General features: G+C 61.4%; 116 protein-coding genes, 1 tRNA gene, 1 other RNA gene and 1 pseudogene (2 of these 119 only partly in view). 70 read left to right on the forward strand and 49 right to left on the reverse strand.

Translation table 11 applies throughout. From position 1 onward, the window contains the following. Positions 1-147, reverse strand: partial view of an ABC transporter transmembrane domain-containing protein gene (locus ACQKKX_RS01365; protein WP_427569320.1) — the start only. The gene continues 1,602 nt to the left of window position 1, outside the view; the window shows 147 of its 1,749 coding nt (coding positions 1-147); its start codon is at positions 145-147; its stop codon lies beyond the left edge, outside the window. 236 nt (positions 148-383) lie between these two features. Here ACQKKX_RS01365 and rpmE point away from each other — a divergent pair, with 236 nt between their 5' ends. After that, complete coding sequence (gene rpmE, locus ACQKKX_RS01370; RefSeq protein WP_112729431.1) at positions 384-605, forward strand: 50S ribosomal protein L31; 222 nt, start codon at positions 384-386, stop codon at positions 603-605. A 598-nt stretch (positions 606-1,203) separates the two neighbouring features. Here the strand turns inward: rpmE and ACQKKX_RS01375 are convergent. The 3 genes from ACQKKX_RS01375 to ACQKKX_RS01385 all read right to left on the reverse strand — a co-directional run bounded on the left by ACQKKX_RS01375 (position 1,204) and on the right by ACQKKX_RS01385 (position 3,585). Then, entirely contained in the window at positions 1,204-1,713 is a 510-nt protein-coding gene (locus ACQKKX_RS01375) for a DUF1465 family protein (RefSeq protein ID WP_427568071.1), read from the reverse strand. 360 nt (positions 1,714-2,073) lie between these two features. Then, positions 2,074-2,265, reverse strand: coding sequence for a DUF1192 domain-containing protein (locus ACQKKX_RS01380; protein WP_427568073.1), 192 nt, complete (start codon positions 2,263-2,265; stop codon positions 2,074-2,076). 24 nt (positions 2,266-2,289) lie between these two features. Further along, a complete protein-coding gene (locus tag ACQKKX_RS01385; RefSeq protein ID WP_427568075.1) occupies positions 2,290-3,585 on the reverse strand; it encodes an MFS transporter in 1,296 nt (431 codons plus the stop codon). Positions 3,586-3,776: 191 nt separating this feature from the next. On the opposite strand from ACQKKX_RS01385, the gene ACQKKX_RS01390 reads away from it, so the two are divergent. Next, positions 3,777-3,938, forward strand: a complete 162-nt coding sequence (locus ACQKKX_RS01390; protein ID WP_427568077.1) for a hypothetical protein — start codon at positions 3,777-3,779, stop codon at positions 3,936-3,938. Between the two features lie 159 nt (positions 3,939-4,097). Then, on the forward strand, positions 4,098-6,284 hold the full coding sequence (locus tag ACQKKX_RS01395) for a TonB-dependent siderophore receptor (RefSeq protein ID WP_427568079.1): 2,187 nt from the start codon (positions 4,098-4,100) through the stop codon (positions 6,282-6,284). A 111-nt stretch (positions 6,285-6,395) separates the two neighbouring features. Here the strand turns inward: ACQKKX_RS01395 and ACQKKX_RS01400 are convergent, their stop codons facing one another. Together ACQKKX_RS01400 and ACQKKX_RS01405 are read right to left on the reverse strand one after the other, a co-directional pair. Then, positions 6,396-7,427 carry a class I fructose-bisphosphate aldolase gene (locus ACQKKX_RS01400; RefSeq protein WP_427568081.1) on the reverse strand — a complete coding sequence of 344 codons (1,032 nt, stop codon included), beginning with the start codon at positions 7,425-7,427 and terminating at the stop codon, positions 6,396-6,398. Positions 7,428-7,655: 228 nt separating this feature from the next. Next, positions 7,656-8,852, reverse strand: coding sequence for a phosphoglycerate kinase (locus ACQKKX_RS01405; RefSeq protein ID WP_427569321.1), 1,197 nt, complete (start codon positions 8,850-8,852; stop codon positions 7,656-7,658). A 211-nt stretch (positions 8,853-9,063) separates the two neighbouring features. Here ACQKKX_RS01405 and ACQKKX_RS01410 point away from each other — a divergent pair, with 211 nt between their 5' ends. Continuing rightward, entirely contained in the window at positions 9,064-10,719 is a 1,656-nt protein-coding gene (locus tag ACQKKX_RS01410) for a diguanylate cyclase (RefSeq protein WP_427568083.1), read from the forward strand. A 156-nt stretch (positions 10,720-10,875) separates the two neighbouring features. Here ACQKKX_RS01410 and ACQKKX_RS01415 read toward each other — a convergent pair whose 3' ends face one another. From ACQKKX_RS01415 to tkt, 4 genes are all read right to left on the reverse strand, one after another. Beyond that, complete coding sequence (locus tag ACQKKX_RS01415) at positions 10,876-12,711, reverse strand: potassium/proton antiporter (RefSeq protein WP_427568085.1); 1,836 nt, start codon at positions 12,709-12,711, stop codon at positions 10,876-10,878. Positions 12,712-12,985: 274 nt separating this feature from the next. Continuing rightward, positions 12,986-14,365: a GntP family permease gene (locus ACQKKX_RS01420; RefSeq protein ID WP_427568087.1), complete on the reverse strand. Its 1,380-nt coding sequence runs from the start codon at positions 14,363-14,365 to the stop codon at positions 12,986-12,988. Between the two features lie 365 nt (positions 14,366-14,730). Continuing rightward, entirely contained in the window at positions 14,731-15,741 is a 1,011-nt protein-coding gene (gene gap / locus ACQKKX_RS01425; protein ID WP_427568089.1) for a type I glyceraldehyde-3-phosphate dehydrogenase, read from the reverse strand. Between the two features lie 83 nt (positions 15,742-15,824). Next, on the reverse strand, positions 15,825-17,798 hold the full coding sequence (gene tkt / locus ACQKKX_RS01430; protein ID WP_427568091.1) for a transketolase: 1,974 nt from the start codon (positions 17,796-17,798) through the stop codon (positions 15,825-15,827). A 328-nt stretch (positions 17,799-18,126) separates the two neighbouring features. Here tkt and ACQKKX_RS01435 point away from each other — a divergent pair, with 328 nt between their 5' ends. The 11 genes from ACQKKX_RS01435 (at position 18,127) to ACQKKX_RS01485 (ending at position 26,618) form a co-directional block, all read left to right on the forward strand. After that, a complete protein-coding gene (locus ACQKKX_RS01435) occupies positions 18,127-18,399 on the forward strand; it encodes a DUF4164 domain-containing protein (RefSeq protein WP_427568093.1) in 273 nt (90 codons plus the stop codon). Between the two features lie 20 nt (positions 18,400-18,419). Then, complete coding sequence (locus ACQKKX_RS01440; RefSeq protein WP_427568095.1) at positions 18,420-18,800, forward strand: cell division protein ZapA; 381 nt, start codon at positions 18,420-18,422, stop codon at positions 18,798-18,800. Positions 18,801-18,919: 119 nt separating this feature from the next. After that, a non-coding RNA gene (gene ssrS / locus ACQKKX_RS01445) (6S RNA) lies at positions 18,920-19,078 on the forward strand. Between the two features lie 59 nt (positions 19,079-19,137). Beyond that, positions 19,138-19,413, forward strand: a complete 276-nt coding sequence (locus ACQKKX_RS01450) for a hypothetical protein (RefSeq protein WP_427568097.1) — start codon at positions 19,138-19,140, stop codon at positions 19,411-19,413. A gap of 178 nt (positions 19,414-19,591) precedes the next feature. Further along, positions 19,592-21,088 carry a sensor histidine kinase gene (locus tag ACQKKX_RS01455; RefSeq protein WP_427568099.1) on the forward strand — a complete coding sequence of 499 codons (1,497 nt, stop codon included), beginning with the start codon at positions 19,592-19,594 and terminating at the stop codon, positions 21,086-21,088. Continuing rightward, entirely contained in the window at positions 21,085-21,522 is a 438-nt protein-coding gene (locus ACQKKX_RS01460) for a response regulator (protein WP_427568101.1), read from the forward strand. The genes ACQKKX_RS01455 and ACQKKX_RS01460 overlap by 4 nt, the downstream gene beginning before the upstream one ends. Positions 21,523-21,529: 7 nt before the next feature. Beyond that, positions 21,530-22,588, forward strand: coding sequence for a sensor histidine kinase (locus ACQKKX_RS01465; RefSeq protein WP_427568103.1), 1,059 nt, complete (start codon positions 21,530-21,532; stop codon positions 22,586-22,588). Between the two features lie 274 nt (positions 22,589-22,862). Then, a complete protein-coding gene (locus ACQKKX_RS01470; RefSeq protein WP_427568105.1) occupies positions 22,863-24,149 on the forward strand; it encodes a hemolysin family protein in 1,287 nt (428 codons plus the stop codon). Beyond that, a complete protein-coding gene (locus ACQKKX_RS01475; RefSeq protein WP_427568107.1) occupies positions 24,149-24,724 on the forward strand; it encodes a 5-formyltetrahydrofolate cyclo-ligase in 576 nt (191 codons plus the stop codon). Before ACQKKX_RS01470 ends, ACQKKX_RS01475 begins: the two co-directional genes overlap by 1 nt. A 45-nt stretch (positions 24,725-24,769) precedes the next feature. Then, on the forward strand, positions 24,770-25,594 hold the full coding sequence (locus tag ACQKKX_RS01480; RefSeq protein ID WP_427568109.1) for a TIGR00282 family metallophosphoesterase: 825 nt from the start codon (positions 24,770-24,772) through the stop codon (positions 25,592-25,594). Between the two features lie 166 nt (positions 25,595-25,760). Beyond that, positions 25,761-26,618, forward strand: a complete 858-nt coding sequence (locus ACQKKX_RS01485; protein ID WP_427568111.1) for an MBL fold metallo-hydrolase — start codon at positions 25,761-25,763, stop codon at positions 26,616-26,618. A gap of 109 nt (positions 26,619-26,727) precedes the next feature. Here ACQKKX_RS01485 and ACQKKX_RS01490 read toward each other — a convergent pair whose 3' ends face one another. Further along, positions 26,728-27,231, reverse strand: a complete 504-nt coding sequence (locus ACQKKX_RS01490) for a pyridoxamine 5'-phosphate oxidase family protein (RefSeq protein ID WP_427568113.1) — start codon at positions 27,229-27,231, stop codon at positions 26,728-26,730. A gap of 183 nt (positions 27,232-27,414) precedes the next feature. Between ACQKKX_RS01490 and ACQKKX_RS01495 the strand changes: the two genes are divergently transcribed. Beyond that, positions 27,415-28,161: a YebC/PmpR family DNA-binding transcriptional regulator gene (locus ACQKKX_RS01495; protein WP_427568115.1), complete on the forward strand. Its 747-nt coding sequence runs from the start codon at positions 27,415-27,417 to the stop codon at positions 28,159-28,161. A gap of 436 nt (positions 28,162-28,597) precedes the next feature. Here the strand turns inward: ACQKKX_RS01495 and ACQKKX_RS01500 are convergent, their stop codons facing one another. The 10 genes from ACQKKX_RS01500 to ruvC form a co-directional block, all read right to left on the reverse strand. After that, positions 28,598-28,849, reverse strand: a complete 252-nt coding sequence (locus ACQKKX_RS01500) for a hypothetical protein (protein ID WP_427568116.1) — start codon at positions 28,847-28,849, stop codon at positions 28,598-28,600. A gap of 139 nt (positions 28,850-28,988) precedes the next feature. Next, on the reverse strand, positions 28,989-29,501 hold the full coding sequence (locus tag ACQKKX_RS01505) for an NUDIX hydrolase (RefSeq protein WP_427568118.1): 513 nt from the start codon (positions 29,499-29,501) through the stop codon (positions 28,989-28,991). 3 nt (positions 29,502-29,504) lie between these two features. Beyond that, positions 29,505-30,395, reverse strand: coding sequence for a metallophosphoesterase (locus ACQKKX_RS01510; RefSeq protein ID WP_427568120.1), 891 nt, complete (start codon positions 30,393-30,395; stop codon positions 29,505-29,507). 7 nt (positions 30,396-30,402) lie between these two features. After that, positions 30,403-31,443 (reverse strand): Holliday junction branch migration DNA helicase RuvB, encoded by a 1,041-nt coding sequence (gene ruvB / locus ACQKKX_RS01515; RefSeq protein WP_427568122.1) that lies wholly within the window; start codon positions 31,441-31,443, stop codon positions 30,403-30,405. Next, positions 31,440-31,844, reverse strand: a complete 405-nt coding sequence (locus ACQKKX_RS01520) for a PIN domain-containing protein (RefSeq protein WP_427568124.1) — start codon at positions 31,842-31,844, stop codon at positions 31,440-31,442. Before ACQKKX_RS01520 ends, ruvB begins: the two co-directional genes overlap by 4 nt. Next, positions 31,841-32,125 carry an AbrB/MazE/SpoVT family DNA-binding domain-containing protein gene (locus tag ACQKKX_RS01525; protein WP_427568126.1) on the reverse strand — a complete coding sequence of 95 codons (285 nt, stop codon included), beginning with the start codon at positions 32,123-32,125 and terminating at the stop codon, positions 31,841-31,843. The genes ACQKKX_RS01520 and ACQKKX_RS01525 overlap by 4 nt, the downstream gene beginning before the upstream one ends. 65 nt (positions 32,126-32,190) lie before the next feature. Continuing rightward, positions 32,191-32,805: a Holliday junction branch migration protein RuvA gene (ruvA, locus tag ACQKKX_RS01530; RefSeq protein ID WP_427568128.1), complete on the reverse strand. Its 615-nt coding sequence runs from the start codon at positions 32,803-32,805 to the stop codon at positions 32,191-32,193. Then, entirely contained in the window at positions 32,802-33,233 is a 432-nt protein-coding gene (locus tag ACQKKX_RS01535) for a type II toxin-antitoxin system VapC family toxin (RefSeq protein ID WP_427568130.1), read from the reverse strand. The genes ruvA and ACQKKX_RS01535 overlap by 4 nt, the downstream gene beginning before the upstream one ends. 4 nt (positions 33,234-33,237) lie before the next feature. After that, positions 33,238-33,486 carry an AbrB/MazE/SpoVT family DNA-binding domain-containing protein gene (locus tag ACQKKX_RS01540; protein ID WP_427568132.1) on the reverse strand — a complete coding sequence of 83 codons (249 nt, stop codon included), beginning with the start codon at positions 33,484-33,486 and terminating at the stop codon, positions 33,238-33,240. 67 nt (positions 33,487-33,553) lie between these two features. Further along, entirely contained in the window at positions 33,554-34,063 is a 510-nt protein-coding gene (gene ruvC, locus ACQKKX_RS01545; protein WP_427568134.1) for a crossover junction endodeoxyribonuclease RuvC, read from the reverse strand. A 172-nt stretch (positions 34,064-34,235) separates the two neighbouring features. Here ruvC and ACQKKX_RS01550 point away from each other — a divergent pair, with 172 nt between their 5' ends. The 4 genes from ACQKKX_RS01550 (at position 34,236) to ACQKKX_RS01565 (ending at position 37,593) form a co-directional block, all read left to right on the forward strand. Further along, positions 34,236-35,786 (forward strand): hypothetical protein, encoded by a 1,551-nt coding sequence (locus tag ACQKKX_RS01550; protein WP_427568136.1) that lies wholly within the window; start codon positions 34,236-34,238, stop codon positions 35,784-35,786. Between the two features lie 138 nt (positions 35,787-35,924). Then, entirely contained in the window at positions 35,925-36,926 is a 1,002-nt protein-coding gene (locus tag ACQKKX_RS01555) for an LLM class flavin-dependent oxidoreductase (protein ID WP_427568138.1), read from the forward strand. Positions 36,927-37,025: 99 nt separating this feature from the next. Beyond that, positions 37,026-37,247, forward strand: coding sequence for a DUF2945 domain-containing protein (locus ACQKKX_RS01560; protein WP_427568140.1), 222 nt, complete (start codon positions 37,026-37,028; stop codon positions 37,245-37,247). Then, positions 37,240-37,593: a hypothetical protein gene (locus ACQKKX_RS01565; RefSeq protein ID WP_427568142.1), complete on the forward strand. Its 354-nt coding sequence runs from the start codon at positions 37,240-37,242 to the stop codon at positions 37,591-37,593. The genes ACQKKX_RS01560 and ACQKKX_RS01565 overlap by 8 nt, the downstream gene beginning before the upstream one ends. Here ACQKKX_RS01565 and ACQKKX_RS01570 read toward each other — a convergent pair. The 3 genes from ACQKKX_RS01570 to ACQKKX_RS01580 all read right to left on the reverse strand — a co-directional run bounded on the left by ACQKKX_RS01570 (position 37,590) and on the right by ACQKKX_RS01580 (position 40,662). Further along, positions 37,590-38,474, reverse strand: a complete 885-nt coding sequence (locus ACQKKX_RS01570) for an NAD-dependent epimerase/dehydratase family protein (RefSeq protein ID WP_427568144.1) — start codon at positions 38,472-38,474, stop codon at positions 37,590-37,592. The genes ACQKKX_RS01565 and ACQKKX_RS01570 overlap by 4 nt on opposite strands. After that, positions 38,471-39,325, reverse strand: coding sequence for a glycosyltransferase (locus ACQKKX_RS01575; RefSeq protein ID WP_427568146.1), 855 nt, complete (start codon positions 39,323-39,325; stop codon positions 38,471-38,473). The genes ACQKKX_RS01570 and ACQKKX_RS01575 overlap by 4 nt, the downstream gene beginning before the upstream one ends. 116 nt (positions 39,326-39,441) lie before the next feature. Continuing rightward, positions 39,442-40,662: an NAD-dependent epimerase/dehydratase family protein gene (locus ACQKKX_RS01580; RefSeq protein WP_427568148.1), complete on the reverse strand. Its 1,221-nt coding sequence runs from the start codon at positions 40,660-40,662 to the stop codon at positions 39,442-39,444. Positions 40,663-40,780: 118 nt separating this feature from the next. On the opposite strand from ACQKKX_RS01580, the gene ybgC reads away from it, so the two are divergent. Next, positions 40,781-41,230, forward strand: coding sequence for a tol-pal system-associated acyl-CoA thioesterase (gene ybgC / locus ACQKKX_RS01585; protein WP_427568149.1), 450 nt, complete (start codon positions 40,781-40,783; stop codon positions 41,228-41,230). A gap of 107 nt (positions 41,231-41,337) precedes the next feature. Here the strand turns inward: ybgC and ACQKKX_RS01590 are convergent. Beyond that, positions 41,338-41,583: pseudogene (locus ACQKKX_RS01590) on the reverse strand (DUF4760 domain-containing protein); the annotation flags it as partial. 716 nt (positions 41,584-42,299) lie between these two features. On the opposite strand from ACQKKX_RS01590, the gene tolQ reads away from it, so the two are divergent. The 11 genes from tolQ (at position 42,300) to ACQKKX_RS01645 (ending at position 54,550) form a co-directional block, all read left to right on the forward strand. Then, positions 42,300-43,019 carry a protein TolQ gene (tolQ, locus tag ACQKKX_RS01595; RefSeq protein WP_427568151.1) on the forward strand — a complete coding sequence of 240 codons (720 nt, stop codon included), beginning with the start codon at positions 42,300-42,302 and terminating at the stop codon, positions 43,017-43,019. 35 nt (positions 43,020-43,054) lie between these two features. After that, positions 43,055-43,513, forward strand: coding sequence for a protein TolR (gene tolR, locus ACQKKX_RS01600; RefSeq protein ID WP_427568153.1), 459 nt, complete (start codon positions 43,055-43,057; stop codon positions 43,511-43,513). Between the two features lie 10 nt (positions 43,514-43,523). Then, positions 43,524-44,654 carry a hypothetical protein gene (locus tag ACQKKX_RS01605; RefSeq protein WP_427568155.1) on the forward strand — a complete coding sequence of 377 codons (1,131 nt, stop codon included), beginning with the start codon at positions 43,524-43,526 and terminating at the stop codon, positions 44,652-44,654. 34 nt (positions 44,655-44,688) lie between these two features. Next, positions 44,689-45,996 (forward strand): Tol-Pal system beta propeller repeat protein TolB, encoded by a 1,308-nt coding sequence (gene tolB, locus ACQKKX_RS01610; protein WP_427568157.1) that lies wholly within the window; start codon positions 44,689-44,691, stop codon positions 45,994-45,996. Between the two features lie 203 nt (positions 45,997-46,199). Beyond that, positions 46,200-46,736, forward strand: coding sequence for a peptidoglycan-associated lipoprotein Pal (gene pal, locus ACQKKX_RS01615; RefSeq protein ID WP_427568159.1), 537 nt, complete (start codon positions 46,200-46,202; stop codon positions 46,734-46,736). Between the two features lie 227 nt (positions 46,737-46,963). Further along, positions 46,964-47,983, forward strand: coding sequence for a tol-pal system protein YbgF (gene ybgF / locus ACQKKX_RS01620; RefSeq protein ID WP_427568160.1), 1,020 nt, complete (start codon positions 46,964-46,966; stop codon positions 47,981-47,983). A 70-nt stretch (positions 47,984-48,053) separates the two neighbouring features. Beyond that, positions 48,054-49,397 (forward strand): tRNA lysidine(34) synthetase TilS, encoded by a 1,344-nt coding sequence (tilS, locus tag ACQKKX_RS01625; protein ID WP_427568161.1) that lies wholly within the window; start codon positions 48,054-48,056, stop codon positions 49,395-49,397. A 122-nt stretch (positions 49,398-49,519) separates the two neighbouring features. Next, complete coding sequence (gene ftsH, locus ACQKKX_RS01630) at positions 49,520-51,454, forward strand: ATP-dependent zinc metalloprotease FtsH (RefSeq protein WP_427568163.1); 1,935 nt, start codon at positions 49,520-49,522, stop codon at positions 51,452-51,454. A 121-nt stretch (positions 51,455-51,575) separates the two neighbouring features. Continuing rightward, positions 51,576-51,866 carry a hypothetical protein gene (locus ACQKKX_RS01635; RefSeq protein WP_427568165.1) on the forward strand — a complete coding sequence of 97 codons (291 nt, stop codon included), beginning with the start codon at positions 51,576-51,578 and terminating at the stop codon, positions 51,864-51,866. A gap of 246 nt (positions 51,867-52,112) precedes the next feature. After that, positions 52,113-53,465, forward strand: coding sequence for a phosphoglucosamine mutase (gene glmM / locus ACQKKX_RS01640; protein WP_427568167.1), 1,353 nt, complete (start codon positions 52,113-52,115; stop codon positions 53,463-53,465). A gap of 245 nt (positions 53,466-53,710) precedes the next feature. Beyond that, positions 53,711-54,550, forward strand: coding sequence for an outer membrane protein (locus tag ACQKKX_RS01645; RefSeq protein WP_427568169.1), 840 nt, complete (start codon positions 53,711-53,713; stop codon positions 54,548-54,550). Between the two features lie 179 nt (positions 54,551-54,729). On the opposite strand, the gene ACQKKX_RS01650 is transcribed toward ACQKKX_RS01645, so the two are convergent. Next, positions 54,730-55,368: an outer membrane protein gene (locus ACQKKX_RS01650; protein WP_427568171.1), complete on the reverse strand. Its 639-nt coding sequence runs from the start codon at positions 55,366-55,368 to the stop codon at positions 54,730-54,732. Between the two features lie 712 nt (positions 55,369-56,080). Beyond that, positions 56,081-56,725, reverse strand: a complete 645-nt coding sequence (locus ACQKKX_RS01655; protein WP_427568172.1) for an outer membrane protein — start codon at positions 56,723-56,725, stop codon at positions 56,081-56,083. Between the two features lie 482 nt (positions 56,726-57,207). Here ACQKKX_RS01655 and ACQKKX_RS01660 point away from each other — a divergent pair, with 482 nt between their 5' ends. The 4 genes from ACQKKX_RS01660 to ACQKKX_RS01675 all read left to right on the forward strand — a co-directional run bounded on the left by ACQKKX_RS01660 (position 57,208) and on the right by ACQKKX_RS01675 (position 61,928). Beyond that, entirely contained in the window at positions 57,208-58,389 is a 1,182-nt protein-coding gene (locus tag ACQKKX_RS01660; protein WP_427568174.1) for a phosphoserine transaminase, read from the forward strand. A gap of 83 nt (positions 58,390-58,472) precedes the next feature. Beyond that, entirely contained in the window at positions 58,473-60,068 is a 1,596-nt protein-coding gene (gene serA, locus ACQKKX_RS01665; RefSeq protein WP_427568176.1) for a phosphoglycerate dehydrogenase, read from the forward strand. Positions 60,069-60,285: 217 nt separating this feature from the next. Next, a complete protein-coding gene (locus tag ACQKKX_RS01670) occupies positions 60,286-60,651 on the forward strand; it encodes a helix-turn-helix domain-containing protein (protein WP_427568177.1) in 366 nt (121 codons plus the stop codon). Further along, positions 60,648-61,928: a type II toxin-antitoxin system HipA family toxin gene (locus ACQKKX_RS01675; RefSeq protein ID WP_427568179.1), complete on the forward strand. Its 1,281-nt coding sequence runs from the start codon at positions 60,648-60,650 to the stop codon at positions 61,926-61,928. Before ACQKKX_RS01670 ends, ACQKKX_RS01675 begins: the two co-directional genes overlap by 4 nt. A gap of 259 nt (positions 61,929-62,187) precedes the next feature. Here ACQKKX_RS01675 and ACQKKX_RS01680 read toward each other — a convergent pair whose 3' ends face one another. Beyond that, positions 62,188-62,949, reverse strand: coding sequence for an SDR family NAD(P)-dependent oxidoreductase (locus tag ACQKKX_RS01680; protein ID WP_427568181.1), 762 nt, complete (start codon positions 62,947-62,949; stop codon positions 62,188-62,190). 138 nt (positions 62,950-63,087) lie between these two features. Between ACQKKX_RS01680 and ACQKKX_RS01685 the strand changes: the two genes are divergently transcribed. Both ACQKKX_RS01685 and ACQKKX_RS01690 read left to right on the forward strand, forming a co-directional pair. After that, the gene (locus ACQKKX_RS01685; RefSeq protein WP_427568183.1) at positions 63,088-63,675 is read left to right on the forward strand and encodes a TetR/AcrR family transcriptional regulator; all 588 of its coding nucleotides are present in this window, start codon (positions 63,088-63,090) and stop codon (positions 63,673-63,675) included. 203 nt (positions 63,676-63,878) lie between these two features. Further along, complete coding sequence (locus ACQKKX_RS01690; RefSeq protein WP_427568185.1) at positions 63,879-64,940, forward strand: Tim44 domain-containing protein; 1,062 nt, start codon at positions 63,879-63,881, stop codon at positions 64,938-64,940. 58 nt (positions 64,941-64,998) lie between these two features. Here the strand turns inward: ACQKKX_RS01690 and ACQKKX_RS01695 are convergent, their stop codons facing one another. Further along, positions 64,999-65,496 carry a DUF1810 domain-containing protein gene (locus tag ACQKKX_RS01695; RefSeq protein WP_427568187.1) on the reverse strand — a complete coding sequence of 166 codons (498 nt, stop codon included), beginning with the start codon at positions 65,494-65,496 and terminating at the stop codon, positions 64,999-65,001. 121 nt (positions 65,497-65,617) lie between these two features. Between ACQKKX_RS01695 and ACQKKX_RS01700 the strand changes: the two genes are divergently transcribed. Continuing rightward, on the forward strand, positions 65,618-66,739 hold the full coding sequence (locus tag ACQKKX_RS01700; RefSeq protein WP_427568189.1) for a mechanosensitive ion channel family protein: 1,122 nt from the start codon (positions 65,618-65,620) through the stop codon (positions 66,737-66,739). 47 nt (positions 66,740-66,786) lie between these two features. Here the strand turns inward: ACQKKX_RS01700 and greA are convergent, their stop codons facing one another. Then, complete coding sequence (gene greA, locus ACQKKX_RS01705; RefSeq protein ID WP_427568191.1) at positions 66,787-67,269, reverse strand: transcription elongation factor GreA; 483 nt, start codon at positions 67,267-67,269, stop codon at positions 66,787-66,789. A gap of 497 nt (positions 67,270-67,766) precedes the next feature. On the opposite strand from greA, the gene ACQKKX_RS01710 reads away from it, so the two are divergent. The 5 genes from ACQKKX_RS01710 (at position 67,767) to ACQKKX_RS01730 (ending at position 72,219) form a co-directional block, all read left to right on the forward strand. Beyond that, on the forward strand, positions 67,767-69,593 hold the full coding sequence (locus ACQKKX_RS01710; protein ID WP_427568193.1) for a putative bifunctional diguanylate cyclase/phosphodiesterase: 1,827 nt from the start codon (positions 67,767-67,769) through the stop codon (positions 69,591-69,593). 291 nt (positions 69,594-69,884) lie between these two features. Then, positions 69,885-71,081: a tRNA 2-thiouridine(34) synthase MnmA gene (gene mnmA / locus ACQKKX_RS01715; protein WP_427568195.1), complete on the forward strand. Its 1,197-nt coding sequence runs from the start codon at positions 69,885-69,887 to the stop codon at positions 71,079-71,081. A 161-nt stretch (positions 71,082-71,242) separates the two neighbouring features. Beyond that, positions 71,243-71,319: transfer RNA gene (locus tag ACQKKX_RS01720), tRNA-Met, on the forward strand. 151 nt (positions 71,320-71,470) lie between these two features. After that, positions 71,471-71,689 (forward strand): hypothetical protein, encoded by a 219-nt coding sequence (locus tag ACQKKX_RS01725; protein WP_427568197.1) that lies wholly within the window; start codon positions 71,471-71,473, stop codon positions 71,687-71,689. Positions 71,690-71,889: 200 nt separating this feature from the next. Beyond that, positions 71,890-72,219: a hypothetical protein gene (locus tag ACQKKX_RS01730; protein ID WP_427568199.1), complete on the forward strand. Its 330-nt coding sequence runs from the start codon at positions 71,890-71,892 to the stop codon at positions 72,217-72,219. Positions 72,220-72,292: 73 nt separating this feature from the next. On the opposite strand, the gene ACQKKX_RS01735 is transcribed toward ACQKKX_RS01730, so the two are convergent. Then, positions 72,293-72,523: a hypothetical protein gene (locus ACQKKX_RS01735; RefSeq protein ID WP_427569354.1), complete on the reverse strand. Its 231-nt coding sequence runs from the start codon at positions 72,521-72,523 to the stop codon at positions 72,293-72,295. Between ACQKKX_RS01735 and ACQKKX_RS01740 the strand changes: the two genes are divergently transcribed. From ACQKKX_RS01740 to ACQKKX_RS01750, 3 genes are all read left to right on the forward strand, one after another. Continuing rightward, positions 72,480-72,833, forward strand: coding sequence for a DMT family protein (locus tag ACQKKX_RS01740; RefSeq protein WP_427568201.1), 354 nt, complete (start codon positions 72,480-72,482; stop codon positions 72,831-72,833). The genes ACQKKX_RS01735 and ACQKKX_RS01740 overlap by 44 nt on opposite strands. 111 nt (positions 72,834-72,944) lie before the next feature. Beyond that, complete coding sequence (locus ACQKKX_RS01745; RefSeq protein ID WP_427568203.1) at positions 72,945-73,352, forward strand: DUF983 domain-containing protein; 408 nt, start codon at positions 72,945-72,947, stop codon at positions 73,350-73,352. Between the two features lie 95 nt (positions 73,353-73,447). Continuing rightward, positions 73,448-73,696 (forward strand): hypothetical protein, encoded by a 249-nt coding sequence (locus ACQKKX_RS01750; RefSeq protein WP_427568205.1) that lies wholly within the window; start codon positions 73,448-73,450, stop codon positions 73,694-73,696. Between the two features lie 422 nt (positions 73,697-74,118). On the opposite strand, the gene treY is transcribed toward ACQKKX_RS01750, so the two are convergent. The 5 genes from treY to ACQKKX_RS01775 form a co-directional block, all read right to left on the reverse strand. Next, positions 74,119-76,785 carry a malto-oligosyltrehalose synthase gene (gene treY / locus ACQKKX_RS01755; RefSeq protein WP_427568206.1) on the reverse strand — a complete coding sequence of 889 codons (2,667 nt, stop codon included), beginning with the start codon at positions 76,783-76,785 and terminating at the stop codon, positions 74,119-74,121. Further along, positions 76,785-78,632, reverse strand: coding sequence for a malto-oligosyltrehalose trehalohydrolase (gene treZ / locus ACQKKX_RS01760; RefSeq protein WP_427568208.1), 1,848 nt, complete (start codon positions 78,630-78,632; stop codon positions 76,785-76,787). Before treZ ends, treY begins: the two co-directional genes overlap by 1 nt. Positions 78,633-78,752: 120 nt before the next feature. Beyond that, on the reverse strand, positions 78,753-79,484 hold the full coding sequence (locus tag ACQKKX_RS01765) for a metallophosphoesterase family protein (RefSeq protein WP_427569322.1): 732 nt from the start codon (positions 79,482-79,484) through the stop codon (positions 78,753-78,755). A gap of 44 nt (positions 79,485-79,528) precedes the next feature. Next, positions 79,529-80,317 (reverse strand): nucleotidyltransferase family protein, encoded by a 789-nt coding sequence (locus ACQKKX_RS01770; RefSeq protein ID WP_427569323.1) that lies wholly within the window; start codon positions 80,315-80,317, stop codon positions 79,529-79,531. Positions 80,318-80,695: 378 nt separating this feature from the next. After that, positions 80,696-80,914 (reverse strand): hypothetical protein, encoded by a 219-nt coding sequence (locus ACQKKX_RS01775; protein WP_427569355.1) that lies wholly within the window; start codon positions 80,912-80,914, stop codon positions 80,696-80,698. A 158-nt stretch (positions 80,915-81,072) separates the two neighbouring features. Between ACQKKX_RS01775 and ACQKKX_RS01780 the strand changes: the two genes are divergently transcribed. Further along, the gene (locus tag ACQKKX_RS01780; protein ID WP_427568210.1) at positions 81,073-81,258 is read left to right on the forward strand and encodes a DUF3008 family protein; all 186 of its coding nucleotides are present in this window, start codon (positions 81,073-81,075) and stop codon (positions 81,256-81,258) included. A gap of 157 nt (positions 81,259-81,415) precedes the next feature. Next, a complete protein-coding gene (locus ACQKKX_RS01785; RefSeq protein ID WP_427568212.1) occupies positions 81,416-81,646 on the forward strand; it encodes a hypothetical protein in 231 nt (76 codons plus the stop codon). Positions 81,647-81,706: 60 nt separating this feature from the next. On the opposite strand, the gene hutX is transcribed toward ACQKKX_RS01785, so the two are convergent. From hutX to ACQKKX_RS01800, 3 genes are read right to left on the reverse strand one after another with little or no spacing between them, the layout of a single operon-like run. Next, positions 81,707-82,231, reverse strand: coding sequence for a heme utilization cystosolic carrier protein HutX (gene hutX / locus ACQKKX_RS01790; protein WP_427568213.1), 525 nt, complete (start codon positions 82,229-82,231; stop codon positions 81,707-81,709). Between the two features lie 11 nt (positions 82,232-82,242). Then, on the reverse strand, positions 82,243-82,587 hold the full coding sequence (locus ACQKKX_RS01795) for an antibiotic biosynthesis monooxygenase family protein (protein ID WP_427568215.1): 345 nt from the start codon (positions 82,585-82,587) through the stop codon (positions 82,243-82,245). A 23-nt stretch (positions 82,588-82,610) separates the two neighbouring features. After that, complete coding sequence (locus ACQKKX_RS01800) at positions 82,611-82,973, reverse strand: YbaN family protein (protein ID WP_427568217.1); 363 nt, start codon at positions 82,971-82,973, stop codon at positions 82,611-82,613. Positions 82,974-83,168: 195 nt separating this feature from the next. Between ACQKKX_RS01800 and galE the strand changes: the two genes are divergently transcribed. From galE to ACQKKX_RS01825, 5 genes are all read left to right on the forward strand, one after another. Next, complete coding sequence (gene galE, locus ACQKKX_RS01805; protein WP_427568219.1) at positions 83,169-84,158, forward strand: UDP-glucose 4-epimerase GalE; 990 nt, start codon at positions 83,169-83,171, stop codon at positions 84,156-84,158. A 13-nt stretch (positions 84,159-84,171) separates the two neighbouring features. Beyond that, a complete protein-coding gene (locus ACQKKX_RS01810) occupies positions 84,172-84,567 on the forward strand; it encodes a VOC family protein (RefSeq protein WP_427568221.1) in 396 nt (131 codons plus the stop codon). 12 nt (positions 84,568-84,579) lie between these two features. Beyond that, positions 84,580-85,266, forward strand: coding sequence for a uracil-DNA glycosylase (gene ung, locus ACQKKX_RS01815; protein WP_427568223.1), 687 nt, complete (start codon positions 84,580-84,582; stop codon positions 85,264-85,266). Between the two features lie 144 nt (positions 85,267-85,410). Continuing rightward, entirely contained in the window at positions 85,411-86,343 is a 933-nt protein-coding gene (locus ACQKKX_RS01820) for a VOC family protein (RefSeq protein ID WP_427568225.1), read from the forward strand. 64 nt (positions 86,344-86,407) lie between these two features. After that, positions 86,408-87,037, forward strand: coding sequence for an alpha/beta hydrolase (locus tag ACQKKX_RS01825; RefSeq protein ID WP_427568227.1), 630 nt, complete (start codon positions 86,408-86,410; stop codon positions 87,035-87,037). Positions 87,038-87,107: 70 nt separating this feature from the next. Here the strand turns inward: ACQKKX_RS01825 and ACQKKX_RS01830 are convergent, their stop codons facing one another. Next, complete coding sequence (locus ACQKKX_RS01830; RefSeq protein WP_427569324.1) at positions 87,108-87,677, reverse strand: transglycosylase SLT domain-containing protein; 570 nt, start codon at positions 87,675-87,677, stop codon at positions 87,108-87,110. Positions 87,678-87,870: 193 nt separating this feature from the next. Here ACQKKX_RS01830 and ACQKKX_RS01835 point away from each other — a divergent pair, with 193 nt between their 5' ends. Together ACQKKX_RS01835 and ACQKKX_RS01840 are read left to right on the forward strand one after the other, a co-directional pair. After that, the gene (locus ACQKKX_RS01835) at positions 87,871-89,136 is read left to right on the forward strand and encodes a DUF3422 family protein (RefSeq protein ID WP_427568229.1); all 1,266 of its coding nucleotides are present in this window, start codon (positions 87,871-87,873) and stop codon (positions 89,134-89,136) included. A gap of 59 nt (positions 89,137-89,195) precedes the next feature. Then, positions 89,196-89,522, forward strand: coding sequence for a hypothetical protein (locus tag ACQKKX_RS01840; protein WP_427568231.1), 327 nt, complete (start codon positions 89,196-89,198; stop codon positions 89,520-89,522). Here the strand turns inward: ACQKKX_RS01840 and ACQKKX_RS01845 are convergent, their stop codons facing one another. After that, positions 89,523-90,419 carry a DMT family transporter gene (locus tag ACQKKX_RS01845; RefSeq protein ID WP_427568233.1) on the reverse strand — a complete coding sequence of 299 codons (897 nt, stop codon included), beginning with the start codon at positions 90,417-90,419 and terminating at the stop codon, positions 89,523-89,525. A 197-nt stretch (positions 90,420-90,616) separates the two neighbouring features. Between ACQKKX_RS01845 and ACQKKX_RS01850 the strand changes: the two genes are divergently transcribed. The 6 genes from ACQKKX_RS01850 to ACQKKX_RS01875 all read left to right on the forward strand — a co-directional run bounded on the left by ACQKKX_RS01850 (position 90,617) and on the right by ACQKKX_RS01875 (position 97,114). Next, positions 90,617-91,915: an adenylosuccinate synthase gene (locus tag ACQKKX_RS01850; RefSeq protein ID WP_427568235.1), complete on the forward strand. Its 1,299-nt coding sequence runs from the start codon at positions 90,617-90,619 to the stop codon at positions 91,913-91,915. Between the two features lie 62 nt (positions 91,916-91,977). Beyond that, positions 91,978-94,545, forward strand: coding sequence for a hypothetical protein (locus tag ACQKKX_RS01855; protein WP_427568237.1), 2,568 nt, complete (start codon positions 91,978-91,980; stop codon positions 94,543-94,545). Continuing rightward, the gene (locus ACQKKX_RS01860; RefSeq protein WP_427568239.1) at positions 94,512-94,886 is read left to right on the forward strand and encodes a VOC family protein; all 375 of its coding nucleotides are present in this window, start codon (positions 94,512-94,514) and stop codon (positions 94,884-94,886) included. Before ACQKKX_RS01855 ends, ACQKKX_RS01860 begins: the two co-directional genes overlap by 34 nt. Next, positions 94,787-95,032: a hypothetical protein gene (locus ACQKKX_RS01865; protein ID WP_427569357.1), complete on the forward strand. Its 246-nt coding sequence runs from the start codon at positions 94,787-94,789 to the stop codon at positions 95,030-95,032. The genes ACQKKX_RS01860 and ACQKKX_RS01865 overlap by 100 nt, the downstream gene beginning before the upstream one ends. A gap of 73 nt (positions 95,033-95,105) precedes the next feature. Next, positions 95,106-95,546, forward strand: a complete 441-nt coding sequence (locus ACQKKX_RS01870; RefSeq protein ID WP_427568241.1) for a DUF2946 family protein — start codon at positions 95,106-95,108, stop codon at positions 95,544-95,546. A gap of 137 nt (positions 95,547-95,683) precedes the next feature. After that, positions 95,684-97,114: a PepSY-associated TM helix domain-containing protein gene (locus tag ACQKKX_RS01875; protein WP_427568243.1), complete on the forward strand. Its 1,431-nt coding sequence runs from the start codon at positions 95,684-95,686 to the stop codon at positions 97,112-97,114. 81 nt (positions 97,115-97,195) lie between these two features. Here the strand turns inward: ACQKKX_RS01875 and rpoH are convergent, their stop codons facing one another. Further along, positions 97,196-98,098, reverse strand: coding sequence for an RNA polymerase sigma factor RpoH (gene rpoH / locus ACQKKX_RS01880; protein WP_427568245.1), 903 nt, complete (start codon positions 98,096-98,098; stop codon positions 97,196-97,198). 457 nt (positions 98,099-98,555) lie between these two features. After that, positions 98,556-99,581 (reverse strand): RluA family pseudouridine synthase, encoded by a 1,026-nt coding sequence (locus ACQKKX_RS01885; RefSeq protein ID WP_427568247.1) that lies wholly within the window; start codon positions 99,579-99,581, stop codon positions 98,556-98,558. 41 nt (positions 99,582-99,622) lie between these two features. Here ACQKKX_RS01885 and ACQKKX_RS01890 point away from each other — a divergent pair, with 41 nt between their 5' ends. Both ACQKKX_RS01890 and ACQKKX_RS01895 read left to right on the forward strand, forming a co-directional pair. Beyond that, complete coding sequence (locus tag ACQKKX_RS01890; protein ID WP_427568249.1) at positions 99,623-100,015, forward strand: hypothetical protein; 393 nt, start codon at positions 99,623-99,625, stop codon at positions 100,013-100,015. Between the two features lie 5 nt (positions 100,016-100,020). Continuing rightward, positions 100,021-100,851 (forward strand): TrmH family RNA methyltransferase, encoded by an 831-nt coding sequence (locus tag ACQKKX_RS01895; protein WP_427569325.1) that lies wholly within the window; start codon positions 100,021-100,023, stop codon positions 100,849-100,851. A gap of 67 nt (positions 100,852-100,918) precedes the next feature. On the opposite strand, the gene ACQKKX_RS01900 is transcribed toward ACQKKX_RS01895, so the two are convergent. Together ACQKKX_RS01900 and ACQKKX_RS01905 are read right to left on the reverse strand one after the other, a co-directional pair. Further along, on the reverse strand, positions 100,919-102,097 hold the full coding sequence (locus ACQKKX_RS01900; RefSeq protein WP_427568250.1) for a hypothetical protein: 1,179 nt from the start codon (positions 102,095-102,097) through the stop codon (positions 100,919-100,921). A gap of 125 nt (positions 102,098-102,222) precedes the next feature. Next, positions 102,223-102,822, reverse strand: a complete 600-nt coding sequence (locus tag ACQKKX_RS01905; RefSeq protein WP_427568252.1) for a DUF1134 domain-containing protein — start codon at positions 102,820-102,822, stop codon at positions 102,223-102,225. Positions 102,823-103,121: 299 nt separating this feature from the next. Between ACQKKX_RS01905 and chpT the strand changes: the two genes are divergently transcribed. Beyond that, positions 103,122-103,769 (forward strand): histidine phosphotransferase ChpT, encoded by a 648-nt coding sequence (chpT, locus tag ACQKKX_RS01910; RefSeq protein ID WP_427568254.1) that lies wholly within the window; start codon positions 103,122-103,124, stop codon positions 103,767-103,769. A gap of 110 nt (positions 103,770-103,879) precedes the next feature. Beyond that, on the forward strand, positions 103,880-104,242 hold the full coding sequence (locus ACQKKX_RS01915) for a response regulator (protein ID WP_427568256.1): 363 nt from the start codon (positions 103,880-103,882) through the stop codon (positions 104,240-104,242). A gap of 153 nt (positions 104,243-104,395) precedes the next feature. Here ACQKKX_RS01915 and ctrA read toward each other — a convergent pair whose 3' ends face one another. Further along, positions 104,396-105,097 carry a response regulator transcription factor CtrA gene (gene ctrA, locus ACQKKX_RS01920; RefSeq protein ID WP_112733668.1) on the reverse strand — a complete coding sequence of 234 codons (702 nt, stop codon included), beginning with the start codon at positions 105,095-105,097 and terminating at the stop codon, positions 104,396-104,398. A gap of 438 nt (positions 105,098-105,535) precedes the next feature. Here ctrA and ACQKKX_RS01925 point away from each other — a divergent pair, with 438 nt between their 5' ends. After that, a complete protein-coding gene (locus ACQKKX_RS01925) occupies positions 105,536-105,889 on the forward strand; it encodes a flagellar export protein FliJ (RefSeq protein WP_427568259.1) in 354 nt (117 codons plus the stop codon). 139 nt (positions 105,890-106,028) lie between these two features. Beyond that, entirely contained in the window at positions 106,029-106,520 is a 492-nt protein-coding gene (locus tag ACQKKX_RS01930) for a paraquat-inducible protein A (RefSeq protein ID WP_427568261.1), read from the forward strand. Between the two features lie 42 nt (positions 106,521-106,562). On the opposite strand, the gene ACQKKX_RS01935 is transcribed toward ACQKKX_RS01930, so the two are convergent. From ACQKKX_RS01935 to ACQKKX_RS01945, 3 genes are all read right to left on the reverse strand, one after another. After that, positions 106,563-106,838: a DUF1153 domain-containing protein gene (locus ACQKKX_RS01935; RefSeq protein ID WP_112733674.1), complete on the reverse strand. Its 276-nt coding sequence runs from the start codon at positions 106,836-106,838 to the stop codon at positions 106,563-106,565. A 186-nt stretch (positions 106,839-107,024) separates the two neighbouring features. Beyond that, positions 107,025-107,747: a sugar transferase gene (locus ACQKKX_RS01940; RefSeq protein WP_427568263.1), complete on the reverse strand. Its 723-nt coding sequence runs from the start codon at positions 107,745-107,747 to the stop codon at positions 107,025-107,027. 256 nt (positions 107,748-108,003) lie between these two features. After that, entirely contained in the window at positions 108,004-109,029 is a 1,026-nt protein-coding gene (locus ACQKKX_RS01945; protein WP_427568265.1) for a DUF2793 domain-containing protein, read from the reverse strand. A gap of 269 nt (positions 109,030-109,298) precedes the next feature. Between ACQKKX_RS01945 and ACQKKX_RS01950 the strand changes: the two genes are divergently transcribed. Continuing rightward, the gene (locus tag ACQKKX_RS01950; RefSeq protein WP_427568267.1) at positions 109,299-110,552 is read left to right on the forward strand and encodes a sarcosine oxidase subunit beta family protein; all 1,254 of its coding nucleotides are present in this window, start codon (positions 109,299-109,301) and stop codon (positions 110,550-110,552) included. Positions 110,553-110,577: 25 nt separating this feature from the next. Further along, positions 110,578-110,656: the start of a sarcosine oxidase subunit delta gene (locus ACQKKX_RS01955; RefSeq protein WP_427568269.1), read on the forward strand. It continues 200 nt past the right edge of the window; only the first 79 of its 279 coding nucleotides appear in the window; the start codon lies at positions 110,578-110,580; the stop codon falls past the right edge of the window.

Genomic DNA, 110,656 nt, shown 5'->3' on the forward strand with positions numbered 1-110,656 from the left:
CCCGCCATTGGCCTCCGCAAAACCGTGGTCGATCATGCGGCGGACCGCGAGCGGCAGGGTCAGCGTGGTCACGGCGGCAAGGGTCAGGAACAGGATGGCCGCGCAGACCATGCCCCGGTATCGCAGCACATGCGGCATCAGGCGCATCAGGGGCTGCGGTGAACGGCGGGTTTTGGTCTGGTTTTCCTGGATATCGGCCACGGTGGTCCTCTTCTACGGCACGTGCCGGCGATTTCATGCGGGCACTTGTACTCTCGCCGACCTTCCTGTATAGGCTCCGCATCAAATTGGGAAGCCAGCACCAAGCCGGTGTCTGGCTTCATTTATTGACTAGGGCTCGGCGCTTCAACGTGACAAATGAGCCCTCTATCAGGAAGAGTGTCATGAAGGCCAGCATCCATCCCGACTACCACACGATCAAGGTCGTCATGACCGACGGCACCGAATACGAAACCCGCTCGACCTGGGGTTCGGAAGGTCAGGTCATGAACCTCGAAATCGACCCCAAGTCGCACCCGGCCTGGACCGGCGGCAACCAGCAGATGCTGGACCGTGGCGGCCGCGTTTCCAAGTTCAACAAGCGTTTCGGCGGCCTCGGCCTCTAATTCCTGCTTGTTACTTGAATTCAAGAAGCCTGGCGCAAGCCGGGCTTTTTTGCATTTGGGGCGGGCGAACATGCCGTTGCCAAGCAATCATGTTTGAGCACAACTTCAAATTGTGATTGATTGTCGGTTCATCTTCCGCAGCAAAAGCAGATGCGCATTGCCAGGGCGCACCGGGGAGGATGGGCCGCTCCGGCTTCTACAGCGCCGTGCGCCATATTTGGCGCACTAAGGACGCTGTAGCACTTCAGAGACTGCGCATCGTACTTTCCAAAAATCATCAGATTTTCGGGTCGATGCGCTGGCGAAGGCCTCGCTGCTGAACTGGAGATGATCTATGTGGTTCATTCCATTTAGTATCACTCTGACGATAAGGAAAACCCGCACGGGCTGGCAGGCTAAGGTGCGGGTCCAATTCCTGATCTAAGAGACGGGAGGCAGGGCGTTTGCTCTGTCTCCTGCTCCAGAAATATAGGCGAAAGCTGCGTTTTCGGCAAGCCTGGCCGGTATGCGCTTAACGCGACGCTTCCGGCCCTCAAAACAAAAAAAAGCGGGCCGAGGCCCGCTTTGAAAAATTTGTGCTTTTGATGCGTAGAAGAGATCAGTTCGAAAACGCGGTGCTCAGCAGGTTCAGCTGGGCGCGCACGCCGTTTTCGTTGTCGGGAAGCTTGGCTTCGCCGGGACGGTAGATCTCGCGATCGAGCAGGGCGATACGGTTCTGCAGGCGCAGCGAACGCTCGACCAGATCACGGAAACCTTCCGGAAGATCATTCCAGCCCGGAGCGTTGCGATCGACGTTGAAGCCGTCGAGGCGAACCTTGCTCTTTTCGGAAATCACCTGATCGCGGCTCATCTCGCCGTTGTTGACCGCGCGCTGCAGCAGAAGCCAGGAGGCCATCTGCATCAGCCGCGTGGTCAGCCGCATGGATTCGGCCGCATAAAGCACCGATGCCATGCGCGGCAGAACCTTCGATGCCGCGCGGCCGGTGCCATCCAGGTAGGCCGCGGTCTCTTCGACCAGCGACATGCCTTCAGTATACAGAGCCTTGAACTGCGACGACGATGCCGCGCGGCCTGCGAAACTGACGGTATTCAATACCTGTTCTGACATGGGATTCATCCTGCTAACGCATCAACTTGATCAGGCAATGACGAAGGCAGCCCAAAGGTTCCGCCGTCGTCTGTCTTCCGCATCAAGATGGTACTGATAGCTCAAATCCGCAAGCCAATTCTTAAGGAACGGTTAATTCCCACAGGATAGCTGCACATAACACAAAAAAAGAGCCGCAAAGGCGGCTCTCAAGGTAAAACAGGGAGAAAATCAGACCCTTTCACCGCGATGGCAAACCGTCTGACACCAGAAGAACTGGATGACCACAGTAATGAACGAAAATGCTTAACAGGCGGTTAAGGCCGGCGCGTTCGATATTGTTCCCGTCAATTATTTTCAACGTCGGCGGGGACGCTTGTTTTAGGACTTGAACAGGCTTTCGGCAGCCGCCCGGCCTTTGGTCTTAGCCGATTTTTCTGCTTCCAGCCGGGAAATTTCCTCGCGCAGCAGCGTCACGCGCCTGTCGAGTTCGTCGACAGAAAGGCTGGAAAGATCCTCTCCGATCTCGTGAGCTGCCGGTTTCCCGGGTCGCTCGTCGTTACCGTCGGTCATGCTGTCCTCCCGTTTGCATCCGGCTCAGGTCGCGGCGCGGCGCTGTTCGTCGGCATTGTCCGTGCCGGTCTCGGCAACGCCGGGTGCAGCGCGCGGGTCGAGGGCGAGGCCCTCCGGCGTGCCGAGCAGGGCATTGGCGGCCGGGGCGGTGGTATAACTGTCGCGCTCTTCGACGGGGACGGCGGCACGGATGCGGCTGCGGATGATCGCATAGACCGTGACCGCGATATGCGCCCCGGCGGTGACGGCAAACAGGGCATGCGGTCCAAGCGCCGACATTACCGGCCCGCCAAGCGTCGGACCGATGATCGTGCCGATACCGTAAAGCAGCAGCAGGCCGCCGGATACCTTGACGAAGTCCTCCGGCGCGGCGAAGTCGTTGGCATGGGCAACGGCGATCGGGTAGAGCGCGTTGGCCATGGCGCCGTAAATGGCGACGAGGATCAGGATCGCCATGACATGGGTTGGCTGCACGACAAACATGACCAGACCTGCAAGGGCTGCAGCGGCCGACAGGCCAGCCAGAACGTAGCGACGATCCATGCGGTCCGACAGCCTGCCGGCCGGAAACTGCATGATCGCGCCCGCGAAGATGGTTATCGAAACCATGGCAGCAATCGAGGTCTGGTCAAGCCCGGCGCGCGCGCCGAACACCGCGCCGAGCGTGCCATAGGCGCCATTGGCAATCCCGATCAGCAGAATGCCGGCAAAGGCGATCGGCGAATGGCTGTAAAGGCTGGGCAAGTCCAGCCTGACTCGTTTAAGCGGCTGCGGCGAGGCGGCCTTGGAGAGCGTCGTCGGCAATTGCGCGACGCAATAGAGAATGCCGCAAAGCATGAACAGGAAGGGCGTCGAAACGTCTGCGAACATCACCATCATCTGACCGCCGACCACGCCGAACAGGGTGATGGCGATATAGAAGGAAAAGATCGCGCCGCGGCTTTCGTTGGTGGCGCGCTCGTTGAGCCAGCTTTCGATGATCATCGAGGTGCCGGCGGTGCAAAAGCCGGTAATGGCGCGCAGCATCAGCCAAGCCGTCTGGTCGACAAGGATGCCGATCAGGAGAACGTTCAGGCAGATCAGGCCGAGAAAGCCGGAAAAGGCGCGCACATGGCCGATGCGGCGAACGACATTCGGCGCCACGAAACAGCCGATAACGAAACCCGCGGCCCAGGACGTGCCCAGAAATCCGAGCGCTTCATTTGAATAGCCTTCCAGCGAGCCGCGCAGCGGCAGCAGAAGACCTTGCAGGCCGTTGCCGAAGAAGAGGAAAAGCGTGCCGGAAAGAAGGGCGAGGACAGGCAGAAGATTGCGTCTCATGCGTATGTTCGACCGTAATTAGGTGTGTCAGCACACCCGACCGGGCAGGGAGGGCGGGCAGCGAATCGAAGGTGGAGTGTAATCGCGCAGGGACGAAGAAAGTCTTTCGAATCCTGCCTCCTCAGCCTATCTGTGGTCGATCGAAAAAATGTCCAGCCTATGGCGGACGCGCGAAAATGCAGCGGGTGCCCATGACGAAGATGATCGGATTGCTTCTGCTGGCCGCCATGCTGATCCAGATCATCAAACCGCTCGGCCTTACGGGGCTGAGGCGCCGCGGTGATTTCTGGAAGCTTGCCGTGCTGGCCCTGGTGCTATGGTCAATCACGCTGCTGGCGCGGGACTTCACTTGAGAATTCATGATTCTGCACTTTCAAGGCGGGTCGATGTGGCTCCCGAGACACAAGAGCCGACAATGCCGGCGCGCATGAAAGCTGCGGGGCAAACAGGAGTTTTCCTCTCGACTTTCTCCTGACATAAGCACCCCAGCAATAATGTGGGGTTCTTCATTCATGACGCGATCGCTTTCCCTGAAGTTTCTTCTCGGCGTTTCCGTTTCTTGTCTCGTGCTTGTGGCAGCGGCCCGTGCGCAGGATCAGCAGGGAACCGTCCTTGAAACGATCGTGGTCGAGGGTGCTTCCGGTACGTCCGCCAAGGAGAAGAACGCGGCAGCCAGCGGCCCGGTGGACGGCTATGTCGCGACGCAGAGCGTGTCTGCCACCAAGACGACAACGCCGCTGATCGAAACCCCGCAGTCGATTTCGGTGATCACCACGCAGCAGCTCGAGGATCGCGGCGTGCAGAATCTCGGCGAAGCGCTGGGTTACACCGCCGGCGTCGTAGCCGCACCGTTCGGCAATGACGCACGCTATTTCAATCCGCTCCTGCGCGGTTTCGAAGCCGTGGACAGCATCTACATCAATTCCTTCCGATTTATCCGCGATTTCGGCGCGCTTTCGTTCGAGCCCTACGGCCAGGAACGCATCGACGTCATCAAGGGGCCGACCTCGGTTCTTTACGGCCAGGGTGAGCCGGGCGGCATCATCAATCTCGTCGCCAAACGCCCGACCTTCGAGAAGTTTGGCGAAGTCGGCGTCGAATTCGGCAATAACGACCGCTACCAGATCAAGCTCGATGCCGGCGATGTCTACGATGACACCGTTTCCTATCGCATCACCACGCTTGGTCGCAAAGCGGACGGCCAGCAGGATTTCACCAGCGACGATCGCTTCTACCTCGCGCCGTCCTTCACCTGGGCGCCGGACGAGGATACGTCGCTGACGCTTCTCGGCTCGCTTCAGCGCGATACCGGCACCTCGCCGCTCGGCCTTCCGCAGGCAGGAACGCTGGATTTCAATCCCAACGGCATCCTGCCGGTTTCGCGATATATCGGCGAACCCGATTTCAACGACAACAAGAGCCTGTTGGGAACGCTGGGCTACGAGTTCCGGCATCGGTTCAACGAGACCTTCGAGTTCCGACAGAACGCGCAGTACCTCTCTTTCGACGCGGATTACAACAATCTGTATTACTCGTCGTTGGGTGCTGATCTGCGCACCGTCAACCGGGGTGTGAGCGTACAGTCGGAAAACACCGACAGCTTTGGCATCGACAACCAGATCGAAGCGAAATTCGACACAGGCGCGCTTGAGCACACTGCGATCTTCGGCTTGGATTACCGTTATTACACGCAGGACCGCGCGTCTCTGTTCGACAGCGTCGGGTCGATCGACGTGTTCAACCCGGTCTATGGCTCGCCCATCAGTTACAATGCAGCGTTGACGGACTACATGGATCATCGCCTGCAGCAGATCGGCCTCTATGCGCAGGACCAGATCTCCATCGACAGGTTGCGTCTTACATTCGGTCTCCGTCAGGACTGGTCCGACATCCGCGGCAATGTTTTCGACGGCGGCAGAAACACCACCACGATCACGCGCAACAAAGATCATGCGCTGACCGTTCGAGCCGCGGCGCTCTATCTCTTCGACAATGGTCTGGCGCCCTACATCAGCTATTCTACGTCGTTCAATCCACAGCCCGGCGCCAACACCACGACCGGTGAATTGCTCGACGCTTCAGAAGGCGAAATGATCGAAGCGGGTCTGAAGTTTCAGCCGGAAGGCTGGAACAGCATCTTCACGGCCAGTGTCTATCAGCTGACGAAGACCAACATTACCGGCACCGTTCGCGATGCGAGCGGCGCCCGCGTCACGCAGCAGGTCGGCGAAGCCGAATCGCGCGGCTTCGAGCTTGAGGCCACGACCAGCCTTGCGGAGGGCTTGGATCTGCTTGCCAGCTACACCTATAGCGACACGCAGATCACCACCGGTGGTTTCGAGTTCGACAGCGTCACGTCCACCTCCATCCTGACCACGGGCAATCAGCTGGCCAATATCCCCGAACATTCGGCGGCCGTCTGGCTCGGCTACACGTTCCAGGAGGAAACGGCACTTGAAGGCCTGAAGCTCGGTGCGGGCGCGCGTTATATTGGCGAGCGTTTCGGCAACAACACCAACACGATCAAGCTGCCGGACGCCACGGTGTTCGATGCCTCGGTTTCCTTCGAGAAGAACAATATCAAGGCGTCGCTGGCCGTCCAGAACCTTGCCGACAAGCGTTATGCCGCAAGCTGCAATTTCGGCTGCTTCTATGGCGAAGGGCGCACGATCGTCGGCAGCCTGACCTACAAGTGGTAACCGGCTGACGGCGGGGCGGGGGCCGGCGCGGCCTGCTCCAGACGCACGAAAGCCGCCCGTTGCCGGGCGGCTTCCATGCAGTTTTCCTCTCCCGGGAAACTTATGTCGCGATCAGGCAGCCTTTTCGAGATCGCGCTTCCATGTGCCCTTGGCGGCCAGCGTGTTCATCTCGGCACGGTGCTGGAAGGCCCGCTGGCCGGCGGCAACGTTTTCCGGACGGCCGGCCCAGGCCTTCAGCGCCGTTTCCTGCAGCGCGCGGCCATAGGAATAGGTCAGTTTCCAAGGCATGTCGTAGCCGGCCACCATGGCCGACAGATGCGCCGTCGCTTCCTCGGTGGACTGACCGCCCGACAGGAAGGCGATGCCCGGCACGGCGGCAGGAACGGTGGCCTTGAGAACACGGACGGTCTTTTCGGCCACTTCCTCGATCGAAGCCTTGCGGGCGTTCTTGCCGTCGATGATCATGTTCGGCTTGAGGATCATGCCCTCAAGTTTGACGCGGGCGTCATAAAGGTCGTTGAAGACGATGCGCAGCACGTTTTCGGTGACGGCCGCGCAAACGTCGATCGAGTGATCACCCGGCTTGCCGTCCATCAGCACTTCCGGCTCGACGATCGGCACGATGCCGGCTTCCTGGCAAAGCGCGGCGTAGCGGGCGAGCGCCTGCGAATTGGCCTTGACGGAGCTCAATGTCGGCAGGTTCTCGGCCGTGTTGATGGCGATGACGCCGCGCCATTTGGCAAACCGCGCACCGGCCTTGTAATAGTTGGCGAGACGCTCACGCAGACCGTCCAGCCCCTCGGTGACGGTTTCTCCCGGATGGCCGGCCATCGGCTTCGCACCGATATCCACCTTGATACCTGCAAGAGAGCCGGCCGCCTTGATCAGATCGACGAAGGGCGTGCCATCGGCAGCCTTCTGGAACAGCGTCTCTTCATAGAGGATGACGCCGGAGATACAGTTGCGCATCGCCGCGTCGGTGCGGAACAGCATTTCGCGATAGTCGCGGCGGCTTGTCTCGGTCGATTCGAGATTAATGGTGTCGAAACGCTTCTTGATCGTCGATGTCGACTCGTCGGCGGCCAACAGCCCTTTTTCATCCGCAACCATCTTCACGGCAATGTCTTCAAGGCGTTCGGTCATGTCTGTCTCCCAGGGGCTGATGCAAGCTGATATTTTGGCCTTAGCAGAAGAATAGGGCGCAAAGAACAAGCGTCTAATAGCCTGAAACGATTGAAATTATTTCAATCGTTTTAAAGAATGCAAATTTTTTAAAAGCGCTTGTTGAAAAGCGGGAGCGACCATTCGGTTCGCTCCCGCCCTAAGGATTAAAAATGATTTTGGGGACGAAGGGAGGTCCGTCCGCTCCTGTCAGTCCCGCCTGAGCACCTCGACGCCTGGCAGAATCTTGCCTTCCATCCATTCCAGGAACGCGCCGCCGGCGGTCGACACATAGGTGAAGTCGTCAGCGACACCGGCATGGTTGAGAGCGGCCACCGTATCGCCGCCGCCGGCGACCGAGGTCAGCGCGCGGGCCTTGGTGCGTTCTGCGGCAACCTTGGCTGCCGCCACCGTTGCGGTATCGAAGGGAGCGATCTCGAAAGCGCCAAGCGGGCCGTTCCATACCAGCGTTTTCGCCTTGCCGATCCATTCGCTGACGGCGTCCACGGTCTTTGGACCGACATCGAGCGCCATGGCATCGGCGGGGATGGCGTCGACCGGCACGGTTTCGCTGGCGGCATTGGCCTTGAACTCGCGGGCAACGACGGCATCGACGGGCAGGACAATGACGCAGCCGGCCGCTTGCGCTTCCGCCATGATCGCCTTGGCCGTTTCGCCGAGATCGTGTTCGCACAGCGACTTGCCGACATCGATGCCCTGTGCGGCCAGGAACGTGTTGGCCATGCCGCCGCCGATGACGAGCGCATCCACCTTCTTCACCAGGTTCTGCAGCAGATCGATCTTGGTCGACACTTTTGCGCCGCCGACAATGGCGACGGTGGGGCGCACCGGATTGCCAAGACCCGCCTGAAGGGCTTCGAGCTCCGCCTGCATCGTGCGGCCGGCAAAGGCCGGCAGGTGGTGGGCAAGGCCCTCGGTGGAGGAATGGGCACGGTGGGCGGCGGAAAACGCGTCGTTGACGAAGATGTCGCCATTTTCCGCAAGTGCCGCGGTAAAGGCCGGGTCGTTCTTTTCCTCACCCTTGTGGAAGCGAGTATTTTCCAGAAGCAGGATGTCGCCTTCCTTCATTGCCGAAATCGCGTCGGCAGCCTGATTGCCGATGCAATCCTTGGCGAAGTGAATTTTCCGGCCCAAGACGTCATCGACGGCCGACACGATCAGCGACAGCGACATATCGGCGACCGGTTCGCCTTTCGGGCGGCCGAAATGCGCAAGCAGGATGACCTTGGCGCCCTTTTGCGCCAGTTCCAGAATGGTCGGAGCAACGCGTTCGATGCGGGTCCTGTCGCTGACCCTGCCATCCGCCATCGGCACGTTGAGGTCGACGCGCACGAGAACGCGCTTGCCGGCGATGTCGGAGAGGTCGTCGAGTGTCTTGAAGGCCACCATGTCGTCAATCCATGTTTGCGAGTTGGAATTTCGAAGCGGACCATACTATCCTTGAACGGGGACGCAAGGCGCCACTGGCAAGGACGCGGCGGGAACGGGTGGCAAGGTCGTGCCGTTGACGGTGTTAACGAAATTCCCATCAGGTCGGTGTGTAATCGCCCGATGACGACGATGCCGGTCCTTGCCGCCGGTGGAGCGAGGTTGACATATGGCCGGTCGGTCAAATCGCAATGATGCCGGTGTGCAGACGGACGCGCACACGAATGCCCCGGATGCGGCGCATATTCTCGACACGCTGCCGGCGCTGGTCGGATACCTGGATGCCGATCTGAAACTGCTCTATGCCAACAAGACCTATGCCGACCTGCGCGATATCGACCGCAGCACGGCTATCGGCAAAAGCGCGCGCGAAGTGGTGGGACCCGACAATTACGCCGCCATCCGCGAGCGGCTGGAGACGGCGCGCGCCGGCACGCCGGTTTCGTTCGATTACGATCTGATGGCGCGCGGCGAAAAGCGTCACGTGCACGCGCAGTACCTGCCCGATATCGCACATGACGGACGCGTTCGCGGCGTTCTCGTGCATGTCACCGATATCAACCCGCAGACCGATCTTCGCCACCAGGCCGAAGAAAGCCAGGCCCTGTTCGACAACGCCTTCCGCAACTCCCCGATCGGGCTTGCGCTGGTCGATACGTCCGGGTTCATCCTGCGAGCCAATCGCAGCTTTGCCGACATGCTGGGGCGCAGCGTGGAAGAGGTGACCGGCATCGGCTTCGGTTCCATCACCCATCCCGACGATGTCGATGCCGACCTTTTCCTGTTCCGGCAGGTGCTGGCGGGCCAGCGCGACAGCTACAAGATCGACAAGCGCTATCTGCGGCCCGATGGTAGCATTACCGAAACCAACCTGTCCGTCACCGCCATGCGCAACGAAGCCGGCGAGATCGTCCGCTTCATTTCGCAGATCGTCGACCTGACCGAGCAGAGACAGGCGCAGCGGGCGATGAGCGAGATCAACGCGCAGCTTGCGGTCGCCATGGACGCGGTCAGCGGCGGTTTCTGGCATTTCGACATCGGCAAAAGCGATTTTCGCATATCCGATGGCCTGAAAACCTTCATCGTCGGTCCGGGTCCGGTGCCGTTCGACCTGTCCGGCTATATCCAGCGCATGCCGGCCGACGACCGGGCCGGCGCCGGCTTTGAACGGCTGGTGGCGGGCCATACCGATCGGGAGACGGCGGAATACCGGTTGCGAACGATAACCGGCGAACGCTGGATGCGTTGCGAGCGCAAGCTCTTGCGCGACGAGGACGGCCGCCCGATCAAGATCGTCGGCGTCGCTTTCGACATTTCCCGCGAACGCGAGCAGTTGCGGCTGACGCAGGAGCAGGCGCATCGCGACAGCCTGACCGGGCTGCTCAACCGACGCGGGCTGGATGCGGCCTTCAGGCTCGTTCGCAAGGACAAGGCCTGCGGTGTGCTGGCGATCGACCTCGACGGTTTCAAGCAGGTCAACGACAGCCACGGCCATGAGGCGGGCGACGAGGTGCTGATCGAAACCGCCCGACGGCTGAAGGCCGCGGTGCGCGACAGCGATCTCGTCTGCCGCACCGGCGGCGATGAATTCCTGGTGGTGCTGGTGGATGCCGACGAGGCGCTGATGGATGCCATCAGCAGCCGCATCATCGAGCTGATGGCGGCAAGGATGCTTCTCGGTTACGCCGAGGTCAATGTCGGCTGCAGCATCGGCACGGTCTGGTATCCAGGATGGCCCGAAGGGCTGAAGGAGCCGCTATCGCGCGCCGATAACGGGCTTTACCGCGCAAAGGCTGCGGGAAAGAATACTTGGCGCGCGGGCTAAGAAAGGAATGCGACCCTTGCGGTCTTCTTCGGCGGGAAGGTATTGCAGTTTTTGATGCAGAACGTGCGGCCGTCTCCCGGCAGCCATACCCTGTCGAAAACACGATGGCGATTTCCTTCAGACACCCGATCGGTGGCGTGGGCCCAAGGTCCGCCCCTATTCTACGGCAGTCTTCTTTCGGCCTTGCCGTGCCCGTGCGCGGTAGCGACGGAGCGCGTCGCGGATGCGGTGGGCGATCTCGCGCATGTTGATGAAGATCGGCAGGCCGGTGGCCGGTTCCACCGGTTCCAGCGAAATGCCCACGCCGCTGATATGGTTCTGTTCGTCGAGGTCGCGCACGATCAGGATGATCGAGCCGAGCCTGACGCGGTCGGCATATTCGGCGTGCCCGCTCAGGCGATGCAGGATCAGTTCGGAAACGGTCATGCCCTGTTCGGCTGATGTCAGCAGGCCCGGACCATAGGCGGCATCCAGCTCCTTTGCGGGCCTTGACGGAGAGATGGCGAAGGCGCCGAAAAAGTCCGCGTCGTCCTCTTCCACCGGCAGGCGGCTGGCAAACAGACGGTCGAGCAGGCGCGAATAACCAGGCGCGATGAAAAGATAGACCTGATCGTTTTCTCTCAGGCGTCCGGCATATTGGTAGCGCATGCTGCGACCGTCGCGAATGACCAGCGAGGGCGTTGCCCAGCGCGGGATGCGCTCGCCGCTCAGGACGGCGCTGTCCTTTGCGACACGGTAGGTGATCAGTTCGTGATTGGCGCGGCCGGGCAGGTCGAGTTCCAGCTTGTCGACCTCCCCCATGCGCGGCGGGATGATCAGCCCGAGTTTCTGCGCCACGGGCTTGATCGTCCAGCCCTGCACAAGAAGCGAGACGAGAACGATGATGAAGGCGGTGTTGAAATAGACCTGTCCATGCGGCACCTCGCCCATGACGGGCAGGATGGCGAGAAGGATGGAGACGGCGCCGCGCAGGCCCACCCACGCGAAAAAGCCGATCTCCTGCTGCGTGAAGTCGAAGGGAAGGAGGCTCAGCCAGACGGCGATCGGGCGGGCGACAAAGATCAGGAAGAGCGCGAGCGCTACGGCGGGCAGCGCGATATCGCCGAATTGCGACGGCGTGGCGAGCAGGCCGAGCACGAGGAACATGATGATCTGCGCCAGCCATGTCAGTCCGTCCTGGAACCGGCGGATCGTTTCCTTGGCGAAGATCTTGCGGCTGCCGGCATAGATCCCTGCCACATAGACGGCAAGAAAGCCGCTGCCGCCGAGCGTGCCGGTGAAGGAAAAGACCAGAAAGGCAAGGCCGAGGACGAAGATCGGGGCAAGGCCGCGGTCGGCGGCGAAACGGTTGACGATGGAAACGATCATCATGCCGCCGAGCAGACCGAAGATGAGGCCGAGGCCCATTTCCTGCACGAATTCGGCCAGCAATTCGATATTGAGGCCGCTTGCGCCGTGACCGAGGCTGACGATCTGCACCAGCGAGAGCGTCAGGAAAATTGCCATCGGATCATTGGTGCCGGATTCCACTTCCAGCGTCGAGCGCACCTTGTCGCGGATATGGATGCCGCCGATGCGCAGCAGGAAGAACACGGCGGCCGCATCCGTCGAGGCGACGATCGAGCCGAGCAGCAGGCCTTCCAGGAGCGAAAAGCCGAGAAGCAGGGAGGCCGCCAGGGCGAAGATGATGGCGGTCAGAAGCACGCCCAGCGAGGCGAGAGCGAGCGCCGGCAGGGCGGCGATCCTGAAGGAGTGGACGGAGGTGCCGAAGCCGCTGTCGAACAGGATGATCGCCAGCGCCAGCGAGCCAATCATGTAGGCGAGCGGGTTGTTGTCGAAATGAATGCCGAGGCCGTCCGATCCGGCGGCAAGGCCAATCATCAGGAAGACAAGCAGAAGCGGTGCGCCGAAGCGGAAGGCAATGAGGCTGGAAAAGGCCGCCGCCAGAACCAGCACGGTGCCGACCAGCAGGATGATGTAAAAAGCCTCCACCGCGTGCCTTTCCTTTCCACATATTCACCGCACTGCCGGGTTCCGGTCATGGCATCCGTGTTGCGGCACCGCAAGGACGGGCCGGACTTCGTCAATGGAGGACGAAAACGGAGATGCAACGTGGATCCGGCCAAGGCCGGCGGGAATCGCGCAGTGGCCCATATGGCAAGGGTAAAAGGGGCAAGAGAAGGGCAGAGGGTAAATTTAACACACGAAAGGCGGGCCGTGTCGCCGCGGCCCGCCTTTCGATGATCGAAGCGTCCAATTGAAGCGTTTAAGCGGCCCAGAAGATCAGGCCGGACAGCGCAAAGCCGATCACACCCATCAGGGTCTGCATCACGGTCCAGGTCTTGAACGTGGTCTTGATGTCCATGTTGAAGAAGCGGCCGACCAGCCAGAAACCCGAATCGTTGACATGCGATAGCATGACCGAGCCGGAGGCAACCGCAATGACGATGGAAGCCAGTTCGAGTCCCTGGTAACCGGCTGCCTGAATGGCGGGCTGCACGAGGCCGGCCGCGGTAATCAGCGCGACGGTGGCCGAGCCCTGCGCAACCCGCAATGCGGTGGCGATCAGGAAGCCCGCGACGAAGACCGGCATGCCGATATCGGAAAGCGCACCCGACAGGGCGTTGCCGATGCCCGACGCGCGCAGGACGCCGCCGAACATGCCGCCGGCACCGGTGATCAGGATGACCGAGCAGACCGGGCCGAGAGCCGAATCGACGATACGTTCAACCTTGACCGGATCGCGACCGCGCATCGGACCAAGAACATAGGCGGCAACGAGAACCGAAATCAGCAGCGCGATCGGTGTGGAGCCGATGGCGCGGGCGAGTTGGAACCAGCTGGCGCCCTTGTCTACCCAGCCTTGTGCGCGGGCAAAATCGAGGCCCGTGTTCATGAAAATCAGAATGAGCGGCAAGAGCAGCAGCGCCACGACGAGGCCGGGGCTGGGGAGGATGGTCGGCTCTTCCGCGCTTTTCTCTTCCGTTTCGTTCTCCGGAACAGGCAGGTAGATGCGGTTGCCGATCCACTGGCCGAAGACGTGGCCAGCGAGGATCCAGGTTGGAATGGCCACAATCAAGCCGACGATGATGAGCAGGCCGACATCGGCGCCCAGGAGTTCGGAAGCGGCCACAGGGCCCGGATGCGGCGGCACGAAGACGTGCATGCACGAAAACGCGGTGGCGACCGGGATGCCGTAAAGCAGGAGGCTGCCGCCCAGGCGCCGCGCGACGGTGAACATGACCGGCAGCATGACGACGAGGCCGGCATCGAAGAAGATCGGGAAGCCGAAGAACAGGGATGCGATGCCGAGCGCCATCGGCGCGCGTTTTTCGCCGAAGCGCCGCACCAGGTCGTCGGCAAGCGCCTGGGCACCGCCGGATACTTCCAGCAGGCGGCCCAGCATGGCACCAAGGCCCACCAGAAGGGCGACGCCACCGAGCGTGGAGCCGAAGGCGGAGGTCAGGGTGGTCAGGATATTTGCCGCGGGAATGCCCGTGACCAGTGCCGTCAGGAAACTGACGAGGATCAGCGCCACGAAAGCGTGGATGCGAAACTGGATGATCAGTAGCAGCAATAGCGCGACTGCGCCGGCAGCAATGGAAATCAGCGCACCTGCGCCGAGAGTCTGTTCAAATTCAGGCAAGTTATTACTCCTCCAATGCAGGGCCGCGCCTTAGGCGGGCGGTGCACCATTGCCTTCAAAATCGCTTCAAGTGTCCGCTAGAAACGAGGCCGACCCCAGCGATCTACGACAGTTTCGGGTGGCGCATCAACCCGTCATCTTTGACCTGAGGGGCAACCCGCGGCAAAGCCAGTCCGGCGCGGGGCTGGAGGGCGTGCGGAAGGCAGGACAGCCGGCGGCAGGCGATCTTCATGGCGGCCTTTTTCGCGGCTCGGCAAAGCCCGCCGGGCCGGGCATCAGAGGTGCAGAGAAAAGGCTTCGGGATAAAGCCCTTCAAATGAAAAAGGGCGCCCGAGGCGCCCTTTTGCAGTTCATATGTCGCTCGGTCAGATGAGCTTTGCCAGTGCGACCGACGTGTCGGCCATGCGGTTGGAAAAACCCCATTCGTTGTCGTACCAGGTGAGAATGCGCACAAAGTTGCCTTCGAGCACCTTGGTCTGGTCGATTGCGAAGATCGAGGAGTGGCTGTCGTGGTTGAAGTCGCGCGAAACCAGCGGCTCCTCGGTGTAACCGAGAATACCCTTCAGGGTGCCGTTGGAGGCAGCCTTGATGGCTTCGTTGATTTCAGCGGTGGTGGTGTCGCGCTTGGCGACGAACTTGAAGTCGACGACCGAGACGTTCGGGGTCGGAACGCGGATCGAGGTGCCGTCAAGCTTGCCCTTCAGGTGCGGCAGGACGAGACCAACAGCCTTGGCGGCGCCGGTGGAGGTCGGGATCATCGACAGGGCTGCGGCGCGGGCGCGGTACAGGTCCTTGTGCATGGTGTCGAGCGTCGGCTGGTCACCCGTGTAGGAGTGGATCGTGGTCATGAAGCCGTGATCGATACCGACGGCGTCGTCGAGAACCTTGACCACCGGCACGAGGCAGTTGGTGGTGCACGACGCGTTGGAGATGACCAGGTGGTCCTTGGTCAGCTGGTCGTGGTTGACGCCGAAGACAACCGTCAGGTCGGCATTGTCGCCCGGTGCCGAAATGATGACGCGCTTGGCGCCGGCGGTCAGATGGGCGGCGGCCTTGTCGCGGCTGGTGAAGATGCCGGTGCATTCGAGCGCGATGTCGACGCCGAGTTCGCCATGCGGCAGCTGGGCCGGATCGCGAACGGCAGTGACCTTGATCGGCTTGCCGCCGGCAACGGTGATGGTGTCGCCGTCGACCTTTACCTCGGCCGGGAACTTGCCGTGGATCGAATCGTAGCGCAGCAGGTGGGCATTGGTCTCGACCGGGCCGAGGTCGTTGATGGCGACGACTTCGATGTCGGTGCGACCGCTCTCGACGATGGCGCGAAGGACGTTACGGCCGATACGGCCAAAGCCGTTGATGGCAACCTTTACAGTCATGTGGAACTTTCTCCCTGAATGATGGGACTTTGATAGAGGTCGGTGAGACGCCGCTCCATTTGATCGGGAGCGGCATTTAAAAATCAGATGTTTGCCTCGGCTGCGGCAACGATGGCATCAGCGGTGATGCCGAAATGCTTGAAGACGTCCTTGGCCGGGCCGGAAGCACCAAAGCCCTTCATGCCCACAAACGTGCCTTCCGGACCGATGAACGCATCCCAGCCTTCGCGAACGCCGGCTTCAACGGCGATCTTGACCGGCGAAGAACCGATGATCTCGGCGCGGTAGGCATCCGGCTGTTCGAAGAAGAGTTCGGTCGAGGGAACGGAGACGACGCGAACCGACGTGCCCTTTTCCCCGAGCGTCTTTGCAGCGGCAACGGCGAGTTCGACTTCCGAGCCGGAAGCGAAGATCGTTACCTTGGCATCGGCATCGCCCGAAAGCGTGTAGGCGCCCTTGGCCGAACGGTTCTCTTCCGAATATTCGGTGCGCACGGTCGTCAGGTTCTGGCGGGTGAGCGCCAGGCCCGATGGACGGTCCTTGGTCGACAGCGCGATCTGCCAGCATTCGGCGGTCTCGACGGCATCGGCCGGGCGGAACATCATCAGGTTCGGGATGGCGCGCAGGGAAGCCATCTGTTCGACCGGCTGGTGGGTCGGACCGTCTTCACCGACGCCGATCGAGTCATGCGTCAGGACGTGGATTACGCGGATGCCCATCAGCGAGGCAAGCCGGATCGGCGGGCGGCAATAATCGGAGAAGATCATGAAGCCGCCGCCATAGGGGATCAGGCCGCCATGCAGCGCGACACCGTTCATGGCCGATGCCATGCCGTGCTCGCGAATGCCCCAGTGCATGTAGCGACCGGAGAAATCGGTGGGCGTAATCGACACCATCTGGCTGGTCTTGGTGTTGTTGGACGGCGTCAGGTCGGCCGAACCGCCCAGCGTTTCGGGCAGGAAGCCGTTGATGACTTCCAACGCATCCTCGGAGGCCTTGCGGGTGGCGATGGTCGGCTTGGTCTCCGCAAGCTTCTTCTTGTAGTCGCTGATCGCGGCGTCAAAACCTTCCGGCAGATCGCCGGCGAAACGGCGCTCGAACTCGGCCTTCTTGGCGGACTGTTCGAGACGGCCTTCCCACGCCTTGACGGCATCCGCCGAGCGGGTGCCGGCAGCGCGCCATTCGGAAAGAACGTCGTTGGGAACGACGAAGGGCTCGTATTCCCAGCCGAGCGCCTTTCGGGTCGCTGCGATTTCGTCGCCGCCGAGCGGCGAGCCGTGAACCTTGTGGCTGCCGGCCTTGTTGGGCGCGCCGAAGCCGATCACGGTCTTGCAGGCGATGAAGGTCGGGCGGTCAGACTTGTGGGCCTGCTCGATGGCATCGGCGATCGCAGCCTGATCATGGCCGTCGATCTCGATCGTGTTCCAATGCACGGCCTTGAAGCGGGCGATCTGGTCGGTCGAATCCGACAGCGACACGGCGCCATCGATGGTGATCGAGTTGTTGTCCCAGAACAGGATCAGCTTGTTAAGCTTGAGATGACCGGCGAGCGCGATGGCTTCATGGCTGATGCCTTCCATCAGGCAGCCGTCGCCATTGATCACATAGGTATAGTGATCCTGCAGATCGGCGCCGAATTCCTCACGCAGTTTGCGTTCGGCGATCGCCATGCCGACGGCATTGCCGATGCCCTGGCCGAGCGGGCCGGTGGTCGTCTCGATACCGGTCGCGTGGCCGTATTCCGGGTGGCCGGCGGTCTTGGAGCCAAGCTGGCGGAAACCCTTGAGGTCATCCACGGTCATGTCCGGGTAGCCGGTCAGATACAGAAGCGAATAGAGCAGCATCGAGCCGTGGCCTGCCGACAGAACGAAGCGGTCGCGATCCGGCCAGTGCGGCTTCAACGGATCGAACTTCAGGTATTTTGAGAACAGGACCGTCGCCACGTCGGCCATGCCCATCGGCATGCCGGGGTGACCGGAATTCGCCTTTTCGACGGCATCCATGGCAAGAAAACGGATCGCATTCGCCATCCGGTCGTTTTGTTCGCGAGAAGTCATGGCTTATCCACTATCGTCCGAGGTTCGGTCACCGGGCCCTTGGGCGGGCCCTCTAAAGGGAGCGTCTGATCCTTATCAGGTGCGTCACGCAAGTCAACAAATGGGGACCGGGCGCGTTCCTGCAAGTGCGGCGTTTCGGTACAGTCCGGATGTGGGTCGCATAGTCGGCCGCGGATGCTAAAAGAACTGGTCGATCCACAGGATAGACGGGTCGGTAAAGACGGTGCTTTATTGACCCGTCCCATGCCGGTGCATAATCTGTGATCTCTGTTGGACAGTCAGGTATGTGCGATTCGTCGCTTTCCTGCATGCACCGGGAAGACGGAAGATGCCGACGGACAAGTCGTTGGAGCTTGCCATTTCAGATCTGAAGTCCGCGATCGGCGGGCTGGAAAACGCAATCGACGCACGCGCCGAGCGGCAGCGCATGGGCGCGGAAGTCGATGGCGAGGTGCGCCGCGTGCATGCCGACCGGGCAAGGCTGGCGCAGGAACTTGATCAGTCCGAGTTTCGAGCCAACCGGCTCGAAGAGGTCAATCGCGAAGTATCGCGGCGTCTGGTCACGGCGATGGAGACCATCCGCGCCGTGCTCGATCGGTAAAGAGTGGGATTGAGCATCAGATGGCGCAGGTCACGGTAACGATCGACGGCAAGGCCTATCGCATGGCCTGCGAAGCCGGCCAGGAACAGCATCTGGAAACGCTGGCCGGCCGCTTCGACCAGTATGTCGGACATCTCAAGAGCCAGTTCGGGGAAATCGGCGATCTGCGCATCACCGTGATGGCCGGCATCATGATCATGGACGAGTTGGCCGAGCTCGACCGCAGGGTCAAGAACCTTCAAAACGAGATCGACGGCCTGCGTGCAAGCGGCGAGGGCGCCGCTCAGGACAAGGCCCGCAACGAGGCCCTGATGGTATCCGCGGTCGAGGAATTGACGGCGCGCCTGCAGGACATGACCGCAAAGCTTTCGGCCCGCCATCCGGAGCCGGCGCAGGGCTGATCGCGAGGCCGGCGAAGGCCGATGTCTCCCGGCGACGCTTCGGCGCGGTCCGAATAAAAACCGGGTGCAAACGTTTTCGGCCTCTGGCGGCATGGAGTATCACCGCCTATATTGCCTATCGCGTTCTGCGCTTCCCGACAGGAACCACAATCCCTGGGGCCATACTCGATCCAAAGGGAGCTGTCCCTGGCCAGGCCCGTGGGCTTGGACATATGGCGCCCACCTACGTTTGTAGGCACCCAGGATCGTAAACCTCCATCGGTCGCCGCGGATCGCACCTGAATTTCTCGATATTTCATCGCGCCGGCACGTGCCCTCCTTGCGGAGGGCGGTCGTGTTGGCGAGTTTTGCGCCTGTTCGAAGACGTTGCCGAAAATGTTATCCACCGTGCCCTGCGTTCGAGGCGATCCTGCCCTATCTCGCCGTCATGACTGAGGGCAGGACATATACTCCGGAGCAATTGCACCGCATCTACAACGCCCATGTGCGGGTCTGTGCGATGCGGGATGTGCAATTGGTCAGCCCGGAAGGCAAGCAGATCGCCAAGCGGCTGCTGAATGAGTTCAGCGGTTCCGAACCGGAGGACGATATCGTCCGGAAGTTTCTGTCGTGACGAGGGCCCTGGGGCCGGTCATGGTTTCGGCGAGGGGCAAGGAACAGGGTTCGCGTCGTTCCCCAGTTTGGAGGCGTCCATGATCCTCAACCGGCACGTTTCTGTATAACGGTCTCTAACTCCTTGACTTTCTTCCGCTCATTACCACTTGTACGCGCGGGGAGTTTACGCTGAACGCATGGCCATCTTGAACAACACCTTTGCGCGCTCGTCGCTGCTCATGCTGCTGATCGGCGGCGTGATCATGCTGGGTATCGTGCTGTCGTCCTTTTTCCTCGCTCAGAACACGCGCGACTACTTCGACGAAGTGACACGGTTGCGTGCGCTGCGCAGCAATTCCGCCGACCTTCTGCTGCGCGTCCAGAGTGCGGAAACGGCGCAGCGCGGCTATCTCCTGACCCGTGATCCGGCATTCCTGCGCTCCTTCAACGAGGCGCGCGACGCCATTCCAGGCCAATTCCAGAAACTTGAGCGCTCCGCCGGCGCGCAGAGCTTCGTATCGGTGCCGCTCGATGAACTGCGTCAGCTGATCGCTGACAAGACGCATGAGATGGAGTCAACGTTCGCGCGCATGAATGCCGGCGATATCGACGGCGCGGTCGCCATCGTGCGCAATGATTCCGGTCGCCTCATCATGGAGCGGATGTCGGCCATTCTGAATGGCACCGTCGCAGGCATGGATACGCGGCTCGTTCATGGCATCGGCGAATTGCGGGAATCGTCGGACAGCCTGCAATGGGTCAGTCTCGGCGGCGGCGTCGTTATTCTCATCGTTGTCGGTGGTGCCATCGCCATCGTCGCGCAGCATGTCGGGGCGCTCAACCGTTCGCGCAGTCAGGTGGAAGCACTCAACACCAATCTCGAGGAACGGGTCAACGAGCGCACCGAAGACCTCATGCGCGCCAATAGCGAGATCCAGCGCTACGCCTATATCGTATCGCATGATCTGCGTGCGCCGCTCGTCAACATCATGGGCTTTACCAGCGAGCTGGAAACCACGATGCAGGATATCCGCGCCTATGTTCTGGCCGAGGGAATGCCGAGCGAGGCGGCGGTGCGACAGGCGCGTCTGGCCGTCGAGGAGGATCTTCCCGAGGCGATCGGGTTCATCCGTTCGTCGACCAAGAAAATGGATGGCCTCATCAACGCCATCTTGAAGATTTCCCGCGACGGACGGCGCGAGTTGAAGCCGGAGCGCATCGACCTTGCCGAGATGCTGTCGATGACGGCCGATTCGATCAACCATCAGGTGGTCGATGCCGGCGGCGAGGTGAAGATCGCCGTGCAGGCGGCCCGCGGTCTCGTGTCGGACCGTTTCTCGCTGGAGCAGATATTCGGCAACCTGTTCGACAATGCCGTGAAATACCGCAACCCGGACAAGCCCTTGCAGCTTTCCGTGCGCGCCTATCCTGTCGGCCGCTCGGCGGTCCGCATTGAGGTTGCCGACAATGGCCGCGGCATCGCGCCGGAAGATCACGAACGGGTTTTCGAACTGTTTCGCCGTTCCGGTTTGCAGGATCAGTCCGGTGAGGGTATTGGTCTGGCCCACGTGCGATCGTTAGTCAGAAATTTAGGTGGGGACATTACGGTCGCGTCCACGCTGGGGGGCGGTTCCACATTCGTGATCCGTCTGCCCGTGGATTTGTCCCAATATGTCAGGAGCAACGGGCCATGAAAGCTGCCGGTAAGGAAGTCACCATCGTCATGATCGAGGACGATGAGGGCCATGCCCGCCTCATCGAGAAGAATGTGCGCCGGGCCGGCGTCAACAACGAGATCGTCCCCTTCACCAACGGAAACGCTGCGCTCGACTATATCCTCGGGGCGGATCGCTCCGGCGACGTGTCGCAGGGACGATACCTGCTGATCCTGCTCGATCTCAATCTGCCGGACATGTCGGGTATCGACATTCTGGAACGGGTCAAGTCGAACCAGCATACCAAGCGTCTGCCCGTCGTCATTCTGACCACAACCGACGACGAGCGCGAAATCCAGCGCTGTTACGATCTCGGCGCCAATGTCTACATCACCAAGCCGGTCGAATATGACAGTTTCGCCAATGCCATCCGGCAGTTGGGCCTGTTCTTCTCGGTCATGCAGATCCCCTGAACTCCCATTGAATGAAAAGGCCGCCGTGCCGATGCCGCAGACCGTTCTTTATATCGATGACGACGTCGCTCTCGGGCGGCTCGCCGAACGGTTTCTCGGCCGTGCCGGTTATGCGCTGAAACATGCCGTGGACGGCGCGACCGGCCTTGCGCTGGCGGCGGAAGGCGGCATCGACGCGATCGTGCTCGATCATTACCTGCGGGCCGAAACCGGGCAGGACGTGCTGCGTGGTCTGAAAGAGCGCGGCATCGAACTGCCGGTCATCTACGTCACCGGTTCCAGCGAAGCGACGATCGCCATCGACGCCCTCAAGAACGGCGCTGCGGACTATGTCATCAAGACCATCGGCGAAGAGTTCTGGTCGCTGATGGAAAATGCCATCCGCCAGGCCATCACCAATGCCGAACTGCGCCGCGCCAAGGAAAAGGCGGAGGCGGAAATACGTATTGGCAAGGAGCGCGCCGAAGTGCTCTTGGCCGAGGTCAATCACCGGGTCGCCAACAGCCTGGCGCTGGTGGCGGCGCTCATTCGCCTGCAGGTGACGAGCAGCCGCAGCGACGAGGTGAAGGAGGCGCTTACCGAGACGCAGGCGCGCATTTCCGCCATCGCGGGCATGCACCGCAGCCTCTACACATCCGACGACGTGCGCACGGTCGAAATCGACAAATATCTCGAGACCCTGGTCAAGGAAGTGCAGCGCTCCGTCGAAATGGGCGACAAGGGCCCGTCGATCCGCCTGGAGGCGGAGGCGATCTCCTTGTCTTCCGACCGTGCCGTCTCCGTCGGCATGATCGTCACCGAACTTTTGACCAATGCGATCAAATACGCCTATCCGACCGGTTCGGAAGGTGAAGTGCGGGTGATCTTCAAGCGCTCCGACGACACGCACGCCTTGCTCGCCGTCGAGGACGACGGCATCGGATGCCTCGACGATGCGGCGCCGAAAGGCACCGGCCTTGGCACGCGGATCATCAAATCCATGGCCTCCACGCTCGGCTCCGTCATGACTTACGTGGCGGTTCCCGTCGGCACCCGTGCCGAACTTCCCATCGATCTGCAGGCGTAAGCGGCCGCGCCGAAAACATTTTGCCCGATTTCATGCGACCTGCGCCATTGCCAAGTGAAGACCGGAACCCTATCCTTGATTTCATATTGATGGATTTAGGACCATGACATCCCTGAACCGGCGGCGGTTTTCCGAGCGCTGTGTGAGACATTGCTGAGACGCCGGACCTGCGCTTTTGCCGCGCAGGCGCCTTTTCATTCCGGCGTGACGAATGCAGCGGTCCTATCCGCCTGCACCTCGGCCGGATCCTCCAGTTCCAATCAAAGAGCTTCTTGTGTTAACCGAAATCCTCATCGTGGTCTGCCTCACGGTCCTCAACGGTGTTCTCGCCATGTCGGAACTCGCCGTCGTCTCCTCGCGCCCCATCCGTCTCAAGGTAATGGCCGAGCAGGGCAACCGCGGAGCAGCCACGGCGCTGCATCTTGCCGATGATCCGGGCCGCTTCCTGTCCACCGTGCAGATCGGCATCACGCTGGTCGGCGTTCTGTCCGGCGCCTTTTCCGGCGCTACGCTCGGCGCGCGCCTGACCGGCTGGCTCGAAGTCCAGGGCCTGTCGGAAAACCTCGCCGACTGGCTCGGCGTCGGCACGGTCGTCGTCATCATCACCTATCTGTCGTTGATCATCGGCGAACTGGTGCCCAAGCAGGTGGCGTTGCGCAATCCCGAAGCGGTCGCTTCACGCGTCGCGCCGGCCATGTGGCTTCTGTCCAAGATCGGCGCACCGGTCGTCTGGCTGCTCGACATTTCCGGCCGCACCGTCCTAAAACTGCTCGGCCAGAGCGGCGACAACGAGGAGCGTGTCACCGACGAGGAAATCCGCACCGTTCTTGCCGAGGCGCAAAGCGCCGGCGTGATCGAAAGCGGTGAATCGGAAATGATCTCCGGCGTCATGCGCCTGGCCGACCGCACGGCACGCGGCCTCATGACACCGCGCCGCGATGTCGAGGTGATCGACACGGAGGACGACGTCGAGGAAATTCGCGCCCAGTTGCGCAATACGCATCGCTCCCGCCTGCCGGTGCGCAAGGGCAGTTCGGATGAGATCATCGGCGTGCTGTTCGTCAAGGATGCCTATGACTTCATGGCCGGCGGCAATCTTATCGACCTGAAAACCTCGTTGCGCGACGCCCCCGTCGTTTCCGATCTGGCGGGCGCGCTCGATGTCATTCAGGCTCTGCGCAAGGCGCCCGCGCACATGGCCCTCGTTTATGACGAATACGGCCATTTTGAAGGCGTGATCACGTCGGGCGACGTTCTGGAAGCCATTACCGGCGTGTTCCAGGAGGACGAGGTCGAGGAGCCTTCCATCGTGGCGCGCGACGACGGTTCCTACCTGGTTGCCGGCTGGATGCCGGTCGACGAGTTCGGTCATCAGATGGGTATCTCCATCGAGGAGGACCCGGGCTACGAAACCGTGGCCGGCTTCGTTCTCGACGAGCTGAAACACCTGCCGGAACTGGGCGAGAAATTCACGACCCGCGGCTGGACATTCGAGGTCGTCGATCTCGACGGCCGTCGTATCGACAAGCTTCTGGTGAGCCGCGTCACGGATCAGGAGTGATGCCGTCTTCGCCGCAAAAGGCGCTGTTGCGTAACGGGCGGCTTGCCGCCCGTGATGCGCTTTCTTCAAAAGAGCGGCTGGAGAAGAACCTTTCGCTTACCGCCTATGGCCTCGGCGCGATCGCGGTGTCTCAGGGACTGGTCGTATCGGGTTTCCTGCCGATCCGTTCGGAGGTGGATCCGAAGCCGCTGATGGCAGGGTTGAGGCAGGAAGGCGCGCGCCTGTGCCTGCCGGCCATTCTCGACAAGACAAACATCGTCTTTCGCGAATACCTGTCCGATGCGGACCTGATCGCCATGGGCTTTGGAACCTATGGCCCGGCAGCCTACGCGCCAGTTCTCGAGCCGCAGATCATGCTTGTGCCGCTTTCGGCCTTCGATGCTTGCGGCAACCGGATCGGCTATGGCGGAGGTTATTACGACCGCGCCATCGACAAAATGCACCAAAAAGGCCTGTTTCCGCGGCTGATCGGCATTGCATTCGACTGCCAGGAAGTGGCATCAGTGCCGGCTGAACCTCACGATATCAGACTGGACGCGATCCTGACGGAAAGCGGCTACCGGACCTTCGCCTGAGGCACGGGCGTTCGGCCCGTCGATAGAGGCATAGATTGGAAGAGCATGCGCCTTTTGTTTCTCGGTGACATGGTGGGCAAGACCGGACGCACGACCGTCTGGGACAGGCTGCCGGGTCTCGTCTCCGACCTGAAGCTTGATTTCGTCATCGTCAACGGCGAAAACGCGGCCGGCGGCTTCGGCATTACCGAAGACATCTTTCTGGAAACCATCAATGCCGGCGCCGATGTGGTGACGACCGGCAACCATGTCTGGGATCAGAAGGAGGCCGTGACCTTTGCCGGTCGCCACGACCAGTTTTTGCGCCCGGCGAACTATCCCAACGGTACACCCGGCAAGGGTTCGGGTGTGTTTTACGCCCGCAACGGCGCGCGCGTGCTCGTCGCCAACATCATGGGCCGGGTGTTCATGCACCCGGAACTCGATGATCCCTTCAAGTCGGCCGAGGCGATCCTCGAGGCCGCGCCCTTGAAGGATCAGGTCGATGCGATCGTCTTCGACTTCCATGCGGAGGCCACCAGCGAAAAGCAGTGTTTTGGCCATTTCGTCGATGGCCGCGCCTCGCTGGTCGTCGGCACCCATACACATGTGCCGACCGCCGATCACCAGATCCTGAACGGCGGCACGGCCTATATGTCGGATGCCGGCATGTGCGGCGATTACGACTCCTCGCTCGGCATGGACAAGGAAGAACCGCTCAACCGCTTCATCTCGAAAATGCCGAAAGGCCGTTTCGAGGCGGCATCCGGCCCGGCCACGCTTTGCGGCGTCGGCGTCGAGATTTCGGACGCGACGGGTCTGGCGGAAAAGATCGAGCCGCTCAGGATCGGACCGCGGCTGGCCGAGAATATTCCGAGTTTCTGGCGGTAATACTGATCGACTAAGCGGCGCTTGCATCCTTACGGTCCTGTCCGCAACCGCGAAAATCCGAATGACACGATTGTGAGGCAGTGCGCAGTGAAAGCGGCTGGACCGGACTGCGCGCTTGCCGCATCCTTTCTTCCGGGAATGAACGCAGGTTCTCGGGAGTGGCCTGATGCGACGCGCTTTCGCCTTCCGTCTTGTTGCAGCGCTGCTGCTTGCACCCGCCGCAGCCTTTGCCCAGAAGCTCGAATTGCCGGTCAGCCAGTGCCATGCGATCGCGCAAGCAGTGCCGCGCGCGACTTACGCAAATTTCACGCCGTCCGCGCCTCTGCCGATCTGGAAGGCACAGGCCGGCAAGACCATGGCGATGGCGGACAGGGAAGAGGTGAAAATCACCTTTGTCGGCCATTCCACCTATTTCATCGAAACGCCCGGCGGCATCGGCATCGCCACCGATTACAGCGGTGTCTACAAGCCCTATCGCCTGCCTGACGTGGTCACCATGAACCGGGCCCATTCCACTCACTACACGCTGACGCCCGATCCAGGCATCGCCACCGTGCTGCACGGCTGGAGCGATGTGTCGGGCGAAAGGGCAAAACACAATATCGTGGTCGGTGATGCCTATATCCGCAATGTCGTGTCCGACATTCGCAACTGGGGCGGCGGCATCGAGGAGAACGGCAATTCCATCTTCATCTTCGAGGTGGCGGGGCTTTGTATCGGCCATCTCGGGCATCTGCATTTTGAACTGAACGAGCAGCAATATACCGAGATCGGCCGGCTCGACGTGCTGATGGTGCCGGTGGATGGCGGGTTGACCATGGGGGCTGACAGCATGAGCCGGGTTGTGCAGAGACTGCGCTCGTCATTGATCCTGCCCATGCACCGCTTCGGGCCTCCGCTGGATGCGTTTCTCTCGATGTTCGATACGAAATTCGACATCGTTTATGCGAAGGAGGATGTGATTTTGGTGTCGATGCGCAGTCTGCCGAAAAAGCCGACGATCATGGTGCCGAAGGGGTTATAATGGGCGGTTGGCGGCGTCCTCTACTCTCTCCGCCGGCTTTTCGGGTGTCGTCCTCGGCCTCTCGGTCGTCATCCTCGGGCTTGGCCCGAGGATGACGGAGGAGGGATCTTTAAGCAAAGGTGAGGTGCTGTTTGACGCCGACGTCGGGCATTTTCTCGTCGGAATAATTGGCCTTGGCGATTTCCCAGCCAAATTTCAGCGTGCTGTCGGTAGACGCCCAGATTTCGGCATCGTCGACATGCATGGCGATCATCGTCAGCGTCGGGTCGGATTTGCCATGCTCGTACCAGGCCGCAGTGACGCTGCTCCAGTATTCGTCGATCTTGGCCGGATCGGGCCGCAGTTCCAGCGTGCCGCCGAGGCAGGCATGATAATCGTGGTTCTTGCCGACCACGCAGAAGTGCCCGCGCGTGCCCGGGCGGATGGCCTGGGCGAGATCGGTATCGGTCTTGGTATAGAACCAGATCGTGTTGGTTTTCGGATCGGCATTCGGTGCCATCGGCTGCATATGCATGCGCGATCCCTCTATGCCGAGCATGCCGGCATGGATCTCGGCGATCTCGTCCCAGAGCTGGCGGGCGGGGGCTTCGCGTGCTTCGGTCAGGCTTGCCATGAACTATCTCCTTCTGGTCCGGTTCTCGTCGTCGCGGTTCGGTGCGGGAAACGGCGAGGGACAAGCTTTGTTCCGCCCGCTGCGGGGCGAAAGCGCAGGGCCTGCCGACTGTGCGCCCCCTTGAACAGCAGGCCCATCGAAACTATAAGGCGGCCATTCCATACCAAATGATGCAGGGGTGCCATGGCTGGCCATTCACAGTTCAAGAACATCATGCACCGAAAGGGCAAGCAGGACGGTATCCGTTCGAAAATGTTCTCCAAGCTCGCGCGCGAAATCACGGTTGCCGCCAAGACCGGTCTGCCCGACCCGGCGATGAACGCGGCGCTGCGCCTGGCCGTTCAGAACGCCAAGGCGCAATCCATGCCGAAGGACAATATCGACCGCGCGATCAAGAAGGCATCGGGCGCCGATGCCGAAAGCTACGACGCGATCCGTTACGAAGGGTACGGCCCGGGCGGCACGGCTGTCATCGTCGAGGCGCTGACCGACAACCGCAACCGCACCGCATCGAGCGTCCGCTCGACTTTCTCCAAGGCCGGCGGTGCGCTCGGCGAAACCGGTTCGGTGTCCTTCTCCTTCGATCACGTCGGCGAAATTACCTACAAGGCCTCTGTCGGCGATGCCGACAAGGTCATGGAAGCGGCAATCGAAGCTGGCGCCGATGACGTTGTTTCAGACGAAGACGGCCACACGATCTATTGCGGTTTCGAGGACATGAACGAAGTGTCCAAGGCGCTGGAAGGCGTGCTTGGCGAAGCCGAAACCGTCAAGGCGATCTGGAAGCCCCAGAACACGATCGACGTCGACGAAGACAAGGCGCGTTCGATCATGAAGCTGATCGAAACGCTGGAAGACGATGACGACGTCCAGAGCGTCTATTCGAACTTCGAAGTGTCCGACGAAGTCATGGCCAAGCTTTCGGCCTGAGTTTTCCATCAAAGGCGGGGGGGTAAACTCTCGCATTCGGCTTCACAAGCCTCGGCGGCCGCGGACATCTGTCCGGCGGCCGTTTTCATTGGGTAAACAGCGATCGTGCAGCCTTGAATGTGCCCACGGACTGTGCTGGTCAGGATCGTGATTCTTTCTGAAAACGCGCCGCTCCCAGTTGAAATCGTCCGATTTCGGGCTTGTAGCGAACCAGCGCCGGAACCGGTCCTCTGCGTCCCGGCCAGTATAGTTGGTGAGACTGACGCCTAGAAGGGCGGCGTAATCCACCTCGAATGCAATCCCGCTTTCGGTTTCGCCCTGCAAACGAAGCCGGCAAAGCGCTTTTTCGTCGATCGAGATATCAATCCTGCCGGGCCGAAAGCGTCGTCTCCGTAGGTCCCAAGCATGCCCGGCGGTTCTGACCAGTCCTCGCCCGTCAGAGCATTGAACGTTCCCGGTCCGTCATAAACAGGGGAGAGACCATCGAGACTGCGCAGGTTGCGGTCCTTGAAGACGCTAATCGGAGCTGCAGCCACTGGTTGTCGACATCGGGTCCGAGTTCGAGATGCTCCTCCGGCTCCTCGGGAATGTCATCGGTAAACGGCTCGCCCTGCAGGCTCAGATAAAGGCCGATCATCTTGCCCGCTTCCTGCCCTTTCCAACGGCCGTCGCGCTCGAAGAGGTTCAAGCGCCTGAGACGATTGCGGACGTATAAGTCATGCCTTCGTAGATGATCCGGACATGCGCCATTCGGCGTCAATCCTTGGATTGAGCCGCGGTCATGGGTTTCATCGCTCAGACAGTTCGGGAAACGCTACTGGCCAGCCTCAGTTTTTCACATCCAGATCGCCATCGCGCCAGACCACATGGCGTGGCGACGCCGGCAGCGTTTCTATCTCGTCGGCAATGAAGTAAGGCGGGATATCGAGCGCCTTCAGGCTCTCGCGCGTTGCCTTCACCCATTTGAACTCAAGTTCGTGGGTATCGACGACGCGATGGACGATGTCGGTCGGATGGAAAGGAAAGCTTTCCGGCAAGTTCATGCGGAAGTAAAAACCGAGTTCGTGCCAATCCTTTTCCTCGTAACGGAAGAAGTTCTCGACAACCCAGAGAAGCGGACCGATTTGCGCAGTCACGCCCAGCTCCTCCACCATTTCACGGGCCAGCATTTCCTCGGAGGTCTCGCCCATTTCCGCGCGGCCGCCCGGAAAGGTCCAGAAATTTTCGTGCACGGCGCGGTGGACGAGAACATGGTTTTCGCGAAAGGCCAGCCCGGCAATGCGCATCTGAAAGATACGACCGGGCTTGAATTTCTTGCGGATGCGCAGGTCCTGCGGCATAGATTACCCCAATTCTATGAGATTGATTTCCGGGCGCGAACCGATCCGGATCGGTAATACGGAACAGCCCAGTCCGCGCGAGACGATAAGGTCGCGCCCGAATTCGCGATAGTGACCGGCGGGATATCTGCGTGAGCCTGCGGAAGCGGCCACAGGTCGCCAGCCGAAAATGTTGATCTGGCCGCCATGGGTGTGGCCGGACAGAACAAGACCCATGCTTTTGCCTGCGTCATCCATCTGCGCAAAAATATCAGGCTCGTGTGCCATCAGAATGGCAGGGGCGGTATCGGTCATCTGCGACAAGGTTTTCGGCAGATCGTCCAGTCCGGTAAACCGGCTGCCGTGCAGAGCCATCTGATCACCAAGGCCAGCCAGCCAGAATGGTTTGCCATCCTTCTCCAGCCTTGCGACCTGATTGACATAGGTGGCTATGCCGACGCCTTTGAGAGCTTCACGGGCAAGGTTCGGTCCCTGCGGATATTGTTGAAAAGCATCGTCATGCCAATAGTCATGGTTGCCGAGGATCGCGTGAACGCCAAGCGGCGCGTTGAGCGTGGCAAGCGCCGATGCCCATTCGGCGGGTTCCACAGGGTCGGTCACCATAGGGGTGGCGGCGACATAATCTCCCAGAAGCAGGATGATGTCGGCATCCAGTCGGTTCGCTGTCGTGCAGATCTGCCTGATCCGGTCGACGGTCATCCAGGGATTGCAGGCGTGAACATCCGCGAGTGCAACGATGCGCAGTTTCAGTCCGGGCGTCCAGCCGGTCGGTATCAGCGCATTGCGGGTGATGCGCGGACGCGCCATCACCTCGACGAAAGGATAGGCGGCCAATGCAAAGAGGCTGGCCGCGACGGTCAAGGCGCCTTTGATCAGGGTTCGCCTTGTCAGCATGCCGAGATCACTCGTCTTCCAGGCTCATTCGAAATTGCGCTGCTTCCATATCCTTTGGCGGTTGCAGGCCCAGATGTTTCCAGGCTGTCGCGGTCAGCACACGACCGCGCGGGGTGCGCTGGATGAAACCCTGCTGGATCATGTAGGGCTCGATAATATCCTCGATCGCGTCGCGCGGTTCGGAAAGACCGGCGGCGATGGTCTCGATGCCCACCGGGCCGCCGGCAAAATTGACCGCGATCATATTGAGGTAGCGTTTGTCGAGCTGGTCGAAGCCGGCATGGTCGACATTGAGGCGCACCAGCGCCTCGTCGGCGATCTCCTTTGTCACGGCTTCGGCGCGCGCAACCTCGGCAAAGTCGCGCACCCGGCGCAGAAGGCGGCCGGCAATGCGTGGCGTGCCGCGGGCGCGGCGGGCAATTTCGCGCGCGCCGTCGTCGGTCATGGCAAGGCCCATCAGCCGCGCCCCACGGCGCACGATGCCTTCCAGTTCCTCGACCGTATAAAAGGACAGCCGCACCGGGATGCCGAAACGGTCACGCAGCGGTGTGGTCAAAAGGCCGATACGGGTGGTGGCGGCGACGAGGGTAAATTTCGACAGATCGATCTTAACCGAACGCGCCGCCGGGCCTTCGCCGATGATCAAATCGAGCTGAAAATCCTCCATGGCCGGGTAAAGGATTTCCTCGACGGCCGGGTTGAGGCGGTGGATTTCGTCGATGAACAGCACGTCGCGTTCCTCGAGATTGGTGAGAAGCGCAGCAAGATCACCGGCCTTGGCGATGACAGGGCCGGAGGTGGAGCGGAAATTCACGCCGAGTTCCTTGGCCATGATCTGTGCCAGCGTCGTCTTGCCAAGCCCCGGCGGGCCGACGAACAGGACGTGATCCAGCGCCTCGCCACGGTTTTTCGCCGCCTCGATGAAGATCTTCAGATTTGCACGCGCTTCCGCCTGGCCGGTAAACTCGTCCAGCGACTGGGGGCGCAACGCCGTGTCGAGGTCTTCGCCCCGCTTTTCCGGCGAGATGAGGCGAGTATCGTCTGTCATGCGAGCAGTTCCATTCCGGGCACGCGGGCAGCGGCCTTTTGGTCAAAGGTTTTTATCGTTGTGCACCCAGCTTTGAGCGAGCGTGCCGCGATCAGGGCATCAGCGAAATCAGCTCGTTCCCTGGCCGCTTGTCGCAACGCTTTTACCACGAGATCATGATGCTCGATCGTCAGACCGCGTGTCTGCAGTAACTTTCCGATGGCGCCCAGCGAAGCTTGTCTGGAAAACCCAAGTCGCGACCTTAGCGCCCAATCGAGTTCAACGATTCCAATGAGCGTCATATATCCCGTGTACTTTACGCCCAGCCCGCCCGCAAATTGCAATGCTGCGCGTCTTTGCGCAGGGTCGTCATTGGTCAAAAGGCGGATGACCACATTGGTATCAAGCCCGATCATGGTCATGCGGCGACGTTGGCGCTGCCATCATCCGTATCAAGCGCATTGTCGCCGGCGGATTGGACGGTTGCCGCTTCGATTTCCTCAAGTGTTGCCGGTCCGTTCGGCGGGGCCCCGAGAAAACCGGCCAGGTCCTTGAGGTCGATATTTTTTGGGGTCATGATGACTTCACCATCCACGACGCTATAGATCAGCTGGTCGCCAGCCCGCAGATTGAGCGCCTCGCGCATCTCTCGCGGAATGGTAACCTGTCCCTTGGCTGACAATGTTGCTTCCCATACCCTCATCGAGCGCTCCCATACTGGTTTCCTAAGAATAGCACATTTTCCGACGAATGCCCATTTGTCCGATTTTAATGCGCCAGTTCCTTCAATCCCAACCTGATCAGCTTTGCGCTGTCAGCCCCTTCGCCTGCCGTCTTTAGCGCAGCGGCGACGGCATTGGCCGCCTGATCGCGCGAGTAGCCGAGATTGGTGAGCGCCGAGACCGCATCCGAGACAGGCACGGAGGCGACACCTTCGCCCAGTTCCTGCTTGAAACCGATCGTGCCGGCGGCCTCGCCGGCAAAGGCGGGCGCCTTGTTCTTCAGTTCGGTGACGATGCGCATCGCCACTTTCGGGCCGACGCCGGGGGCGCGGGAAACCACCGTCTTGTCCTGCAGCGCGATGGCATTGGCCAGTTCCGAAGGCGTCAGGGTGGAGAGCACTGCCAGCGCGACCTTGGAACCAACACCCTGAACGCTTTGCAACAGGTTGAACCATTCGCGTTCCAGCGCCGAGACGAAACCGAAAAGCTTCAGCTGATCCTCGCGCACATAGGTCTCGATGAACAAGATCGCCGCTTCACCAACCGTCATGCGCGACAGGGTGCGCGACGAGCAGAAGGCTTCGTAGCAAACGCCATGGACATCGATGAGCACATGGTCGTCGCCGATCTCGTCGATTGTGCCTTTGAGCTTGCCGATCATGGGGTTGTTCCTGAAAGCGGGTGGGTATCGGGGGAGATGATGGACAGCAAGGGGAAATATGTCCGGTAATTTGAAACGTCGCGGGTGAGCAGGCGGTAACCTCGGATCATCGCATGCGCTCCGATATAGAAATCCGGTAGCGGCGAGCGTCGGTCTCCGCCTGATCGGCGATATTGAAGGAAGGCGTGGCCCGCCGAAAAGGCCGCTTCCCAAGGCAGCTCCTCGCGACGGAAGAGATTTGGTGCGAGCGCTGCGTCCAGCTCTTCGCGCGTCGTATATCCTGCTGCCATTTCCGCATAGATCAGCGGATTGATCAGCAGCGGCCCGAGGGCTTGCGCATTCGCCAACTGCACCATCGACCAATCGGTAAAGGCGCTCGGCGTGTGAAAGACGTCAATCAACACATTGGTATCCACGAGTGTCGCCACGAGCTCAGTCCCTCAGCAAACGATAAAACTCGTCGCCCGTGAGGTCACCAAGAGACATCGTGCCCTGATGGCGCCTGAGATGACTGGTCAATTCGCGACTACGCCGCTCGCGCTCTTCACGGGAGGGCTCGACACGCCGCAGCACAGCCTCGCCATCGCGCAGTTCGAACTCGACCTCGCTGCCCGCCTCGATACCAAGGTTGGAGCGCACGGTTTTGGGAATGGTGACCTGGCCTTTTTCGGTGACGCGCATGGTAATACCTCTGCGGTATTACTTATCGACGGACGGAGAACAAGTCAAGAACAAACGGGTCGCAGTTTTACCCTGCCAGTGCCTGCCGCATGCGGTTGCCACCGCGATTGTGAGCGTGGCAGATGGCAATGGCCAACGCGTCGGCGGCGTCATTGCCCTTGAACTCCACTTTCGGCATCAGGATCTTCAGCATCATGTGAATCTGTTTCTTGTCGCCGTGACCGACGCCGATGACCGATTTCTTCACCGCGTTCGGTGCGTATTCCGCAACCGGCAGGCCGGCGCGGGCGGGCACCAGCATGGCAATGCCCCGGGCCTGGCCGAGTTTCAGGGTGGCGACCGCATCCTTGTTGACGAACGTCTGTTCGACGGCCGCCTCGTGCGGCTGGTAGCCGTGCACCACTTCCGCGAGGCCGTCATGCAACTGGCACAGGCGCGAGGCGAGATCCATGTCCCCGTCCGAGGTCACCGTACCGGATGCGACGAAACGCAGTGAATTGCCGAGCGTCTCGATGACGCCCCAGCCGCAGCGCCGAAGGCCGGGATCGATGCCGATAATGCGAATCGTCTGTGTCATGCCGGCCATCCTACCGCGAGGGCCGGAATGCGGCCAATGAAAAGCGAACAAACCAAAAACATACTGGCTGTTAACACGCGGTTAATCCTCTTGCGAAGGCTTTTGAAACTCCCAGCTCATATCAGCCGTTGCTGAAATAAATCCCGTGAGAACCGACGGGGAGGAGGATGTCATGATGACAATAGTGGCGCAGATGCGGGCCCGGCCGGTGCAGGTGCTGACGGTGTTGTTAACGGTGAACGGTCTGGCTGTCGCCGCCATGATGGCGCAGGCGGCCGCGGTCGAGCCGGGGGCGCAGGCCGGGATGATCGTCCCTCTGCTCGGTGCGGGAGCACTGCTCGCGACCCTCGCAGCGATGATTGCGTTGGTACGGTTGGTGAGCGACCCGCTCGGTCAACTCGAAACGGCCTTGCGATCCGTCAATGCGGAGGCAGCACGGGGCGGCGAGGGGCTGTCGGGTCTCGGCCTGAGACTCGCATCGAGCGGCGACCTCACAGCCTCCACCCGATCGCTCCTGCGCCTGCGCCAAGTGTTGAGCGAGCGTAACGGAAGCCGCGAAGAGGAAACGAGGCAACGCCGTGCCATGGATAACGAAAACGCAGCAGAGGCCCAAAAGCGGGCTGCGGAAAACCGCGTCCGCCACGACGCGGTGGCCGAGCTGGCCGACAGCTTGCGGCGAATGGCCGATGGTGAGCACGGCCTGCAGATCGGCCTTGCCATGCCCGCCGAGCTGGAACCGGTTCGCCTGCATTTCAACCGCGCCTCTGCGATCCTGGCCGATACGATGGCTTTCCAGGCCGGCCATGCGGACATTTTGCGCGACACAGGCGCTGCGCTTTCGGCGAGTACCGAACTCGCCCGGCAAGGCGCGGATCAGGCGAGCGGTGTTGTGGAGCTGCGGCGCTCCGCCGCCATTCTCTCCCTCGGTGCAGCCGCCCGTGTGGAAGAGGCGCAGGAACTCGCGGCGATCGCCGCATGGACCCGCACCGAAATCGCGCAATGCGCCCGCACCATCGCTTCGGCAAGAACGGCGGTCGATACGGTTGCCCGCGCCACCGCAGATCTGACCTCCACGGTCGAGACTGTTCGCGAGACCCTGCGCGACACCAGCCTTACTTCGCTCAATCTCGGTATCGAAGCCGTCAAGTCCGGCGAGGCGGGCGAGGGGTTGTCGGGTCTGTTGCGCGAGGTCCGCGCGCTTGCCGACCGCGCCGCGCGCGCTGCCAGCAGCCTGTCAGAGGTTGCCTTGCCGGCCGTGGCAAAAACCGCCGGCGCCGCCGCCTCTCTCGACAAGGCGCTCACCGATATCGAAGCGGCCGGCGCCCAAGTCGCTTCCATCGAGGATCGCGCGACGCTTCTTGGCCGCGCCGGCGAGGAGGACAAGCTGGTGATTGGGGAAGTGGAATACCGCAGCCGCGTGATTGAGGCAGGTGCGCGTTCCCATGCCGCAACCGTGGAGCGGGCGGTGCTGGCAATGAGTGCGCTGTCGCGCAGCCTTGGAAGGCTGGAGCTGAAACTCGGCCTGCCGCTTCCATCCTCATCATCGGGGCTGACGCGGGCGTTGACCGCGGCACGGGGTCAGGGACCGGCGTCCAATTCCGGACCGGCTTCACCGACGACGGTGCCGCCGACCCTGACATTGGCACCGACATCTGCGGTCGCCCCTGCCACCGGTGCCGCGCGACCATCCGGGCCGCGGCCTTATCTTCGCCGCGTGAAATAGACGCTGCATGACGCGGCCGTAGGGCCGGCCCATGGCAAAAAACAGTTCGGGGGCCTTAGCATCTGTCTCCGACCTTCCTACATGAGGGTGCGGCGACATCGTGCGCCGCATTTTCGTGTTCGCCAGCAGGATTTCATCATGATCCCATTTTCCATTCTCGATCTTTCGCCGATCGGCGAAGGCCGGTCCGCAACAGACGCGCTCGATGAATCGCGACGGCTGGCCATCAAGGCGGAGGAGGAGGGCTATCAGCGGGTCTGGCTGGCGGAACATCACGGCATGCCGGGCATTGCCAGCGCCGCGACGGCGATCGTCATCGGCCATATCGGCCAGGCGACGAAGCGCATCCGCATCGGCTCAGGCGGCATCATGCTGCCCAATCATTCGCCGCTCGTCGTCGCCGAACAGTTCGGCACGCTGGCGGCGCTGTTTCCCGGCCGCGTGGATCTCGGTCTTGGCCGGGCGCCCGGCACCGATATGCGCACCGCCCAAGCGCTACGCCGCAACATGGATGCCGGGGTCGACAATTTCCCCAACGATATTTTGGAACTGAAGCATCTGCTGGGAACGCCGGTGGAAAACCAGGCGATCCTCGCCGTTCCCGGCACGGAGACGAATGTTCCGGTCTGGCTGCTCGGTTCGAGCGTCTACAGCGCGCATCTGGCTGCGGCCCTTGGCTTGCCTTACGCGTTTGCCTCGCATTTCGCGCCGGACATGCTGTTCGAGGCCCTAAATATCTACCGCGAACGGTTTCAGCCGTCGGAAACCCTCGACAGGCCGTACGTGATGGTCGGCGTCATGGGCGTCGGCGCCGAGACGGATGAGGAAGCCAAACGCCTGTTTACCTCTTCGCAGCAGCAATTCGTCAATCTGCGCAAGAATGTCCGCAGCAAATTCCCGCAGCCTGTCGATACGATGGATGGGCTGTGGAGCGATATCGAGCGCATCAATGTCGAACATACGCTGCGCTTTGCCGCGGTCGGCGCGCCAGCGACGCTCGAACGCCAGCTTGGCGATTTCCTGAGGGATACGGCTGCCGATGAACTGATCGTCTCGATGCCCATCCACGACATCGACGCGCGCCTGCGTTCCGTCGAAATCTTCGCCAATCTGTCGATGATGCGCAAAGTGGTCGATTGAGGAAGGCGTCGCCTCCGGTTCCGGCTGATTCTTGCCGGAACAATCGCGGCCAAGGTCGGTTTCGCCTGTGATAGTGCCCTGTCCCAGAGGAAGCGAAACATGAAGAACATCCGTGCCGGAACGAAGGTGGAGTGGACTTGGGGCGCCAACCGCGCCGAGGGCAAGGTCGAGAAATCCTACAACGAGGACGTGTCGCGCAAGATCAAGGGCAAGGTGATCAAGCGCAAGGCCGACAGCCAGGAGCCGGCGCTGCTGATCCGCCAGTCCGATGGCGACAAGGTGCTGAAAAGCCGATCGGAAGTGAGGCCTGCCCATGACTGACGCAGATGCGCCGGACGATCCGCGATATATACCGCCGGTCCCGGTTTCGGCTGCCGCGAGCAAGGGGCTGGCGCTGCGGCAGAAGTTCAAGCGCGGCGGCACCTCGATCGGGATTGCCAGGGCCCGGGACCTTAAAGACCGCAAGCCGCTCTCGGATGACATCATGAAGCGGATGGCAGCTTATTTCGCCCGCAACCATGCCGACCGGCATTCGGAAAATTTTGGCAATGACGACGACCCGTCGGCCGGTTATGTCTCCTGGCTGCTATGGGGCGGCGATGCGGGTAAGACCTGGGTGGAGGGGCAGAGGCAATCGCGCCGTCTGGCCCTGAAAAACCGGCACTAGCGCCCAGGCAAGCGCGATTGCGCCAGTCTTTCCAGCGTGTGTTTTAACCGCTTGCGTCCACCGGGGTGCCATCCGAGCGCTCCAAGACGTCCCGTGTCCATCACGGCGACCGAGGCATGGTCTGCCCCCTCGGGCAGATGGTTTTGGGGCAGGCCGCAGGCGGCAGAAAACAAGGCCAGGATTTCGCGCCGGTCGGTGACGATGTCGGAGACGTTGAAACGGCGACCATTCACCTCGGCGCCATCCTGTTCCAGAACAAGCCGGATAGCGTCTGCCAGATCATCGCCATGCACTTCACTGCCGGCGCGCGGTGCGATCGGCTTGCCGGCGAGATAATCCTCCAGCAATTCGTCCCATTTGTTGGGGCGGTGATGCCCATAAACCCCTGTGGCACGCAGGCTGGTTGTCGCGAAACTGCCTGAGGACAGTGCCGCAAGCGCCTGTTCCGTATCGAGCTTGACGCGGCCGTAGAGGCTGGTCGGCGAAAGCGCCATGTCTTCTGTCAGCACGCTCCCGGCCGGCAGGCCGTCATAGACGGCACGGCTGGAGAGAAAGATGCAGCGTTTGACGCCCGCTGCCCTGGCATCTTCGAACAGTTTGACGCTGCCGTCGCGATTGCGCGTTCGAAACCGCGCCGGATCGTCGCCTTCCCCGCCGCGGTAACGGCCGGGCAGGTGATCGAAGGCGAGATGTATGAAGGTATCGATGCCGGCGAATTGTTCGCTTTGGTCGCGTGTGGGATCGAGGCTCAGGGGAAGGATCGGGAAGCCGGCAGCCGTAGACGACCGCGTTCCGACAATCACCTCATGCCCGGCCGCAATCAGCGCATCGAGCACATAGCGTCCGACGAGCCCCGTTCCGCCGGAGACCAGCACCTTCATTGCTGCCGGCCCGTCGGGTTTTCGAGCGTTGCGATATCCGGAACGTCGCGCCCTTCGTGAAAGGCATGCCAGAGATCGATCAGCGGCCGCAATCGATCGGCCTTCGGGTGGTCGATCTCCCAAGGCTTTTCATACTGGTAATGCAGGACGCCGATGCTTTGCCAATTCCAGAGTTCCGGCATGGCGAACCAGACATATTGCAGCATGTTCATCGTCACCGGCAGGCCATGCCAATCGGGGAAAAAGTGCTCCAGAAACGTCTGGTCCGTGCGCCGCCAGAAGGCGTCCGGCACATCGAGCGCCTGAAGCATGGCATCGAACGTGTCGAGCGAGGGGCGGGCGACGAAGACGCCGGAATTCATGCGATGAAAGTCGCCAAGCCCTTCATAGACATTGGGCGCGGCGCAGAATTCGGGATAGGAGAACAGCTTGTCGATATTCTTCAGGACCAACGCATCCGCGTCGATGAAGACCACGCGGTCGTAATCGGTCAGCTGCCACAGGCGCAGCTTGCAGAAATTGTCGAGCGGCGTGTGGAAATCCGGCTTGCGACCCTTGGTGAAAGGAGCGGCGCCGTGCAGGTTTTTGCGCGCATGCCGTTCGTTGAAGGCATCGGAGAGCGGCAGATGTTCGACCGCGACGAGACGGCAACCGAGGGCTGTCAGCGTCAGGAGGTCGAGATCCGAGACCGCGCCGGTATGCAGCACGACGATATCGGCATCCGTGCCGGTATGCAGGATGGAGCGGGCGAGCGCGGTCGCCCCCATCGCATAATCGGCATTGGTGACGAGCGTGACGAAGGCGTGGTTCATGGCGTGGCTGCGTCCCCCGGTGGTCTCAACGGTCGTCATGCTCGGGCTTGACCCGAGCATCTATCAACGTCGAATGCTCTTCAGCGTGCTTGATCCTCGGTACAAGCCCGAGGATGACGGAGCGGGGAACTCTGGTTCCCCAGCGCATGGTCTTCTTACGAAACCGACTTCAGTCTCTTGCCTTCCGGATCATGCTCGATCTTGGCGGCGATGTCCTTGGTCCATGCGGACACGGCCGGAACGCGGCTGCGATCGACACGATAGGCGTATTTCTTCGCAACGTCGACGATTTCCGCCAAAAGGCCTTCGCCAAGCGTGGTCGGCTCAAGGCCGAGGCCCATGAACTTGTCGTTCCTGACAACCAAATCGTTTTCCGCCGCTTCCTTGCGGGGATTGGGCAGCCAGGCGATCTCGGTGCCGCTCATTTTCGAGATCATTTCGGCCAGATCGCGCACCCGGTGGGTTTCGGTCATCTGGTTGAAAATTTCGACCCGGCTGTTTTTCGCCGGCGGATTGTTGAGCGCGATCTCGATGCAGCGCACCGAATCCTGAATGTGGATGAAGGCGCGCGTCTGGCCGCCGATGCCGTGAACGGTAAGCGGATAACCGATCGCCGCCTGAATGAGGAAACGGTTGAGCACGGTGCCGTAATCGCCGTCGTAATCGAAACGGTTGATCAGTTGCTCGTGGCGGCGCGTCTGCTGCGTATGCGTGCCCCAGACGATGCCCTGATGCAGGTCGGTAATGCGCAACCCGTCATTCTTGGCATAGAAGGCAAACAGCTGCTGATCTAGCACCTTGGTCATGTGATAGATCGAGCCGGGATTGCCGGGATAGAGGATTTCCTGCGACATCGTGCGGCCGTCCATCGTTTCGATGCCGACCGGCAGATACCCTTCCGGAATAGCGGCGCCGACGGTGGAATAGCCGTAAACGCCCATTGTGCCGAGATGAACGAGATGTGCGTCGAGATCGAGTTCGACCAGCGCGTTCAGCACGTTATGGGTGGCGTTGACGTTGTTGTTGACGGTATAATTCTTGTGGCGGTCCGACTTCATCGAATAGGGGGCGGCGCGCTGTTCAGCGAAATGCACGATCGCATCCGGGCGGTTTTTCGCCAGCCAGCCCTTCAGAAGCTCGTAGTCCTTGGCGATGTCGATCAGGTTGAAATGGATGCGGCGGCCCGTCTCGTTGTGCCAGATGCGGGTGCGCTCCTGAATCGAATCCATCGGCGTCAGCGATTGCACGCCAAGCTCGGTGTCTATCCAGCGGCGGGAAAGGTTGTCGAGGATATGGACGTCGTGTCCGGCATCCGACAGGTGAAGGCAAGTCGGCCAGCCGACAAATCCGTCGCCGCCCAGAACTGCAATCTTCATGGTGATGTCTCTCCGCTGGTTTTGACGAAAATTCCTGATAGGGAAGTTTCATGACAGGCAATAGGCGTGATCTCTCTCCCTTATGAAGGGTTCAAGATGAAAATTCCAAGGCAAATACATGACTGAGCACAGTTTTTCGCTTTCAGGCGATCTCACCGAACATGGTCACAAGCTCGTGCAGCGGGTCTATTACGAGGACACCGATTTTTCCGGCCTGATCTATCACGCCCGCTATCTGCATTTTCTCGAGCGCGGCAGGTCAGACTATCTGCGCTGCCTCGGATGCGAGCAGAGCGCGCTGATTTCCGTTGATGATGAAGGGCTGGTTTTCGTGGTCCACCGTATGGAGATCGATTTCAAACAGCCGGCGCGCATGGATGACGTGATCACCATCCAGACAATCACGGAAAAGGCCGGAGGCGCGAAGATGGTGCTCAATCAGGAAATCCGCCGTGGCGAGACGCTGCTGATTTCAGCAAAAGTGGTGATTGCGGTGATCAACAAACACGGTCGCCCGAGACGTCTGCCGGAGACGATTGCCGAGAAGTTTCTGGGGAAGGCGGAGTAGGGCTCAGGTGGGCAAAGGAGACGCTTCCCACCGGTGAACGAGCTACTCAAACTCCGGTAGATTCGGTCGCTACCGGCTTTCGTTCTGACCGCATAAATGTACGGGCTGAGGACCTTGAAGTCGCGTATCATGGTTGATCGATGCCACTGCTTGACGAATTCCTCGTCGATGACGTTCTGTTGAATGGCGATGGCCGTCAGTTCGTAATCATTCATGATGTTGCGAAGCGCCTCGCAATAGGCTTTCGCCTCGGCAAATTCATGGTCGTCCGGCAGAACGAAATGGCTTGGATCGAGACCTTTTCGCTGAATGGTGAGGTAGGTCTCGCGGCGGCGATGTAGTCTTTGTGCCATGGCTTCCTGGCGATGGAATCGTAGGCTGCCTTGACTTTGGCATTGCGTGTCTGCGCTTCGATGGAAAAGCTTGTAAACAGAAAGCCACCGAGCATGGCGGTCAATGCGCTGATGAGAACGGCTATCGGGGGAAGAATCCCCTGATAGAAGGTCATGGCGGCAGGATAAAAAGTCTGCAGATAAAGAAAGGCAGCACCGGCGATCAACGGCGGCGCGGCGACTGCGGTAAACGCTGGCCGGCTCAAGCGGTGGCTACCGATCTTCATTTATTTGCCGATAACGCCGCCCCAGCCTTCACGAGCAATCTTTCGATACTTCAACATCGTAGGCCTCCTGATCGTTCGAGTACCCTGCTTTAACGATATGGGATGGTAGTGTTTCCTATCCGAAATGCGACCGGTTTCGTTCGGGGCGGATTTCAGCTCAATCACGTCATCTTTCTCCCTCGCGCGATTTTTACGAGTCATCCCAAAGGCATGGCCGCGTTCTCTGTAACCCTTTATTAACGATAATCATGTCTTACTCAGGCGTGAGGAATTTGTGCGATGCACGCCTTCCTTTGACCAAATTTGAAAGCGAGAAGCCAAGCTGAAAACCTGGGGCATCTGGGTCAGTCGGTTTCTTTAGCGAACGGACACATACTCGCGAAAGCGCGCTTTTGAACCCGCCCGGTCTTTGAACGAGCCGGGCGTTTGGATTCGGGGATTGAGAATTAGATGGAACAGGTAGCTTTGGAAGCCGCGACACATGATGTCAGTCTGTGGGCGCTGTTCATGCAGGCCGGCTTTATCGTCAAGCTGGTGATGATCGGCCTTTTGTTCGCCTCGGTTTGGACATGGGCGATCGTCATCGACAAGTACATCAACTTCGCTAAGGCTAAGCGCCAGTTCGATCAGTTCGAGCAGGTATTCTGGTCCGGCCAGTCGCTGGAAGAACTCTATCGCACCCTGTCCGATCGTCAGAATGTCGGCCTTGCCGCCATCTTCGTATCCGCCATGCGCGAGTGGAAGAAAAGCTTCGAGCGCGGCGCCCGTTCGCCGATCGGCCTGCAGATGCGTATCGACCGCGCCATGGACGTAACGCTGGCGCGCGAATCCGAAGGTTTCGAAGCCCGCCTTGGTTCGCTCGCCACCATCGGTTCGGCCGGTCCGTTCATCGGCCTGTTTGGTACCGTTGTCGGTATCATGACCTCTTTCCAGGCAATCGCCGGTTCGAAGTCCACCAACCTCGCCGTCGTGGCCCCGGGTATCGCCGAAGCGCTGCTGGCCACCGCCATCGGCCTCGTCGCCGCTATCCCGGCCGTTATTGCCTACAACAAGTTCATGGGCGATGCCGGCAAGCTTTCGGCGCGGATGGAAGGTTTTGCCGACGAGTTCTCCGGCATCCTGTCGCGCCAGATCGATGAGAAGCTGCAGCCGCGCCAGGCGGCGCAGTAAATCCAACGGCGAAACGCGTTCAAGGAGCATAACCCATGGGCATGTCGGCCGGAGGTGCAAAAGGCGGTGGTGGCGGACGTCGCGGCGGTCGCCGTCGGCGTAGCGGTGGCGGCGCCATCAGCGAAATCAACGTGACGCCGCTGGTCGACGTCATGCTGGTTCTGCTTATCATCTTCATGGTTGCCGCACCGATGATGACCGTCGGCGTGCCAATCGACCTGCCGGAAACGCAGGCCAAGGCCATGAATTCCGATACGCAGCCGATCACCATTTCCGTCAACCCGGCGGGCGAAATCTATCTGCAGGAAACCCCGATCGGCATCGACGAAGTCGTGCCCAAACTCGAAGCCATTGCCACGACCGGCTATAACGAACGCATCTATGTGCGCGGCGATACCGCTGCCGCCTATGGCGTGGTGATGAAGGTCATGGCACGGGTCTCGGCTGCCGGCTTCAAGAATATCGGCCTGGTAACCCTGCAGGAAACGCAGTGATCGGGGTGCCATGAAGACCAGTCTCGGCACATCTTTTGTTCTCCACTCTGCGGCACTGGCACTTGCGCTGGTGTCCCTGGGCTCGCCTGCGCCCATGGAAGTGGCTCCCGTCGAGGCGCTGCCGGTCGATATCGTGCCGGTGGAATCGATCACTCAGATCCAGGAAGGCGACAAGAAGGCTCCCAAGGCCGAAAAATCCGCCCCCACGCCCACCAAGAAGCCGACCAATGTTCCCGATGCGCAAAACACCGGCGACAACAGCGTCGATCTGAAGAGCGCGCCGGTTCCGGTCGAACGCCCGGCAAAGACCGAGGCTGCGATGGCGCCGCCGAAGGTCGACAAGCCGATGCCGGAGACGGCGAAAGAGAACAACGACGTCAAGGACGTGGTGAAGGAGGAGACGGCGCCGAAGCCGGTCGAGACCGCATCGCTGCCGCAGCCCAAGCCGGAAATCCAGCAACCGACGCCGAAACCGCCGGAGCCGACGCCGGCGCCGACCGAGGCCAAGACTGAAGACGCACCGCTGCCCGACAGCGTGCCGCTGCCGGCTGCGCGCCCCAAGCCGGAGCCGCCGAAGGAACAGGCCAAGCCGGTCGAAAAGCCGCCGGAAAAGCCGGTCGAGAAGACCGAGACGAAGACGGCCGAAAAGACCCCGGAAAAGAAGCCGGCGGAAAAGAAGCAGGAGACCGCCAAGACCACCAAGGCGGGCGACAGCAAGTTCAACCCGGATGACATCGAGAACTTCCTGAACAAACAGGATGCGCCGAGCAGCGGTGCCAAGGCCTCTACCCAGACCGCGGCGCTTGGTGGCAAGAAGACGACGGGCGGCCAGAGCCTCAGCATGTCCGAAATGGATGCGTTGCGTGGCAAGATCCAGAACAACTGGTCGACCTTCGCCGGTGTCGAAGGCCTGCAGGGCATGATCATCACGGTCACCTTCAGTCTCGACGAAGGCGGCAATATTGTCGGCAGCCCGAAGGTTTCCTCAACGGGCGGATCGGATACGGCGCGCCGGACGATGGAGGCGAGTGCTCGCCGCGCCGTCTTGAAGTCGCAGCCCTTCAATGAGCTTCCTGCCGATAAATACGACACGTGGAGCGAGGTCATCGTCAATTTCGATCCCTCTGAATTCTCGCTCTAAACAGCTGAAAGCGTAGCTGAAAGGCTTAACTACCATGATGAAACGTTCTTTCATCCGTCTCGTGGTCGCTCTTGCGGGCATGGCCGTGATGTTTTCGACCCCGGTTCAGGCGGCGGTCACGATCAACGTCAACAAGGGCTCCGTTCAGCCGCTGCCGATCGCGATCACGGATTTCCTGTCCAATGATGCACTCGGTCCGCAGATTTCCCAGGTCGTGGCTGCCGATCTGCAGCGTTCGGGTCTGTTCGCGCCGATCAACAAGGCCGCGTTCATCGAGAAGATTTCCGATCCGAACAGCCAGCCGCGTTTCGAGGACTGGAAGGCAATCAATGCGCAGGCCATGGTCACTGGTCGGATCACCCGTGAGGCCGATGGTCGTCTGCGCGCCGAATTCCGCCTGTGGGATACGTTTGCCGGCCAGCAGATGACCGGTCAGCAGTTCTTCACCCAGCCGGACAACTGGCGCCGTGTCGCCCATATCATCGCCGATGCGATCTATCAGCAGATCACCGGTGAAAAGGGCTATTTCGATACCCGCGTCGTGTTCGTATCCGAAAGCGGCCCGAAGACTGCCCGTCAGCGTCAGCTGGCCATCATGGACCAGGACGGGTTCAACATCCGTCAGCTGACCAATGGCAAGGACCTTGTTCTGACGCCACGCTTTTCGCCGAGCCGTCAGGAAGTCACCTACATGTCGTTCGAAGGCGATCAGCCGCGCGTCTATCTGCTGCAGCTGGAAAGCGGCCGTCGCGAAGTGGTCGGCAATTTCCCCGGCATGACGTTTTCGCCGCGTTTCTCGCCGGATGGCCAGAAGGTGATCATGAGCCTTCAGCAGGAAGGCAACGCCAACATTTATACGATGGACCTGCGTTCGCGCACCACGACCCGCCTGACCAATACGGCTGCCATCGACACCGCGCCGTCCTATTCGCCGGACGGCCGCCAGATCACCTTTGAAAGCGACCGTGGCGGTCGCCAGCAGATCTATGTGATGAATGCCGATGGTTCGGGCCAGAACCGCATTTCCTTCGGCAACGGTTCCTATTCGACGCCGGTATGGTCTCCGCGCGGCGACCTCATCGCCTTTACCAAGCAGTCCGGCGGGAAATTCTCGATCGGCGTCATGAAGCCGGACGGTTCGGGTGAGCGTATCCTCACTGAGGGCTTCCACAACGAAGGCCCGACCTGGGCACCGAACGGCCGTGTGCTGATGTTCTTCCGCCAGAATGCCGGCGCCGGTGGCCCGCAGCTCTATTCGATCGATCTCACCGGCTATAACGAGCAGGCGATCAAGACACCGACATTCGCGTCCGACCCGGCGTGGTCGCCGCTGATGGAATAGCATGCGTTACGGGGAGGCGGGAAACCGCCTCTCTTCTTTCGTGCAGACCGGAGGCGATGTTTGCCTCTTTACCGCCGCAATGTCCTGAAAAAGCGCAGAAAGGGACGTTGCTTACGGATCGTTAACCATAACTGTTTGCCGTTGATTAACCGAGAAAGGTTATGGTCTGGCAACTGTAAAGTTTATCCAAGGAGAGACCGGCCATGAGCCGTATTGAGACCCCGGCGATGAGCCGCATGCAGACCCTTGCCCGTAACCCGGCCGTCATCGCACTGACGCTCGCTCTTGCTCTGGCCGGCTGTGCCAACAAGAAGAACATGCCGAACAATGCCGGCGATCTTGGCCTCAACGGCGGCGCCGGTGCGGCCACCCCGGGTTCGGCCCAGGATTTCACCGTCAACGTTGGCGACCGCATCTTCTTCGACACCGACTCGACCTCGATCCGCGCCGATGCGCAGCAGATCCTTGACCGCCAGGCCCAGTGGCTGCAGCGTTACCCGCGCTATGCCATCACCGTCGAAGGCCATGCCGACGAACGCGGCACGCGCGAATACAACCTGGCGCTCGGCGCACGCCGCGCTGCCGCCGCCAAGGAATATCTCGCATCGCGTGGCGTCCCCGCCAACCGCATGCGCACGATCTCCTACGGCAAGGAACGCCCGGTCGCCGTTTGCGACGACATTTCCTGCTGGTCGCAGAACCGTCGCGCCGTCACCGTTCTCGGCGGCGCCGGCATGTAATTTCCTGCCGCATCAGGCACGAAAGTTGAAGGCGGCCCTCGGGCCGCCTTTTTCGTTAGGGCCGTCCGCTGATCCCGGCGGAAAGATGCCCGGCAGAACCGGCTCCATTTGGCAATGAACGGCTCTTGTCTTAGTTTGGACGAACTCCCTTGTATTTTTGCGCCAGTTGGCAAAATGTCCGCGTGGCGCCAATCGGGCGTAGCGAAAGACGATTCGGGATCGACGATATGAAAAAACTCGCTTTGGCAGCGATGCTGGGGCTTGCGGCCGCAAGCGGCCAGGCGGAAGCGTTCGGGCTGCCGTTCCTCAAGGGCGGCAACGCGCCCGCGTCGCAAAGCCAGCAGCAGCCGCCGGTGGTAATGGCGCAGGCCGGCAATGAAGCCGTGCGCATCCAGCAGCTGCAGGAAGAGATCCGCCAGCTGAACGGTCGCATCGAGGAAATGAGTTTCCAGCTTCTGCAGATGCAGGAGCAGATCCGCAAGGCCCAGGAAGACAACGAATTCCGCTTCCAGGAGCTCGAGAAATCCGAAGGTGGCGGTGCCGCAAACCGTCCTGCCGTGGCTGCCGCCCCGGCAGACGCGCAAAAAAAAAACGATGAACTCAGCCAGATCATCGAACAAAACCCGGGGATGAACGGGCAGGGCGGGTCCATGTCGGCCCCGTCCGGCCAAAATTCGCGGCAGAATTCCGCCCCATCGACGGGCGCGCCGCCGCCGACCACGCTCGGTTCGATCGAGATGGACCAGTCGGGCATGCCCAAGGGTGCGACGATGAACCAGGGCGCCAATAACGCTTCGCGTTCCCTGCCTGGCGTCGATACGGGCGCGCCGGCTGGCCGAGGCGGCCAGCAGACGGCTGCGCTCGGCAACGAGGCGGACGCCTATCGCGCCGCCTATGGCCATGTGCTTTCGGGCGACTACAAGATCGCCGAGCAGGAATTTACCGCCTATATCGGCGCGCATCCCCGCACCGAGCGGGCCGCCGACGCGCATTTCTGGCTCGGGGAAGCGCAGTATTCCCAAGGCAAGTACAACGAGGCTGCAAAAACCTTTCTTGACGCCCACAAGGCGTTCGGCACATCCCCGAAGGCGCCTGAAATGCTGTTGAAGCTCGGCATGTCGCTTGCCGCCCTCGACAACAAGGAAACCGCCTGCGCGACGCTCAAGGAAGTCACGCGCCGCTATCCGAACGCGCAGCGTGCCGTCACCAGCAAGGTCGCCAGCGAGCAGAAACGCCTCGGCTGCTGATGAAGCGCCGCGCGCCGTGACGCCGTCGCTTCCCGTCACTGCCCGTCCCGCGGACGGCCGCCGACCGCTGATGTCGGTACTTTGCGAATTCCTGGAAACCATTCGAAAACCTGCGCATCTGCTGGTCGCCATTTCCGGGGGCAGCGATTCCACCGGTCTCCTGATCGGGCTTCATGCGTGCCTGTCGTCCTTCCCCGATATCCGGCTTTCGGCCGTCACGATCGATCATGCGCTGCGCCACGAGGCGGCAGAAGAAGCGCAGACTGTGGCACGGCTTTGCGCGGGGCTCGGCATCTTTCATGTCACGCGCCGCTGGGAGGGTGAAAAACCGGTCACCGGACTTGCGGCTGCGGCCCGCGAAGCCCGCTACACGCTGCTGTCAGCGATTGCCGACGAGATCGGCGCCACCGCGATCGTCACCGGTCACACCGCGGACGACCAGATCGAGACGGCGGTGATGCGCCGGGAACGCCGCAGCGGACTTGCCAGCCCGTCAGCGCAGCGCCCCGCCAATGCTGCCGCTCATCCGTCTCCTTCCGCCGTCGAAAACGAACCGCTCGATTTCCCGTCCCACGGTCTTGCGGGCATGGCCCGCGCGACCCTGCTTGATGGCCGGCACTGGATCCTGCGGCCGCTTCTTGCGACCGGTCGTGCCGATATCCGCGCGTTCCTGACGGCAAACGGTCGGGGCTGGATCGACGACCCCAGCAATCTCGATCGCCGTTCCGAACGCGTGCGGATCCGCCAGACACTGGCGGACGGAAACGCGCGCCTCGATGCTGAAACGATCGCAACCGCCGGGCGGATGAGGGCAGATCTGGCGCAGCGCGCCGCCGACTGGCTCGCCGCGCATGCCGCGGTGGAGCGTGCGATCGTTTGCCGGATCGATCCGGCCGGTCTGGCGGCGGATCCGGCCACCGTCCGTCATGCCCTCAGCGTGCTTGCCGCCGTGCTCGGTGGGCGTGCACATCTTCTGTCGCGCGATCATGCCGACGGCCTGATGAACTTTATGAAAGGCGGCGCGCCCGGGCGCATGACCGCCGGCCGGGTGGTGTTTGACCGCCGCCGCGATGGCCTGTTCCTGCTGCGCGAAAACCGCAACCTGCCGCATCTGCTGGTGGAGCCCGGCCAGACTGCGACCTGGGACAATCGCTTCCGTATCGAAAACCGCATGGCGCGCCCGGTCGATATCCGTGGGGGTGGCGAGGATGCCGTCTTCCGGTTTGCGCCGGACGGGATCGCAAACCTGGCAAAGCGAGTGACCCCGCATGTTGCGGAAGGGGACCGCGACGGGGTGATCGTGACGCCGCATCTTGCGCTGTTTGACCGGTTCCTCCCCGTTTTCGATCTGCCGCTTGCCAGCGCCACCGCCGTACTGATGGGCCGGCCGCCCTATTTATTGCCGCCGGTTTAACGCTTTGGCGCGGAAAACATGCCGGCGACCGGCGTGTCGCCTTGGCAACGGCCTGCCACAATCCTATGTTAGGGGCCAATAAAGGCGGCGGCCCAAAGCCGTCGTGCATATCGGGGAGTTCGATGAACCCAAATTTTCGTAATTTTGCTCTGTGGGCGGTCATCGCCCTGTTGCTGATCGCGCTGTTCAGCATGTTCCAGACCGCGCCGTCGCAAACGAGCTCCAGGGAAATTCCCTATTCGCAGTTCCTGAAGGAAGTCGATGCGGGCCAGGTGCGCGACGTCGTCGTGACCGGCAACCGCGTGCTCGGCACCTATACGCAGGGCGGCGCCGGCTTTCAGACCTATTCCCCGGTCATCGACGACCAGCTGATCCAGCGGCTGACGGAGAAGAATGTCCAGGTCGCCGCGCGTCCCGAGCAGGACGGTTCCTCCGGTTTCCTGAGCTATCTCGGCACGCTCTTGCCGATGCTGCTGATCCTCGGCGTCTGGCTGTTCTTCATGCGCCAGATGCAGGGTGGATCGCGCGGTGCGATGGGTTTCGGCAAGTCCAAGGCAAAGCTGCTCACCGAAGCGCATGGCCGCGTCACGTTTGACGATGTTGCCGGCGTTGACGAAGCCAAGCAGGATCTCGAGGAAATCGTCGAATTCCTGCGCGACCCCCAGAAATTCCAGCGTCTCGGTGGCCGTATTCCGCGCGGCGTGCTGCTGGTCGGCCCTCCGGGCACGGGCAAGACGTTGCTCGCGCGCTCGGTTGCCGGCGAAGCCAATGTGCCGTTCTTCACGATTTCCGGTTCTGACTTCGTTGAAATGTTCGTCGGTGTCGGTGCATCCCGCGTCCGCGACATGTTCGAGCAGGCGAAGAAGAACGCGCCCTGCATCATCTTCATCGACGAAATCGACGCCGTTGGCCGCCATCGTGGCGCAGGTCTCGGCGGCGGTAACGACGAACGCGAACAGACGCTCAACCAGCTTCTGGTCGAGATGGACGGCTTTGAGGCGAACGAAGGCATCATCCTGATCGCCGCCACCAACCGTCCCGACGTTCTTGACCCCGCGCTGCTGCGTCCGGGCCGTTTCGACCGTCAGGTCGTGGTGCCGAACCCGGATATCGTTGGCCGCGAGCGCATCCTCAAGGTTCATGCCCGCAACGTTCCGCTGGCGCCCAATGTCGACCTCAAGGTTCTTGCCCGTGGTACGCCCGGTTTCTCCGGTGCCGACCTGATGAACCTCGTCAACGAAGCCGCGCTGATGGCCGCGCGCCGCAACAAGCGCCTCGTCACCATGCAGGAATTCGAAGACGCCAAGGACAAGATCATGATGGGCGCGGAACGCCGCTCGTCTGCCATGACCGAAGCCGAAAAGAAGCTCACGGCCTATCACGAAGCCGGCCACGCCATCACGGCGCTCAAGGTTGCGGTTGCCGATCCGTTGCACAAGGCGACGATCATTCCGCGCGGCCGTGCGCTTGGCATGGTCATGCAGCTGCCGGAAGGCGACCGCTATTCCATGAGCTACAAGTGGATGGTATCGCGCCTCGTCATCATGATGGGTGGCCGTGTTGCGGAAGAACTGACCTTCGGCAAGGAAAACATCACGTCTGGTGCATCCTCGGATATCGAGCAGGCCACCAAGCTTGCCCGCGCCATGGTTACCCAGTGGGGCTTTTCCGACATTCTCGGTCAGGTCGCTTACGGTGAAAACCAGCAGGAAGTCTTCCTCGGTCACTCGGTGTCACAGTCCAAGAACGTGTCGGAATCGACCGCCCAGAAGATCGACAACGAAGTGCGCCGCCTGATCGACGAGGCCTATACCGAAGCCCGCCAGATCCTCACCGACCACCACGATGCTTTCGTGGCGATTGCCGAAGGCCTGCTTGAATACGAAACGCTGACCGGCGAGGAAATCAAGGCCTTGATCAAGGGCGAAAAGCCGTCGCGCGATCTTGGCGACGATTCCACGCCGAGCCGCGGTTCGGCCGTGCCCTCTGCCGGCACCCGCAAGGACGAGCCGAAGGGCGACGCGTCCGAAGGCGGGCTGGAACCGCAGCCGCATTGACATCGATGCGTGATTGAAATGGAGCCACCCTTGCGGACGTGAGGGTGGCTTTTTTCATAGGATAGGTCTGATTGCCGACTGCCTTTGTTGCCGGCCGGCGCGTTATCGAAGAAAGATCGACATGAAAAAGCTGCTCGTGCTCTCGCTGCTGTCCGCCGCTGTCGCCGGTTGCAGCAATACAGGCAATCCGGAATTCCGGGCCGTCGATTACGCGCCGAACATCCCGCCCATTGCCGGCAGCCTCCCCTATGGGCCGCAATCGAAGGGGCGCTACCGGGATCTTCCGGCAGGCCACACGTTCAATCGCGAGTTCATCGGCAGTTTCGGGAGCCGCGTCAGCGAACGCTACCGCGTCAACGCAGATGGCAGCCTCGACCTGCGCAGCCGCAGAATCTCGCCGATCAAGTTCTGACGTGTGACCAACTCGACCCTGTCTGCGCGGCGGAACCCGGTAACAGCATGTAATTTCCTTTGACGTTATTTTACGTGCCTCTCCCCACGAAGTGTGGCATGAGCCAGCCCGAAGGCCGCGCACGTATTAAGAGCAGTTTCCCATGAGGCGGAAGCCCATGACGCAAATGCTGGGAGCTTACAGCGGCCAGGACGAAGACACCGCGCCCGCCGCCCGACCGGTCCGGCGTAAACCCAAGGAGTTTTTATGACACGTCGCTATTTCGGCACTGATGGCATTCGCGGCCGGTCCAACGTGTTTCCGATGACGCCCGATCTTGCGATGCGCGTCGGCATTGCGGTCGGCACGCTGTTTCGCCGCGGCAGCCATCGCCATCGTGTCGTGATCGGCAAGGATACGCGGCTGTCCGGCTATATGCTGGAAAATGCGCTTGTGGCCGGCTTTACCGCGGCAGGTCTTGATGTTCTTCTGCTCGGGCCGATCCCGACGCCGGCAGTCGCCATGCTGACCCGCTCGATGCGTGCCGATATCGGCGTGATGATCTCCGCCTCGCACAATCCGTTCGAGGATAATGGCATCAAGCTTTTCGGCCCGGATGGCTACAAGCTGTCGGACGAGCTGGAAGGCGAGATCGAGGATCTGCTCGACAAGGATATCTATGCGCAGCTGGCAAAGCCGCATGAGATCGGCCGCGCCAAGCGCGTCGAGGGCGATATCTATCGTTATATCGAACACGCCAAGCGCACGTTGCCGCGCGATGTAACTTTGCAGGGACTGCGGATCGCCATCGATTGCGCCAATGGCGCGGCCTACAAGGTCGCGCCGCTGGCGCTGTGGGAACTGGGCGCGGAGGTCGTCACCATCGGCAACGAGCCGAACGGGACCAACATCAATCTCGATTGCGGTTCCACCAGCCCGAAAGCGCTGCAGAAAAAGGTGCATGAGGTGCGGGCCGATATTGGCATCGCGCTCGACGGCGATGCCGACCGTGTGATCATCGTTGACGAAAACGGCGAAATCGTCGACGGCGATCAGCTGATGGCGGTGATCGGCGAAAGCTGGGCCGAAAGCGGCGCGCTGCGCGGCAATGGGATCGTCGCCACCGTGATGTCCAATCTCGGCCTGGAGCGCTTTCTCGACGGCAAGGGCCTGTCGCTTGCCCGCACCAAGGTCGGTGACCGCTATGTCGTCGAACATATGCGCAACCACGATTTTAATGTCGGCGGTGAACAGTCCGGCCATATCGTGCTGTCGGATTTCGGCACAACCGGCGACGGTCTGGTGGCGGCGCTCCAGGTTTTGGCCTGCGTGAAGAAGCTCGATCGCCCGGTCAGAGAGATCTGCCGGCGCTTCGAGCCTGTGCCGCAGCTTTTGAAAAACGTGCGTTTCGCCGGTGGCAAGCCGCTGGAAGAAAGCATCGTCCGCCAGGCGATCGCCGATGCCGAGGCAGAGCTTGCCGGCAAGGGGCGTCTGGTCATCCGCCCGTCCGGAACCGAGCCGCTGATCCGCGTGATGGCCGAGGGCGATGACCGCGCCCAGGTGGAACGCATCGTCAATGGGCTGATCGGGATCATCGGCAATGTGCGCACGGCGGCGTGAGCCGAGCGCCTGACCTTCGCATCCCTTCTTGAATTCAGTTATGCTGAAATACAGTACGGCGACCCGGAACGGTCGCCGTTTTGCTGCGTCTGGCCAGTTGATCCATCGACTTTTACTATCAGCGCAACTAGAAGTGTTGACCTCTTATACTTAATGGCTCTTTAACCTTTATCGTTAATGATTGGCATGACACAGGCTGGGTGTGAGACCCGGCTTTCGGATATTCGAGCCCCGGAGTGGAAGCCATGAAGAAAATCCTGAGCGGTGCAATCGCCCTTCTTTTGGCGACGACTGCCGCCAATGCCGCAGACCTGTACCAGCCGCAGCCGGTTCTGGACAATGTTCCGGAAGTCGAGATCCAACAGTCGTCGAGCGGATGGTATCTGCGTGGCGATGTCGGCTATTCCTTCAACAAGCTGCGCGGCGCGCGCTATTATCAGGGCGGGTTTTCCGGCAACGAGGTGGATTTCGCCTCGTCGCGCATCGATGACAGCTTCGTGCTCGGCGGCGGTGTCGGTTATCAGTTCAACAATCACCTGCGCGGCGATGTGACCTTCGATCACCTGACGAAGACCGATTTCCGCGGCAGCACAATCGGTGTCTGCACGGGCGGCGTTGTCTGCTCGTCGAGCGACGCTGCGGCCTTCCGCGCCTATTCGCTGATGGCCAATATCTATGTCGATCTTGGAACCTACGCCTATTTCACGCCCTATGTCGGCGCAGGCTTCGGGGCCAGCTACGTGAAATGGGACAGGCTGCGCAACACGATCTGCGACGATCCGGGTGTTGCCGGCTGCTTCACGACGGAGCATGGCGGCAAGGGCAAATGGCGCGCCACGGCCGCGTTGATGGCCGGTGCGTCGGTCGACATCACCTGCAACCTGAAGGCCGATGTCGGCTATCGCTTCCGTTATGTCGATGGCGGCAACATGTTCGGCTATGCCGACAATGGCGGTCCGGGCCGCGACAAGGGCTTTTACAGCCATGAAGCCCGCGTTGGTGCACGCTATGCCTTTGGCGGTTGCGAACAGGCGCAGGTCATGGAGCCGGCAGAGGTTCCGATGCAGCCTCCCGTCTACAAGTAAGCGACTGCATCAGCGACTGTCGCTATGGTACAAGCAGGCCGCCTCTCATGGGGCGGCTTTCGCTATTTCGTCCGTTACCGGTTGCAGCATACGGACGACAAAAAGGGGCCGCAGGGGCCCCTTTTCGCCAGCGTCAAGGCACCCCCGCGGCGGAAGGGGAGCCATGACGAAGCGGAAAATCAGAATTTCACGCCGAGACCGACCTTGACGACGTCCTGGTCGAGCGCAACGTTGACGCCCCGGATGATGTCCTTGTCGCCGAAATCGTTGTGGCGGTATTCGCCGCGCACGAAAATCTTGTCGGTAACGGCGTAGTCGACACCTGCGGCAGCGGTCCAGCCGCTGAAGGTTTCGCTTTCCTCGCGACCGAGGAACTTGACGTAGCCATTGGTCATGGTCCAGCCGGCAGCGCCATAGACCATAAAGCGATCGAAGGCATAACCGAGACGGCCACGTACCGTGCCGGACCAGTCAGTACCCATGTCGGCGCCCAGAATGCGTTCCTCGTTGAAGTTGTAGTCGAAGTCGCCTTCGATACCGGCAACGAAGCCGTTGGAGAACTGCCAGTTATAACCGGCAAAGCCGCCGATCACGCCGCCGTCGAAATCCCGCGAGGCATCGACAATGCCGAAAAAGTCGGCCTTGCCTTCAAGCCAGCCGGCGCCGCCCTGAATACCGACATAAGCGCCGGTCCAGGTGAAGGCCGGCGATTCAATGGCGACGGGTGCGACAGGCACTTCATCGACCGCGTCGGCGGCCAAAGCGATGGTCGATGCGGAAAGCAGGAGGGCCGAAGCCAGCGAGGCAGTCTTGAACATGGTGAACTCCGTTAACTGATAACGAGGTTCTTAGGGCGCTCATCCGAGAAATGCCAAGGTAGAAATACGGTAAATAATCATTTAATTTCGCAAAAAGCGAATTATTCACAGGTAGTATAGCGAAAATTCGACTAACAAATATAATATTATCTATAAGTAATAAATATGAAATTCCAATTATGGCGTTTATACGGCGACAATGCGGCTTTATTATTGCATATGCCGTATTTTAGACTGATTTATTCTTGTTCGTCTACTGAATTTTGGGTGCTTGAGAATTTATTCTGTGAGGCGATTCGTCTGGGCCAATGGCTTTGGATGGTGAGGGCTTGGAGTGGTCAATGCGGCGGTTACCGCAGGGATGCGCGTTGCCAAACGCATTCGATATCCGAGCGCGCGCGGTAACGCCGATCCTTGCCGACGCCGGAGCTGGATGCTGCTCGTGGCCATAGGCAACATCCGCGGCCGAGGATGGAGGCCCGGTCGAGAAACGCGATTGTAGGGGCTGATGGCCGGGGGGAGGGAATGGGGGCTTCGCTCGGGCGCTGACGCGATCTTGCTGCATGGTCCTGCGCTGCGCGGCCGTGGTCAGGCCTGATGACGAGATTATCGACCCGTGTCGGGCACCATCGCGCTCGTTCATTCATGCACGCGCTGCGCCCTCAACAGAAAAGGGCCTCTCGCGAGGCCCTTTTCCAGCAGTCCGTCCGAATCAAAACCTGACGGCCAGACCAACCTTGACGATGCTTTGGTCGAAATCGACATTCATGCCGCGCACGATCTCCTTGCTGCCGAAATCGCTGTAGCGGTATTCGCCGCGCAGGAAGACCTTGTCGGTCAGTGCGTAATCGACACCTGCGCCGGCAGTCCAGCCGCTGAACATCTCGCTTTCGTCGACGCACGGGTATTCGATATGGCCCCTCGCCATCGTCCAGCCGGCGGTGCCGAACACCATCAGACGCTCAAATGCGTAACCCAGACGACCGCGGACCGAGCCGACCCAGTCGGTTCCGAATGTCTTGTGGCCGAACAACGTCTCGTCGTTGGAATTGTATTCGATATCGCCTTCGACGCCGACGACGATGCCGTTTGAGAACTGCCAGTTATAGCCGGCAAAGGCTCCGAACACGCTGCCGTCGAAATCCTGCTCGTCGCGATAGCGCCCGAATTTCTTATCTGCCGAAGCGTCAAGCCAGCCGGCGCCGCCGGACAGACCGATATAGGCGCCCGTCCAGGTAAAGGCCGGGCTATCGAACGTGGCGGGCGGCACCGCGCTCTGTTCGATAAGATCCGCCGAAAGGCCGAGCGCGGAGCTCGACAGCAAAATGGCCGAAGCCAACACGATGATTTTCTGCATCAGACACTCCGTTGATTGGATGACGGAGTTGGTAGGGAGCCATCCGCAGAAAATCCAAGGTAGAAATACCAATAATCTCCATTTCCCGCCGATTATACATGGTAAAATTTTAAGTTTATCGACTATGCTCTAGTATATTATTTATTATTAAAATTTGATCATGGGTATACTGCGGTTTTATTCTGGCAAATTGTGGTTTTAATCATGCGCAATTGATGCCCGCTTTGCGGCGCCGTCGCCACAATCTCGCGGATTCGCGTCAATTGTCGGTGGGTGCGTCAGGTCGTAGGCCGACTGGGAGGGGGCGGTGCTGGTTTCTGCCGACACGCTGCGGGCGCGACGGGAGGCGCTGCGGCCATCCAGCGCTTGGGTCAACCGCGATCGTTTCCGTTTGCCTCTTGCGAAATGCCGCCCTTTCCCATACAAGCGACGGCGGGACACCTCTCCCCAACGAGAGGCTAATTACCTGGAAGGGTATACATATGGCCAATGGCACCGCGAAGCCGGACGCACGTCCGAATAATGCTCATTTTTCTTCTGGCCCCTGCTCGAAGCGCCCCGGTTGGTCGCTCGACGCTCTCTCCGATGCCCCGCTCGGTCGTTCGCACCGCGCCAAGGTTGGCAAGGACAAGCTGGCACAGGCCATCAATCTCACCCGTGACGTTCTGAAGGTTCCGGCCGATTACCGCATCGGCATCGTTCCCGCATCCGACACCGGCGCCGTCGAAACGGCGATGTGGTCGCTGCTCGGCGAGCGTGGCGTCGACATGGTCGCCTGGGAAAGCTTTGGCGCCGGCTGGGTCACCGATGTCGTCAAGCAGCTGAAGCTCAAGGACGTCCGCAAGATCGAGGCCGATTACGGCCTGCTGCCCGACCTTTCCACGATCGACTTCGACCGTGACGTGGTCTTCACCTGGAACGGCACCACATCCGGCGTGCGCGTTCCCAACGCCGACTTTATCCCGGCGGACCGCAAGGGTCTGACCATCTGCGACGCGACCTCGGCTGCGTTTGCGCAGGACATGGACTTTTCGAAACTCGACGTCGTCACCTTCTCCTGGCAGAAGGTCCTGGGCGGCGAGGGTGGTCATGGCATGATCATTTTGAGCCCGCGCGCCGCCGAACGCCTCACCACCTATGTTCCGGCCTGGCCGCTGCCGAAGATTTTCCGCATGACGTCGGGCGGCAAGCTTTCCGAAGGCATTTTCAAGGGCGAAACCATCAACACGCCGTCCATGCTCTGCGTCGAGGACTATATCGATGCGCTCGAATGGGCAAAGACGGTAGGTGGCCTCGAAGGCTTGATCGCCCGTGCCGACGCCAATGCCAAGGTCATCTTCGATTTCGTCGAAGCCAATGACTGGATCGCCAATCTGGCTGAGGTCGACGAGACCCGTTCCAACACCTCCGTCTGCCTGAAGATCGTTGACGCCGACGTCGCCGCTCTCGATGCGGACGCACAGGCGGCTTTCGCCAAGGGCATGGTGTCGATCCTGGAAAAGGAAGGTGTCGCGCTCGACATCGGCGCTTACCGCGACGCACCGTCGGGTCTGCGCATCTGGGCCGGTGCCACGATCGAAACGGCCGACATGGCTGCCCTGATGCCGTGGCTGACCTATGCGTTCGAAACGCAGAAGGCCGCGCTCAACAAGGCCGCCGCCTGATTTTTTCGATTTCCGGTGCCGCCACCTAATGCGGCACCGCTCATACCGCATTCAGCACAAAACCCCTTTTAAGGAGCCCAAACATGGCACCTCGCGTACTCGTGTCCGACGAACTGTCGGAAACCGCCGTCCAGATTTTTCGCGATCGCGGCGTTGAAGTGGATTTCCAGCCGAAGCTCGGCAAGGACAAGGACAAGCTTGCCGAAATCATCGGCAATTATGATGGTCTCGCCATCCGCTCGGCCACCAAGGCAACCGAAAAGCTGATCGCTGCCGCGACCAACCTGAAGGTCATCGGCCGCGCCGGTATTGGTGTCGACAATGTCGATATCCCGGCGGCGTCCAAGCGCGGTATCATCGTCATGAACACCCCGTTCGGCAACTCGATCACCACGGCCGAACACGCCATCGCTCTGATGTTCGCGGTTGCCCGCCAGTTGCCCGCAGCCGATGCCTCGACGCAGGCCGGCAAGTGGGAAAAGTCGAAATTCATGGGTGTCGAAATTACCGGCAAGACGCTCGGCGTCATCGGCGCCGGCAATATCGGTGGCATCGTCTGCAAGAAGGCGATCGGCCTTGGCATGCATGTCATCGCTTACGATCCCTTCCTCTCGGTTGAACGCGCCAAGGAAATGGGCGTCGAAAAGGTCGAGCTGGAAGAACTGCTGCCGCGTGCCGATTTCATCACCCTGCACGTGCCGATGACCGACAAGACCCGCGGCATCCTGGGCGCCGAAAACCTCGCCAAGACCAAGAAGGGTGTTCGCATCGTCAACTGCGCCCGTGGCGGTCTGGTCGATGAGGCGGCGCTTGCCGAAGCCATCAAGTCCGGCCATGTCGCCGGTGCCGGTTTCGACGTGTTCGAAGTCGAGCCAGCAACGGAAAGCCCGCTCTTCGGTCTCGAAAACGTCGTCTGCACGCCGCATCTGGGCGCCTCCACCACGGAAGCCCAGGAAAACGTTGCTCTGCAGGTCGCCGAACAGATGTCGGATTACCTCGTCAAGGGTGCCGTCTCCAACGCCATCAACATGCCGTCGATCACCGCCGAAGAAGCGCCGATCCTGAAGCCCTTCATCAAGCTTGCCGACGTTCTGGGTGCTTTCGTCGGACAGGTTTCGGACGATCCGATCAAGGAAATCGAGATCCTGTTCGACGGCGCGACTGCGACCATGAATACTCGCGCCCTGACTTCGGCGCTGCTGGCCGGCCTGATCCGCAACCAGGTGGCCGATGTCAACATGGTTTCGGCGCCGATCATGATCAAGGAAAAGGGCATTGTTCTCTCCGAGGTCAAGCGCGACAAGACCGGCGTCTATGACGGTTACATCAAGCTCACGGTGAAGACCGAGAAGCAGACCCGTTCGGTAGCCGGCACCGTCTTCTCGGACGGAAAGCCGCGCTTCATCCAGATCAAGGGCATTAACATGGATGCCGATGTCGGCGCCAACATGGTCTACATCTCCAATACCGACGTGCCCGGCATGATCGGCTTCATGGGAACGACGCTGGGTGATGCCGGCGTCAATATCGCCAACTTCCAGCTCGGCCGTGAAGTCGGCGGCGGCGATGCCATCGCGCTCCTTTATGTCGATGGTCCGGTTGCGAAGTCCGTGCTCGACAAGCTGACCGCCAACCCGGCGATCAAGCAGGCTCGTCCGTTGGTGTTCAACGTCGAATAACCTGGCCGCCGGTCAACAAGATAACAGCAAGAACCTTTGAGGGGTCATGGAAAGGCCCGGTGCGTAAGCGCCGGGCCTTTCTTCATTCGGTCTAACGGGCAACAATTTACCGAATTCCGGCTATTCGCGGCGGTATATACGAAATTCCGCTTGTCGCTGGACGGACCGCCAGGTATACGGAATTCCGGTAGCTTTATTCTGATAACCGGAATTCCGTATGTTTATGTCCATTATGCGCTGCTTGCTGGACGATGTCGTGCGCGCCCGCCGTTTGCGCGGATGGACGCAGCAGGTGTTGGCAACGCGGGTCGGCCGTAGCGCCGCGCGCGTTTCGGAATTTGAGCGCGACCTGCGCAATCACCGTCTCGGCCGGGATCGTCTCGCGCTGTTCATTGAAATCTGCGACACGCTGGATGTCATGCCCGTCCTGGTGCCGGCCGACAAGATTGCCGCCGTGCGGGCGGTGATCGGCGCCACACAACCGGGCTCACCGCCCGCCGCCGTATCAAGCGCCTTCGACGATCTGTTTGTCGATCTGTCAGACGATGACGATGATGAGGAAGAGGGGGTCGGGGAGCGATGACCACCGCAACCGTTCTCGGCGTCCATCTTCTGTCTCCCGATGGGGCGCCCGTTCGGATCGGCACGCTGACCCGCGATCGTGACGGCGCGACGTCATTCGTTGTCTCGGAACCCTATCTGCGCGACCAGGATCGGTTGGTATTCAGCTTGAGCTGGCTTGTGCCCGGTGACGATGATGCGACGCGGGCAAGGCTTGCGGCACGGGGCGACAAGATCGGCATTCTCGGCAGCCTGCCGCCCTGGTTTGCCGGCCTGTTGCCGGAAGGCGCGCTGCGCGACCTTGTCATGGCCGAAATGGGTCCGGGCAACCATGACCAGTTCGATGTGCTGGTGCGTCTGGGAAGCGATCTGCCCGGCGCCGTGCTGGTTGCGCCGGAAACCGCCGTTCCGTCATCGGCCGGCGCGGTGGAAATGACGCGGCTTCACGGGATCGATCTTGCGCGACCGCAGCAGGCAATGATCAAGTTCTCGCTGGCGGGCGTGCAGCTCAAATTCGCGGCTGTGGCGATCGACGGGCGGTTGACGGTACCAGCGCGGGGAGAGGAGGGGCGCTGTATTCTCAAAGTGCCCACCGAGCATTACCCGCGCCTGCCCGAGGCAGAATTTGCGGCGATGAGCCTGGCCCGCCTGATCGGTGTCCATACCGCCAGTTGCCGGCTTGTTGCGACCGATGCTATCGACGGGGTTCCGCATGAATTCCTCAGGCACGGACCGCAGGCGCTTGTGGTCGATCGTTTCGACCGGACGGAGGATGGCCGGCGCATTCATATCGAGGATGGCGGCCAGATCGTTGGCGCGCTCGCAGAGCGCAAATACACGATGGGCACCTACGAGACCCTGTTCAACATGATCCGGCGTTTCAGCACCGACAGGCACGAGGATCTGTTCGAGGCCATGCGCCGTGCGGTGGCAGATGTGCTGATCGGCAATGGCGACAACCATCTGAAGAACTGGTCCTTCATCTTTCCCTCCCGCGGCGAAGTGCGTTTGTCGCCCGCCTATGACATCGTGCCGACGGTTCTGTTCAACCCGGCCGACCAGCTCGCGCTCAGATTTGCCGGAACGCACCGGTTCGAAAACGTCACGCTGCAACGGTTCCGCAGGATCGCCGACCATCTTGAGCTTGATGCGGGCCGCGTCGAAGCCGAGGTCCGGGCGACTGTCCGTCGGGCTCTTGAGATATGGCCCAGCACCGCTCCCACGCTTCTGGGTGATGCCGGTGCCGAAAAACTGCTGGCGCGCCTGGAGACGCTGTCACTTGTCCAGGAATGCCGATGATGGCCGAGGACGGCGACCGGACGGTGTCCCCCGCAGCAGTCAGAACTGGCGTCAGGCCAGATAGTTAGAACGCCCTTATTACATCGACGTGGCGGGCGCTTGGTGGGCAACGGCGATGCCGTCGCGCTCCTTTATGCCTGTGGTCCGGTCGGCCGGTCCGCGCTCGACAAGCTGACCGCCAACCAGGGGATGGCAGCAAGGCCCGGTGCGTATGCGCCGGGCCTTTTGTCGAGAAAAAGTGCGCGATACGCCGATTTGCTTAGCTGGCGAGGCCGCCTGCCATGTCGAACACGCTGCCGGACATGTAACCGGCATCCGGTCCAGCCAGGAAGCCCACGAACGCCGATACTTCTTCGAGCGTGGCAATGCGGCGGATAGCGTGCATGTCGAGAAAGGCGTCCGGTGCCGTCGTGCTGCCCAGCGCTTCGACCATCATGTCGGTCGGCATGGCACCCGGCTGGACGACGTTGACGGTGATGTTGCGGCGACCGAGATCGCGGGCGACGCCGCGCGCATAACCGTTGATGGCAGCCTTGGTGCCGGCGTAGTCCGCGACGCCTGGAATGAGCGCATGCGTGCCATTCAGCGAGCCGATAAAGATGATGCGGCCGCCATCGGACAGAACCGGCGCGGCGGCGCGTGTCGTGGCGACTGCCCCCATCACGTTGATCTGCCACTGCCGGTCGAGTGCGGCGGTGTCGAGATGAGGATCGTCGACCGTCTGTCCCTTTGCGACAACCGCGGCATTGTTGACGAGAATATCGAGCCTGCCGAAATGCGCGATGACGGCTTCGATCAGTGGCTTTGCCTGCGTTGTATCGGCCTGGTCGCTGCGGATTGCCAATGCCCGTACGCCCTTGGCCTTCAACTTTTCACTGACGGCGTCGGCCTTCTGGGACGAAGCAACATAGGTAATCGCCACATCGGCACCAAGATCAGCCAGCGTTTCTGCCGTAACCGCGCCAAGCCCCCGCGAGCCACCGGTCACCAACGCGACCTTGCCTTTCAACGAATCCGCCATCTGCGTTTGCCTCCGTAAAGGGACACGAGCCCCGGTTGAGTATTTCGTAACGAGCGTTACGGAATGATCGGTATGAAATTTGACAGAAGTGGTCAAGTGTTTTAATAACGGTCATTATGAAATTGATGGGGCAGGGTGATGGGACGCCATCGCGAATTCGACGTGGAGAAGGCGCTGGACGCCGCCGTGTGCGTGTTCTGGCGCAAAGGGTACGAAGGGACATCCTATGCCGATCTGACCGAGGCGGCGGGTGTCGAGCGCCCGGCGCTCTATTCCGCATTCGGCAACAAGGAAGCGCTCTTCCGGAAAGTGTTGCAGCGCTATTATGAGCGCCATCTCGATTATATTCCGGTAGCCCTTGCGTTGCCGAGCTCACGCGAGGTTGCCGCGCATATTCTGTTCAGCGCCATTGATCTGAACACACGCTATCCCGACCATACCGGTTGCCTTGGCATCAACGGTGTCTTGGCGGGATCGGACGAAGCCGAGTCGGTGAGGCTGGCGCTGATAGAGGCGCGTGCGCAAGGCGAGGCGATGCTGCGAGAGCGTTTCGAGCGGGCAAGGGCCGAAGGCGATCTGCCGCCCTCGGCAAGCGCTGCCGCTTTGGCGGCTTATCTGCTGGCGGTTCTCCACGGCATGGCGGTACAGGCCAAGGCAGGTTTCACCCGGCAGACGCTGCGCACCGTCGCCGAGCAGGCGCTTTCGACCTGGCCCGGGCCGGCATAGGGCGGTCCGGCGCCAATTCCCTCGTGTGATCAAATAGTTCGGCTGCCTTATCACATCGATGTGAGGGGAGTTCAGTTGGCGGCTTGCCGTCGCTTGACTATCTAGGTCTGCGGGAAATTGCGACGGCACCTCTACAAGAGCGGTGCGCCCGTCGCCATATGATGCGGGAGAGATCGCGTTTGTGCGGTCGGAAGGAGAGATTGATGTTATCGAAAATTCAGCGGTTCAAGCATGTATTCGCAGTGGCCGCGCTCGGCATTGCGGTGTCGCTCGTGGCCGTGGATTTCGCCGAGGCCCGTCGCGGCGGCAGCAGTTTCGGAAGCCGCGGCTCGCGCACCTATTCGGCGCCCGCGACCACCAATACGGCACCAGGCGCGGCAAGCGGCATCAACCGCTCGATGACGCCCAACACACAGCAGAACGCGGCTTCGCCTGCCAACGGCATGGGCGCCCAGGCGGCCCAGCAGCAGCGCCGTCCCGGCATGTTCGGCGGCATGGCCGGCGGTCTTCTCGGTGGCCTGGCGCTCGGCGGCCTGTTCGGCATGCTGATGGGCAATGGCTTTGGCGGCATGGCCGGTTTCTTCGGCATGCTGCTGCAGATCGCGCTGATTGCCGGTCTTGCCATGCTGGCCTTGCGCTTCTTCGCCCGTCGCCAGCAGCCAGCTGGTCCGGCCGGTGGGTACGGCGCGCAGCGCAACAGCCATGACGCCCCGCGTGGCGGTTATGGCGGCGGTCAGGCTGGCGGCAATGGCGGTGGCCAGTCCGGTTTCCGTATTCCGACCATGGGCAGCGCTGCCGGTGCCGCGACAGGCTATGCCGGCGCCACAGCGGCACCGCGAAAGGCCGGTGCGGATACCGATGAGATCGGGATCACCGATCGCGACCTCAACCACTTCGAAAAGCTGCTGCAGGACGTCCAGAGCGCCTATGGTGCCGAGGATTACGCGCGCTTGCGCACGCTCACCACACCGGAAGCCATGTCATACCTGGCCGAGGAACTGGGCGAGAATGCCACGGCCGGCGTGAAGAACGATGTTCGCGATATCCAGCTTCTCCAGGGCGATCTCTCGGAAGCCTGGCGCGAAAACGGTCTGGAATATGCCACCGTCGCCATGCGCTATTCGAGCATCGACGTGATGCGCGACCGCAATAGCGGGGCCGTCGTCCAGGGCGACGAACATCAGCCGAGCGAGACCGTCGAAGTCTGGACCTTCGTGCGCAAGCCGGCGGGAGAATGGCAGCTGTCGGCTATCCAGGGCGCCTGAGGAGGTTAGGTGTCCGCCGGTTGCCGGCGGCACCATATCCAGACTCGCGGGACCACGGTCATCCGCTTCGTTTCAGAAAGGCCAGCGTGCGTTCGTCGCGCCGGCCATCGCAGAATTCATCAAGGGCTTGTCCAAACGGCGAGCCCTTTTTGTCGACCTGTTCGAACAGCGTCATCGACGAGCAGAATTTGAGATCGTCGGGGGAGCCCAGAATATCGTGGGCGGAGCGGCCCGGATGGTCGAGCATGGCTTGCGTGCATTCGACGAGGCGCGCGCCGAGGATCGGATCGTCGAGATAGGCCAGCGCCTCCGCGCGCGAGCCGATTGCATACCGTTGCGCCATTGGCGAGTGGCCGAGACCGCTTGCCTGAGGAAAGATGAACCACATCCAGTGGCTCTGCTTGAAGCCCTGCCGCAATTCACGCAAAACGCTCGGATAAACCGCCTGCTGCGCGGCAAGAAACCGGCCGAGGTGAAAGGGATCGTCCCATTCGCCTGCGCGTGTCGCCGAGGGAGCGCTGCCGCCGTCCGTACGCCCTGTGTTTCTGTCACCCATGCCTATCTCCCTTTGATATTCCCCAACCCCCAAGCTGACGATCGGTTCGTTGCGGATGAGCGAAATATGAAATTTTCGTGGACGGGGTTTTCTATGCTGCAGTGCACCCTAGCTGGGAGGCATGGACCAATTTATCGCCGATTTTCGTGCCTATACCGATTGGCTGCCGAACTGGGTGGTCAGCATTGCCGTGCTCGTTCTCGCCCTGTTTGTCGGGCTGGCGCTGCATCGTTTCGTGTTTCGCATTTTCACCCGCGTGGTGGAGAACAAGGATCTGTTCTGGCGCTCGCTGGTGTCGCGCGGCAAGCGGCCGCTGAAGCTCGCCATCCTCACCTTCACCCTGTCCTTTGCGGTGTCGATCGCCCCGCTCGGGCCGGAGCCTGCCGGTTTCGTGCGTCATCTCCTGCTTTTGTGTTTCATCCTCGTACTCGGCTGGTCCGCCAAGGCGGCGCTGCATATCTGGATGACGGTCTATCTGCGTCGCTTCAAGCTGGATGCGGAAGATAATCTTCTGGCGCGCACGCACGTCACGCAGTCGCGCATCGGCGAACGTATCGGCAGCTTCATGATCGTGGCTTTGACGATCGCCGCCATGCTGATGACCTTCCCGGCGGTGCAGCAATACGGCGTCAGTGTCCTGGCTTCCGCCGGCGTCGCCGGTATCGTGCTCGGTCTTGCGCTTCAGCCGATGTTGAAGAACATCTTTGCCGGCATCCAGCTTGCCATCACCCAGCCGATCCGCATCGATGATGCGCTGATCGTCGAAGGCGAGTGGGGCAATGTGGAGGAGATCACCTCGACCTATGTCGTGGTCAAGCTGTGGGACTGGCGGCGCATGATCCTGCCGCTCTCCTATTTCATCGAGACGCCGTTCCAGAACTGGACGCGCGAAGGTTCAGCGCTGATCGGCACGGTGATGATCTACCTCGACTATTCCGTTCCTGTCTCGGCCATCCGCAAGCGGGTGGAGGAAATCGCCAATGAATCCAAGATCTGGGACCGCCGGGTGGTCAATGTGCAGGTGACGGATTTTACCGAAAGCGTCATGCAGATCCGCATCCTGGTCTCGGCCGCAAGCGCGCCCAAGACTTTCGACATGCGCTGCGAGATGCGCGAAAAGATCATCGACTTCATCCAGCGCGAATATCCGGCAGCACTGCCGCGGGTGCGGGCTGAAGGGGCCGCCAACGCCAATGGCGTCGCCGTCATGGACGGCATGCGCCAGCAGGCGTTTTCGAACTGACCGACCGGCGAGCCGGCGCGCTGTCCACCGCGCGTCGTCCAGCAAGCTTAACGAATGGCGGTGATTTCGATATCCTGACCGCCAAGACTGACCACATCGCCCACGCCCTTGCCGAGAAGAAGGCGGGCCACCGGCGATGTGTAGGAGATCGATCCGGCCTTGGGATCGGCCTCGTCCTCCCCGACGATACGGTAGGTCTGGACCCGGCCGTCGTCGCGCGCGAAGGTGACGGTGCTGCCGAAAGCGACAATCTGGTCGGTGGCCGGGGCTGGCATGAGTTGGGCGGTGCGCAGCCGTTCGACAAGATAGCGGATGTCCCGCAACGGGCCGGCCGTCTGGCGCCTCTTTTCGTTCACATCCTCGATGTCTTCGACCGCGGCATAGGCAGCGCGGGCTTCGGCGAGCTGCCGCTCCAGCGCCTTCAGGCCGGTTTCCGTCACCAGGTTCGGATGCGGCGAGATCGGGCGCTCCGGCAACAGGGTTTCGGCAGCCGTCTCGGCACTTTCTTCCTTGGTAAAGGCAACGCTCACATCAGAACTCCATGGGGCAAACGTGCATTATGCCCGGTTTTTGCGCGGCAGGACAGGCCAGGTGCCCCTTCCGGTGCCGAAGCGGATGGTGCCATCAAACCATTTTTGGTTGGCTGCGCCAATTGCTGCGCCTGCGAACACTTCGATATTTACTTAAATTGAAAATGGTGGTTTTCGTTCGGCGTTACCACACGCCCGAATCGCGCGGCAGCGCCGGATATTGTCAGCATGGATACGATCCAGAACCTGTTTCCTCTCTTCATTGCATCGGCCGCCGTTTATTTCTTCTTTCGCTGGGTGGTGCGCGACATGAACCGCAACGGCTGACCATCACGCCGCGCGACCCGATGTCGAAAACATGCAGGCGGCATTACGGCGTTTCAGGGCTGCCCGGCACAAAGCGTTCGTTTAGGACTAAATTACAGTTTAGTGATATATAGAAGACCCTGGCAATGTTGGTGCTCTACGCTCCAGCTGCATCTTGTCCGGGCCTTGTCATGATCCTTGAACTGCAAAATGCCATTCTGGAAATGATCGCGCGTGGTGAAACGCTCGAAAAGACCGTCGACCTTCTGTGTCGGGAGGTCGAGGTGATCGCGCCGGATATCGTCTGCTCGGTTCTGTCGGTTGAGAACGGTCTGCTGCATCCGTTGGCCGGACCGTCGCTGCCGCCGCCGTTTTCCGCCGCGGTCGACAATCAGCCGATCGGCCCGAATGCCGGATCCTGCGGCACGGCCGCCTATCTTGGCCAACCGGTTGTTGTCACCGATATTGCCGCAGACCCGCGTTGGCGCGGGTTCGAGGCGCTGGCTCTGCCGCTCGGCCTGGTGGCCTGCTGGTCTTCGCCGATCAGGGTGGGCACGCGGGTGGCGGCCACGTTCGCCTTTTATTTTCGTGAGAAACGCGGCCCGAACGCGCTGGAGAGGCAGATCGTCGAGGCCTGCGTGCATCTGTGCGCAATCGCCATCGAGCGCAACGAGCGCGTTCTGGAGCGCGAGCGCCTGACCTATACCGACACGCTGACCGATCTGCCGAACCGGGCCTGTTTCAACAAGACGCTGGGCGGGCTTGCCAACGCCCCGCGCGGCTGGGGCATTCTCCTGGTCGATATCGACAATCTCAAGCTCGTCAACGACACGTTCGGCCATGCCGCGGGCGACGGCCTGATCCGGACCGTTGCCAGCCGCGCAGCGCAATTTGGCGGCGCGGACCGGACCTTTCGTCTCGGCGGCGACGAGTTCGCCATTATCGTTGATCGCGGCATGGCAACGGGCGACGACAATCCGAACCTTGCGGATCTGGCGGCCCGCATCCTGTCCTCGCTGGCCGCTGCCAGCAATTGTGCCGGCCACGTGGTTTTTCCGAAAGCGACGATCGGCGGTGCGCTTGCCGGTCCGGGGGAAACCGCCGACGCTGTTCTGCAGAATGCGGATCTGGCGCTTTACCACGCCAAGGAGCGCAGCCGCGGTCAGTATGTGCAGTTTTCCGATGGTCTGGGCACCGCCATCACCCGCCGTTTCCGCGCCATCCGCGATGTCGGCCTGGCTTTGGCGCAGGCCCGCATCCATGCCTGGTATCAGCCGATCGTGCGTCTCGATACCCGCGAGGTCGTCGGCTTCGAGGCCTTGGCGCGCATGCGCACGCCAAGCGGCGACATCGTCTCGGCCGCGCATTTCCACGAGGCGACCAAGGATGCGCAGGTGGCGGCCGAACTGACCCAGTCCATGCTGGAACAGGTTGCGCGCGACATGCGCGTCTGGCTCGACGAGGGGCTTGCCCTGCAACATGTCGGCGTCAACCTTTCAGCGGCGGATCTCGCGGGCGGCAATCTTAATGAACGCATCTGCACCGCCTTTGCGCAGGCCGGCGTGCCGCTCAAACATGTGATCGTCGAAGTGACGGAATCCGTCTATTTCGGGCAGGGCGGTTTTCATATCGGCGACGAGATCCGCAAATTGCGGGCAAGCGGCCTGCGCGTCGCGCTGGACGACTTCGGGACCGGTTTTGCATCGCTTACCCATCTCCTGACGGTGCCGGTGGATATCATCAAGATCGACAAGTCCTTCACGGACCGACTGCGCCCTCGCGACCCGGCCGCCGTCATTATCGAGGGTGTCGTCGACATCGCCCGCAAACTCGGCATCCGCGTGGTGGCGGAAGGCATCGAGGAAAATGCGCAGGCTGTGCAGCTGATGGATCTCGGTTGCGCGCTAGGGCAGGGTTATCTGTTCTCCAAGGCGGTCGACAGGGATGCCGCCGCGCTGCTTTTGCGCCACTCCGCGCAGCGGCCGGCGAACGATACGGGCGCGCATCAACGGGCGTGAGGCAATTGCGACAGGCGGGCCGATGGCTCGGATGGCGGCGCGGCCGGGACAGGGCTCCTAACTCCCTGATCGCTCCTTGGGCACGCAGCCCGCGCCTTGATACCGCTCGCGCGGGCTCTCCCAGACAGCCGTGCGCTCTCGGAAGACACCTGCGCGCCGTCTCGTCTTGCGCGAAAGGGCATTCCTTTCTATATCCGGCAGACTTGAGCAAGATGCCCGGTCATCAGCGACCCCGCATCCCCGCACCGTCAGCCGCACCCAGACAGCGCAAAACCATATCGAGAGAGCTTCGTGAACACGCTGGATTTTGACAAGAGGCCGGAAGACACGCGCGTTGTCGTCGCCATGTCGGGCGGCGTGGATTCCTCCGTGGTTGCCGGCCTTTTGAAGCGTCAGGGCTATGACGTGCTGGGCATCACGCTGCAGCTTTACGACCATGGCGCCGCCGTGCACCGTGCCGGATCCTGCTGCGCCGGACAGGATATCGACGATGCTCGCCGCGTCTCTGAAACGCTCGGCATTCCCCATTACGTCCTCGATTACGAGAAGCGGTTCCGCGAGACCGTGATCAATCCGTTTGCCGAAGCCTATGCCATGGGCGAGACGCCGATCCCCTGTGTCGCCTGCAACCAGACGGTCAAGTTCGCCGATCTCTTGGCCACCGCAAAGGACCTCGGTGCCGATGCGCTGGCGACGGGTCACTATATCCGCTCGGCGCTCAATCCTTGCGCCGACAATCCGAACCGTCGCGCGCTCTACCGCCCGATCGACAGCGACCGCGACCAGAGCTGGTTCCTGTTTGCCACCACGCAGGAACAGATCGATTACCTGCGTTTTCCGCTGGGCGGCATGAGCAAGGCGCAGGTGCGCGAACTTGCCGAAGAGATGGGTCTCGTTGTCGCCAAGAAGGCCGACAGTCAGGACATTTGCTTCGTGCCGGCGGGCAAATACACGGACATCATCAACAAGGTGAAGCCGAACGCGGCACTGGGCGGCGATATCGTGCATATCGACGGACGCGTGCTCGGCCATCATGACGGCATTCTTCATTACACGATCGGCCAGCGTCGCGGCATCGGGATTGCGACCGGCGAACCGCTTTACGTCGTCTATCTGGACGCCCGTTCGCGCCGGGTGATCGTCGGACCGAAGGAGGCGCTCGATACGCACCGGGTCTATCTTCGCGATGTCAACTGGATCGGCGATCGCGCGCTTGAGGCCGATGCGGCGGCGGGTTTTGCCTGTTTTGCCAAGGTCCGCTCCACCCGCCCGCCTGCACCGGCGGTGCTGCATGCGGATGAAAAGGGCATCTATGTGGATCTCGCGGTTGGGGAGGCGGGCGTCGCCCCGGGCCAGGCCTGCGTTCTCTATTCCGGAGAGGGGGCCGATTCGCGCGTCTATGGCGGCGGTTTCATCGAACGCTCGGAAAGGGCCGCTGAGGCCGAGCTGGCGTTAAAGGCGCTGCTTTCGGCGCCGGTTGCCGCCTGACGCGGGAAGCAGGCAACGGGTAAGAGGCAGACGGGTGCAATACCCCGATTTCGAACTTCCCCGATTTTTGGCCAAAGCCTGCTTGACACTTCGGTGACACGGGTTTTATAAGCCGCTCATCAAAACGGCGGACGATCCGAAACGGTCCTTTCGTCGTGTGTGGCTGGGTAGCTCAGTTGGTGAGAGCGCAGGATTCATAACCCTGAGGTCGGCGGTTCAATTCCGCCCCCCGCTACCATTTTTCCTCATAAAATCATTGTCATCGCGAAAACCGTTCGGGCTGATTGCATGATTGGTCGGGGTCTGGCACTGTTTGCCCATTCGCGGGCAGGCGGGCGGACGATTCCGTCGCCGTTGGTGACCCGCCACTACGGGAGCTTGAGACAGGCATGAATTCCAAACGCTTCAACGAATGCCTGCGTGTCATTCGCTGGACGCCCATCAACATCGCTTCCGCCCTGCAGTGCGACCTGTCGTGGATCGAGGCTTTGGAGGCGGGGAACGAGGACGTTCCCGAGGGCTTGGCAACATGGCTGGAACATCTGGCCCGGGTCCATGAAGCCGCTCCGCCACCGAAAACATTTGCCGGTCAGCGCGCCCGGCTCTGACGCCCGCTGCCTGCTGCCCGCTCCACCGCACGGCGCGCGAGCCGACTGCGCTGGGGCTGATAAACGCCCTGTCACCCGCTCCCATGGTTTTAATTCCGGCTGCCCCGGCGGCTCGGGAACAAAGATCCGTGACCACGCGTTTATTCGCCGTCAGACATTCGTGCAGCCGCTCGGGATGAGGCGGCACCAAGGAGGAGCCAATGCTGAAATTCTTGACTACCGCTGCCCTCGCGATGGCGATGAGCGCAGGTTCTCTCACCGGCGCCGTCACCACGGCTCAGGCGCAGGATGTGCAGCTGCGCATCGGCCCGGATGGCATCCGCCCGGTCGTGCCGGATCGTGACCGCGATCGCTACGACCGCCGTGGCGGCTGCAGTGAACGTGATGCGCGCCGCGCAGCCCGCGAATCCGGTCTGCGGGATGCCGAAGTAACCCGCGTTACCCGCCGCAGCATCACCGTCGAAGGCATGACCCGTCGTGGTCCCGACCGCATCACCTTCGCCAACGAACGCGGTTGCCCGGAAATCTGATCGCCAGCCGTCTCTGTACGATTTTATCGATGGGCCCTGCCATTCCCGGCGGGGCCTTTTTCTTTGCTGTCATTTATTCCTCTGTTTCGGGAAGCGCGTCTGACCGGCCGGCGCATCGCCCGACGCGCGATCCGGACGGGAGGATGAAAACGCGGTCTTGAGCGATGCCGCGCGCCGGTCCATTGTGCACTTCGACGAGCAGCGTCACACGCGTCGGCGCTGCCCTTTCCCGCCCCATCAGTTCCACAGGATCCTCGAAAATGCCGTTCTCGCTCAGCCCCGCTGCCGTGTGGCCCATCGTCATGCTGCTCGCATCCAACGTGTTCATGACATTTGCCTGGTATGGGCATCTCAAGCACAAGGGCAGCGCCATCTGGCTGGCGATCGCGGCGTCTTGGGGCATCGCCTTTTTCGAATATTGCTTGGCAGTGCCGGCCAACCGCATCGGTTCGGCCGTCTACACGACCGCGCAGCTGAAGACGATCCAGGAAGTCATCACGCTTATCGTATTTGCCGGCTTTTCGGTCTTCTGGCTTGGTGAAAATCTTACCATCAACCATGTGATCGGCTTCACGCTGATCGCCGTTGGCGCTTCCTTCATCTTTCGGGCCTGAGGGAAATGCGCGGATGGCGGAGCGCTTCAAGCAGGATCACTCTTGCCGTCCCGCCGTCTTTCGCCATAGTTGCATTCATCCGATCCGCTTTCGCCAACAGGGAGTGTTGCCGTGGAGACGACGAATGACGATAGCCAGGAAGCGGTTCTGCCGCCCTTCCAGACCGGCATCCGCGGTCGCTGCCCGCGCTGCGGTAAGGGGCATCTCTTCCAGGGCTTCCTGACACTGAGGCCGAGTTGCGAGGTCTGCGGGCTGGATTATTCCTTCGCCGATCCCGCCGACGGTCCGGCCTTTTTCGTCATCTGCTTCGGCTGCGTGCCGAGCGTGGCGCTGGCGGTCTGGATCGAGATCGCATTCCAGGCGCCGTATTGGGTGCATCTCTTCACCACGCTGCCGTTCATGCTGCTGACATGCATCCCGCCACTGCGGCCGCTGAAGGGCTGGCTGGTCGCCAGACAGTATTTCTACAGGGCGCGCGAAGGCGAACTCGTCCGCCGCGATACGATCGAGCGGCCCTGACCGCGCCGGCCCCACAAGATCTCGCCTATCGCTCCGCTTCTTCGGAACAAAGCACCCGCCCAGATCATTCGATTGGGGAAATCAGGGAGCAGATCATGTCGGATGCGGATGTCATCGAAAACGAACACCAACGCCGAGCGCTTGCCGTCGAAGGCGCGCTTATGCTGCTGATCGACGGGCTGGCTTCCCGCGGAACGATTTCCGTCGATGAGGCCGAGGATATGCTGAGGGTTCTGTCCAGCAGTTCGCATCGCTCCGCGGCGCGTGCGTCGAGTTCGCTGCGCGTGGTCAAGCAGATCCGCAAGCTGCGCGGTGGCGATGGCATGGCCACGCCGGGCGCCTGAGCGATCAGGCGTCCGAGAGGTCGCACGACCCCACTTAGGCGGCCGTAACTCCCTCGAAAACGGAACCTTTTCATCGTCTCAACCGTTGGCGTCACAACAAATAAAAGGAGAGTTAGTCATGAACAGCATCGTTTGGCTCGTCGGCGCCGTCGTCATCGTCATCGCCGTTCTCAACCTCGTTGGCTTCGCCTGAAACCTGCAAACCCGTCCTCAAACACTGGAAAGGATACTATCATGAACAGCATCGTTTGGCTCGTTGGAGCCGTCGTCATCGTTCTCGCCGTTCTGTCCTTCGTCGGCATCGGCTGATACGAACGAACCTTCGGTCAAGGAACAAACAGGGCGCCGATCGGCTGGATCGGCGCCCTGTTTGCGTTCCGGGCTCAAGAAAATAGCCGGGCTGGAGGCCCGGCTTTGCAGATTCAGGTCTCGGCGACGAGCAGCGTGAAATGCTGGCCCGCCAGCGCCTCCGCCACCGAAAGCGTGTCGCCGGCTTCGACCATCCGTCCTGAAAACAGGTCCCGGTAGCGGCGTCCGGCCAGCCCCGGCTCGAGTGCCAGCGCCGTCTCATCCCAGCCCTCCAGCGCAGCCGGGGAAGGGTGATGCGCAAAGGCCGCCAGCACCAGCCGCGGCGCGATCAGCAGCACGGCGTCTTCGCCCTGTTTGCGTGCAAAGCTGACGACGTTGTGCGCGCGCTTTCCCTTTGCCGTCAGAGGCGTGTAGCTACCTCGCGAAAACAGTGCCGGTTTTGCCTGGCGCAGGCGCAGGGCTCGCGCGATGACCTGCTGCTTGACGGCACCGTTCAGCCAGTCGTCATCACTGACCGGCAGATGAGTGGTAGCGTCGAGCTGTTTCGCCAGACGGTCAAAATCCGGCACCCGGCGGTTATCGGGATCGACCAGACTGAGGTCGAGCGTCTCGCTGCCCTGGTAGATGTCGGGAATGCCGGGCGCAGCCAGCTTGATCAACGTCTGGGTGATGCCGTTGACGGCACCGGCCCACCAGAAGGGCTGCATGGCGGCGACGAAGTCTGACAGGAAGATGCGGTTGGCAAACAGCGCGCGCACATAGTCAGCCACCGCCTTTTCATAGGCGTCGTTCGGATCGTTCCAGCTGGTGTGGAGTTTGGCCTCGCGCAATGCCTTTTCGACAAAGGTCAGGAAGCGCTCCATCAGCGCGGACATGCCCTCGGCATCGGTCGGTGAGAGTTCAGGCGGCCAGACACCCGCGAGCGCCTGATACAACATCCATTCGGTTGCCGGTTCGGGCACGGCGCCGTCCGGCAACGACCGGATCGCCGCCGCATTGAGGCCGCGCCAGCGATTGACCGCCTCGGCAAACACCTCCGGCGCTTCGGTGAGCGCCAGCAGCCGGGCGCGGGCATCTTCGCCGCGTTTGGTATCGTGGGTCGAACTGGCCGACAGACCGGCAGGCTGGGCGAGCAACCGCGCCTGCATGGCAGCGTGGAAGGCTTTCAGATCGTGATCGCGCGGATGCGGCTCGCTGCCCACCTCGTTGAGCGCCAGCAGCGGGTTGATGCGGAAGAACAGCGTATCTTCGATGGATTTCGCCGTGAGCGGTCCACTGAGCTGCTGCATGCGCATCCGGAATGTCGTCGCCTGCTGTGAAACATTGTCCGCGACATCGCCGCGGATCACCGCCTCGATGAAGGCGAGTGCCGGCGCGTTGGCGCGACCGGCCTCGCGCACCTGTTCCATGACCCGGTCCATCAGGGTCGCGTTTACCTCGGTCAAACCCTCGGCCGTGCCATAGGTACGGTAGACCGGGAAGGCGAGAAGAATTTCACGCAGGGCTTCACGCATGGCGGCAGGTTCAATCGCATCCGTCCCCTGCGCCGCGGCGATCTCATGCGCCAGCCGCAGCAGGGTCGAGACCTCACCGGCGAAATTGACATCGAACATCAGTCCCTTGGCGTCACGCACCTCGGAAACGATATGGGTAGGGCGGCCGCGCAGCCGGTCATAGGCGTGGTTGAGCGCCTTCAGGCCCGCATTGTCGATCATCACGTCCGTCAGTTCGTCGATGAATTCGTAACCCGTCGTGCCCTCGATCGGCCAGTCCGCCGGAATAGTTTCCTCATGACCGAGGATCTTTTCGACGATCAGATAGGTATCCGGGCCGATCTTCTCGCGCAGGTGCTGGAGATAGGCTTTCGGGTCGGCAAGGCCATCGACATGATCGATGCGCAGACCGTCGACCGTGCCGTCGCGCACAAGGTCGAGCACGGTGCGGTGGGCATCGTCGAAGACCGCGTCGTCTTCGACCCGCAGGCCGGCAAGGCCGGTGATCTCGAAAAAGCGGCGATAGCTGAGGTCGTCTGCGGCCGTGCGCCATGAGGTCAGACGCCATGGCTGCAGGCCGTGGATCTTTCGCAGCCAGTCGGCATCGCCGGAAAGGTTTTCGAGTGCTGAGGCAAAGGCCGAAGCGTCAGCCGGCCCGGCAGCATCGACCAGCCGGCGCAGATCGGCGTGGAACGCGTCGGGTGCATGCGCGTCGGCCCTGCCGGCCAGTTCGGCAATATCGCGCGCCAGCGGAAGGTCGATGCCGTCGAGCACGGCCGCATAGCTATTGGGATGAAGTGGGTAGTGGCTGTCGAAATAGGCGAGCGACAGGCAGCCAGCCTCGGCATCCAGACGAATGGACAGATCGTCCAGCAGCGCGTCGAAATGGTCGCCAAGGAAGGGCAGGGTCAACGGCCGCGTCCAGTTCACGTCGAAATGGCGGGCGTAAAGGCTGTCCTTGCCCCATTCGACGATGCTGCGCCACCACGGGTTCTCGAGCGACGCGGCCATGTGGTTCGGCACGATATCGAGAATGAGGCCGAGCCCTGCCTGTTTCAGGGCGGCCGACATTGCATCGAAGCCTTCGCGACCGCCAAGCGACGGATCGATCTCGTTGGCGTCGGTCACGTCATAGCCATGGGTGGAGCCGCTGGTGGCGGTGAAGATCGGCGAGGCATAGAGTTGGCTGATGCCGAGTTTCTTCAGATAGGGAACGAGCGCCATGGCGCGTTCGAACGTCATGCCGTTGCGAAACTGCAGGCGATAGGTGGAGGTCGGACACGCCATCACTTGCGGCCCTCCGCAGCATCGATCGCAACAACGACGGACCATGGCGGCAGATCGCCGTCATCGGCGGATTTGCCGTCCCGGGTCCCGGTCGTTTCGTAAAGGATGTTGCCCGGCAGATTCGGTCTTTTGGCTGGGCTATCGGACAGATTGGCAGCCATCGACAGGGTGGCACCGCCGAGCGTCCAGCTCACGGCGATCATCCCGCCCTCGACGGCCGCGATATTGCCGGCATGGCCTCGTGCACCGGCCAGCAACGGAACGATATTGCCGCGCCGCAGTGTCAGCAGCCGCTCGACGAACGCCGTCCATTGGCGGCCTGTCTCACTTTCGAGCCTGTTCCAGTCGAGCTTGCAGGCCGTAAAGGTCTTTTCGGCATTGGGATCAGGGATCTCGGACGTATCGCCTTCGCCCGCGCGAAAACCGGCATGGCCGGTGAATTCCTTGCGGCGACCCTCACGCACCGCTTTGGCAAGATCGCCGTGGAAATCCGTGAAGAACAGAAAGGGTCTTTCCTCGCCCATTTCCTCGCCCATGAACATGAGCGGGATGTGCGGGGAAAGCAGGAGAACCGCAAGCAGGGCCTCGACCCTGTCCTGGCCCGCCAGCGTCAGCAGACGTTCGCCAAAAGCGCGGTTGCCGACCTGGTCGTGGTTCTGGATGAAATCGACAAAGGCCGTCGGCGGTTGGTGCGTGCTTGGAGACCCGCGCTTTTCGCCGGTCGATGGCGCAACGTCGCCCTGATGGGCAAAGCCCTCGGCCAGGACGCGGGCCAGATGCCGATGCGGTTCTTTCTCGAAATCCTGGTAATAGGCATCGGTCTCGCCGGTCGCGATGACGTGGATGACATTGTGGAAATCGTCGTTCCATTCGCCGGTATGCAGCGGCACCGTGCCGTCCTTCCCGCGTTCATGCAGGAACGTGACGTTGCGATTGTCTTCGGTTGTCAGATGAATGTGGCGATCCGGGTTTTCCGAACGGATGCGCTCGGCGATTTCGACAAGGACGTGTTTTTCGCTTTCGTCGCGGATCTGATCGATCGCATCGAAGCGCAAGCCGTCTAGATTGAATTCCTCAAGCCAGTAGAGCGCGTTCTCGATGAAGAAGCGGCGCACCGGATCCTTGTCATAGGCGATCGCCGCACCCCAGGGGGTGGGCGTGTCGGGATGGAAGAAGTCGGGCGCACAGGCCGGCAGATAGTTTCCGTCGGGGCCGAAGTGATTGTAGACGACGTCGAGAAGCACCATCAGACCGAGGCCATGGGCGGCATCGACAAACGCCTTGAAATCCTCGGGCGAACCATAGGCGCTATGCGGCGCATAAAGCAGAACGCCATCATAGCCCCAGCCGCGGTTGCCGGCGAACTGGGCGACCGGCATGATCTCGACGGCGGTGATGCCGAGCCTGGCCAGATGCGGCAGACGCTCCATGGCCGAGCGGAACGTGCCGCCTTCGGCAAAGGTGCCGACATGCAGCTCATAGATGACGGCCTCTTCCCAGGGCCGGCCGCGCCAATCGGTTTCCTGCCATGGGTAGGCGGTCGGGTCGATGACGAGAGAGGGACCGTGCACGTCGGCTTTCTGGGCGCGCGACGCGGGGTCGGCGATCGCCAGTCCGTCGTCAAGCACATATTGGTAGGGGGTGCCGGGCTCGACCCCGGTCGCAAGGATTTCGAACCAGCCGTCGCCTGCACCGGTCATTGGCGTATCCTCGCCGTCGAGCCGCAGCTTCACCTCCTGCTGACCGGGCGCCCACAGGCGGAAGCGCACCTCTCCGGCAGCGACATATTCCGCGCCCCATGTTTTTGGAAAGGTTCGCAATTCAGTGGCGGTGTCGGCTGATGGCATCAGAAATCCCCGAAGTGATTGTTGATGCCCTCAACGGCGAAGCGGCTTCGTAGTTCCCCACCGCTTGAGCGCCCGGCGAAAAATCGCAATGCCGTGCGTTCGAGGCCTGCAGTTCGAGCCCTACAGCTCGAGCAGGGCGTAGGGCCGGCCGGTCGGCTTTTCGATATGTGCCGCCACGTTATAGACAGGCGCGCCGCCCGGGGTCCTGCCTTCATAGGTTCCGCGATGGGCGTGGCCATGCACCACCGCGCTCACCGGAAAGCGGTCGATCGTTTCCGCCAGTCGCGAGGAACCGAGAAAGGGGTAGATGGCCTCCGGCTCGCCGGCGACGGTTTCCGGGATCGGCGCGTAGTGCAGCACCACCATGGCGCGGTGCGAACGGACCTGCCTCAGCGCATTTTCCAGCCGCATCGATTCCTCGACGCTTTCCGCCACCATCGCCTTGATGGCCGGTTCGCCGAAGGAGCCCAGCATGTGGCGGCCAAAACCGCCGGCAAACCCCTTGACGCCGGCAAAACCGACGCCGCCGATCTCGACCGCCTGCCCCTCGAGAAGGTGGACACCCGCATCCTTGAGGATCGTCTTCACCTCTTCGATGGAGCCGCACTCGTAATCATGGTTGCCGAGCACGCCGACGACCGGGATGGTGCAGCTGCGCAGGTCGGCGGCCAGCAGTTCGGCCTCTTTCGGTTTGCCGAGATCGGTCAGGTCGCCGGCCATGACAAGAACGTCGGCCTTCGACGAGATTTCCGAAAACAGTTCGCGGTAGGATTGGCTGCCGTTTTCCTTGACATGCAGATCGGCGACCGCGGCAATGCGCAGCGGCTTGTGCGCCGGCTCGGTCTGGGGCAGGTCCTGCGGCGGGTTGTTGGCGCTCTGGTGAATGGCTTCGTCGTTCACAGCAATGCTCCTTCCTGGGCCTGGTCGCGGAGTTCGCCTTCGCCGCCGACATCGGCAAAACCCCATTCCTTGACGTCGATTTCGAAATCAATGCGCGAAAACATCCGGCCCCGGCAGATCTTCATCTGCGGCGGCGGCAGCTGACGCTGGGCGGCAAGACGGTCAAGCAGTTCGTCCATCAGCCATTCCGGCACCTTGTCGCGCTCGGTCGGGTAGATCCAGCGGAAGTTGAGGAGGTGGATCAGCAGCACTTCCCAATGGACTTCCATATGGCCGAGCAGACGTTCCCAATCGATCTGGTCATGCGCCTTGAGGATGACATGCACGACATCGGCGCCGTCATAGCGGTGGCGCAGCTGCACGAAACACTTGGACCAGATCAGCTCGGTCGGGGCAATGACGCGCACCTGATGGCCGTGCATTTCCATCTGCCGGGCATTGTCGAGCCACAGGTCGCCGATCGGCATCGTGCCGTTGGAGCCGGCAAAGATCACATCGAGAAAGTGCTTGCCACGCTTGACCTTGCCCAGCCAGCGGTCGTCTTCGACCTCGACTTCAAAGCCCTTCGACTTGAAATGCGCCAGGATCCGCGTGTAGTCGCCGGCCTTGCAGAAGATGTCGAGATCCTTTGTGGGCCGAGATATGCCGGTATAGGCGCTGACGGCAAACGTGCCGGCGACAAGGAAGGGAATGTGACAGGCGACGAGTTCCTCGATCGCTTCGGCGGCAAAGGCTTCCGCCTCCGCATCGGCCAAAGTGGGCGAGGCCTTCGGTTCGATATTCATCCTGTTGCCGGCGCTCTCATCAGCCGAAACGCGCTGTTCGCTGCGTGGCCCCGCGGCGGCGCCGGTTGGAGCTGATGCGCCCGGAGCGGGGTTGGTCGAGCCGGCCATCGCCGCCGCAGCCGAGGCAGGCGCAACGTTGCGGATATCGCTCAGGACCTGCTCCTGCATGCCCTGTTCCAGGGCATTGTCACGGGTGCCGTCGTGGCCATTGTTCTGGGCGCTGTCCTCAGCGCTGTTTGGTGCACTTTCCGGGGCGCTGTCTTGGGCGCTCATGCATGTCCTCCGAATGATTGCGCGTGACAACCCGCTCGCCAGGCCGAGCCTCCGCCGTGGGAGGCCGGTCTTCCGGCAGCCGGCGAGCAGGTACCCGCCAGCGGATCATTTTTCCTGGTTGTCGGCATTGGCAAGCGGGCTTGGGCGGCCGTCTTCGCCGTCCTCGGCTTCACGCTGGTCGGCGTCTTCCAGATCGGAGCGGACGAGAAATGTATCGATATTGCCGAGACGGGCGGCTTCCCGCAGCGCATCGGGATTGGTGGTCTCGAGGGTTTCCTGCTCGATCGAAGGATCGATATCCTTGCGGGGGTCGCGATTGTCCATGGGCTTGCCTTTCGGGTTGCGTTGTGCAGGACAACCCCGGCAGCGCCCGCGGGTTCCACACGCTCAACCGTCGGGCTCGATTTTCGGAACCTGCGGCAACCTTCGACTGTTGGATATGTCGGTGCGGACGCGGTTCGCAACAGTTGGGAGAAATCGACATGCCTGCAAAATCCAAAGCACAGCAGAAGGCCGCCGGCGCGGCCCTGTCGGCCAAACGCGGCGACACCAAGAAGAAGGATCTCAAGGGTGCTTCGAAAAGCATGGAGAAATCCATGAGCGAAAAGGAGCTGGAGGCCATGGCCTCGACCAAGCGCAAGGGCAAGCCCGAACATCGCGCATCATGAATGCTGCCGGATGCGTGCTCGGGGTCGTGCCCGAGCACGATCGGGGCCTGAGCACGATCGGCCGGAGCACTCGACCGATGGGAACCCGACCCGCTCGGTCCTGAGCCGATCGGTCGGCGACGCGGCCGCATGCACGAAATTTTCCAGGGAGAACGCAATGCCGCCAGAGGAACTTGCCAGCACGTTGCGAGTGCTGCCGCTGCGGGTCGGGATCTACATTCCCGATGACCTGCTGGAGGACTGGTTTGCGCCGGGAACCGGCATGGACCCGCCGAGCGAAACGGCGCTTGCAGCGGCGGAGGCCTATGGCCGTCAGTTCGAATGCGAATTCAAATATTATCCGGAACGCCGCGAGGCCGTTTTGTGGAAATGGGTTCCGGCCATGTGAGCGCTCGTCCACGAAATCCCCACCCGGCCCTGGAGGTCCGCCGGGCCAGGTGGGGCTCGCTTACCGCGGTGCGTAGCGGTCGTGCAGGGCCTCGAATTTCGCCAGTTGCTCGGCGATCAGTTCGCGATTTTCGTCCCGGCGGACAAACACCTTGAACATTGCCGAACCCTTGGCGTTCATGAACCAGACGGAGCAGGAACGGCGCCCGTGGAAGGCGCGGTCGACAAAGGTCACCGAGGCGCAATTGTCCTTTTTGATATGGCCGCCAATCGGACTGTCGCCGTGGATGTTGAACCAGCCATGGCCCTCGGAGCCTTCCGGCAGCGATCCCTCCGCCTCAAGGACGATATCGTCTGTATGGACGATGAACAGGACTTTTCCCCATTGCGTGAGGTCGGTCCAGATCGGCGCGAACTCGTCCTTTGCTGCGATGACGGCGGCACCTTCCGGCAGGATTTCGAGGATTTCCGCAGGCGTTACCCGTGCTGCGCCGGCGATCGCCTCGATCACGCCATCGGGTTTTTCGGCCAGGGCGGCAAGCGCCCGGGCGCGGCGGTCACCGGTGTTTTCGGTTTGCGCGTCCATGAGCGAAAACCTTACGCCGCATCGGCGCGCGCGCCGTTCTTGTCTTCGTGGATAATGACTTCGAAACCTTCGAAATGGGGGCCGGAAAGATATTCGACTTTGCCGCGGTTGGCGCCGGCATTGGCGTGAGCTGCGCGGAACTGTTCCGACTTCGTCCAGGCGGTGAAATGCTCCTGGCTTTCCCAGACGGTATGCGAGGCGTAAAGCGTATGGTCTTCCGCCTTCGGGCCCTTCAGCATGTGGAATTCAAGATAGCCGGGCAGGGTGGAGAGATGGCGCTCGCGGTTTTTCCAGATCTCCTCGAAGGTTTCCTCGAAGCCGGGGACGACGCGAAAACGGTTCATGGCAATATACATTCTGGTCTCCTTGGACACTGTGATTACGTGGGGCCATCCGGCCTTGTGATGATGAAGGCGGACGAGCCGAGCATGATGACGGCGACAAGCCCAGCCAGCCACGGGGCCGGGTGGCTGCCGAACCAGAATCCGGCATAGCTTGCCGCCATCAGACAGATGGCGCTGACCTTGGCGCGACGCGAAATGCCGCCATGGGCCTTCCAGTTGCGCAGGGGCGGGCCGAAGGTCTTGTGGTTCATCAGCCAGGCTTCGAGTCGCGGTGACGAGCGGGTGAAACAGGCCACAGCAAGCAAGAGAAACGGTGTCGTCGGCATGACCGGCAGAAACGCCCCGATCACGCCGAGCGCAACGAAAAACCATCCGAGACAGAGAAAGACAATACGCATCCGGTTCCTATAGCTATACTGCGGGCGATCCGGCCAAGGCCGGTCTTCGCCCGCGCGCGACGATATTCGCTTGGGATCGCAGCCGCAATTCTTTTCCGCAAGGCTCCACTTTTACCCGCCGGTTCCCGGCTGGATATTTGAGTCCTGCTCATTATATTGCAGTGCAACACTCAAACCTGAAAACTCGAGGTATCGATGTCGAAGAAGAAAGTGCTCGTGGTCGGCGGCGCCGGCTATATCGGTTCGCATAACTGCCTGCTTCTGGCGGAAAGGGGTTATGAGCCGATCGTCTTCGACAATCTTTCCAACGGTCATGCCGAATTCGTCAAATGGGGACCGCTCGAAGATGGCGATATCCGCGACCGCGCGCGCCTCGACGAGGTGTTTGCCAAGCACAAGCCGGATGCGGTTCTGCATTTCGCGGCGCTGATCGAAGTCGGGGAATCGGTGAAGAACCCGGTCGCCTTCTACGACAATAACGTCATCGGTGCGCTGACGCTGCTGTCTGCCGCCTTGGATGCCGGCGTGAAGGCGTTCGTCTTCTCCTCGACCTGCGCGACCTATGGTCTGCCGGATGCGGTGCCGATGGACGAAACGCATAAGCAGGCGCCGATAAACCCTTATGGGAGAACGAAATTCATCGTCGAGCAAGCGCTCAAGGATTACGGTACCTATAAGGGGCTCAAATCGGTCATGCTGCGCTATTTCAACGCCGCAGGTGCCGATTTCGAAGGCCGGATCGGCGAATGGCATACGCCGGAAACCCATGCGATCCCGCTTGCTATCGAAGCGGCGCTCGGCCGCCGCGAAGGTTTCAAGGTGTTTGGCGATGATTACGACACGCGCGACGGCACCTGCGTGCGCGACTATATCCATGTTCTCGATCTGGCCGATGCGCATGTGCGCGCGGTGGATTATCTGCTGGCGGGCGGCGAGACCGTCGAGCTTAATCTGGGGACAGGCACGGGAACGACGGTGAAAGAACTGCTCGCCGCCATTTCCGCGGTTTCCGGCAAACCGTTTCCGGTGGAATATGTCGGTCGGCGCGATGGTGATTCCACCACGCTGGTTGCCAATAACGACAAGGCGAAAGCCGTGCTCGGCTGGCAGCCGCAATATACGCTGGATGATATCATCCGGTCCGCATGGGACTGGCATTCGCGCAGCAACCATATTCTGACGTAAGGGGCATTCGCCGATGGCAAGACTGGTGCATTCGATGATCCGCGTTCTCGATGAGGCGCGGTCGGTCGATTTCTACGACAAGGCTTTCGGCCTCAAGATTGCCGATCGAGTGCGCTTCGACGGATTTACGCTGATCTACCTTTCCAACCCGGAAACCGGCTTCGAACTGGAACTGACCGTCAATGACGGACAGGCGGAGGCCTACGATCTCGGCAATGGTTATGGCCATCTGGCCGTGACGGTCGAGGATATCGAGGCGGAATACAAGCGTTTCACCGGGCTCGGCTTCACCGTCGGCAAGCTGGTCGAAATGCCGCATGAGGGGAAACCTTTCGCCAGATTTTTCTTCGTCACCGATCCGGATGGCTACAGAACGGAAGTCATCCAGCGCGGCGGACGGTTTCAGTAAGGAGGATTGGTCATGGCGGACGTGAAGCTCGAAGAGACATGGAAGTTCGCGCTCGAAGAGGAGTTCGCCAGCCCATACATGGCCGATCTCAGGCAGTTTCTCGTGGCCGAGAAGGAGGCCGGCAAGCGCATCTTTCCCAAGGGGTCGGAGTATTTTCGCGCGCTCGACCTGACACCACTCGACGAGGTGAAGGTCGTCATCCTCGGGCAGGACCCTTATCATGGCGCAGGGCAGGCGCATGGCCTTTGTTTTTCCGTGCAGCCGGGCGTGCGCACGCCGCCGTCACTGGTCAATATTTACAAGGAGTTGAGGGACGATCTTGGCATCGAACCTGCTAAGCACGGTTTCTTGGAACACTGGGCGGAACAGGGCGTGCTTCTCTTGAACAGCGTGCTGACGGTGGAGGAAGGCAAGGCCGCCGCGCATCAGGGACGCGGCTGGGAAAAATTTACCGACGCCGTGATCCGCACCGTCAACGATGAATGCGACGGCGTGGTTTTCATCCTCTGGGGCTCCTACGCGCAGAAAAAGGCGTCCTTCGTCGATCAGGAACGGCATCTGGTGCTGAAGTCGGCGCATCCGTCGCCGCTCTCCGCGCATAACGGCTTTCTGGGGTCGCGGCCGTTTTCCAAGACCAACGAATACCTGCAGTCGATCGGCAAGGACCCGGTGGACTGGCAATTGCCGGAAAGCGTTTGATCGCGCGTTGGTGAACGATTTCCGTTTATCGTCGTCATTTATTGAACAATGCGTTCGGGCCTGATCCTCTATCCAGAACGCGTTGCATCCACCATCTTCCCTTCATGAAACGCGGTTCAAGCGAAGCCGCAGAAGGGAATTTAAATGCTCGACCAGATCAAAGGCCTTCATCACGTCACCTCGATGGCGGGAAGCGCCCGTACAAACAACCAGTTCTTCACCGATACGCTGGGCCTGCGCCGGGTCAAGAAGACCGTCAACTTCGATGCGCCGGACGTCTATCATCTCTATTACGGCGACGAGGTCGGCACGCCCGGTTCGGTGATGACCTATTTCCCGTTCCCGCAAATCGCCAAGGGCCGCCCCGGTACCGGCGAAGTGGGCACGACCGTTTTCTCGGTGCCGCAGGGTTCGCTGGGTTACTGGAGCGATCGGCTGACCCGCGCGGGTGCTGAAGGCCTGAAGGCCGACGAAGCGTTCGGCGAAAAGCGCCTTCATTTCGCAGGTCCCGATGGCGATGGCTTTGCGCTGGTGGAAGTCAGGGGAGATGCCCGCGCCCAGTGGACGGGCAATGGTGTCGGCGCCGACGAGGCGATCCGCGGTTTCCATTCCGCTTCGCTGCGCCTGCGGGACGAAGGCGCCACCGCCGAACTGCTGAAGTTCATGGGCTATGAAGAGGTCGACCAGAAGGACGGCGTGTTGCGTCTGGGCATGCCGGGCGGCAACGGTGCCGATTTCATCGATATTGAAACCATGCCGAACATTTCCGATGCCCGGCTCGGCGCTGGTTCGGTCCATCATATCGCCTTTGCCGTCGAGAACCGGGAAAAGCAGCTCGAGGTGCGCAAGGCGCTGATGGACACCGGTTATCAGGTCACCCCGGTGATCGATCGCGACTATTTCTGGGCGATCTATTTCCGCACGCCGGGTGGCGTCCTGTTCGAAATCGCCACCAACGAGCCGGGTTTCGACCGCGACGAGGATACCGCCCATCTCGGTGAAGCGCTGAAGCTGCCGAGCCAGCATGCGCATCTGCGCAAGGCACTGGAAGAGCATCTCGAGCCGCTGGAAAACTGATGTCTTGGGAGGCTGCCGGTTCGATGCGGCAGCCTCCGCTCCCTGTCCGATAAGGAATTTCACGATGAGCGTTGAAAACTATCTCCACCGCGCCCGCGCCGGCGCGCCGGGTGCGCCGATCCTGTTCGTCTTCCATGGGACCGGCGGCGACGAGAACCAGTTCTTCGATTTTGGCAGCCGGCTGTTGCCGCAGGCGACAGTGATCTCGCCGCTCGGGGATGTATCCGAACACGGCGCCCCGCGTTTCTTCCGCCGCACAGGAGAGGGCGTTTACGATCTTGCCGATCTGGAGCGGGCAACCGCGCGGATGAGCGACTTCGTTGCGGCCAACAGGCAAAAATACGGCGCCTCCGATGTGATTGGTCTCGGTTTTTCCAACGGCGCCAACATTCTCGCCAATGTGATGATCGAAAAGCCCGGCCTGTTCGATGCCGGCGTGCTGATGCATCCGCTGATCCCGTTCCAGCCGAAGGCGAGGGTGGGGCAGGAAAAAGCACGCGTGCTGATTACAGCCGGCGAGCGCGACCCGATCTGCCCGGTGCCGCTAACCGTTGCGCTTGCGGATTACTTTCGCGAACAGGGCGATACGGTGCTCACCGAATGGCATCCGGGCAGCCACGAAATCCGCCCCAACGAGATCGAGGCGGTGAAGAGGTTCCTGGAGCCTTATGGCGCGCTGGCCGGCGCAAGCTGATCCCCAGGCTCTCGCGCAACGGAATACTGATCGATGATCGGCAGCCGGATGCGATGCATGCGGCTGTCGGTCAATAGCCGCACTGGCGCAGCTGCGCCTCGTATCGCGCTGCCATATTGGCCGATTTCTGGGCGGCGCCGCGAATGGCCGCGGTGAACTGACCGCGCTCATAACCGCGGTGGCCGGCATAATAGGCAAGGTAGAGGTTGCGGCTGTCGGTCGGCGAAATGCCGTTGAGGCGGCTCGAGCGGTTGTGATACCAGCCGACGAAATGGATGGCGTCGGCAAAATTGCTGCGCCGCGCGCTCCAGCGGCCGGTATCCTTGCGGTAGGTGTCCCATGTGCCATCGAGCGCCTGCGCATAGCCATAGGCAGACGAGATCCGGCCCCAGGGAATGAAGCCGAGGACATATTTGCGGCGCGGTTTCGCATAGGGCTGAAAGCTCGATTCGACATAGATCGTCGCCATCAGCACCGGCACGGGAACGCCGAACTCACGCTCGACACTCTTGGCATCCCGGGCCCAGTTGTTGAACAGGCCATCTCTTTGCTCGAAAATGGCGCAGGCATTGTTGATCCGGCTCGGCGCACTGGCGCAGCCGGTCATAGCCATGAGCGCGATGAAAAACGCAATACGCATCGCAGAAACTTTGGTCATACCCAAAGTGATGCTCCTTAAGATTTAATGAAAAGTTTACGCATCACCCGCATCGGCGCCTTGGCCCCGGCATTTGCGATGCCGTTCTGCGGCAAAGCGTCATCTCGCGCCGCGCAGGCATTTTGATAAGAGCCCGGTCGAGCAGCCGGCCGCTGGGGCCGGCCGGGGAATTCGCATGTCGAAACGCAGTTTTTCGTTTCCGGTCGCCGACGTTCGGGCGCGCGCGCTTGGGGAGATCCATTCGCGGCCCTTCACGCTTCTTTCGCTGCCGCGGGTCATCTTTCAGGTCGCCTTTCTGACGGAAGCGAATTTCGCCGCCGATCATGCGCTGCTGGCCGAACTGTCGCTCGAGCAGGGCGTGCCGGCCCCGGCGCCCGATACGAGCCATCACACCATGAGCTGGGGCAGCGGCACGCTGCGCTGGGAGCGCCATACGGAATTCTCCACCTATTTCTGGGACAGTGCGGCTCCGGCGGCTTTCGGAGGCGAAGTTCCGGTCAATCCGTTTGGCGCACGGTTTGCCGCACCCGGCCCGTTCATTTCCGGGGTCCGCATCGAGATCCGTCCGGCGCAGGAGGACCTGGCCGGCGTCATCGCCAGCTTCGACCAGACCAGCCTGTGCCAGAGCATGGTCGCGGACGGGCAGGCGACCGTGGTGACCGATTTCCGCCAGAATGGCGACGGGCTGACGAAATTCCTCATCCTCGACCATGGCATGACGGAGGCGGCACGCGGCATGCTCGCCCAGCGCCTGCTGGATATCGAGACCTATCGCACGCTTGCGATGATGGGACTGCCACTGGCGCAGAACCTCTCTCCGGAAATCCGCGCGATCGAGGCGGAATTCACGGGCATTACCCAGCGCATGAAGCAGCACGCCCGCGGCCAGGCGGACGCGATGCTGGGCGAAATCACGGCGCTCGCGGCCGAGCTCGAGGCCAATGCCGCCCTCAGCCTCTATCGCTTCGGCGCCAGCCGCGCCTATAACAATATCGTTCTCGATCGGGTGGCGATGCTTGGCGAAAAGGCCGTGCCCGGCAGCGAAACCCTGGGCGGTTTCCTGCAGCGCCGGCTGGCGCCGGCCATGCGCACCTGCCAGTCGGTGGAGGAGCGCCAGGCCAATCTGTCGCGCAAGCTGACGCGCGCCACGGCCCTGTTGCGAAGCTGGATCGATGTCGATCTGCAGAAGTTCAACACTGAAATCCTCGCTTCAATGGACAAGCGTGCGCATCTGCAATTGCGCCTGCAGCAGACGGTGGAAGGGCTTTCTGTCGCGGCAATATCCTATTACGTTATCGGCCTGGTCGGTTACCTCGCCAAGCTCGCGCATCATCTCGGCGTTCCGGTGGGACCCGAGACCCTGACGGGGGCGGCCGTGCCGGTCGTGGTGCTCGGCATCTGGTTGACGGTGCGACGCATTCGCCGCAGACACCGCGACTGAGGGCGTTCGGGCTGGCAGCACGAAAGGACGGAGCGATGGGGTTTGGGGGAGATCCGCTGATGCTTCGTTTCGCCTGTGCCGGTCTGCTGGTGGTTGCCGGTGCTGCCTCGGCCGCTTCGCAAACTGCCGCCCCAGTGCCCGCCGACGCGCTGCCCGCCGACGCGCTGCCCGCTGACGTCCGCCACTACATCGCTGAGCGGGAAAATTGTGACCATTTTCGCGGCGAGGACCCCTATGACGCCGACCGCCGACGCGAGATCGACGCCGCGCTCGATCGCTACTGCAAGGGCACGGATGCCCGGCTCGATAGCCTCAGGAAGAAATACCGCAAGGGGTCCGCTGCCATTCGCGATGTGCTGAACGGGTTCGAATACCCGATCGAATAGTCAGGCAGTTGCCGGATGTTTGGGCTTCCAGCGTTCGGCAATGGCGATGCCGCCCAGCGAAAGGATCAATGCAAGGATGTGGAAAGCGAAGAGCTGTTCGCCGAGGATGGCGACCGAAAGGATGGTCCCGAACACGGGCACGAGGTTGATGAACAGGCCGGCGCGGTTGGCGCCGAGGTCGATCACGCCCCTGATATAGAGGATCTGCGCGACGAGAGAGGCGAATATGCCGGTATAGAGCGTGGCCGCCCAGCCGGTGACGTCTGGCAGGAGCAGGTTTCCGGCGCGATATTCCCAGACCATCAGCGGCACCGAAGAGATGAGCGCGGCGAGCGCGGGGATGGCCATCAGCGTGCGCCAGTCCACCGGCGGGCGCCATCTGAGTGCGATCGTGTAGGCGGCATAGGCAAGAACGGCAAAGATCATCAGCGCGTCGCCCTGATTGACCGTCAGTGTCAAAAGGCTGCGCAGATCGCCATGCGCCGCCGTCAGCGCGACGCCGACCAGCGTCAGCGAAAAACCGAAGACCTGGGCGATCGACACCCGGATGCGAAACAACACGAAATTGGCGACGAAGATCAGGAAGGGAATGGCCGCCTGTTCGATCGTCACGTTGATCGCCGTCGTATGATGCACGGCGGAATAGAGAAGCGCGTTGAAGACGGTGTAGCCGATGACGCCGAGAAAGATCAGAACCGGCAGATGGTTTTTGGCGACCGGCCAATCCTTGCGGATCTGCGGCAGCGAGATGGCGAGAATCACCGCCACCGCCACAAGCCATCGCAAAAGGGTGAAGGTCATCGGGCTGATATGGCCGACCGCAAGCTTGGCGACGACGGCGTTGCCGCCCCAGCAAAGCGTAGCAATGATCAGAAAAACATAGGCTCTACCGTGCACGCCCGCACTCCCCCGATGCCCGCCCACGCGGCACTTGCGCCGTTTTCGGCCCTGCCAATACCGGTGGTGGCGGTGTTTTGTCACGCAAAAACCACAGGCAAATCGATAAAGCGGTCGCTTTCCGACATTTGGCGCAGTATAGATGCGCCGGTTTGAGTAGGCGCAACGTCTTGCGCCGCAAGGCAGGATATCTCGAAATGACGAATGTCGTGGTAGTGGGCTCCCAGTGGGGTGATGAAGGCAAGGGCAAGATTGTCGACTGGCTTTCCGAACGTGCGGATATCGTTGTCCGCTTCCAGGGTGGCCACAATGCCGGCCATACGCTCGTCATCGATGGCGTCAGCTACAAGTTGTCCCTGTTGCCTTCGGGCGTCGTGCGTCCGGGAAAGAAGGGCGTCATCGGCAATGGCGTCGTCGTTGATCCGCATGCGCTGATCGCCGAAATCGGCCGCCTGGAAGCCCAGGGCGTCATCGTGACCCCGGATAATCTGCGCATCGCTGAAAATGCTACGCTGATCCTCTCGCTGCACCGCGAACTCGATGGCATGCGCGAAGACGCCGCCTCCAACAGCGGTACCAAGATTGGCACGACCCGCCGCGGCATCGGCCCGGCCTACGAAGACAAGGTCGGCCGCCGCGCCATCCGCGTCATGGATCTGGCCGACCGCGATGCGCTCGAAGCCAAGGTCGAGCGTATTCTTAACCACCACAATGCGCTGCGTCGCGGTTTCGGCGCGGCCGAAGTCGAACACAAGGACATCATGGAGGAGCTGACCTCGGTTGCCGACCGTATCTTGCCCTTCATGGAAAGCGTGTGGGAACTGCTCGACAAGGAGCGTCGCCAGGGCTCGCGCATCCTGTTCGAAGGCGCTCAAGGCTCGCTGCTCGACATCGACCACGGCACCTATCCGTTCGTCACCTCGTCCAACACGGTTGCCGGTCAGGCCTCGGCGGGTTCGGGCATGGGTCCGGGTTCGCTGGGCTACATTCTCGGCATCACCAAGGCCTACACGACACGCGTCGGCGAAGGCCCGTTCCCGACTGAACTCAACGACGAGATCGGCCAGTTCCTCGGCGAGAAGGGCCATGAATTCGGCACGGTGACGGGCCGCAAGCGTCGTTGCGGCTGGTTCGATGCCGCGCTGGTGCGCCAGTCGGTCGCCACCAATGGCATTACCGGCATCGCGCTCACCAAGCTCGATGTTCTCGATGGTCTGGAAGAGCTGAAGATCTGCGTCGGCTACATGCTCGACGGCAAGCGGATCGACCATCTGCCGGCGGCACAGGCAGCGCAGGCGCGCGTCGAGCCGATCTACGTGACGCTGGAAGGCTGGAAGGAATCGACCGTCGGCGCCCGTTCCTGGGCCGACTTGCCCGCTCAGGCGATCAAATACGTCCGTCAGGTCGAGGAATTGATCGGCGCGCCGGTTGCCCTACTTTCCACCAGTCCGGAACGGGACGATACCATACTTGTGACGGACCCGTTTGAGGACTAATATCCTAGTTTGACACATCTTTCACGCGACCCTTGCGGGCTGGTGATCAAGAGAAAGTATCGATGGCTGATTTTGTAGCGGTTATTCGCCGGGCGGTAGACGGTCTGGCGAACAATACTCCCGAGATGCGGCTTCGGGTGTATGAAAAGGCGCGTGGCGCTGTCCAGCGACAGCTCGAAAACATGAAGCCGCGCCCGTCGGACGACATGCTGCGCCGCCAGATGGACAAGCTGGAGGCGGCGATTACCTCCGTCGAAGCCGAGCATGCGCAGGCATTGCCGGCCGGCGAACCGGAGGTCTCGGCCGGTGCCATCGCTGCGACATCTGATGCTACGCCGATGGAGCCGCAACGCGCGTCGGAATGGCCACGGGAGCCGGAGCCGGCGGCTACGCCGGTGCGGGACGATGCAGCCTCGTCCTATTCCCCCAGCGCCTATGCGCGCGGCGAAGAGCCGGCGGACGAAGATATGCAGGGCGACTATCCGCCCGTCTCGCCTGTGTCGCCTTCCTATGAGCCGCAGCAGCATGATTTTCAGAGCCACGAGCCGGCGAACGAGCCGGTTGCCTATGAGCCGCCGTCCTATGAGCCGGAACCCGAGGCAGCCCGCTATGAGCCCATCGACGATCGCGGTCTTGGGGAGCAGGGTGCTGCGGATCACGGCGCCGACGATCGCTACGATGCCGCGGCCGTTGACGCACGCCACGACAGCGTTCCAGGGGAACCGGCGGAGGTTCCGCGTTGGGACGAACCGGCGCAGCCGCTCAACGCACCCTATCCCGACGAGCCGCCTTTTGGCCGTCCGGCCGAATTGCCGGAAACCGTGGCTTATCTCGAAGATCGTGATCGCCTGATCCCGGCCTCTGAGCCAACCTTCCCGGAACAGACACCGATCTGGCCGCAGGACCCGGACGCTCCGCATGCGGACACGGCGCATGCGCATGACATTCGCGAACCGGCTGAGGGCGGTGAGCGCGATACCCAGAATGCCGCGCTCTCCCGGCTTGTCGAGCCGATGGCCGATTTCGACGAGACCCCGACACCGGCGCAGGAGCCTGGCTGGTTTACGGGCGCTGCGACACGGGTAGAGGCTGATGCGACGCCCACGCCCGCATGGTCCGACACGGTCGAGCTGCCGCGTGCCACGCAGGACGACACGAGCTCCGCCTTTGCCGAGCAGCGGTTCGACGACCGCCCTGCCTCAGAAAGTTTCGATGCGCATTTCGAAACGCCGGTCAGTGCCGCGGCCACGGCCCGCATGCCGGCTGCCGCCGATCTGCCGGAATTCGGCGTTGCGCCCGCCTCGTCTTCTGCTGCCGCGAGCGATCCGTTCGAGGAATATCTGCGCAGCCAGCCTGATCTGACGACGCCTGTTGCGGCGACATCTGCTGCCGGGGCGACGACCGCCGCGACCAGCGAGGCAGGTAAGCCCGCCGATGCCGACCCCTGGAACGACCTCGAGGAACTGATCGGCTATAACAAGGCCGCTGCTGCAGAGGCCGAAAAGATGCCGGCTGCCGAGGACGCGGAGCTGCATGACGACATGATGCCGCCGCCGGTGCGGCCGTATCGTGCGCAGCCGAAGCCCAAGCGCAGTTTCGGCCCGTTGATCCTCGCTGTTCTCGGCCTCGTCATCGTCGGTGGCGGCGGCTATGTCGCCTGGTCGAACTGGGACAAGGTCGGCGAACTGGTCGGCAGCATTGGGGGTAGCGAAACCTCCGAGACTGATACCGCGCAGCAGACGCCGCCGGCGACGGCGACGCCGCCCGCCAGCCAGACGCCGCCGGTCGCCAACACCCCGGCACAGACCGCGCCCGCCGACCCGGCCGCCGGCGGCGCGACGCCGCCCGCGGCAGCCGACGGCGCGACGGCGGGTCAGAAATTCACACAGCGCCTGCTGGCCAACGGCACGGAAGTGGACGAAGGGGCAGGCGGACCGGCAGCCGGCGGTGGCGGCCAATCGGTGGCGCAGTTGAACAGCCCACCCGGCACGCCGGCAACCACGCCTGCCGAAGCGACCGCCCAGGCGCCTGCGAACGTACCGGCCGTCAACCCGACGGAAACGGCCGCCGTCAGCGGCGAGAAGATGTTCCTTTACGAAGAACGCCTGGGCCAGCCGGCGCCGACGGCCGTCGAGGGCAATGTCTCCTGGTCGCTGCAAAACGAGCCGGGTGAGAACGGGCGCCAGGAGCCGACCGTTCAGGCGCGCATCAATATCCCCGGGCGTGGGCTGACGGCGCTTGTCACCTTCAAGCGCAACAGCGACGCATCGCTGCCGGCAAGCCATCTGATCGAACTGGTGTTTTCGGTTCCGCCGGATTTCGAAGGCGGCGCCATCGACAGCGTTCAGCGCATTGCCATGAAGGATACGGAACAGGATCGCGGCACGCCGCTTGTGGCCGTTCCGGCCAAGATCACCGACGATTTCCACATGATCGCGCTGAACGACTTCCCGGATGCGCGTGCGACCAATCTGGAACTCCTGCGCTCCAAGAACTGGCTCGACATTCCGCTCGCTTACCGCAACGGTCGCCGGGCGCTGCTGACCCTGCAAAAGGGTCAGGAGGGCATCCGCGCCTTCAACACGGCGATCCGCGAATGGTCGACGGCGACTGCCTCGTCGGGACAGTGAGCAGCGACGCTCCGAAACAGCTTGATCAATCCGGCCGCAATGCCGCGGCCGGAAACGGCGCTTCACCGCAGGGCGGTTTCAATGCGCTCGTGCCGGAACTGGATGTTTCGGACATTGCTGCCAGCCTGCATTTCTGGTGCGATCTTCTCGGCTTTCACATTGTCTACGACCGGCCGGCTGCCGGCTTCGCCTTCCTTGAGCGGGAGGGGGCGCAAGTCATGCTGTGTCAGGTGAATGGCGAATGGGTGACGGGGCGCTGGAGCGTCCGGTTGGACGAGGCATCAATTTGGAGATCAAGGTGTCCGATGTTTCCGTCATCGCTTCGTCACTCAAAGCGGTAGGTTGGCCTCTGTTTCGCGCCCTGAAAGACAGCTGGTATCGCATCGGCGCGGAAGAAATCGGGGCAAGGGAATTTCTCGTGCAGGATCCGGACGGCTATCTCCTGCGGTTCTCGCAGCCGATCGGCCATTGTTCTCCCGACGGCTGACCGGTCGCCAATAAGTCGTTGCACGCGAACTTGCCGCAGTGACATTCAGCCTGGGAAATGCCATGAAACAACCATGCGTTTCGTCAGGAAAATCATCGCGGACAGTTTGAGCGGCGGGGTTATTGCCCTGCTCGTATCGCTGATGATGATGCTTGACGGCGCCATCGGCGCGCATGCGCTCGGTGCGATGGTCGCAGCCGAGCGGGCGGCGGCATCCGAAATCATCTGTTCCGGTGCAGCGATGTCGCCGGATCACCATCACGGGCATGCCTCCTCCATGGATGCCGGCAAGACCGGCCACGAGCATGATGGCAGCGCCGGTCGCCCGGATTGCTGTTCGGCCGCCTGCCAGTTCGTGGCGCAATTTGCCGCGACCGATCTGCCGGTCCAGCCCGTGCCGCAATGGCCGGTGCCCTCACGCGCCAGCCCGATTGCGCGCGACTATGCGCCGTTCACGCTCCGCCCGCATCTGCATTCCCAGACAGCACGCGGCCCGCCTGCCTTCCAGTCCTGACGCCGATCCCGGCCGGACCGCAGGTCCGGCGCAATCCGCTCATCTGGAGGCACCATGTTCATCCCGTCCTATTTCCTGCCAGCCGGCGCAGCTGCGACTGGCCCATCTCGTTTACCCGTTGTTGGAAGGAGCGCGCCATGACGACCGCTCGTATTCCCAAAGCCACAAGCACCGCGGCATCCGACAGCGCGGCTCTGCGCGCATTCCTGACCCGGCTGCATTTCTACGTCGGTCTTTTCGTCGGTCCGTTTCTGCTGATCGCGGCAATCACCGGCACGCTTTATGTGCTCACGCCGCAGATCGAGGAGCGGCTCTACCATGAAAACCTCATCGCGCGGATGCAGGGGCCGGCAAAACCGCTGTCGGAGCAGGTCGCCGCGGCGCGGGCGGTGATCGGCGAAGGGCCGCGGCTTTTTGCCGTGCGCCCGTCGACCGAGCCCGGGCGCACCACCCGGGTGATGTTTACAGAGGCCGGGCTCGGCGAATCGGAGACGCGCACGGTCTTCATCGATCCGGCATCGCTTTCGCCGCAGGGAGAGCGCATCACCTACGGAACGAGCGGCATTCTGCCCTTCCGCATCACGCTGGACTATCTGCATCGCAACCTTCTGCTCGGCGATATCGGCCGCCATTACAGCGAGCTTGCCGCATCGTGGCTCTGGGTTTCCGTGCTTGGCGGCGTGCTGTTGTGGTGGTGGCAGCGCAGCAGCGTGAAGCCGGCCTCAGGCCGCGCCGATACGCATCGGCGTGCTCGCCGGCTCCACACCGTCATCGGCCTGTGGGCGGCGCTTGGGCTTCTTTTCCTTTCGGCAACCGGGCTGACATGGTCGCGCTGGGCCGGCAACAATATCGACCTCCTGCGCAACGAGGCGGGCTGGGTGACGCCGGCGATCACCACTGCACTCAACCCGAAGGAAGATCAGCCGGTGCTGGGAGAGCATGCGGCGCACGGCATGGGGATGGCTGTCGAGACGGCGGCCCCGGCCGACGAAGCCGCCATGGTCGCCCGTCTCGATGCAGTCATTGCCTCGGCGCGCGCGGCCGGGATCGACAGTCCGATGGTCGAAATCCGCCCTCCACGCAGTGTCGACGAGGCCTTTCGCGTCAGCGAATATGATCGTCGCTGGCCCACCCAGGTCGATACGGTCGCCGTCAATCCGGACAGCCTTGCCATCACCAGCCGCGCGGATTTCGCCAGTTTTCCGATCGTCGCCAAATTGATCCGCTGGGGCGTCGACGCGCATATGGGCGTGCTCTTCGGACTTGCCAATCAGGTGGTGATGGCCGCGCTCGGCATCGCCCTGACGGCGATGATCGTCTACGGTTATCGCATGTGGTGGACGCGCCGGCCGGCGCCTGGCGGCTCGGTGCGCACGCTGATGCGCAGCTTTTCCTACCTGTCGCCCATGACCAAGGTGATCTCGCTCGCCTTGGCCATCGGTTTCGGCGTGGCGCTGCCGGTGATGGGCGTCAGCCTGCTGGTGTTCCTGCTGATCGATTTCTTCCGGGCCGCGCTCGGGGAAATGATGGCAGCAGAGCAGCGCAACATGCCGCCCGGCATGCGGTAGGCTGCGACCCGCCGTCTCCTGAAACCAAAAAGACCCCGCGGCGTAAGCCGCGGGGTCTTTCACATTTGTACCGGCCGGATATCAGGCGTCGACGACCCGCAGGGCCTGTGCCTGCGCCAGCGCTTCCTTGCGAACGGCATCCTGCACCTTTTCGAAGGCGCGGACCTCGATCTGGCGAACGCGCTCGCGCGAGATGTCGAATTCGCTCGACAGCTCTTCCAGCGTCACCGGATCCTCGGCCAGGCGGCGGGCTTCGAAAATGCGGCGCTCGCGTTCGTTCAGCACGCTCATCGCTTTCGTCAGCATGCGGCGGCGCGTATCGAGCTCGTCCTGCTCGACAAGAACCTGTTCCTGGGTCTCGCTGTCATCTACCAGCCAATCCTGCCACTGGCCGGATTCGCCTTCGGTTGCGCGGATTGGTGCGTTCAGCGATGCGTCACCGGACAGGCGGCGGTTCATCGAGACGACCTCTTCCTCCGACACCTTCAGCGTGGTGGCGATTTCCTTGACCTGGTCGGGGCGCAGGTCGCCGTCTTCGACTGCCTGCAGCTTGCCTTTGAGGCGACGCAGGTTGAAGAACAGGCGCTTCTGGTTGGCGGTCGTGCCCATTTTCACCAGCGACCAGGAGCGCAGGATATATTCCTGGATCGAGGCCTTGATCCACCACATCGCATAGGTGGCCAGACGGAAACCCCGTTCGGGATCGAATTTCTTGACCGCCTGCATGAGGCCGACATTGCCTTCCGACACGACTTCGCCGATCGGCAGGCCATAGCCGCGATAGCCCATGGCGATCTTGGCGACGAGACGCAGGTGACTCGTCACCAGCTTGTGGGCGGCGTCGCGGTCACCATGTTCGGCGTAGCGCTTCGCAAGCATGTATTCCTGCTGCGGCTCCAGCATCGGGAACTTGCGGATTTCGTCGAGATAGCGGTTAAGACCGCCTTCACCGGCGGTAATGGATGGCAGATTGTTGCGGGCCATAAAGCACCCCCTTCTGATCGTATTGTGCCGGCTCCCTCGGGCTGACGCCACCGTATATGGACGTCATCAAAGACCCTTGCAGGCAAGCCGCTTCGGCGCGGGTCACATGTCGACCCCACTCCGACCCAGCTACCAGATAAGTACGGCGGAACGGTGACTCAATGTTTCCGCGGGCATCACGGGCGCGTTACACCATTACAAATTGGTAAGCTTCGCTGCGCTTGAGACCGTGGACATTCCGGCACTTGGATCGGCTGTTCCTTTGCCCGTTTCTACCGCATTTCCACCGAACCTGTTCTGTCATTTTCAATGTCATGCGGTGACGGACTGTTTCTAGAAACATGGAAACAGCAAAGGTGTTCCAGGATTAATGGCGTGGCATTCTCGACGGCGCCGGGCGGCATGCGGCCTTACGGTCACCTTGCCTCCCGTTCAGGGCGTCGTGATCGATCGTGGATCAGGCCCGCAGCGCCTCAATCAGCTCTGCCATGTCGTCCGGAACCGGCGCTTCGAACTCCATGACCTCGCCTGTGCGCGGATGTTCGAAGGCAAGCAAAAAGGCGTGCAGAGCCTGGCGCGGAAAACGGCTGACGAGCGCTCTTGCCTCTTCCGGCAGCGTGTTGACCTTGGTCTTGAAGCCGCCGGCATATTCCTTGTCGCCGATCAGGGGCGTGCCGACATGCGCCATGTGGACGCGGATCTGATGGGTGCGGCCGGTTTCCAGCCGGCACTCGATGAGCGCCGCAAGCGAGGTCGCGTCGGGTTTTTCGTGAAAGCGCTCCATCACTTCGTAATGGGTGATGGCGTGGCGGGCGTCGTCGCTGTCTTCCTTCTTCACGGCGCGCTTGGTGCGGTCGCCGCCGGCGCGACCGAGCGGCGCGTCGATCGTGCCCTTCAGGCCGTTCGGGCGGCCCCAGACGACCGCCATGTAAGCGCGCTCCAGCGGGCCGGTGCGGCCATGATCGGCGAACTGGTCGGCCAGATGGCGGTGGGCTGCATCGTTCTTGGCGGCGACCATGACGCCCGACGTATCCTTGTCCAGGCGATGGACGATGCCGGGGCGCTTGACGCCGCCAATGCCCGACAGGCTGTCGCCGCAATGAAAGATGAGCGCATTGACCAGCGTACCGGTCCAGTTGCCCACGCCGGGATGCACCACCAGTCCGGCCGGCTTGGCAATGACGATGACGTCCTTGTCCTCGTAGAGCACGTCCAGCGGAATGTCTTCGCCCTTGGGCTCCGGGTCTTCCGGCTCGGGCAGGTCGATCTCGATCGTATCGCCAGGGGCGACCTTTTTCTTCGGCTCGGTGCAGGGCTTGCCATTCAGGCTGACGGCACCCTGTTCGATCAGCGCCTTGAGCCGGTTGCGCGAAAATTCGCCGCCGAGCTCTGCCGCCAGCCATGCATCGATGCGGCCTTCCGCATCTTCTCCAGCGCTCAGGACTTTCCTTGGCTGCTCGCCTTGGTTAAAGGGGTCGTTCATTCATTTATCCGATGTTGAAAATCTGACGCAAGGACCGTTCCATGACCAAAGCCGAAATCGAGGACCAGAGCCCGGAAGAGCCGCTCGATCCGGCAATGGAGAACATCCGCCGCAAGATGATCAAGCTGCAGCTCGTGTCGGGCGGCATCTTGCTGGTCTGCTTTATGGCCGTCCTTGCTGCCATTGTCTACAAGATCACGCGTCCTGCCCCGCAGGCGACGTCCGCCCAGCCCGTCGCGGGCAGCCTTGCCGTGCCGGCCGACCAGCCGGTAACGGCCGTTGCCAACCTGCCGGCCGGTTTCGTCGTGCAGTCCGTCTCCCATTCGGGCAACCAGATCCTGTTCTACGGCCAGCTCGACGGCGTGTCGAAGGCGCTGATCTTCGATGTGTCGGTCGGAAGGGTCATCGCCGACATCACGGTCGGTAACCGCTGATGCGGATGGCGGGGGACGGTCTCGTGCGGATCGACGATCCGGCCGATCCCCGCATTGCGGAATTCCGCGATATCAAGGAACGCGACCTTGCCGGACGGCAGGGCCGCTTCATCATCGAGGGCACAGTGGTTCTGCGCATGGCGGTTGCCGCGCATGGGGCAGGGGCGTTTGCGCTCGAAAAGATCCTGCTTCTGGAAAACCGCGTCGAGGGCGTGTCGGAAATTCTGGCGACCGTGCCGCCGGATGTGCCCGCCTATGTCGCCAGCGGCGCGGTGCTGGATGCGATTGCGGGCTTTCATCTACACCGTGGCATCCTGGCGCTCGGCAGGCGTATCGTCGAGCCGGACGCCGATGGATTGATCGAACGGCTGCCGGAACGGGCGCTGGTCGTCGCCGCCTGCGGTATTTCCAATCATGACAATATCGGTGCGATGTTCCGCAATGCCGCTGCTTTTGGGGCGGATGCGATCCTGCTGGACGAGACCTGCTGCGATCCGCTTTACCGCAAGGCGCTGCGCGTATCGGTCGGCTCCGTTCTGTCCGTGCCCTATGCGCGTGGCGGCAGCATAATTTCGGTGCTGGAGCGGCTGGCTTCCCGGGGTTTGTCGATCTGGGCTCTGTCGCCTTCCGGAAGCGTGGACCTGCGCGCAATCTCTGCAGAACGGACCGGCATTGCGCTGGTCACCGGCACCGAGGGCGAGGGGCTGCCCCCTGCGGTGATGAACCGGTTTCGCTCGGCGCGTATTGCACAGAGGCCGGGTCTCGACAGTCTTAATGCCGGCATGGCGACCGGTATCGCGCTATACGAAATCGCCCGCGTCCAGGGAAAAATCTGATCTCAAAATCCGCGGTCATGGCAAGGTCGCACCGGCAGATGCCGGCGGGGGCAGGCGTGTGCGGCCCTCAGGCTTCCTCGGTGCGCGGCGCCTGTTCGAGAATGGCGTCGCGGGCACGCTCGGCAAGGCTGATACGTCCCGCTCCCGCAGCGTCCGGTGCCTGATCAAGCAGCGTATGGATCGGCGAGGAGGGGCCTTCAAGCGCAGCCGTAAGTGCCACCATGCTGGCGGCGATGGAAGCCATTTCCGTGCGGATCGCCTCATTGCCGGCCTTGCCGCGCGTCTTGGTCAGGCGTTCGCCGAGCGCCGTGCCGCGGTTGCGGATATCCTGTGCCATCGCCGTCAGATCGATGGCCTCGGGCGAGTTGGCCGCGATGACGGCCGTCGTTCTGTCGGCGTCCTCCGACTTCTTCTTCGGCGTCGGCAGGGCGATGCCGGCAGCCTTCAGCGCCCGGGTGGCGGCGCGGTTTTCCGAATTGGCGGTCTTCACCTTGTCGCGCAGGCGGGCGATCTCGGCATCGCGGCGCTCCAGCGCAGCGTCCTTGTCATTGCGTTCTGCCAGTTCGCGGGCGAGCTTGTCTTCCAGCCGCAGGGCCCGGTGCTCTTCCTGCGTCAGGCGGTTCTCCGCCTCCTTCGCGCGGTTGGTGAGCAGCTTGACGTCCTGGTGCAGCGCGTCGCGCTCGTCGCGCAGCGCCGCAACCCGGAATTTCAGGTTCTCCACCTCGGTATCGCGGGTCGACAGGTCGATCGTGAGATTGTCGAAATTCGCGCCGATCGTCAGCAGGCGCTTGCGCAGGCTGTCGATCTCCAGATCCTTGGCGGCGCCGGCATCCTCCACCGTCTGCAACGCGGCGCGCAACTGCTGGATATAGACATCTTCGCGGCGCAGGCGCGAGCGCAGGTCGGCGGCCTCGGTGTTCATCTCGTCGATCTGCATGTGCAGTTCGTGGTTTTCCGATTGCAGGCGCGCGGTATCGGCGCTCAGCCCATCATGGCGCAGCTGCAGCGCGACGGCGGTGTCACGCGCCTTGACGAGATCCTGCTTGGTGCGGGCGTTTTCAGCGGCGTAGACGGCGCGTGCCATATCGCGCTGGGCGCGCACTTCCTGAGGGCTTATCGGCATCGTCGCCTGGATGCGATTTTCCGTGTAGCGCACGATGCGTCTGTGGATGGCGGGCGCGACGATCATCGCAAGGAGAACGGCGGTCAGGAAGCCGAGGCCGAACAACAGGGCAAATTGGATCACGTCAGGGCCATCCCGCAGTCTGAAATATCGAGCCTATCATCGTCCTTCGCCAGGGAACTTGGCATGCGGCGTGCGAGGCGACAAGCGCTTCGCATCTATAAAAGGCGAAACTTGGATGGATGGGATCAGAAAGGATTCCAGGTCGGGCTGGGCGTCAGCTTGAGATAGCCGACATTGACGCCCAGGCGGGCACCGAGACCGGTGCGGATCGGCACCAGGACGACATTCTGGTTCTTGAGGACCGTCATGCCGACGCCGGCGATGACGAAGGCGGAGCCGCTGACGCCGCCATAGCGCGCGTAAAGCGCCTGGATGGATGGCAGGTCGTAGATCAGCATCATTGCCCGCGTGCCCTGGCCGCCATAATCGATACCGAGCGACGGACCCTGCCAGTAGACCTCGTGCTGGCCGGCATTCTTGGTGTAGAGCTGGCCTTCGCCATAGGTCAGGCCGGCGATGAAGGCGCCGGAGCCTTCCTGGCCGAGAATGTAACCGTTCGGCAGACCGTATTGCTGGAAGGCGCGCTCGACGACCTTGGCAAGACCGCCGCTGGCATTGCCGAAGAAATTGTGGCCGGCGTCAACGATTTCCTGGGCGGTATACTGTTCGCCGTTCTGCTGCTGGGCACTGGCAACGGTGGGAAGGGCAAGAGGCATTGCAAGAACAGGGGCAAGCAGGCTCTGAAAACCCAGGCGGGCGATGGCGTAAAATTTGCTCGGGCGCATCGATCTTTCCGTGGTTTGCATCGAATCTTGTCGCATATAGCGGTCTAACCATCTTGAGGCGATGGTGTTAACAATCGGTTTACCAAAAATGGTGTTCTTAAGGCGCAACGCTGACGTCATTCCCGCGCAACGTTGGCGTGCTCAGGTTCACGCCATTCGCGGAGGACATGTCATCCGCATGCGTCATATATACGGCGCAGACTGGACGCTGTAACACTTTCACGCAGCGTGTCGTGGTTTTGCAAAACCCATGGCGGTTTTTTCGAAAACACGATGCGCGCAACCAACAGGAACGCCCGATGCCGAAGAACCCTAACCTGACCTTGAGCGGCGCCGATCTGGCATCTCTTCTCTGCAGCCGTGTCTGCCACGACGTCATCTCGCCGGTGGGCGCGATCAATAACGGCCTGGAACTGCTCGACGAGGGCGGTACGGACGAAGAGGCGCTGGATCTCATCCGCACCTCGGCACTCAACGCGTCGGTACGCCTGAAATTCGCCCGTCTTGCATTCGGCGCGTCCGGCTCTGTCGGCGCATCGATCGATACGGGCGAAGCGGAAAAGGCGGCCAAGGATTTTGCGGCGGCCGAGAAAAAGGTCGAGGTTACCTGGAGCGGCCCGCGTGCCATCATTCCGAAGAACCGCGTCAAGCTGCTGCTCAACCTGTTCATGGTTGCCTATAGCTCGATCCCGCGCGGCGGCAGCCTCGAAGTGATCATCGAAAATCCGGAGACGGATGCCAAATTCACGATCACCACCAAGGGTCGTATGCTGCGCGTGCCGCCGAAATTCATCGAGATCTGCTCGGGCAATATCGAGGAGGCGATCGATGCCCATTCGATCCAGCCCTATTACACCGTGCTTCTGGCCGAGGAGGCCGGAATGGATCTGAAGCATGTGGTCTTTGAAGACAGAATCGCATTTATCGCCGAAATCGCCATCGCATGACGAATTGCATTGTGAATCGCAGCGATTGGTAACCTTTCATTAGCGACAGCTCCCCTAGTATCGTCATCCGGTGCTTCCTGTGAAGGCCGGAAGTGTTTGGGGAGCACACCATGCAGCGTCTGATGATTGCCGACAGTTCCGATATCGTTCGGACGGTTGCCAAGCGCATTTTGTCCGAACTCAACTTCATGGTGTCGGAATCCGCAAGCGCCGGCGAGGCGCTTCAGCGCTGCAAGGCGGAATTGCCCCTCGTCCTTATTGTCGATGCCGGCCTCGATGGCGCGCTGGAGCTGATTACCGCCGTGCGCGCGATGTCGAACGGCGACAAGGTGCGCATCTATTACTGCGTGATCGAGGCGGACCTGCGCAAGATGATGCAGGGCAAGCGCGCCGGCGCCGACGATTTCCTGCTCAAGCCTTTCGATCGCAAGATCCTGTCGTCGGTTTTCGCCAATCTTTCGATCGCGGCCTGATCTTTTTTCCCTTTAAATGACGGAAGCCGGGACGTTGCGCCCGGCTTTTTCGTGTCCGTCACCTTCGCGCCGGATGTTCGGACCCCGAACGTGCAAAGGCCCGCGCGATGACGTTCGCGCGGGCCTTGCGGAAGGGGAATTCCGATATTTCTATCAGGCCGTTTCGGCGTATTCCGCACCATCCGGCTCACGCAGCACATAGCCGCGGCCCCAGACGGTTTCGATATAGTTGGCGCCATCGGCGGCATTTGCGAGCTTCTTGCGCAGCTTGCAGATGAACACGTCGATGATTTTCAGTTCCGGTTCGTCCATCCCGCCGTAAAGATGGTTGAGGAACATTTCCTTGGTGAGCGTGGTGCCCTTGCGGAGCGAAAGCAGCTCCAGCATCTGGTATTCCTTGCCCGTCAGGTGCACGCGCTGACCACCGACTTCAACGGTCTTGGCGTCCAGGTTGACGATCAGTTCACCGGTGATGATGATCGACTGGGCGTGACCCTTGGAGCGACGAACGATCGCATGAATACGGGCAACCAGTTCGTCCTTGTGGAACGGCTTGGTCATGTAGTCGTCTGCGCCAAAGCCAAGGCCTCGTACCTTGTCTTCGATGCCCGCCATGCCGGAAAGAATGAGGATCGGGGTCTTGACCTTCGAGAGGCGCAGCGTCCGCAGCACTTCGTAACCGGACATGTCCGGCAGGTTGAGATCCAGAAGGATGATGTCGTAATCATAGAGTTTGCCGAGATCGACGCCCTCTTCACCGAGATCGGTGGTGTAAACGTTAAAACTTTCGGACTTCAGCATAAGCTCGATGCTCTGAGCCGTTGCGCTGTCGTCTTCGATCAATAGAACCCGCATGTTTTTCCCCTTTACCGCCGCGAAAGGTTTGCAACCCACTAACGCGCACCGGATCCAGTCGTTGCCTGATTTGGAGGCTGCCACCAAATGGTTAACAAACTCTGACTCGTGTTGGCAAGGTACAGGAATTTGTTAAACAAAATTGGTACTGGCCTGATTTCAATTGAGAATCCGTCACCGCCAAAACGTGAATCATAACGCGAGGAAACTGCGCTAAGTGATTCATACGACTCGTCATTGTCGTTAGTCGAATAATCGACCATGGCATTTACTGACCCTTAAGCGATCGGGCTTATCATTAACGATGCCCGTAAACGAAAGGTTACCGCGACCATAAATTCATTAACGTCGCGGAAATTTTTTTGGTCCTATCTGTAACAAGTGGGACACAGGCTTTGTGAATTGGCCGGGGTATCGCTATCCACGGGAGTATTGCGTATGAAATCGCGTGACAGTCTGGTTCGCCTGAAGGAATTCCAGGTGAACGACAAGCGCCGCCAGCTGCAGCAGTTGCAGATGATGATGGCGGAATTCGAAAGAATGGCGAAAGAGCTGGAGCACCAGATCACGCTTGAGGAAAAGAAGTCGGGGATCACCGATCCGAGCCATTTCGCCTATCCGACCTTCGCAAAGGCGGCTCGGCAGCGGGCGGACAATCTCCAGGTTTCGATCCGAGAGCTGAAAACCCAGCAGGACGCCGCCGAGCTGGTGCTGGAAGAAGCCCAGGCGGAGCTCTCCAAGGCAACAGCACTGGAAGAACGTGACGTGAGCAACCAGCGCGCCCGCGCTTAAGGTTCTCCGCAGCGTTTTCCCGAATTCGTTTTATCAACGCGGCCGGGCGGGTCTTCCTGCCGGGCCCGTTGTCGTTTTGTCGGTGTGCTGCCGCCGCATCATGGGTTATATCCCGTCGGCATAATGGCCGGAGCGGATGATGGACCTGCCGAAACTTCTGTTGATACTGGTCGCCGCAGTCTTTCTGATGCTCGGCATTTGTCTGCCGATCATGCGCTTCGACAGTTTCTACTTTTTCAGCGAGACGCCGTCGCTGATCGAGATCGTCTTATCGCTGTGGACAGGTGGCGATCTTCTGCTCGCTCTGCTGGTGGGCGGATTTTCCATCCTGTTTCCGATCCTGAAGCTCGTCGTTCTGGCGCTCGGTGCCATGCGCGGGGAAGGGCGCTCCAAGCACAGCCGGCTTGCTCGGCTGGTGCCACATCTGTCGAAATGGTCGATGATGGATGTGATGCTGGTGGCGATCGTGGTTTTCGCAGCCAAGACCAGCGGACTTGCAGATGCGATCACGCAGCCGGGCCTGTGGTTCTATGCCGGTTCGACGCTGATTTCCGCCGCACTGCTGCCGCTTATTGAACGGTATGCGTTGCAGAAACGTCGCCCGAAAAAGCAGAACCCCTCGCGGCCGTGAGGTCGAGAGGGGTTAAAGCAGGCCCGATGGGCAAAACAGTCGTCAGTGACGATACTGCTGGATACGGGTTGTTCTAAGGCCGGCAAGGCCGTGATCGTTGATGGACGCCTGCCAGGACAGGAATTCTTCGACTGTGAGCGTGTAACGCTCGCAGGCTTCTTCCAAGCTCAACAGGCCACCGCGGACTGCAGCGACCACTTCGGCCTTGCGACGAATGACCCAGCGGCGCGTATCGGCCGGGGGCAAGTCCGCAATCGTCAATGGGCTGCCATCGGGTCCGATGACATATTTAACTCGGGGTCGGATCATTTCGGTCATTGGACTCTCTACACTACACAAGACCACGTGAGAGAGCCTAGGGCGGCAGTTTTAACATTTACCTAAGCGGTTCACGGGTTTTTGTCCGAGCGATCAAAAAGTTGAGCCATTGACGGAAAAAGTGTCAAAAAAAACGCGCCGGGGCAGGGCGCGTTCCTGTTGTCGGGAAGGTGGCCAGAGCCTGCCTCAAAACCCCTTGCCGCCGCGCAGTTCGGAGACGACCGTGCCGACCATGATGCGCAAATCGAACCAGACGGAAAAATTGTCGATATAATGCAGGTCGCAAGCGATGCGGGCGCGGGCCTTGCCGGGACGGTCTGTCGGACCGCGCAGGCCGCGCATCTGGGCCAGGCCCGTCATGCCCGGCTTGACCAGGTGGCGGCGATGATAATCGGGCACCAGATCCTCGTAAGGAATGCCCGCCGCCAGCATGCCGATCGCGTGGCAGCGCGGGCCGACCAGCGACATGTCGCCTTTGAGCACGTTAAGGAGCTGCGGCAGTTCATCGATATTGGTCTTGCGCAGGATGGCGCCGATTTTTGTGATGCGCGGATCGTTCCTGATGGTCTGGGCCACACCGGTGGCATCGCCCAAATCGGTGCGCATCGATCGGAACTTGTAGACCTTGATCTTGCTGCAATCCTTGCCCCAACGGGTCTGTCGGAACAGGACCGGACCGGGACTGTCGAGCCGGATCAAAAGCGCAACCGCAAGAAGCAGCGGCGCCAGCGCAATCAGCGCTATCAGCGAGACTAAGATATCGACCGCGCGCTTGGCGGCGAGATGTCCCGACTTCAGGTCGGGTTTGGAGAATGCAACGGCGCGACTGTTGCTTTTCGCAACCGCGAAGGACTCGCGACTCCGGACGGTGGCATAGGCGGCGCTTTTGTGGAGATCGGATATGCTCACGACGTTCCCCGCGTTATCTATGTTTTCAATCGTTTGTCTAAGTCCTGATATAACACAAACTCAGGACTGCTCAACCCGGTCGATTAGCAATCAGTTAAGGCTGTCATGAATTCATTGGCATATTTTTGCATTGCAGCAATTTCGTGACAGCCTTTATTCAAATTTTAGGCGATGGGCGCCATCGCCATGTTTCCTTTGGGTTGCACGTGTTCATACCAGTTTGGCGCCGCGATGCGTCCAAACGATGGCGACCTTTTCAAAGCAGTGCAACGGTCAATTGCGTCGAGCCCGGCGCGTTGTGGATCTGTGCCATTCCGAGGTAGCGAAACGACAGTTCGTCACCGGCATTGAGTGCGACCACTTCCGTATGGGACAGGCTCGCAGGCGCCGCGGTTGGCGACCAGATGGTGAAAAGCGTCTGGCTGCCATTGACGATCAGACTGGTGGCGTGGCCTGAGGAGGAAATGGTGAGCATCAGTATCGACAGGAGGTAAAGGCCGGTTTCAGGAACTTTCAACGTGCGACCGCTGTCCCCGACAGTCGCGCCCAACTTGATGCCGCCCTGTACCTGGTCGAGGCTCGTAAAGCCGCTGTCGCTGCCGGATGCGGGCGTGACCGTGCCATCGGTACGGTAGGCCCGGCCGGTTGGGCGCTGCGGCACAACGACCGTACCGTTCTGGCGAATTTTCAGTGCCGTCAGCCAGTCTGTGCCGTTGCTGACCTTGATGGAAAAATCATTGTCGCCGGCAAGTCCCATTTCCGCATGGCCGGCCCAGCCCGACTGGAAAAGCAGGCTGGCCGTGTCGGTCGCCGCGGCCTTGTTGATTTTCGCCTGATGGCCGTGGCCGACATGGCTGAAAAGACTGGCGTCGGAAGCGACGGCCAGACGGTTGTTCGCATCGGCATCGGTATTGATGCCGAAGGATGAGACGCGGGTCGCATCTGGATGAAGATCGCTCCAGGCTGTGCCGCGATAAATTTTGAGTGTGTGAGTGGCGGCGAACCATGCGAGCCAGCCCTCCCGGGGGCGCAGGAACGACCAGGCCCCATCCTGCCAGGTGGCGATCTGGCCGTCGCGGCCAGTCCAGAGACCGCCGGCGCCAGCCGCCACAGACAGACGCGCGCCCTCCGCCGGCATGTCGGGCGGGACTGCCGTCTCGCCATCGATCGCCAGCTGAACGATGGCATCGAGCGCGAGCAGCGCCTCGTTATGGGTGACATGCTTTTGGGCCTGCGAGGGAAGAATGAAAGGCATGGAAAGATGGGGCGTGCGGTCCGTCATGCGTCGTCTCCCGTATCAAGCGTTGTGGTGACGGAATTGTAAGCTGCGCCCGTTCGGCGGCGATGATCGGAAGGTCAAGTGTCTGAAAAGGCTCGGGTCAGGTGTGAAAACCTGTACGGGACGGCGCGCCGGCGAACAGTCCCGCCATCCGCGCGCGTAAAAGCGGAAGCGAGGAAAAACCACTGCAAACCGGCAGATGATCGCTTGTTTGCGCTTGTTCTTGCGGCCGCACATGCCCATGCTCGCGGACAAGACAACAGGACGTCCGCATGCGTTATTCCGCCCTTTCCATTCTCAGACAGGCCCTTTCGGGCAATCACGGCTGGAAACCGGCCTGGCGGGAACTCGAGCCAAAACCGCATTACGATGTGATCATCGTCGGAGGCGGCGGACATGGTCTCTCGACCGCCTATTATCTGGCCAAAGAATTCGGCATCAGGAATATCGCGGTGCTGGAAAAGGGCTATATCGGCTCCGGCAATGTCGGCCGCAACACCACGATCGTGCGCTCCAACTACCTGCTTGAGGGCAATATTCCGTTCTACGAATTTTCCCTGAAGCTGTGGGAAGGGCTGGAGACCGAGCTCAACTACAATGCCATGGTCAGCCAGCGCGGGGTGATGATGCTGGCCCATTCCGACGGCCAGCGCGATGCCTATGCGCGGCGCGGGAATGCCATGCGCATGCATGGTGTCGATGCCGAACTGCTGGATCGCGAAAACCTGCAGAAGATGATGCCCTACCTGAATTACGACCACGCCCGTTTCCCGATCAAGGCCGGGCTATTGCAGAAGCGTGGCGGTACGGCGCGCCATGATGCGGTCGCCTGGGGTTATGCGCGCGGGGCCGATCGGCACGGCGTCGACATCATCCAGCATTGCGAGGTGACGGGCATCCAGCGCGACGAGCATGGCAAGGTGACGGGTGTCAAGACCTCTAAAGGATTTATCGGCTGCAACAAGCTGGCGCTGGCGACGGCCGGATATTCATCCGAGACCGCGCGCATGGCGGGCCTGCGCCTGCCGATCGAGACGCATGTGCTTCAAGCTTTCGTCTCGGAAGGCATCAAGCCGGTGATCGACAATGTCATCGTCTATGGCGGCGGACATTTCTATATTTCGCAGTCCGACAAGGGCGGCTTGGTCTTCGGCGCCGATATCGACTATTATTCCTCCTATGCGCAGCGCGGCAATCTCGCCATCGTCGAATCGACGATGGAGGAGGGCGTATCGCTGATCCCCGGGCTGTCACGCCTCAGGGTGCTGCGCAGCTGGGGCGGCGTCATGGACATGTCGATGGACGGGTCTCCGATCATCGATCGCACGCCGATCGACAACCTCTACCTTAATGCCGGCTGGTGCTATGGCGGCTTCAAGGCCACCCCGGCTTCAGGCTTCTGCTTTGCCCATCTGATTGCCAGAAACGAGCCGCATCATGTGGCGCGGGCATTGCGGCTCGACCGTTTCGAACGCGGTCATGCGGTGGATGAAGCGGGCAAGGGCCCGCAGCCGAACCTTCACTGACAATGCACGACCGAGATATGTTCTGATGGCAAGCCTGATCACCTGTCCGCATTGCGGGCGACGCCCTAGGGAAGAGTTTTCCATTCGTGGCGATGCCGTGCCGG

This window comes from Neorhizobium sp. NPDC001467 (assembly GCF_050275975.1).
GTDB lineage: Bacteria > Pseudomonadota > Alphaproteobacteria > Rhizobiales > Rhizobiaceae > Neorhizobium.

What these genes read in the sequence shown, in the direction of transcription:
- ACQKKX_RS01570 (WP_427568144.1), bottom strand. Translation starts at nt 38,474, where the DNA reads ATGAAGGTGCTGGTCTCCGGCGGAACGGGGCTCGTCGGACGCTATGTG.
- ACQKKX_RS01440 (WP_427568095.1), top strand. Translation starts at nt 18,420, where the DNA reads ATGGCGCAGGTCACGGTAACGATCGACGGCAAGGCCTATCGCATGGCC.
- ACQKKX_RS01825 (WP_427568227.1), top strand. Translation starts at nt 86,408, where the DNA reads ATGAGCGTTGAAAACTATCTCCACCGCGCCCGCGCCGGCGCGCCGGGT.
- tolR (WP_427568153.1), top strand. Translation starts at nt 43,055, where the DNA reads ATGGGCATGTCGGCCGGAGGTGCAAAAGGCGGTGGTGGCGGACGTCGC.
- ACQKKX_RS01740 (WP_427568201.1), top strand. Translation starts at nt 72,480, where the DNA reads ATGCCGTTCTCGCTCAGCCCCGCTGCCGTGTGGCCCATCGTCATGCTG.
- ACQKKX_RS01480 (WP_427568109.1), top strand. Translation starts at nt 24,770, where the DNA reads ATGCGCCTTTTGTTTCTCGGTGACATGGTGGGCAAGACCGGACGCACG.
- ACQKKX_RS01785 (WP_427568212.1), top strand. Translation starts at nt 81,416, where the DNA reads ATGCCGCCAGAGGAACTTGCCAGCACGTTGCGAGTGCTGCCGCTGCGG.
- treY (WP_427568206.1), bottom strand. Translation starts at nt 76,785, where the DNA reads ATGGCGTGTCCGACCTCCACCTATCGCCTGCAGTTTCGCAACGGCATG.
- ACQKKX_RS01460 (WP_427568101.1), top strand. Translation starts at nt 21,085, where the DNA reads ATGAAAGCTGCCGGTAAGGAAGTCACCATCGTCATGATCGAGGACGAT.
- treZ (WP_427568208.1), bottom strand. Translation starts at nt 78,632, where the DNA reads ATGCCATCAGCCGACACCGCCACTGAATTGCGAACCTTTCCAAAAACA.
- ACQKKX_RS01835 (WP_427568229.1), top strand. Translation starts at nt 87,871, where the DNA reads ATGTCGAAACGCAGTTTTTCGTTTCCGGTCGCCGACGTTCGGGCGCGC.
- ACQKKX_RS01655 (WP_427568172.1), bottom strand. Translation starts at nt 56,725, where the DNA reads ATGCAGAAAATCATCGTGTTGGCTTCGGCCATTTTGCTGTCGAGCTCC.
- ACQKKX_RS01550 (WP_427568136.1), top strand. Translation starts at nt 34,236, where the DNA reads ATGATGACAATAGTGGCGCAGATGCGGGCCCGGCCGGTGCAGGTGCTG.
- ACQKKX_RS01410 (WP_427568083.1), top strand. Translation starts at nt 9,064, where the DNA reads ATGGCCGGTCGGTCAAATCGCAATGATGCCGGTGTGCAGACGGACGCG.
- ACQKKX_RS01435 (WP_427568093.1), top strand. Translation starts at nt 18,127, where the DNA reads ATGCCGACGGACAAGTCGTTGGAGCTTGCCATTTCAGATCTGAAGTCC.
- ybgF (WP_427568160.1), top strand. Translation starts at nt 46,964, where the DNA reads ATGAAAAAACTCGCTTTGGCAGCGATGCTGGGGCTTGCGGCCGCAAGC.
- ACQKKX_RS01555 (WP_427568138.1), top strand. Translation starts at nt 35,925, where the DNA reads ATGATCCCATTTTCCATTCTCGATCTTTCGCCGATCGGCGAAGGCCGG.
- ACQKKX_RS01670 (WP_427568177.1), top strand. Translation starts at nt 60,286, where the DNA reads ATGTTTATGTCCATTATGCGCTGCTTGCTGGACGATGTCGTGCGCGCC.
- ACQKKX_RS01575 (WP_427568146.1), bottom strand. Translation starts at nt 39,325, where the DNA reads ATGACGACCGTTGAGACCACCGGGGGACGCAGCCACGCCATGAACCAC.
- tolQ (WP_427568151.1), top strand. Translation starts at nt 42,300, where the DNA reads ATGGAACAGGTAGCTTTGGAAGCCGCGACACATGATGTCAGTCTGTGG.
- gap (WP_427568089.1), bottom strand. Translation starts at nt 15,741, where the DNA reads ATGACTGTAAAGGTTGCCATCAACGGCTTTGGCCGTATCGGCCGTAAC.
- ACQKKX_RS01750 (WP_427568205.1), top strand. Translation starts at nt 73,448, where the DNA reads ATGTCGGATGCGGATGTCATCGAAAACGAACACCAACGCCGAGCGCTT.
- ACQKKX_RS01885 (WP_427568247.1), bottom strand. Translation starts at nt 99,581, where the DNA reads ATGAACGACCCCTTTAACCAAGGCGAGCAGCCAAGGAAAGTCCTGAGC.
- ACQKKX_RS01945 (WP_427568265.1), bottom strand. Translation starts at nt 109,029, where the DNA reads ATGACGGACCGCACGCCCCATCTTTCCATGCCTTTCATTCTTCCCTCG.
- ACQKKX_RS01840 (WP_427568231.1), top strand. Translation starts at nt 89,196, where the DNA reads ATGCTTCGTTTCGCCTGTGCCGGTCTGCTGGTGGTTGCCGGTGCTGCC.
- ung (WP_427568223.1), top strand. Translation starts at nt 84,580, where the DNA reads ATGGCGGACGTGAAGCTCGAAGAGACATGGAAGTTCGCGCTCGAAGAG.
- ACQKKX_RS01820 (WP_427568225.1), top strand. Translation starts at nt 85,411, where the DNA reads ATGCTCGACCAGATCAAAGGCCTTCATCACGTCACCTCGATGGCGGGA.
- ACQKKX_RS01475 (WP_427568107.1), top strand. Translation starts at nt 24,149, where the DNA reads ATGCCGTCTTCGCCGCAAAAGGCGCTGTTGCGTAACGGGCGGCTTGCC.
- ACQKKX_RS01895 (WP_427569325.1), top strand. Translation starts at nt 100,021, where the DNA reads ATGGCGGGGGACGGTCTCGTGCGGATCGACGATCCGGCCGATCCCCGC.
- ACQKKX_RS01950 (WP_427568267.1), top strand. Translation starts at nt 109,299, where the DNA reads ATGCGTTATTCCGCCCTTTCCATTCTCAGACAGGCCCTTTCGGGCAAT.
- ftsH (WP_427568163.1), top strand. Translation starts at nt 49,520, where the DNA reads ATGAACCCAAATTTTCGTAATTTTGCTCTGTGGGCGGTCATCGCCCTG.
- chpT (WP_427568254.1), top strand. Translation starts at nt 103,122, where the DNA reads ATGCCGAAGAACCCTAACCTGACCTTGAGCGGCGCCGATCTGGCATCT.
- ACQKKX_RS01580 (WP_427568148.1), bottom strand. Translation starts at nt 40,662, where the DNA reads ATGAAGATTGCAGTTCTGGGCGGCGACGGATTTGTCGGCTGGCCGACT.
- tilS (WP_427568161.1), top strand. Translation starts at nt 48,054, where the DNA reads ATGTCGGTACTTTGCGAATTCCTGGAAACCATTCGAAAACCTGCGCAT.
- ACQKKX_RS01455 (WP_427568099.1), top strand. Translation starts at nt 19,592, where the DNA reads ATGGCCATCTTGAACAACACCTTTGCGCGCTCGTCGCTGCTCATGCTG.
- ACQKKX_RS01380 (WP_427568073.1), bottom strand. Translation starts at nt 2,265, where the DNA reads ATGACCGACGGTAACGACGAGCGACCCGGGAAACCGGCAGCTCACGAG.
- ruvC (WP_427568134.1), bottom strand. Translation starts at nt 34,063, where the DNA reads ATGACACAGACGATTCGCATTATCGGCATCGATCCCGGCCTTCGGCGC.
- ACQKKX_RS01520 (WP_427568124.1), bottom strand. Translation starts at nt 31,844, where the DNA reads ATGACCATGATCGGGCTTGATACCAATGTGGTCATCCGCCTTTTGACC.
- ACQKKX_RS01635 (WP_427568165.1), top strand. Translation starts at nt 51,576, where the DNA reads ATGAAAAAGCTGCTCGTGCTCTCGCTGCTGTCCGCCGCTGTCGCCGGT.
- ACQKKX_RS01780 (WP_427568210.1), top strand. Translation starts at nt 81,073, where the DNA reads ATGCCTGCAAAATCCAAAGCACAGCAGAAGGCCGCCGGCGCGGCCCTG.
- ACQKKX_RS01605 (WP_427568155.1), top strand. Translation starts at nt 43,524, where the DNA reads ATGAAGACCAGTCTCGGCACATCTTTTGTTCTCCACTCTGCGGCACTG.
- ACQKKX_RS01560 (WP_427568140.1), top strand. Translation starts at nt 37,026, where the DNA reads ATGAAGAACATCCGTGCCGGAACGAAGGTGGAGTGGACTTGGGGCGCC.
- ACQKKX_RS01495 (WP_427568115.1), top strand. Translation starts at nt 27,415, where the DNA reads ATGGCTGGCCATTCACAGTTCAAGAACATCATGCACCGAAAGGGCAAG.
- ACQKKX_RS01915 (WP_427568256.1), top strand. Translation starts at nt 103,880, where the DNA reads ATGCAGCGTCTGATGATTGCCGACAGTTCCGATATCGTTCGGACGGTT.
- ctrA (WP_112733668.1), bottom strand. Translation starts at nt 105,097, where the DNA reads ATGCGGGTTCTATTGATCGAAGACGACAGCGCAACGGCTCAGAGCATC.
- ACQKKX_RS01645 (WP_427568169.1), top strand. Translation starts at nt 53,711, where the DNA reads ATGAAGAAAATCCTGAGCGGTGCAATCGCCCTTCTTTTGGCGACGACT.
- ACQKKX_RS01485 (WP_427568111.1), top strand. Translation starts at nt 25,761, where the DNA reads ATGCGACGCGCTTTCGCCTTCCGTCTTGTTGCAGCGCTGCTGCTTGCA.
- ACQKKX_RS01770 (WP_427569323.1), bottom strand. Translation starts at nt 80,317, where the DNA reads ATGAATATCGAACCGAAGGCCTCGCCCACTTTGGCCGATGCGGAGGCG.
- ACQKKX_RS01725 (WP_427568197.1), top strand. Translation starts at nt 71,471, where the DNA reads ATGAATTCCAAACGCTTCAACGAATGCCTGCGTGTCATTCGCTGGACG.
- ruvA (WP_427568128.1), bottom strand. Translation starts at nt 32,805, where the DNA reads ATGATCGGCAAGCTCAAAGGCACAATCGACGAGATCGGCGACGACCAT.
- galE (WP_427568219.1), top strand. Translation starts at nt 83,169, where the DNA reads ATGTCGAAGAAGAAAGTGCTCGTGGTCGGCGGCGCCGGCTATATCGGT.
- ACQKKX_RS01675 (WP_427568179.1), top strand. Translation starts at nt 60,648, where the DNA reads ATGACCACCGCAACCGTTCTCGGCGTCCATCTTCTGTCTCCCGATGGG.
- pal (WP_427568159.1), top strand. Translation starts at nt 46,200, where the DNA reads ATGAGCCGTATTGAGACCCCGGCGATGAGCCGCATGCAGACCCTTGCC.
- ACQKKX_RS01400 (WP_427568081.1), bottom strand. Translation starts at nt 7,427, where the DNA reads ATGACCGAACGCCTTGAAGACATTGCCGTGAAGATGGTTGCGGATGAA.
- ACQKKX_RS01810 (WP_427568221.1), top strand. Translation starts at nt 84,172, where the DNA reads ATGGCAAGACTGGTGCATTCGATGATCCGCGTTCTCGATGAGGCGCGG.
- ruvB (WP_427568122.1), bottom strand. Translation starts at nt 31,443, where the DNA reads ATGACAGACGATACTCGCCTCATCTCGCCGGAAAAGCGGGGCGAAGAC.
- tkt (WP_427568091.1), bottom strand. Translation starts at nt 17,798, where the DNA reads ATGACTTCTCGCGAACAAAACGACCGGATGGCGAATGCGATCCGTTTT.
- ACQKKX_RS01695 (WP_427568187.1), bottom strand. Translation starts at nt 65,496, where the DNA reads ATGGGTGACAGAAACACAGGGCGTACGGACGGCGGCAGCGCTCCCTCG.
- ACQKKX_RS01505 (WP_427568118.1), bottom strand. Translation starts at nt 29,501, where the DNA reads ATGCCGCAGGACCTGCGCATCCGCAAGAAATTCAAGCCCGGTCGTATC.
- ACQKKX_RS01660 (WP_427568174.1), top strand. Translation starts at nt 57,208, where the DNA reads ATGGCCAATGGCACCGCGAAGCCGGACGCACGTCCGAATAATGCTCAT.
- rpmE (WP_112729431.1), top strand. Translation starts at nt 384, where the DNA reads ATGAAGGCCAGCATCCATCCCGACTACCACACGATCAAGGTCGTCATG.
- serA (WP_427568176.1), top strand. Translation starts at nt 58,473, where the DNA reads ATGGCACCTCGCGTACTCGTGTCCGACGAACTGTCGGAAACCGCCGTC.
- tolB (WP_427568157.1), top strand. Translation starts at nt 44,689, where the DNA reads ATGATGAAACGTTCTTTCATCCGTCTCGTGGTCGCTCTTGCGGGCATG.
- ACQKKX_RS01830 (WP_427569324.1), bottom strand. Translation starts at nt 87,677, where the DNA reads ATGCGTATTGCGTTTTTCATCGCGCTCATGGCTATGACCGGCTGCGCC.
- ACQKKX_RS01375 (WP_427568071.1), bottom strand. Translation starts at nt 1,713, where the DNA reads ATGTCAGAACAGGTATTGAATACCGTCAGTTTCGCAGGCCGCGCGGCA.
- glmM (WP_427568167.1), top strand. Translation starts at nt 52,113, where the DNA reads ATGACACGTCGCTATTTCGGCACTGATGGCATTCGCGGCCGGTCCAAC.
- ACQKKX_RS01935 (WP_112733674.1), bottom strand. Translation starts at nt 106,838, where the DNA reads ATGACCGAAATGATCCGACCCCGAGTTAAATATGTCATCGGACCCGAT.
- ACQKKX_RS01735 (WP_427569354.1), bottom strand. Translation starts at nt 72,523, where the DNA reads ATGACGATGGGCCACACGGCAGCGGGGCTGAGCGAGAACGGCATTTTC.
- ACQKKX_RS01565 (WP_427568142.1), top strand. Translation starts at nt 37,240, where the DNA reads ATGACTGACGCAGATGCGCCGGACGATCCGCGATATATACCGCCGGTC.
- ybgC (WP_427568149.1), top strand. Translation starts at nt 40,781, where the DNA reads ATGACTGAGCACAGTTTTTCGCTTTCAGGCGATCTCACCGAACATGGT.
- ACQKKX_RS01930 (WP_427568261.1), top strand. Translation starts at nt 106,029, where the DNA reads ATGGACCTGCCGAAACTTCTGTTGATACTGGTCGCCGCAGTCTTTCTG.
- ACQKKX_RS01870 (WP_427568241.1), top strand. Translation starts at nt 95,106, where the DNA reads ATGCGTTTCGTCAGGAAAATCATCGCGGACAGTTTGAGCGGCGGGGTT.
- ACQKKX_RS01680 (WP_427568181.1), bottom strand. Translation starts at nt 62,949, where the DNA reads ATGGCGGATTCGTTGAAAGGCAAGGTCGCGTTGGTGACCGGTGGCTCG.
- ACQKKX_RS01385 (WP_427568075.1), bottom strand. Translation starts at nt 3,585, where the DNA reads ATGAGACGCAATCTTCTGCCTGTCCTCGCCCTTCTTTCCGGCACGCTT.
- ACQKKX_RS01525 (WP_427568126.1), bottom strand. Translation starts at nt 32,125, where the DNA reads ATGAGGGTATGGGAAGCAACATTGTCAGCCAAGGGACAGGTTACCATT.
- ACQKKX_RS01850 (WP_427568235.1), top strand. Translation starts at nt 90,617, where the DNA reads ATGACGAATGTCGTGGTAGTGGGCTCCCAGTGGGGTGATGAAGGCAAG.
- ACQKKX_RS01800 (WP_427568217.1), bottom strand. Translation starts at nt 82,973, where the DNA reads ATGCGTATTGTCTTTCTCTGTCTCGGATGGTTTTTCGTTGCGCTCGGC.
- ACQKKX_RS01540 (WP_427568132.1), bottom strand. Translation starts at nt 33,486, where the DNA reads ATGCGCGTCACCGAAAAAGGCCAGGTCACCATTCCCAAAACCGTGCGC.
- ACQKKX_RS01510 (WP_427568120.1), bottom strand. Translation starts at nt 30,395, where the DNA reads ATGCTGACAAGGCGAACCCTGATCAAAGGCGCCTTGACCGTCGCGGCC.
- ACQKKX_RS01490 (WP_427568113.1), bottom strand. Translation starts at nt 27,231, where the DNA reads ATGGCAAGCCTGACCGAAGCACGCGAAGCCCCCGCCCGCCAGCTCTGG.
- ACQKKX_RS01700 (WP_427568189.1), top strand. Translation starts at nt 65,618, where the DNA reads ATGGACCAATTTATCGCCGATTTTCGTGCCTATACCGATTGGCTGCCG.
- ACQKKX_RS01925 (WP_427568259.1), top strand. Translation starts at nt 105,536, where the DNA reads ATGAAATCGCGTGACAGTCTGGTTCGCCTGAAGGAATTCCAGGTGAAC.
- ACQKKX_RS01690 (WP_427568185.1), top strand. Translation starts at nt 63,879, where the DNA reads ATGTTATCGAAAATTCAGCGGTTCAAGCATGTATTCGCAGTGGCCGCG.
- ACQKKX_RS01860 (WP_427568239.1), top strand. Translation starts at nt 94,512, where the DNA reads ATGGTCGACGGCGACTGCCTCGTCGGGACAGTGAGCAGCGACGCTCCG.
- ACQKKX_RS01390 (WP_427568077.1), top strand. Translation starts at nt 3,777, where the DNA reads ATGACGAAGATGATCGGATTGCTTCTGCTGGCCGCCATGCTGATCCAG.
- ACQKKX_RS01685 (WP_427568183.1), top strand. Translation starts at nt 63,088, where the DNA reads ATGGGACGCCATCGCGAATTCGACGTGGAGAAGGCGCTGGACGCCGCC.
- ACQKKX_RS01650 (WP_427568171.1), bottom strand. Translation starts at nt 55,368, where the DNA reads ATGTTCAAGACTGCCTCGCTGGCTTCGGCCCTCCTGCTTTCCGCATCG.
- ACQKKX_RS01875 (WP_427568243.1), top strand. Translation starts at nt 95,684, where the DNA reads ATGACGACCGCTCGTATTCCCAAAGCCACAAGCACCGCGGCATCCGAC.
- ACQKKX_RS01855 (WP_427568237.1), top strand. Translation starts at nt 91,978, where the DNA reads ATGGCTGATTTTGTAGCGGTTATTCGCCGGGCGGTAGACGGTCTGGCG.
- ACQKKX_RS01710 (WP_427568193.1), top strand. Translation starts at nt 67,767, where the DNA reads ATGATCCTTGAACTGCAAAATGCCATTCTGGAAATGATCGCGCGTGGT.
- ACQKKX_RS01730 (WP_427568199.1), top strand. Translation starts at nt 71,890, where the DNA reads ATGCTGAAATTCTTGACTACCGCTGCCCTCGCGATGGCGATGAGCGCA.
- ACQKKX_RS01890 (WP_427568249.1), top strand. Translation starts at nt 99,623, where the DNA reads ATGACCAAAGCCGAAATCGAGGACCAGAGCCCGGAAGAGCCGCTCGAT.
- ACQKKX_RS01865 (WP_427569357.1), top strand. Translation starts at nt 94,787, where the DNA reads ATGGGTGACGGGGCGCTGGAGCGTCCGGTTGGACGAGGCATCAATTTG.
- ACQKKX_RS01395 (WP_427568079.1), top strand. Translation starts at nt 4,098, where the DNA reads ATGACGCGATCGCTTTCCCTGAAGTTTCTTCTCGGCGTTTCCGTTTCT.
- hutX (WP_427568213.1), bottom strand. Translation starts at nt 82,231, where the DNA reads ATGGACGCGCAAACCGAAAACACCGGTGACCGCCGCGCCCGGGCGCTT.
- rpoH (WP_427568245.1), bottom strand. Translation starts at nt 98,098, where the DNA reads ATGGCCCGCAACAATCTGCCATCCATTACCGCCGGTGAAGGCGGTCTT.
- ACQKKX_RS01775 (WP_427569355.1), bottom strand. Translation starts at nt 80,914, where the DNA reads ATGGACAATCGCGACCCCCGCAAGGATATCGATCCTTCGATCGAGCAG.
- ACQKKX_RS01795 (WP_427568215.1), bottom strand. Translation starts at nt 82,587, where the DNA reads ATGTATATTGCCATGAACCGTTTTCGCGTCGTCCCCGGCTTCGAGGAA.
- ACQKKX_RS01905 (WP_427568252.1), bottom strand. Translation starts at nt 102,822, where the DNA reads ATGCGCCCGAGCAAATTTTACGCCATCGCCCGCCTGGGTTTTCAGAGC.